Raw genomic sequence first — 95857 nt, 5'->3', positions numbered from 1 at the left:
GATTGCGCTCCACTAAATTATCTGCTTGTGACACTCAAAGGGCGGAATGTGGGCTCAACTAAACCCTCGAAACAAGAGAAAGCAGCCCAAGGGAAATCTGGAGAGAGTTCCAGCTGTAGCTAGGTGGGGGAAGAGAGCGCTCCATCCAAGCATTGGAGCGCTCTCCAGATCCTCGTTAAGAACTTTGAGCGAACCCTAGCCAATGCCACAACCAAAATCAACCTTTGCTTCATTAGGCTAATGATTAAAAGGCTTTCAGCCTCTTCTTAAGATCTCAAATGGGTTCTATAAGCCGTCAGTGCTCGCTCTATGAGAGAAGCCGCGTGTTCTAGTTGTCCCGTTAGGCGATACTTTTCAGCGATATTCAGTAAAGTACTAATTCGGAAACGCTCACCTATGATTTCTGCGACCTCAAGAGCTTGCTCCAGTTGTCCAGATTCCACGTAGGCAGCAGCGATCTCCGACAACACATTATCTTTCACTGAGATAGTATCATCCAATGAATTATCGCTCGTCTGGGGATCTTCGGCGATGCTCTTTGCCACCTCAAGGGCTTGCTCCAGTTGTCCAGTTTCCTGGTAAGCACTGGCTATCCTGCGTAAGGCTTTGTTCTTTTGGGAAACATCCTTGATTGTTTGGGCAACTTGCAGGGCTTCATCCAGCTTTCCCTCTCCTAGCAAGTTACTGATAGTCATACTGAGGTCAGCATCGGAGCCATCACCCGGTTCAAACATAACAAAAGTTGATTCACCGGGTTTGATAATGATTTCTCCAAACATGACGTTGGCGATATCTTTCGACATTGGGATAGAAGGAAATGGACAAGCTGGAGAGATGGGGGGTGGCGTAAGGAAGGATTTATACTCCATTGCTTCTAAGTCAGCATCAGGACGGGGAGTGCTACTAGGCGTAGACGGCTGACTTTGGGCAAGCTTCAACGGGAACGTCAATGAGGAACTTTGATCCGTCGCCCCAGCAAGACGAGAAGTACTCAGCCACATCCCCAACACCACGTAGCCAACGGCGGCAAGAAGACGCGATTTCTTCATAACTACTCCTATCCGAATCGGCTCTTGTCAGATAAGTTTAACGATAATGCAACTGATTCCTTGGGTCGTTTTCTAGCAAAAAAAATTCTTAAAGAAGAGTTCTTCCATTTTTACAAGCTCAAAATCTTTGATAACAAACGGATTTAATATTAGCGATCGCGATGCTGTCCATTATTGGATGTATCACGATTACCCTGATTCTCCTGAGTTGGAGCTGTTGACTGCTTTTCTAACCATTGGATAAGGCTATTGGATAACTGAGCAAGAGATTCTGTCAGTTGGGGCGAGACTTCTATTGGTAAGTTGCCAGAACGAACGTGCAAGTCTCGCTGAGGAAAGGGAATTTCAACACCGCGATGACGTAAAATTGCTTCAATCCGAAAGTAGATGTCGCTCTTAATCCGGAATTGCTTCCGAGGTTCGTCAATCCAAACCAGCAAATTAAAATCTAGGGAACTTTCGCCCATACCCATAAAGAATACTCTAGGGGCTGGTTCTGCAAGAACGTCGGCATGTTCTTTCGCGGCATCAATCAAAGCACCTCGAACAGTAGTGAGGTTTGAGCCATAGGCAACACCGACTGGTATTTTTAAGCGTGAGAAAGGAGAGTTGTGTGTCCAGTTAATAACCTCTGATTCAAGGAAACGAGAATTAGGCACAATAATCGAGATTTCATCCAAGGTACGGATTTCTGTGCTGCGGACGCTGATACGCTCAACGGTTCCCATCTGTTCGCCTAGATCCACAAAGTCACCGACTTTAATGGGACGCTCAAAAATCAGCACCAAACCACTAATAAATTCCTTGGCGATGCCCTGCAATCCTAAGCCAATACCAACACCTAAGACACTAGCAAAGATAGTTAGGGAACTGAGGTCAAGTCCCCATAGTTGCAGCAGAACAATCGTACCGAGGAAAATGATGCCGTAGGTGGCAATCTGAGCAACAGTTTCCTGAGAACCACGATTTAAGCCTGTTAAGCGTAGAACACGCGATCGCAACAGCTTTTTTGCTGTTCTTGCCAGTATCACTAAACCCGTGAATAGCCCTAGGAGAATTAATAAATCTAAAACCGAGTAGGACTTTTCTCCTAAGGGAATCAACTCAGAGACTAAACTGCCAACAAGAGTATCCTGCATCTGACGGCTTAGTTCCCGTGTTTGGGGGAATAAATTTGTGATGTAAAGGGCTATGAATAGCCACAACGCTAATCGAATGCAAGCAAAGAGAATTCTTACGGCGAGTTCAATTGTCAGGTGTTGGCGGCTATCTTCTGAGTCTTTGACTTCTGGGGGAAGCTTTGGCTGTAGCCAACGCCGCCAAATCCAACCCAATCCCCAACTCAATACGATCGCAAATAACACACACCCCACGGAAACAAGCATTGCCTTCTGGATATAGGCAGGACGACGTTGCTCTTGTGCCTGCTGTATCGACTCTGCCAATTGTCCCACCCAAATTTGTGCTTGCTCTTCTGCCGTTCTTCCGGGTGGTGCATCTCCCTGAGTAACGGTAAGTAAGTGAGAGCCATCTACTTGAATAATGGGTAAATCTTGAGTTTCATCAATAGTCACGGATATAGGAGGACTAGGGATTCGGACTTTCTGCTTGAGCAGGCGATTAGCATCCTCCGCTCGTTTTTGGGCACTATATCCTCCAGACGGGCTAACTTCAAACAGGCGGCGTCCATCAAGGACGATGGTAGCAGAGGGAGAGGGGTTGTCCTGACCAAAGACGGGTGTAAATGATAGCAAAACAGCGATCGCCATTGCCACAGACGCAAGCCGGACAAATCGTCTCGCTAAATATGGGAAGCGAATCATAAAAGTTGTTAGTTGTTAGTTGTTGGTTGTTACAGACTTCAACTATGCCTGATTCCTAACAACCAGTCTTTACTTAATTGCGAAGCCAATAAACCAAACTTTCCTTACATAATCTACAGATAAATCCTTGTGCAGGGGGTTTGGGGAAGGCACTCCGTCCCCCAAAAGGGGGGTTTGGGGGGGCTTCCCCCATTTCCGGGTTCTTCAAGAAACAATATTGTATTTTTTAACTTACATCCCACCCCTTTTAAACCCAACAACCAACAACTGCTTATCAAACCCCTTCATCCATTTCAGCGATTCACAGGTAACGGATTTGCAGTTTCGGGAGTTCGTGCTGTAACCAACGCCTCCTGTTGTTCCGCCAACTGTTTAGGTTTCAGGTAAAGATTTTCCAACAGCACAGCCGCACCAGCCACCCAAGGTGGAACAATTAACGCGCCAATAATCCCTAAAACTTGCGTTCCTCCCAGTACTGCTAGTAGCTGATACAACGGATGGACTTTCACCGAATTACCAACTAGTAAAGGGTCAAGCACATAAGTTTCAACATTCTGGATAATCACAAACAACAGTAACACCCAGAAAAACGTTAGCCCACCGTGACCAACCGCGACAATTAAAGCGGGAACTGCTCCTAAAATTGGTCCCAAAAAGGGAATCAAGTTCGTAAAGCCTGCAATTACCCCTAAACCGAGAGCAAATTCTGAAAGCCCCAAAACTCCCAAACCAGCAGTAATTACAATGCCTAGAATTCCCGAAACCAAGACTCGCCCTTGAATGTATCCCCCCATCCGTTGGGTAACTGGCTCGACTTGCGCTTCCAAACGCTCATTCCAAGGATAGGGGAATAAACTTACCAAGCCCTGAATCAATTTCTCAGAACCTGACAACATATAGCCTGAGAGCAACAGGGCAAGAATCAGGGTAAAGAAACCGCCGAGAATCCCTCTAGTGACACTATAAGAACGCACCAACAACTGCTGGCTTGAGCGAATCACCCAACCCGTAAGTGCCTGAGGATTGAGTAGTTGGCTAACCGGACTGACTGTTTCTGGATCAGTCAAACCAAAACGAATTGCCAGGTTCTCAATAAGCGATCGCACAACTTCCAGGTAACCGGGTAGTCTCCGAATCAAGCGCTGAATTTGCTCAGCCACTGTCGGCCCAATCAATACCCCTGCACCTGTCAAAAGTCCTATTAATCCCAAATACACCACGATTACCGCTAACCACCGAGGCAACCGCAGCTTTTCGGCACTATCAATAATTGGAGCAAGCGCTGCTGCTACAACTATCGCAATCATTAGTGCTACCAACAAGCTTCGCAGTTGCCACAGTAGGACCAGTAACAAGCCCGTAGTGACAACTAACACCAGGTTAACCAGGGCAACAGTTATACGCTGCTTTGGTATAGTGTTCACCTCGTACTGCCTCCTAATCACAGAGTTTGCCGTAGACCCAAACATCGTAAACTCAACCTTCGGTCAATTGTGGCAGATTGTAAACTCGTTAGCCTCAGCTATTTGAATGAGCTTTCAGGTCATTGGATGTTGAGATTCAAATTTAGGCAAAACCTGGTCTAGCAGTTGTTTCGCATGGATTGAAGCGATTTTAGAACAAGAGGAAGGCGAATAAATAAATATGCTCAATGCGATTCCCTACGAGATAATCGGGCTTGCAAGCGATATGCCACAATTGCTAGTAAGGATAGCCGGAGATGAGAGTGCGATGCCCCCACTACTGCACAAAACCACCGACCAACGCATTGTTCATCATGGAACCTGGGAACAGTTCAAGTTCATCCAGAAGGGCTTTGAGGGTTCTCCTGGGGTACGGCTGTGGACTCAGTGAACTTGATCTTAATTTGCTCAGACGCTGCATTTTGATGGCAGAAACTGACGCGGGAGAAGCGATTAGATCGTTCCGTCGTGAGATTTAGCGCAATAGTATCTCAGCAAAGGCTGATAAGTATTTCAGCATTTGAGCTGATGAAACAACTGTGCTATCCAACATACTGTGAACTAGTAGAGCTACTAAATTCCAACTCCAGTGGCAATTAATTATAGATTCAGGAGCATCAGTCTCAATGCAAATGCAACCAGAAGCGATTCCTCCAGATGGAAGCCCCACTACCTAAAAACGAAGCGACGAGGCTCAAGGCACTTCGCCAGCTTCAAATTCTCGATACCGCTCCTGAAAAAGGATTTGATGACATCACCCGTTTGGCGGCGTTAATTTCTGGTACCCCTACTACATTGGTTAGCTTGATTGATGCCAACCGCCAGTGGTTCAAGTCAAAGGTAGGTCTGGACGTATCGGAAACACCACGTAGTATTGCCTTCTGCGCTCATGCCATTCTGCAACCGGACATTATGATTATTCCGGACGCACTGGCTGACGAACGGTTTGCTACTAACCCACTGGTCACTAATCCTCCCCATATCCGGTTTTATGCTGGTGTGCCTTTGATTACACCAGATGGTCAGGCATTGGGAACGTTGTGTGTAATTGACTATGTTCCACGGGAACTCGAACCTCAACAGATAGAAGCCTTACAAGCCTTAGGTCGCCAAGCGGTAGTCCAACTGGAGCTACGACGTAGTTTAGCGGCTCTGGCACGCACCATTACTGAGCGGCTACAGGGAAAGAAGACGCGCAAGCGATTTTTCAAAAGAATAGCTGGAGGATTGGGAGCGGCAGCAACAATACTGGTTGTGATTGGTGCTATCTCGTACCGGAACACGAGCCGATTTATTGATACGGTTGCGAGAGTAGAGAACAACCAACAGGTTAGTGGAAATATCCAAGATTTACTTTCCCAGCTTACAGAAGCCGAAACTGAGCAGCAGAGCTACCTAATCGCTGGAGAAAAAGCTTATCTGAAATCTTATCAAGCTGCCGTTGCAGACGTTGAGCAAAGCCTCAAAGACCTCCAGCAATTAAGTGCCAAGAATCCCAAACAACAGCAAAAGCTCGATACGCTTGAACCTTTAATTGCCAGGAAACTGGCTTTGCTAAACAAGGGTACTGACTTACGACTCCGGAACTCTGAGGCAGCATTGCAAGTAGTGCTGTTGGCTGAGGGAAAGCAGCTAAGGGATGAGATCCAAAAAGAACTCACACAAATGAAGAACGAGCAAGAGTCTTTGCTCCAGCAGCAGACTGAAATCAGGAGACAGCAAAGTGAGCTAATTGCCTTATGGCTCGGCATCTTGCTGGTGCTTATCGTCTTAGGTTGGGTCTACTACTTCATTAATCGAGAAATGGCTGAGCGCCAGAGGGTGGAAGAGGTGTTATCAGCAGAGCGCGATTTTGCCTCAGCTGTTTTGGATACAGCGAGCGCTTTGATAGTAGTACTCAATCCAGAGGGGCAAATTATCCGCTTTAACCGAGCTTGCGAAAGGCTTACCCGTTACTCATTCGCTGAGGTGAGAGGTCAGTGTTTCTGGGATTTGTTCATCATTCCAGAAGAAGTGGAGCCAGTAAAAGCAATCTTTGAAGAGTTGCGAAATGGTGAGTTTCCAGACGAGTCAGAAAACTACTGGGTAACAAAGGATGAAGAGCGCCGAGTGATTGTTTGGTCTGGTAACGCCTTGAAAAACGCTAATGGTTCGGTTAGGTACTTCATTGCTGCTGGTATTGATATCACTGAGCGCCAGCAGGCAGAAGTCGCACTCCGCAGAAGCGAAGCCCAAAATCGAGGTTTTCTCGAATCACTACAGGAGAGTAAGACTCGATTGCGAAAGCAGCAGACGGCACTGCTGGAACTAGCAAAATGCCAGCCTCTCTACAGTGGCGACATCAGTGCGGCTTTTTCTGAGATTACTAAGACAGCAGCACATACCCTGGACATTGAGCGGGCGAGTGTATGGCTCTACAATAGCGACCACTCGAAGATTCACTGCATCAAACTGCACGAACTTAGTGCCGAACGGGATTCAGAAGGGATGGAGTTAGCGGCTGTTGACTATCCTGGATATTTCCAAGCCTTACAGTTAGAGCGTGCGATCGCAGCTGATAATGCCTATACTGATTCTCGGACTCAAGAATTTTCGGCATCTTATCTAGCGCCTTTGGGGATTGCCTCTATGTTGGATATGCCGATTCGTCTGGGTGGTAACACCGTAGGAGTCCTTTGTCTGGAACACGTAGGGACACCTCGTCACTGGAAGCTGGAAGAACAAAACTTTGCCAACTACTTAGCATACATGGCGACTTTGGCGATGGAAGCTAGAAATCGCAAGCAGGCGGAGGAAGCCCTGCTTGTTGAGAAGGAAAAGTCTGAGCGACTGCTACGAAATATCTTGCCGTCTGAGATTGCCTTTCGCCTGAAACATGAGACTGACTCGATTGCTGACCACTTCGCCGACGTCACCGTCCTGTTTGCTGACATTGTTGGCTTTACAAAGTTTTCAGCTTGTGTATCGCCCATAGAATTGGTGAAGTTGCTTAACCGAATCTTTTCAACGTTTGACCTACTAGCTGAAAAGCATGGGTTGGAGAAGATTAAGACGATTGGAGATGCCTATATGGTCGTGGGAGGTTTGCCGACTCCTCGTCCCGATCATGTAGAGGCTGTTGCCGAAATGGCGCTGGATATGCAAAGAGAAATTGCCCAATTCAATGCCGAGACGGGTGAGAGGCTCAGCATTCGGATTGGCATCAATACTGGTCCCGTGGTTGCTGGTGTAATTGGCATCAAAAAGTTTATTTACGACTTGTGGGGCGATACCGTGAATACAGCAAGCCGCATGGAATCCCATGGCATTTCCGGCTGCATTCAGGTTACTCAAGCGACTTATGAGCGATTACGAGATAACTATCTGCTTGAAGAGCGAGGGTTGATTCAGGTGAAAGGCAAGGGGAGAATGGAGCTCTACCTCCTTATTGAAAAAAAGTCAAGTACAGGACAAAAGGAACTGTCACAGCGATCGCATTCTGGCTAAGTTGAGATAGCAGTTAGCCATCAGCTTTTCTGTTTCCCTGATAGGGAGAGAGTTGATCGCTAGTTGACAAAAAATCCAGCCTGAAATTATGAATGAGCAAGAAATCATCGAACAATTTCCCGAACTCATGCCTTACTTGCCCCAGATTGTAGACGGTAAGATAGAGGTTTCTGTAACCAGGCGTCAGAGCAAGGAATTCGCACACAATGTTCGCGAACTTTGCAGACGAGCTTTTGATTTGGGGCTACAGGGAATTCGTGTTAAGGCTTTGGGGATAGATACAGGAGCCAGCGTTTATCCTAAGGAGGAGTAGCCGTTTCCGATGTCTTGCCAGCAATCATTAACTGACGCATAAACATATAGTAAGAGCGCACAGCCGTGCGCCCTTACAGATGGTAGTTCAAAAGACTATTTGCGTAGTTCCCTGCTAGTAAATGTAGTCTTGTAATGCCTTCACATCCAACGGCTGTGACTGCAACGAACGAATGGCAGCCGCCGCCGCTTTTGCTCCAGAAAGCGTGGTAATGATGGGAACTTTGTAAGCCAAAGCTGAACGACGAAGCAAACGCCCATCTACTCGTGCTTCTTCCCCGGAAGGTGTGTTGATAATCAACTGAATCTTCTTATTTTTAATTGCGTCCATGACATTGGGACGCCCTTCATGAAGTTTCAAGATCAATTCAACATCTACCCCATGGTCTTTTAGGGCTTTCCTTGTACCTTCTGTTGCGACAATATGGAAGCCTAGCTCCATAAAGTCTCTTACGACTGGGACAACACCGGGCTTATCACGGTCATTCGTTGAGACAAACACGGTACCAGAGAGAGGCAAGTGTTGATTCGCGCCTAATGCTGCCTTGGCAAACGCCTTGCCAAAGTCCGTGTCAATCCCCATCACTTCACCAGTAGAGCGCATTTCAGGCCCTAGAATTGGGTCTGTACCTGCAAACTTCTCAAACGGCAATACAGCTTCCTTGACAGCTATGTGTTGGAGTATTGGTTCCTTAGTGAAACCAAGAGACTCTAGAGTCTGCCCAGACATAATGCGAGAGGCAAGTCCGGCGAGAGGCACACCTGTTGCCTTAGAAACAAAGGGAACAGTCCGAGAGGCACGAGGGTTTGCTTCCAAAATATACACTTGGGGCGAATAGCCTTGGGTACCAACAACGGCAAACTGGATATTCATCAGCCCAACTACCTTGAGGGCTTTTGCCAACTGCACTGTCCAAGTGCGAATCTTGTCCACAACAGCGGGTGGCAAAGAAACGACGGGTAAGGAGCAAGCTGAATCACCAGAGTGAATTCCGGCTTGTTCGATATGCTCCATGATGCCGCCAATGACAACCATGCCTGTGTGATCGGCGATCGCATCGACATCTACCTCGATAGCATTCTCCAAGAATTTATCAATCAAAATTGGATGTTCTGGTTCTATCTGCACCGCAAAGGTCATGTAGCGTTCCAGTTCGGCATCAGAGTAGACAATTTCCATTGCTCGTCCACCTAGCACGTAGGAAGGGCGAACTACGACAGGATAGGTAACGCGCTTGGCGATTTCCAGCGCTTCTCCATAACTGCGGGCAAGACCATTAGGTGGCTGTTTGATATCTAGTTGGCGTAAGATTTTTTCAAACCGTTCGCGGTCTTCTGCCGTGTCAATAGAATCGGGAGAAGTCCCCCAAATTTTGGTCTTGAGTGCGTCCTTATTTTCAGGGCGGCTCAAAAATTCTTGCAGAGGTACTGCCAGCTTGAGTGGTGTCTGTCCTCCAAACTGGATAATCACGCCCTCTGGGTTCTCCGCTTCGATGATATTGAGAACATCTTCTTTGGTAAGGGGTTCAAAGTAAAGGCGATCGCTTGTGTCATAGTCTGTCGAAACCGTCTCCGGATTTGAGTTAACCATTATGGTTTCAAATCCCTCTTTACTCAAGGCATAAGCGGCATGACAGCAACAATAGTCAAACTCAATCCCCTGTCCAATTCGGTTAGGACCACCGCCTAAAATCAACACCTTGCGGTTATCGGACGGTAGCACCTCTGAGTCTTCCTCATAGGTGGAATAGTAGTAAGGCGTTAACGCTTCAAACTCCGCCGCGCAGGTATCAACTGTCTTGTAGACTGGCACAATGCCCAGGCTTTTACGGTAAGCGCGAACTTCGTCTTCTGAAGTTTTGGTTGCAAAGGCAATTTGGCGATCGCTAAATCCTTGCCGTTTAATTCCCCATAACTCCTCTTTGGAGAGCTTTTCTAAGGCAGTACGCTTCAGGAATTTCTCGGTTTCGAGTAACTCCTCCAACTTATCCAAAAACCACGGGTCAATCCCAGTCAGTTCGTAGATTTCCTCCACCGTCATCCCCAGCAAGAAAGCGTGGCGAATCGTGAAAATCCGTTCTGGATTCGGTGTTCTTAAACCTGGGCGGATTTGCTCTAAAGAAGGTAGCTTCTCAGCCTTATCACACCCCCAACCGTAACGCCCCGTTTCAATTGAGCGCAAGGCTTTCTGAAATGACTCGTGAAATGTCCGCCCAATTGCCATTGCTTCCCCAACTGATTTCATCTGCGTTGTCAGCACGGGTTCAGAACCGGGAAACTTTTCAAAGGCAAACCGGGGTATCTTCGTCACCACATAGTCAATCGTCGGTTCAAAAGAAGCTGGTGTCTTTTTGGTGATGTCGTTGGGAATTTCATCCAGCGTGTAGCCCACAGCAAGCTTAGCGGCAAACTTAGCAATGGGGAAACCCGTCGCCTTTGATGCAAGAGCCGAACTCCGGGAAACGCGGGGGTTCATCTCAATGACAATCAGATCACCCGTAACGGGATTCACCGCAAACTGGATATTTGAGCCGCCTGTTTCTACGCCAATCTCGCGGATGATTTTAATCGAGGCATCCCGCAGCCGCTGATACTCTTTATCAGTTAGGGTTTGCGCGGGGGCAACAGTGATCGAGTCCCCTGTATGGATGCCCATTGGGTCGAGGTTTTCAATTGAGCAGATGATGACAACGTTATCTGCTAAGTCGCGCATCACTTCGAGTTCGTACTCTTTCCACCCTAGTAGCGATTGCTCAACGAGGATTTGAGAGACTGGCGAGGCATCCAAGCCTACCTGAGCCATTTCTTCATATTCTTCCTGGTTGTAGGCAATACCACCACCTGTGCCGCCAAGAGTATAGGCAGGGCGAATGATTAAGGGATAGCTGCCAATTTCTTCGGCAATTACCTTTGCCTCATCCATGTTATTAACGATTCCCGAAGGACAGACACCGACTCCAATCCGTGCCATTGCTTCTTTAAACAACTGGCGGTCTTCTGCCATCTCAATTGCTGGAAGCTTCGCCCCAATTAGCTCAACGCCGTACTTCTCTAGTGCCCCATTCTTGGCAAGAGTAACGGCGATGTTCAGCGCTGTCTGACCTCCCATTGTTGGTAGCAGGGCATCCGGTCGCTCTTTTTCAATAACCTTCTCCACAATTTCCGGTGTTAGCGGCTCAATGTAGGTGCGGTCAGCGGTTTCCGGGTCAGTCATGATGCTGGCGGGATTGGAGTTTACCAGCACGACTTCGTAACCTTCTTCCCGGAGTGCTTTACACGCCTGAGTGCCGGAGTAGTCAAACTCACTGGCTTGTCCAATGACAATCGGGCCAGAACCCAAGAGTAAAATTTTGTGGAGGTCGTCGCGGCGAGGCATAGTCGATAGTCCGTCGGTGTGTGACAGTTTTAGACCTGACTATTTTAAATGCTCCCACCATCATTATTTGTTGCTGTTTTATCTAAATTTGATGACTTGAGTGAATTGAGTGGGTGGGATGGCGAGAGAAAAGGCTTCCAGATGAAGGGCGATCAACTTCACGGGTAGCGTTAGCGTTGGGGCAGGCGATCGCTTTTTTCCTCATGTTCCTGAACGTTTAGACGTGGGAACAATAGGTGTATAGCCAGGAGTAGAGGGTTTTTGCAAGTGTTTAAAGCTCAACAAGTGATTGAATCGACTAGTCACTGGGTTGGTATGATTGCGAGTGTTGCGACCATCATCGCTACAATCTTTGGAGTTCTTATCTTTTTCTGTGGCACAGTCGCAGTAACGGATAATCAGGGGACTAGCGGTTGTAGTGGATTTTTAATTTACGATCCATTGTCTAATATGTTGACATACACTCTTCCAAGTGAAGAGGAAAAAGACTACCTAATCGATAAAATTTCAACAAGCGATTAGGCTAGATTCCAAGGCGAAAAAGCTGATTAGTATCTGGAAGTTGTGAGATATTAGTTGAGGCTTGTGATTTAGATAAAGCAATAAGCTGTTCGTCATTTAAACCTTATTGTCAAGAATTACATAATCCTTGTAGTGCGGCTATCTTGGTCGCTACTGATACCCAATTTAAATGCGTGAAAGCTTAATGTTATTTATCCTTATGTGATCGATTCTTCCGTTTTCATCAGCTAAACAAGAAAGCGATCGCATTTTTCACTCCCAATCGACTCTTACTTGCAAAAATTTAGCCAAGCAAGCATCACATCATATTCAGTGGATCTACATCAATAGTAAGACTGACATCTTTGGGACAAATTGCTCGTAGCTCATTTAAATCTGGCAACTCTACAGATACGTCTGGAGAAAACTTGAGCAAAATTTGCCAACGATAACGACGGGCAACTCGCATGATACTGGCTGGTGCTGGGCCTAATATTTCGTAATCTAACCCAGTAGTACCTAACCAATCTGCTAGCTGTTCTGCGGCATTTTCCACTTGTGCTGCATCCAAACCACTCAACCGGAAAAGAATGAGATGTCCATAAGGGGGATAGTTCAGTGCTTCCCGTTGTTCTAGTTCTGCTTGAATGAAGGATTCATAATCGTGACGCTGTACCGCTTGAATAACTGGATGTTGTGGAGAATAGGTTTGAATAATCACTCGTCCAGGGTCATCGCCACGTCCCGCACGACCTGCCACCTGAGTTAGAGTCTGAAAAGCCCGTTCTGCTGCTCTATAATCTGCTAAATTCAATAATCCATCGGCTGAAATAACACCAACCAAAGTTACCTGCGCTAAATCTAGCCCCTTGGTAAGCATTTGAGTTCCAACCAAAAGGTCAGCTTCTCCATTGGCAAAGCGTGTTAACAGTGTCCGGTGCGCTCCCTTGGTTCGGGTAGTATCACTATCAAAGCGGATAAGGCGCAAGTTGGGAAAAGCTTTAGCTAATTCCTGGGCAACACGCTGGGTGCCACTACCGAAAAATTTTAAATAGGGAGAACCGCATTCCGGGCAGTTGCGGGGATGGATACGGGTGTAGTTACAGTAGTGACACCGGAGCAACTCAGCCGCGCCTTCATGAGTGTAGTGATAGGACAATGAGACATCACAATGCGGACATTCGACCACATATCCACAACTGCGGCAAGACACAAATGTGCTATGTCCCCGACGGTGGATAAATAAAATTCCCTGTTGTTTATTAGCTTGCATCTGCTGCAAAGCATTTTGGAGGGAACGGCTAAAAATTGAGCGATTGCCTTGCTGTAACTCCTGCCGCATATCCACTACTTCCACTGGCGGCATCGGTCGCGAGTGAATTCGCTCTGGAAGGGAGAGATAAGAAGTAAGAGTTACGGGGTAAGAGGAAGGTTCTAACTGCTGAGTGCTGAGTGCTGAGTGCTGAGTGCTAACACTCACCCAGGTTTCTAAAGAAGGGGTGGCGGAACCTAAGATTAGGGGGCAGTTTTCTAACTCGGCACGCCACTGTGCGACGGTACGGGCGTGGTAGGTGGGTGTGGGTTGGTCTTGTTTGAAGCTAGAGTCATGCTCTTCATCCAAGATGATTAAACCGAGTTGGGGTAAGGGAGCAAAAATTGCACTGCGGGTGCCAATCACGACTTGTGGCTCACCTGTAAGCATCTGTCGCCAAGTGTCGTAGCGTTCGCCATCGGAGAGGGCACTGTGATAAACGTTAACTTTGTTACCAAAGCGGGCGCGGAAACGGTCTGTGAGTTGGGGCGTTAGACCAATTTCTGGTACTAAGACAAGGGCAGATTTTCCTTGTTCTAGGATAGGTGCGATCGCTTGTAGATATACCTCTGTCTTCCCAGACCCTGTAACCCCATGCAGTAGAACTTGGGCAAAGCCATCAAGACGATTAATCACCTCTAAAGCGTGACATTGGGATAAAGTCAAGGCTTTGGCTCTGTCTCCAGCTAATCTTGGTTCTGTCGCTGTGCGTAAGATTTCCCGTTGTTGAATGACAACATAGCCTTTTTGCTCCAGTGCCTTGATTGTTGAAGAACTAGCGTTGGAAATCTGTAGCAATTCTGTCAGCCACAAATCACCGCCACGACGCCTCAGCACCTCCAAAACTTCTCGTTGCCGTCCCTTCAGCTCCAGAGGTAACATTCCTGTAGCCAGTGTTACAGCTTGTCTTAATTTTGGGCGTGAGGGTTTGGGCTGTTCCAGATAACTTTCAACCCAACCGCGTTTAAGTAATTCCCGTAATCCTCGACTTGCGCCTCTCACCTGACGTTGGAGATATTGCCAACTGTAGTCGCCATCGGGTTGAGCTTGGAGCAGTCCCAATAGTTGACGCGCAGTTGCACCGACAAATGTATCAGCCTGGTTTGGGAGTGCAGAAGCATTCAGACGAACCCGACGCTGCGATCGCCCTAGCAACCCTGGAGGCAGGGCAACCCGTATCACTGACATCAACGGGGTGCAGTAGTACTGGGCAACTCGTTCTAGCAATTGCCAGTAAGAGGTTGGGAAGAACCCAGCACTCACAACATCCTCAACCTCTCGGATTTTGTCGGGTGCCAAGTCAGGAGGGGGTGAGTCTAGAAGACGAATTGCGATCGCACCTAACTGCTGTGCCCCAAACGGAACACTTAGGACATCTCCAGGATGGACTGATAACTCGGACGGTAATCGGTAAGTAAATAGCCCCTGCGTTCCTGGACAATCCACCAATACTTCAATCCATTGTTTCCGAGCCGCACCAGACTGATAAGACGCTCCACGCTCAGCCAGTACCAGACCCCAATGAGGATTAGTCATATCGTGAACTCTACTTACCAAAACTTCTCGCTGCCACTTGTGGAAGGCTTGTATCAGACTTGTCAATTTTAGCTGGCTTCAGCCGAGAAATCTTTGAGAGTAGAGGAAGCTACAACAGTTGCTCTCACTACCACTCATCGTCCCCTCCTACTGGCTCTATGAAAGTACTCGCTTTTCTCACTATTGGTAGAGAGGATAGCCCAAGCGTATGTGAGATCCTGAGTCTAGAAGCAAAGTTAATTGAAAAAACCAATCATTCAAGCTAGTGGGCAAATATTTGCCTACGTTTCAGTCTCAGTGTCCAAATTTTTATAGGTCTATGGCTGTGAAATGTGAAAATTCTTGTCGGTATCAGGAATTATGACCTCGGCTTAATTGACGGTAGTTCTTCTGCCTGAAGCACACTAGTTTTGTCTAAGCCGTAAAAATACTTAATAATTAGCCTTTTGTAATCAGGGGAACAGCTAACTATTTTACTTCTGATAGCCTTAGAATCAGTGTTTTCGGATTTCTAAAGCTGGGGAGTCAACCATTAAAGGGTTTTAGAATCTTCCCTTGGATCTAGTTCCGCTTCACGCCTCTCTAGCTCATCCTCCTGCCATTTAGAGTTTCCTGCACTCTTGAGCCACTTTCGGTGTCGCAAACCACTTGCGTCAAGAATCGTTTAATTCTTGTCACCGTATAGCGTTAGTCACAAGAGAGCCACCTTCTCTCAATCTCTCGTACACTCATAACTCGAAGCTCGCCATGAACATTGCTGAATTGAACCAGATCGATGATCTCAAGTCTACAGAAGATACAGATTTTTCTCCTCCTGATAATTTTGAGGTAGAGGAAGCTGACTTGAGTCTTGTAGAAGTTGAATTCTCGGAAGCAGGGGATCATTTGGCAGCCGGACGTGCATCTGGATATCGCAAAACTAGCTCGGATGACACGGTAGGTGCTTTTTTCAAAGAAATGGCACGTTACCCGCTGCTTAAGCCAGAAGAAGAGATTGAACTCGCCAATCGTGTCCAGTTTTTACTGGAAATGGATGAACTCCAACAACGATTGGAGACAGAATTAGGACATAAGCCTAGTAAAGCGGAAGTTGCAAAAGCACTCAATCTTACAGAACGTCAGCTAGAAAGTCGTCTCTACCGCGCTCGTGTGGCAAAGCGTAAAATGATTCGCTCCAACCTGCGCTTAGTGGTATCAATTGCTAAAAGATATTTAAACCGTGGTGTTCCTTTCCTGGATTTGATTCAAGAAGGAGCCTTGGGTTTGAATCGGGCGACGGAAAAGTTCGATCCAAACAAAGGTTATAAATTCTCTACCTATGCATATTGGTGGATTCGTCAGGCGATTACTCGCACGATCGCTAATGATGCTCGAACGATTCGTTTGCCAATTCATATTGTTGAAAAATTAAATAAACTCAAGAAAGCTCAGCGTGACCTCAAGCAAGAACTGCAACGCAACCCCAATGAAGAGGAGCTAGCCCAAGCTTTAGAAATCACACCTTCCCACTTGCGTCAGCTACTACAGTTGCGTAGGCGATCGCTTTCTCTCAACCACCGGGTTGGTAAGGGAGAAGATACAGAACTCGTGGATTTGCTCGAAGATAATGATCTGCGTTTGCCAGAAGAGCAGATGAGCGAAACCATGATGCGCCAAGAAATTTGGGATGTTTTAAGTGATGTATTGACAGAAAGAGAAAAAGATGTTATATCACTTCGCTATGGTTTAGCCAGCAGTGAACCCTACACCTTAGAAGAAGTAGGTGGCATGTTCAATCTTTCCCGTGAGCGTGTTCGTCAGATTCAAAGCAAAGCCATGCGTAAGTTGCGCCGTCCCCAAGTGGCTCGACGCCTCAAGGGTTGGCTGAATTAAACCCTAATCTCAAGCAGGGGCGCTGCGTCTTGCGCCCCTACAAGTACTGTTGCCTGAAGTCTATTGCTCATTAATTGGTTTAAGCTTGTGGGCTGTTCTCAGGATTTGCCCTGCCAAAATCGCTGCCCCAAATCCATTATCAATATTGACAACTCCGATTCCAGGCGCACACGAGTTGAGCATTGTTAAAAGAGGAGCAATGCCGCCAAAACTTGTGCCATAGCCAATACTCGTAGGCACTGCAATCACTGGGCAATCTGCCAAACCTGCGACAACACTAGGTAACGCCCCTTCCATTCCAGCGACGACAATTAGGACATCTGCCTCGGTAATTACCTGCTGATTACTCAGCAAGCGGTGGATACCAGCCACCCCAACATCCCAAAGGCGCTTGACTTGAAAGCCACACAGTTCAGCGGTTACAGCGGCTTCCTCAGCAACTGGTAAGTCAGATGTACCTGCACATATGACACTGATAATTCCTGAATATTTAGATGGGATTGTTTCTGATACTAATGTGCAAATCCGGGCAGTTGGATAGTATTGCAAGCCTGAGACTTTTTCTTGCAGTTTGGTAAAGACATCTGGCTCAATTCGGGTTGCCATAACTAGAGGATTACCTACCCGCATCACCTCGATAATTTGTGCAATTTGTTCAGGCGTTTTCCCCAAGCCCCAAATTACCTCAGGAAAGCCAGTTCTTAAGGTGCGGTGATGGTCGATTTTGGCAAAATCCCCGACTGACTCAAACGTAAGATTTTTCAGTTTGTCTAGGGCACTAGCTGGTGTCACGTTACCAGCAGCAACAGCTTCTAACAAGGAATGCAAGGCTTCAGGTTGAGTCATTATTACAAAAACTGTCTATTCGGTCACTTTAAATTGATGACTGTTCCCACAATATCTGGTTAAGGAACAGCAGAAAGTCATAATCATCCTGTACTAACTAGCTTACGAAGTTGATTGAGAATTCAGCCAACCCAGGAAACTTTCAGTTGTCCTGAAATACTGTTCTACACCAGCATCCCGCAAAGGCTGCTGAACGTCTAACGCTCCAAATTCTTTGACATTGCCACTTAGGAACACCTTAACTTCAGTAGGATGTACGCTTGCATCCTGAAGGATGCTGCACAGAATCAAATTGTCAGTAGGCTCTTTTTCAAAGAAAGCTGTGTTCAAGCTTGTCTGAAGCATATCGGCAGTTAGAGCAATGATCTCAGCCTTGGCAGCAAGCTGATCGAGAGCTTGAGATAGACGCTCTTTGACATTGTTAAGTAACCCCCGATTTTCAACTACAGACTGCCTCACATGGAAAAGGAGAGATGGAGCATAAGGTGAAGTAACGTCTCGTCGCAATTGGCTGATTTGCAAATTCAACTCGTTCTCAAATCGGTTGCGACGCTTTAGTTCATCCTCTAGCGCCGAGAGGGCTTCCATACAGCGGATGCTGGGGATGGCGATGCGGACTGATGAAGGCGGTGTTGAGAGTAAATTGTAGGGTTGAGAGTGGCGTCCTGTAGCAATGCTCATTAAGAAATTAGTTTCAATATACAGTCTCACCACTTAGTGCTATCCCAGAGTAAGTCGTTCCATCTTCAATCTGCTGTAACAAACCAACTTCCGCTAACTGTTGTGAAGCTGGCGGTGTTTGGGATTTCCAGTGATAGGCTAAGTCACTCAGCCATGCTTCAACTAGCCCCTCTAGGTAATGATGAAATATTCGTATTTCCCCGTATCTGGGTTCATAATGGCTAAGTACAGGGGCAGTCTTAATGTAGCTAACTGATTCAGACAGATTTGTATCGTCACATCGAAAAATCTGAATGTCTTCAAGGTCAACTAGCATGGCAAAAGGAATCTCTGTATTTGCTGCTTGCAGATACGATTTCACTTTCTCAATAAACCAATCCTTATGTTGCTTGCCTTCGAGGTGCCTTGCTTTGACCTCAACTACTAGAATGATTTTCCTACTTTTGTCTTGGGCGATGATATCAAATGGAATATCATTGTTCAGTTTTTGGATTTCCATGACCCTAATTCCTACAGCGAGTTGAGTGTCTCTCCCTCATCAGGCTGCTGTTATACCTTCATCCTATGCTAAGTAGATATCAAGCCTGTTAATCGCTGACTTTCAACTCGTAGATATTCCAGACGACACCACCAAGGGCATTGTATTTCACATTTTGGATGCGATCGCGTACTGCCGACATTGATAATGAATTCACAAGGTAAATCATCGGCAAATACTCTTGCGTAATACGTTGCGTCTCGGCGTAGATGGCTTTGCGTTTTGCTTCGTCTACTGTTTTTGCCCCCTCAACATAGAGACGACCGATTTGGGCCTCCCAATCGTAAACTTCTCTGCCCTCAATCGGTACTTGTCCCTGTTGGGGTTTCTGGTTGAAGGCGTGTAATCCTCCATCTGGTAACCAAACATTAGCCCCATCATGCGGTTCCACACCACCCGTGAAGCCTAAGAGGTAAGAGTCCCAGTCTAGGGTGTTGGAAAGTTTATCAACCAGCGTGTTAAATGCGATCGGATTGAAATCGACTTGAATACCAATTTGGCTTAAGTTTTGCTTAATTTGCGCTCCTAATGCTACACGAGTTTTATTTTCTGCATTGGTAAGTAACGTGAAGCGTACTCGATTGCCGTCAGCGTCAAGTAATTGTCCTCTATCGTTAAATTTAAATCCTGCTTTTGTTAATAATTCCTTTGATTGCTCAAGATTATAGTCGTAGACTTTTAGACCTTCTTGTTGCGAAATGTAGTAAGGGCTTTGTACAGAAATTGGTGAATTTTGTAACTCTCCCAACCCGCGTAGAGTGTTATTAATCATGCTTTGGCGATCGAGGGCATAGGCAATAGCTTGTCGAAATTCCACCGAAGTGAACCAACGAGACTTGATTGGATCAACTAGTGGGCGTCCGTTTCTTCTACCTTTGTTGAGGTTAAAGGAAAGAAAAATCGTACCGGGTCTTGCTTCTGCTGTGTAAAGCTTAAAATTTCCTCGCTTCTCTTCTCGCTTGAGTAGCCCAAAATGCTCAACAGGCATAGACCCCCAACCCTCAGTCAGATCTAAACCCCCAGAACGAAATTGAAGTAAAGCTGTTTCTTGTGATTCAACAATTTGCCAGACAATTCTCTGGATGTAAGGCTGAGGATTGCCTTGAGCATCTTTGCGCCAGTAGTAAGGGTTTCGCTCCAAAACTACACGTTGGCTGGGTACATAGCTAGCGACGCGGTAAGCGCCATTGACGACGATTTCTTGAGGATTTGCATCTGTTCCCCACATTGAGGCAAACTTTGGATTACCGTTGGCATCTTTAGTAATTACAGATTCGCGGAGAATATGCTTCGGTAAGATAACAATGCCATCTTGTGGCCCGGATGTAATGCGTAAGAAGGGAGCGAAAGGCTCTGGTAGAGTGAATTCAACCCGACGAGCATCCAGCGTTCTAATCTTAGGGAAAGTACCAGATGTACCAATTTTGAGAACATCTTTTTGATCGGTAGCAATTTCTGGATTAAAAACGATGTCATTATAGGTAAAGACAACATCATCTGCTGTCAATGGTGCGCCGTCTGACCACTTCAATCCCTCTCGTAAGGTAAAAACATAGCGCTGGTTATTGTCAAAGCTTTCCCAAGATTCAGCCAAAGCTGGCTCAATCTTTCCCGTGAAGTCATTGACATAGGTTAACCCCTCAAAGGTGAAAGGAAAAATATTGGGAAACTCGCTTTTTAGGGCGTAGTTGAAGGTTTTTGGATCGCTAATAGTATGCAGCACCAGTTGCGATACTTGAGCCGCTTCGGTTTTTAACTCGGTTGGGTTACAGCCTCCCAGAGCTAATCCAGGAATCACCCACAACATTAAGGTTAGTAGTATAGATAGCCAACGGTGGAGATGCGGCAAGACGATACTCATATTGCAGTGCTACTCAGCTTTCGACCCATGATAAACTTCTGTCGTTTCTTAGAGAGACAATCTTGATTATTGCTCCCTCACTTTCAATTCATAGACATTCCAGAGAGTTCCTCCAAGAGCAGAATATTTTACATTTTTAATGCGATCGCGTACTGCTGTCAGAGAAAGCGGATTCACCAGATGAATAAACGGTAAGTATTCTTGTGCGAGGCGTTGTGTTTCGGCATAAATTTCCTTACGCTTTGCCTCATCTACCTCCTGTGCGCCTTGGATATAGAGACGACCAATTTCTTCTTCCCAATCTGCTACCTCCCGCCCTTCTATCGGTGGTTGTCCGGGTTGAGGTTTCTGATTGAAGGGGTGGAATTGACCGTCAGGCAACCAGATATTCGCTCCACTATTCGGTTCAATGCCACCAGTAATCAGTCCGAAATAACATTCCCATTCGAGTGTGTTCAGCACCTTGTCGATCATGACGGCAAAATCAATGGGCGTGAAATCGACTTGAATCCCGATTTGACTCAGATCGGACTTAAGCTGCGAACCTATTGAGTCACTGATTCTACTACCTGCTTGGCTCAATAGGGTGAAGCGGACGCGGTTGCCATCTGCATCAAGCAACTGGTTTTTATTGTTGTATTTGAATCCCGCTCCCAGCAGTAATTCTTTTGCCTTTTCTGGATTATAGTCGTAGACTTTTAGACCTTCTTTGGGGGAAAAATAGTAAGGGCTTTGGACAGAGATGGGTGAATCTTGAAATTCACCAAGTCCACGAAAGACATTATTAATCATGGCTTGGCGATCAAGAGCGTAGGCAACGGCTTGTCTAAAGGCAAGGGTGTTAAACCAACGGGACTTAATCGGATCGACTAATGGGCGTCCCTTACGGCGACCTTTATTGAGATTGAAGGTAATAAAATTAGTCCCAAAGTCAGGGCCACCATTTTTAATCGTAAAATTGCCTCGTTTCTCTTCCCGCTTGAGCAACTGAAAACTACTAGGAGCAATTTCAAGCAGATCCAACCCCCCAGAACGAAACTGGATTAAGCCCGTATCGCTCGATTCGACAGTTTGCCAGATTAGGCGTTCAACATAAGGCTGTGGGTTACCCTGAGCATCTTTACGCCAGTAGTAAGGATTACGCCTAAAGATTACCCGTTCATATGGGGTGTAGCTCTCCAATGTATAGGCACCACTGCCAATAATTTTCTTTGGATCTGTATCAGTTCCCCAGGTAGATAGAAACTTCGGCTTTCCGTCTCGGTTGTTGGTAAATACGGCTTCGCGCAGGGCGTGTTCCGGCAAGATTGCAACGCCGCCAACCGTTCGGAGGAAGGGGGCAAACGTCTCTGGCACAGTGAATTCTACACGGCGGTCGTCCAGTTTACGAACTTTTGGTAAAGCACGACTCTCACCAATTCGGAGAACATCTCTAAAATCTGTGGGAATCCGCTCGTTGAAGAAGATGTCATTGTAGGTGAAAACAACATCATCGGTTGTCAGTGGTTCACCATCAGACCACTTCAGTCCTTCGCGCAGGGTAAAGACAATCCGCTTATTGTCTTCAGAAATGTCCCAAGATTCCGCTAGGGCTGGTTCAACGTCCGCAGTCACTCCGTTTTCCGTAATCAAGCCATCGTATATGTAACCAAAAACGGTGGGTGATGCTTGGTTCATCGCATAGTTAAAGCTTTGTGGATCGCCTGGATTGCGAAACACGATCTGGGGAACTTGGGCAGCTTCGGTTTTAAATTGAGAGAGAGTACAGCTTGAAAGTGCGATCGCCAAAATTAAGGCAAGTAAAACTGAAAACCAACGACGCAGAGTAGTAGTCGAGAACACAGCAGAAATCATGTTGCAGTGCCACTAGGCGTTTTTCGGATGATAGACCAGCTTCCTTTGAGGAGAAATAACCGGGTAATCACTTTATATATTCGTCTGTGAGTTTGAGTTCGTAGAGATTCCACAGACTACCCCCAAGGGATGAGTATTTTATACCTTTAACGCGATCGCGTACAGCCACAAAAGTTAGTGGGCTAACTAGATGGATGAAAGGTAAATTCTCTTGGGCGATGCGTTGCCCATCGGCATAAATCGCTTTGCGTTTGGCTTCGTCCAACTCCTGCGCTCCCTCAACATAGAGACGAGCCATTTCCCGCTCCCAGTCTGCAAATTCCTGTCCTCTGATTGGAGGTTGCCCTGGTTGAGGTTGTGAGTTGAATTGATGTAATCCGCCATCTAAAGCCCAAATTGTGGAACCCCCGTGCGGGTCAAGTCCAGCTCCGCCAATAGCGCCAAGGTAAGCGTCCCAATTCATCGTGTTGTTGAGCTTGTCTAAAAGCGCGTTGAAGTCAATGGACTGGAAGTCAACTTGAATGCCGATTTTACTTAAATCTCGCAGGATTTGGGTTCCAATAGAGCTGATGCGCCTACCCCCAGCATTAGTCAAGAGTGTGAAGCGCACGCGATTGCCTTTTTCATCGAGCAGTTCACCTCTATCGTTATATTTGAATCCCGCCTCCAACAGTAATTCCTTGGCTTTTTCCGGATTGTAGTCGTAGACTTTCAGACCCTTTTCCGGAGAGAGATAGTAGGCACTGTTCTCCGGAATCATTGAATGTTGCGGTTCACCCAAACCCAGAAGAATGTTGTTAATCATGGTTCGGCGGTCAATGGCATAGGCAATGGCTTGTCTAAACGCCACTTTATTGAACCAGCGAGATTTCATTGGATCGACTAAAGGCTTTCCGTTACGGCTTCCTTTATTGAGGTTGAAGCACATAAACAGTCTGGTCGTGTCGGGACCACCATTGTGGATCGTAAAATTAGCTCGATTTTCTTCTCGCTTCAGCAGGGCAAACGTTGCAGCGGAAATATCGAGGATATCAGCCTCTTTAGAGCGAAACTGTAATAAAGCTGTATCAGTGTTTTCGATAATTTGCCAGACGAAGCGCTCAATATAAGGCAGGGGATTGCCCTGAGCATCTTTTTTCCAGTAGTAGGGGTTACGACGGAATACTACACGCTGACCGATGCTGTAACTTTCCATCCGATAGGGACCATTGCCGATAATTTTGTCGGGATCGGTATCTGTTCCCCAAGTTGATAGAAACACAGGATTCCCCTGTGAGTCTTTGGTCTTTACCGATTGACGTAGAGCATGGGCTGGCAAGATTGGCGCTCCACCCGCATAGAGAAGGAAGGGTGCAAAAGGTTCTGGTACTGTAAATTCAACCCGGCGCTCGTCTAGTTTTCGCACAGTCGGCAGTGCTTTACTTTCTCCAATTCTGAGAACATCTCTGGTCGGGGCAGGAATTTGTTCATTCAAATAGATGTCATTGAACGTAAAAACTACATCATCTGCTGTCAGGGGTTTACCATCTGACCACTTCAAGTCTTTTCGCAGGGTAAAGACAATTCGCTTTTTGTCCTCTGAAATTTCCCAGGACTCAGCTTGGGCTGGATTAAGTTCCCCAGTAAGCCCATCTGCACTGATTAACCCCTCGTAAATGTAATCGAATACGTTCGGCGATTCTTGACTCAGGGCATAGTTAAATGTTTTAGGGTCAGTGCCAACATTAGCAACAAGTTGGGGGACTTGAGCCGCCTCAGACCTAAATTGAGCGATAAATTCAGCCGGACTACAGGAACCCAGGGCGATCGCTAAAATCGCAAAGAGTATACCTAAAAACCAATGACGGCGAGTACTGGTCGAGAAGGTAGTAGGGTTCATACTGTAACGTTACTCACGCTTTTTCATATAATCTCATCCTAGTGTCTTCAGCCTCGGATGATTGTCTCGGATGAGTGTGAAGAACAGCTTGGGTTAGTTGTCTTCAATCTTGAGTTGGTCAATGTTCCAGAGTGTTCCCCCAAGTGCAGTAAACTCCACACCCTTGACGCGATCGCGTACTGCTGCTAGCGCCAGTGGGTTCACTAGGTAAATAAAGGGCAAATTCTCTTGAGTAATTTGTTGCGTTTTCGCATAAATCGCTTTGCGCTTTGCTTCGTCTAACTCTTGTGCGCCTTGAATATACAGACGACCAATCTCCTGCTCCCAATCCGAAATTTCTCGACCTTCAATCGGAGGTTGTCCAGGTTTGGCGGGTTGATTGAAACGATGGGATGCACCGTTGGGCGACCAAATATTAGAGCCATCATTCGGCTCAATTCCTCCTGTAAAGCCAAGGAGATAACATTCCCAATCAATAGTGTTGTTGAGCTTGTCTAAGAGCGTTGTAAACTCGATCGCATTTATATCCACTTGCATACCGATTAGGCTCAAGTTTTGTTTAATCTGAGAAGCCATTGCTTCAGTGCCCCGACTACCCGCACCTGTTAGTAAGCTAAAGCGCACCCGATTCCCCGCTTCATCCAGCAGTTGACCTTTGGCATTGTATTTAAATCCAGCTTGCAAAAGTAATTCTTTTGACCGTTCAGGATTGTAGTCGTAAACCTTTAAGCCCTCTTTGGGAGAAAGGTAATAGGGACTTTGGACGGAAATTGGGGAATTTTGAGGTTCACCTAACCCTCGAAAAATATTGTTAATGATCGTTCGCCGATCAATCGCATAGGCAACAGCTTGTCGAAAGGCAACGTTGTTGAACCAGCGAGACTTAATCGGGTCTACCAGTGGGCGTCCTTTGCGCCTACCTTTATTGAGATTGAAGGCAATAAACGTTGTGCCATAGTCAGGCCCACCGTTGTAGATTGTAAATTTACCCCGTTCCTCCTCCCGCTTCAGCAAGGAAAAGGTTGCGGGGGAGACACCGACAATATCCAATCCCCCAGAACGAAACTGGATTAAAGAGGTATCGGTGTTTTCAACAAGTTGCCAAGTGAAACGCTGGATATAAGGTAGAGAATTGCCCTGACTATTTTTCTTCCAGTAGTAAGGATTCCGTTCAAAGACAACGCGCTGGCTGGCGGCGTAACCCGTGAGTCGGTAGGGGCCATTGGTAATAATTTTGTTTGGGTCTGTATCTGTTCCCCAGGTTGAGAGGAATTTAGGATTACCTTTAGCATCTTTGGTGTTGATCGCCTCGCGCAGTGCATGGGCAGGTAAAATGGCAAGACTTGCCGAGCGAAGAAAAGGGGCAAAGGGTTCAGGGATAGTAAATTCTATTTCACGCTCATTGAGTTTTCGCACAGTCGGCAGTGCTTGACTTTCCCCAATTTTTAAACTATCTCGGATTGGCGTGGGAATGGCTTCGTTGAAGAAGACATCGTTGTAGGTAAAAATTACATCGTCAGCGGTTAAGGGTGCGCCATCTGACCATTTCAGTCCTTCTCGCAAGGTAAAGACAATTCGTCGCTTGTCCTCAGACATTGTCCACGACTCTGCCAATGCAGGTTCTATTTCTCCCAGACCATTTTCAGTGATTAGCCCTTCATAGGTGTAGCTAAAAATGTTAGGCGATTCACTGCTTAAGGCGTAGTTAAAGGTTTTTGGGTCAGTCGTCTGACTAACGACTAATTGCGGTACCGATGCGGCTTGGGTGATGTATTGGGCTGGGCTACAGGAAGAAAGCGCGATCGCACAAACTACAGCCAGCGTTCCCGCCAACCAACGTCGCCCAGTTGTAGTGAATATAGAGAAAAGCTTCATAAATTAATTGATATCTATAAGCAGCTTAATCAGTCCACAAGGAGAGAGCTTCCAGGTAGCAAATGCTTGGTATTACTAGACGGACTGACGGTGGGATATCTTGTAGCAATCTATCTGCTAGAGGGTCTTGTCCTTTAGCAACAGTCATTAAAAAATTGGTTTCAACGTAAAGTACTACCAAGCGCTACCTCTTGCCGGGTTGTTCCACCTTCTAGCTGCTGTAGTAGACCGATTCCTGCTAGCTGTTCTGATGCTGGCGGATTTTTCGACTTCCAGCAATAAGCTAAGTCTCGCAACCACGCCTCGACTAATGTAGTTAGGTAAAGTTCAAAAATTCGCTTATTGCCAAACTCAGCATCATAATGGCGAAGAACATCCGCCGTTTTGAGAGAAGCAATCGGTTTGGTAGATAAACTAGCATTGTCTCCTTGAAAAATCTCAATGTCTTCGAGATCAACAAGCATTGCGAAAGGAATGTTTGTGTTCGCCGCTTCCAGATACGACTTGAGTTGTGAGATAACTTTTTGTTTCGCTTCCCTACTTTCGAGTTCAGTCGCTTTAACTTCTACTATTAGAACCATCCGCCCATCGCGTCCTTGGGCAAGGATATCAGCAAACCTCAAGTCAGCACGAGTAAGTTCAAATTTTGCTGCTTCCATAATTCTACTTCTCCCTTTCTCTAGAGAGGCTTAACCAGTCTACTTTGTACAATATCCTCATCCTAATGCGATCGCCCTAGCAAGAAGGTATAACTAAAAGCGATCGCTTACTCTATGAGCAGGTAGTCAAGGGACTCGGACACTGAGCATCTGGTGCAATCCAGCCTTTTAGTCCTTTATATTCAACCAAAGCCCAAGTGCGATCGCAACTTAAAAGCTTGACGGCTGTCTGTTCCGGAATACGACCAATTGTTGCGCTTTGAGTATTAGCATTCTTGTAAACAGAGACTCCCCTAGAACCATAGCCACGAGTACTTGTTCCCAACAACTGCGAGTAAATCCATCCAGTTCCCTGAAATTCAACTTCTTGAGGGCTTTCTGCACGAGTTAACTGCACCCAATTGCCTTGGGAAGCTGTAAGATCGACAACCACACCCGCTGTAGTTGTCGGTAAATTCCCGATAATTTTGTAATTGCTACCTGCTCCAGAGCGCACATTCAACCCTTTTGGATCAGTATCAATGACATAGGCAGAAATCTCACAAGTTCGTTCACTGTTTAGACTTTCCGCCAACTGAGTATTAGGTTGAGTTGAAGGTTTAGCCTCAGACGTACTAGATGCTTGAGGTGTTTGCACAGGCGTTGTTGTTGACGGACTCGACGCTTCACTGATTGGAGAGGACTGAGGTAAGTCAGAATCCTGGCAACCAACAGCAAGGCTACCCAAGAATACAGTCAATATTAATAAGCCTCTCATAACAGTCCTCTTATCGCCTTGCTTTAAATACAGAAACTTGATTTGGTTCTATGACTATATTTCGGAGAACGATTGAGCTAACCGGGAGATAACCTTTGCAATTCAACAGATAACCTAGGCTCCGTTCCGATTCAGCAATTTGGTCAAACAATCTTATACCTTAGCGGTTTAATTCAGTTACTGCTATCCTCAAGGCAAGAAGCTGTGATTTTTTCACACATTCTCGCCCTAAACCTAAAAGTCTATGCCATGCTTATCGAATTTAGTGTAGGCAACTACAGATCGTTTAAGGAGCAAGTCACCTTTAGCATGGTGGCAGCTAACCTTGTCGCGAAAGACAAAAAGCTCGATGAAAACAATGTTTTTGAAGTAGATGATGATCTTAAACTACTTAAGAGCGCCGCAATATACGGTGCAAATGCTAGTGGTAAAAGTAACATAGCTAGAGCTTTGAATTTCATGGGATGGTTCATGATTAATTCTTCTAAAGAGACTCAAAGCACGGAAAAAATCGGTGTTGAGCAATTTAAGCTCAACACTGAAACTGAAGATAAGCCATCTTTTTTTGAAATAGTATTTTTAATGAATGGTAAGAGATATAGATATGGATTCGAGGCAACTCGTGACAAAGTTGATTCTGAATGGTTATTTTATGTTCCTAAATCAAGAGAAACTAAACTGTTCGAGCGTAAACTAGATAATATTAGTGTTTCTAAAATTTATAAAGCTGATGGTATTCAACAAAAAACAAGACATAATGCTCTCTTCCTGTCTGTATCTGCTCAATTTAATGTCAAGATTGCAGAAAAAATCTTAGATTGGATAACAAACACAGTTAGAGTTGTTTCTGGCTTAGATGATGAAGGCTATCGAGAATATACAGTTATTTGTTTGACGGATAACGAAAATAAAGATGAAATCATTCAGTTAATCAAAAAATTAGACTTGGGATTCGGCAACCTCAAGGTAAAAAAAAGTGAAGTCACTGTTAATTACTTTCCTAATGAACTACCAGATGAAGTAAAAAACTTTATTATAAAAAATGGGAGAAAAGCAATATCAGTATCAGTTCAGACCATGCACCAAAAAATTGATGAAACAGGAAATCCTGTGTCTACAGAGCTGTTTGATTTAGATGAGCAAGAATCTGAGGGAACTCAAAAAGTGTTTGCTTTAGCAGGACTTCTTGTTGACACACTGAAAAATGGTAAGGTTTTAATTATTGATGAATTTGATGCTAGAGTCCATCCTTTTATCAGTCGTGCAATTGTTGAATTATTTAATTCCAATGAAACAAATCAAAATAATGCTCAGTTAATATTTATGACTCACGATACTAATTTGCTTAGCAATAAACTTTTTCGTAGAGATCAAATTTGGTTTACCGAAAAAAATAGATATGGTGCAACAGATTTGTACTCTTTAGCAGAATATAAAGTACGTAATGATGCATCATTTGAGAGTGATTATATTAAAGGTAGATATGGCGCAATTCCTTATATCGGAAATCTGAATCATCTGCTCGACTCCCATGTCTAGAAGAAAGGTAAACTCTCGTGGATATTCACCTAGAAAAGTGGATACGAGGGAAGTCAGGCAGAGATTCTTGATCGTATGTGAAGGAGAGAAAACAGAACCTAACTATTTTAGGAGTTTCCGTGTTTCCACGAATGTAGCTGCAATAGATGTGCAGGGTTTGGGAGAGAATCCGAGCAAACTAGTTCAAAGCGCCAAGGAACTAAAAAAACAAGAAGATTATGATCACGTTTGGTGTGTGTTTGATCGTGACTCTTGGACTGTAGAAGATTTTAGTAACGCTATCAAAAATGCTAATGATCAAGGATTTAAAGTGGCTTATTCCAATGAAGCCTTTGAACTGTGGTATGTCTTACACTTTGAATTTCTCAATACTGGTATTCCTCGAAAGGATTATCTTCGGAAGTTAACTTCCTTACTTGGTCGGACATATCAAAAAAATAGCGAAACAATCTATGATGAGCTATTTGAGAAGCAGTCTACGGCTGTTAGAAATGCTGAAAATCTTTTTAAACAATACGAGCATCCCCATCCAGTCAGAGACAATCCATCCACAACAGTGCATCTGTTAGTACAGGAACTCAACAGATTCATTCAATGAGTAGACTTTGAACAATCTCCTTTTTTCTCCCCAGATATAGTCTTAGTCTAATTTAACTACGATTGGTTCGCAATTGAGAGTTTCTGATGACTTCTGTTGAGAAGAAGATGCTTCGCAATTAATACTATTAGGCTTAAAAAGAAGCTTCAGTTCTTTCGTTCCTTCTGGCACTTCAAATGCCACCTCACCCTGCTGTTCATCACCTGGGCTGAGTTGACCTGTAGGGCTTTGTACATCATCTAAAGCTCCAGCCAGGAGAGCTACCTCATACTGATTATTTTTACTATCTATCAGCCCAAAAGATACAACAGAAATAGTTTGAGAACTCTGTCCTTTGTTGGTAATTGTGGTAGATACTACTATCCACTTTTGTCCTTGATTCGGTTTGATTACTCCTTTGCCTTGATGTTCACGTATGCCGTTAACTTTAAATTCCAAATCGAGATTTTTATCTTTAATTGAAATGGGGATATCTATGTCATGTATCGTTTTTGGCAAGGATAGCGGTAAAGGCTTCAGCGCTGTTTCTTCAGAAGGCTGACTACTTGAGTTCTCAGCACTTGTCGATTCAGATGTATTGTGAGGGCGTTCTGTGGAAGAACACGCAGCTATCAGGGCAAGTAGAGTAATTGTTGCTATCCAGCCCATGAGGGCTTTTAAGAATTGATTCATACGTTCTGCGATCGCTCAATTGCACTTCTTCATACAGTTGACGTTCACTCGGCTGCCTAAGCTCCAGGGATATAAGACAATTGATGTAGAAACCTACCTCTACATGAATGCAAGCATTTTGAATGGCTCGTAGCAGTTCTCAGTTAAATGACGTACAGCGAAAAGCCGTGAAACCGCGTTGGAGTCAGGAAAACAAAAAAGCTCATAGCTGATAGCTTTCTGCTATGGAACGTCTCCACGGCTCAAGTCCCTAACATCTGCAACTTATACAAACTTGCGTATAGTCCATTCTCTTCCAACAGTTCTTCGTGGCTACCCGATTCGATCAACTCTCCTCGCTTCAGTACGAGAATCCGGTCTACGTTGCGAATCGTTGAGAGTCGATGGGCAATAATAATGGCTGTGCGTTTTTCTAACAATCGGTCTAAGGCTTGTTGAATCAATGCTTCTGTACCGACATCTAAACTTGCTGTTGCCTCATCCAATACCAGGATACTAGGGTCGCGAATTGCTGCACGGGCAAAGGCTAATAGTTGCTTTTGACCACCAGAGAGATTAGTCCCTCGCTCCCGTAGTTGAGTATCGTAGCCTTGGGGCAGTTGTTCAATAAAACTGGCAATGTTAGTAACTTTTGCGGCGGTTTCGATTTCTTCAAATGGGTAGGTTTCTCCCAATGTAATGTTGCCCTTAACATCTCCAGCAAATAGAAACCCCTCCTGAAGGATAACGCCCATATAGCGCCGCAAGTCTGCTTGGCGTAAATCACGAATGTCGATGCCATCGATGAGTATTCGTCCTTTTGTTGGCTCATAGAGGCGGCACAAAAGACGGATAATTGAACTTTTCCCCGCACCTGTGGGGCCGACTAATGCCACTTTTTCACCAGGATGGATAGTAAAGTCTAGGTTTTTTAGAACATATTCATCGGGTTTGTAGCCAAACCAAACCTGTTCAAAACGAATTTCTCCAGTCTGGGAGTTACCGTTTTGAGAGGCAAGAGTTAGATGCTGCTGGACACCATGTTCTGGATCGCGGATTTCAATCGGTTCATCCATAATGTCGCTGATGCGCTCAACTGCGGTGAACCCAGCTTGGATCATGGTGAACTTTTCTGCAAAGCGGCGCAAGGGGTCAAACAGACGCTGTGCATACAGGATAAAGGCTGACAACGCTCCAAAGCTAAGGGTATTTCCCAGGACAAACGAACCACCTAGCCAGAGTACAGCAGCGATCGCAACTAAGCTAATCCATTCTAGTGTCGCAGAAACAGCGGAATCGTGAAAGATGGTTTTGTCTACTTGAGTGACGTAGCGCTGGTTAACCGTGCGAAACATCTCGGCATTGAATTGCTCACGCCTGAACAGTTGCACGACGTTCATGCCAGCGATGTTTTCTTGCAACATTGAGTTAAGCGCTGATAGTTCTTCCCTTGCTTTGTAGTTCGCTTTGCGATACTGCTGCTGGAAGTAAATGATTAAACCCATAACAGGCACTAGCATTAGCACCAGCATCAATGCCAGTTGCCATTGCACAAAAAACATGGTGACTGCAATCACCACCATTGATAGGATGTCACCAATAATTCCAATTGCACCTGTAGAAAAGACATCTCCTAAGGCTTCGACATCGCTGGTGAGTCGAGTAATCAACCGCCCAACGGGGGTTCGGTCAAAAAATCGGGCGGCGAGGGAGGTTACATGATCAAAAAGGTCATCGCGAATCCCTGCCGTCATTTGTTGTCCTACCTTGACTACCAGATATCCCTGAACGGCAACAAAGACTAGCCGAACAATGATAGTTAGTAGCAACAACCCAATAAGTATATTTATCCCCTCAGTTAACGTGCTGTCTTTCAGAAAAAACCAGATTTGCTGTTCATCACGAAGTAAGGAGACAGCTTGTCCAATGATTAAGGGTTGAACGGCACTTGCTATAGACAACGGCAGCAATAAAGTGATGGAAATCAGTAACAAGCGGCTATTGCGACGGGCATAAGGTACTAACCGCAGGAAAAGCCGCCAGTCATTTTCTCGTACTCGTTGGCTTCGATTCGCCGAGCTAGGTGTTAAAAAACTTGACATTTACTATCTGATTTCTAATTTCTGTAAACAAAAACGGCAAAACGAAACACAAGCTTTCATAATGTAACTTAAAAGGTCTTATGTCATCATCATGCGTGAGATAGAAACAGAGAGACTGCTACTCAGGCAGTTCACAATGGATGATTTAGATGATTTATATTTTATTTATAGTCATCCTGATTTAAGTAAGTATCTGTCCAATGAACAACCGCTTCGCTTAGACCAAACTAGGGCAGCGATTAATTCGATAATAGAAAGCTGGCAACAGCATAAGTTTGGTGTCTGGGCAGTCGTTTATAAAAAACATAGAAAGTTAATTGGTCATTGCGGACTTAAGTTTCTCGAAAACACACCAGAAGTCCAAATTGGTTATTTGCTATTAAAAGACTACTGGAGAAGGGGTTTTGGTACAGAAGCCGCCGCTGCTGTGCTGAAGTATGGGTTTGATGTCGTAAAACTTGAAAGAATTGTTGCGATCGCAAAACCAGAAAACATTGCCTCACGCCGTGTAATGGAAAAAATAGGAATGAAATATGAAAAAGATGCCTACTACTATGACAACGATGTTGTGTATTATTCCCTTTCACGGCAAGCTCAGCAATTAGAAGCTCTGCAACTAAAGGACTTAGGAAAGTATGAGGAGCTTACTCTGCCTATTCCCCAACCTCTAGCCCCAGTCCTTGGAGGAATTTAGTTGATCGCTATACTCAATAAACTTGTTGTGGGTAAGGGTATTTTCAAGACAGCTTGAAGTGTTAGTTGATGTAGTAAAACTAAGCAGAGTTTTTGGGGTTTTTAATCTGAAACCTCAAATTCATACTGTCCAAAAAGTAGGAATAAAGAGACTACTTTGAGAACACCGATGTTGTTTATTGTACGCGATCGCGTGCAGCTTTCTAAGCTTTGGACAAGCCAGTTGAATTCATACATAGCAACTTAAATCAGTTGTTGGTTATTTGTTATTTGTATTCTTTAAGAAACAAATAACCAACAACGAAGCGGCAGACGGTTATCCCTCCCCTCACTAGAAGGAAGGGCTTTCCGTCGCTTTCTGTAGCCCTGCAAAAGCGTATTTAGAGACCGAATTTTCGACCCGTAATCAGTTGCCAAGCAAGATTGATTGACCTACTTCCAGCCCGCGCCATCGACGATTTTAATAACTTCTGGATTATTGCGCCCATAGGCAGCGACATTCACGGAATCAGCTTTAAACTTACCCAGTTGAGCAACTATAGGTTCCACTTCTACGCCTTCGACGACAGGGTACTCGTTATTCCCTTCCGCAAAAATCTTCTGGGCTTCTGGGCTAGCCAAATATTCCAGAAAAGCAACAGCGTTTTCTGAGTGCGGTGCCGTGGCGACAACTCCAGCACCACTGATGTTAACGTGGGTACCGCGTCCCTCCTGGTTAGGGAAGAAAACACCCGTCTTAGCAATAGCTGCTTTATCTTGTGCATCGTCTGATTTAGCAATGCGTGCCCAGTAGTAGTGGTTAACGATTGCCACATCACACACTCCCTTAGCTACCCCTGCAATTTGCTCGATATCCCCTCCTTCAGGTTCCCGTGCCAAATTGCTCACCAGACCTTTAGCCCACTCTTCGGTTTTCTCTACTCCCTCCGATTCCACCATTGAACCTAAAAGAGACTGGTTGTAGACGTTATTGGAACTGCGGACACAGACGCGCCCTTTCCACTGGGGTTCTGCTAGAGCTTCATAGGTAGACAACTCTGACGGCTTGACGGCATCCTTGTTATAAACAATCACCCTCGCCCGCTTGGTCAAGCCAAACCACAGTCCGTCTGGATGGCGCAGGTTTTCTGGAACGGCTGCTTTTAATACTGAGGAAGAGACGGGCTGAAATAATCCTTCTTCCTCTGCCCGCCAGAGACGACCTGCATCAACGGTGATAAACACATCCGCTGGACTGTTTTTGCCTTCAGTTTTAATCCGCTCGATTAGTTGATCGGCATCCGCCTCGATCAGCTTAACTTTGATACCAGTTTTTGATGTAAATTTGTTGTACAGTTCCTCATCAGTATTGTAGTGACGAGACGAGTAGACGCTGACAACTTTATCATCGTTAGCCGTTCCGACACCTGCTTGCTTGTTTGATTGAGGAGAACATCCAGCCGCTACTAATACAGCCAGTCCTGTCAGGGTCGCTACTAAACTACGTCGCGTCAGTTTCATGGTTTAATTCACTCTCATCGTGATGCTGTTGATATGAATCCTCAAGTTGGATAATGCTTCAACTTAATGCAAGTCTTTCTTAATTGTTCGCATAGCTTTTTGAAAGTATCTGAACTTTGTCAGCTTTGTCAAGAGTGTCTTTCACTACCCATGTCAAGGTTAAGGTCCGTAGGTGGTAGGTTTTAGGGGAAAATCTAGATCAAGACTTGAACAGATTGGACTTCGGGGAAATTCTAACTCCAAGACTCGCCGCTTACCTTACTACCTCACACGCCATAGCTGCTGCATTGAAAGGGGTAGCGTCTATCACTCGGCCCACTTCCGCAGCAAATTCGCATGGCTTTTCGAGATTAAGTCAAACTCGATTGTTTTGCCCTGTTTGGTAAAAATTGCTCTACGAGTCGTGTCTAAATCAAACAAAATCTCTCGTTCGCTTGGCTCACGTACTAAGCTCTGAACCCAACCTACAGCAACTAACCTAACGCCTTCCGTCACAGGCTCCACCCGATGTAGGGTAGAGGATGGGTAAACAATCACTGAACCAGCTTCGAGCTTGTATGCCTGTTCAGCGTCTGTGCTTTCTATCACTAACTCACCCCCCTCATAGGTAGAGGGCGGACTCAGAAATAGGGTGAGGGAAACATCTGAGCGCAGAAAATCTTGATTGCCCATTAATGCGTTATCAATGTGTCGGCCGTAGGACATACCTGCTTCGTAGCGGCTAAATAGCATTGAGTGAATGACTCGCGGTAGAACTGCCATCTGGAATACAGCATGGCGTTTTAGGGCAGCCTTGACTAAATCCTTTAAATCTTTGGCATAGGTAGCCTCGCTCTTGAGTTGAAAATTGTGTTTAACAACTTTGGCGTGCCAGCCTGCGGTAGTTTTGCCGTCTACAAAGTCAGTCTCATTGAGACTGGACGTAATAACCTGCAATTCCTCTGGGGTAAGGACGTTGGGGATGGAAAGAATCATCGTGGGAACCCCTATTAACAAACAACCTCTGGGTTGAGTTCAGACAGTAAAGCCTATGGATAAGCTTGGCCGAGGCGAGTAGTTTTACCTCTTTCTCTCCTGATGGCTCAACTTGTTACTTTAACTTTATAGTTGATAAAAGCTAGCAACAGTCAATGTAGCTAGTGCTTCTTTAGTGTGTTGACGATATATAGGGATACAAGAATGCGATCGAAATCTATTGCCGTGTTGTTATCACTTGGCTTAGCCGCTGGCATCAGTGCGTGTAATGCTGGTGAAGGTGGCGAACAAACCGAACAAACTCCAACTCCGGGGGCTGGAGAGGTTGAAGGTGGTGAAGGCGGCGAAGCTGGTCAAGAAGGAACTGAACAGACTCCAGGCGGTGAAGCTGGTCAAGAAGAAACTGAACAGACTCCAGGCGGTGAAGCTGGTCAAGAAGGGTCTGGAGTGATTGAAGGCGGAGAAGGTGGTGAAGGTGGCGAAGGCAATTAGACGTAAGACTACGTCCACAGCCTGCTGAAAAACACTAACTCGAAAATAGTTAAAAAACTGACAGCGAGACGCCGAACTGGGGATCAGCTCGTTGTCAGTAAAACGACTGATTGGTTTATTTTTAGGTGACAGTGGTTGTCCAAGTTAAGTTTTGAACTCCGAAAGTCGGCTTAGCGATATGCACAAACAAGTCAAAGTTAAACCTAATTCCAAAAAGCAAACAATAGAAGAATGTGCAGATGGAAGCCTGATAATACATCTAAAGTCACCACCTGTGGATGGTAAGGCAAATAAGGAGTTGATTGAGCTACTAGCAAAGAAGTTTGACGTATCGAAGTCTCAAATCCGAATCAAGTTAGGTTTATCCTCAAGAACGAAGGTAGTTGAAATCGACACTGATTCCTAGCTGAACCTTGAGGAACAATCGCTGGATGTGCGAGTTGTGCATTTACCTGTAGATTGGTTCGGTGCTCAAAACAAGAATCTCACGCGAGAATAAACAGAGCGATCGCATTAAGCGCATAGTCATGTGTGAGCTAATCAGTATTCGTTCTACAACTGTGCAGCTACACCAGAGGAAGAAACTATGCCGTGGATGGAATTGAGCCTTGATACAACCCACGAGGCGGTTGATTGGGTTCGTACATTGCTTGCTGAGACTCACAATCTTGGTGATGTTCATATTACAGAATACACGGAACCGAATTTACCCCACCGACGCGATCGGGATGTAGCACAACCCCAGTGGACGTTCACGATTCGTCTATATCTACACCACGATGCTTATTCAGAAGCACAAGTAGAAAAAATCGTTAATCTCCTCTCACCGTTGCACCGCACAGGACTAGCAACCACACCACAGGTGACTGTGGTTGAGGAGAAACCCATACAGGTAGAGGTACCTGACTCCCTGGTTCATCGGATTGGTCAACGATTTGTTGTACTCACTCCCGATGCACCTTATCAATCTGAGGCAGCAGACGAAGTAACCTTAAGATTGAAAACAAGCCTTTCCTTCGGAAGCGGACTACATCCAGCAACTATTGTCAGTCTCAAACTGCTTGAGCGGTACATCCTCCCCTCTATGAATGTCCTCGACCTTGGGTCGGGTTCGGGTATTCTAAGTGTTGCGATGGCGAAACTTGGGGCAAACGTCTTAGCGCTAGACAACGATAGTATTGCAGTGCAGGCAACCCAGGATGCTGTACGTCGTAATGGAGTAGAACAGCAGGTAACAGTGAGGGAAGGAAGCCTAGGACAGGGAAGCGACTTAGGACATTGGATGGGTGGGGATACCCTCGACAATATACCAACAATTGAGGCTAAAGCAAGCTTTGACCTCATCGTCACAAATATCCTTGCACGGGTGCATATTGCCCTTGCCGCTGACTTTCAACGGGCACTTCGTCGGACTGATGCGAATGGGGGACTACTCATTACATCTGGCTTTACTGCTGATTATGAGGACGAAGTGACTATGGCATTAACTGAGGCAGGACTCGAAGCCATCGATTGTGAGCGATTAAATGAGTGGGTAGCCCTTGCCCATCGCCTTGTATAAGCGATTCCACTTCAATTGCATCCCCTCAGTACAGATGATACTGTTGTCGATTTTCAGGGAGTCAGGCACCTCCGTCTTCTCTTGCTCCTAATGGAGGTAGGGCTTAGGTTTTGGGAAGAAAGCCAACAGCATCAAAGATTTAAAGACACAAAAAACCCATCTTTAAGGCTGCTGTTTTAATTTCATTGATTCCAAACATAAATAAATGGGAAATGGTTGTTATAGATTTTTTTGCGATCTCTCCTAACGTCTCAGATTTCATGAGGAGCGTGTCTCTATCCATTGAAATAAATCAGGCTATTTTATTGGGGATAAATCTAGAGAAGGAATCTAGGTTTTTACAGTTAATAATCAAGCAGATTAGGACTCACCTCTTGATGACTTCAATTCAGCTTTGTTATCATCTCCTTCTACATCAGCCGTAAAAAATGCTTGCACCAGTGACCACAAGAACCAGCAAATTCCAAACCCCAAAACGATAAGCATCAAAGGTGCTAACCCAGCAAAGGGAAAAACTACCGTCAGCAGCAACAGAGCAATCAACACTAATCTTATTAAAGGATTATTCATCTTTACTTTCCTGATCAACTCTCTGTAGTATTTCAGTTTGGCTTGAGGAAAGGCATCTAACGAGAGAAGTAAAGTATGAAAAAGAATGATTTAGAGTTTTATGACATAAGTGCAGAAATTGGTGGAACACCGATGCAAAAATCTATGCACTCTATCATCTCAATCAACCTCGTTTTGTGTTCTTCGGCTTTATACTACAAGAAAACAGGAGGGTTTCAAGTAAGACTTGGTGATAATCCTTCGGTGATGTACATTACGCAAAGCTGAAAAAGGAACTCTTTACTCCTCACAAGGGTAGTTTCTTAGAAGTGGATGTTAAAGAATCCAAATAACAAAGAACCAACAACCAACAACAACTCCTCTATCGCCCTAATTCTTTTCGAGCTTTCTCGCGTAATTTGCGGGCTTTAGGATGGTCAGGCTCGATTTGGAGGGCTTTGTCTAAAGCCGCGATCGCACGATCAAACCGTCCGAGGTTCCAGAGGGCTTCACCCTTAGTACTCCAAGCTTCTGCTGAATTTCGCCTCAGCGCGATCGCTTTATCCAAGGCGCGGATTGCTTCCTCAGAACGACCAAACCCTTGGAGGGCAATCCCAAAATCAACCCATGCTTCGGTAAAGTTTGGCTTGATTTTAGTGGCTCGTTCGTAGAGTTGTAGCGCGTCTAGGGGAAGCTTCTGCTGATCGAGGGCATTCCCTTTGCTCCACAACGCTTCTGCATAGTTGGGTTTGAGGTCGAGGGCATCGTTACAAGCGACAATTGCATCATTAGGTTTTTTGAGATTGTTCAAGCTGTAGCAACGTCCCCAGTAAGCTTCGGCTGTGTTGGGCTTGAGGGCAATTACCTGATCGTAGAGTTCCAGGGATTGTTGGGACTCTCCAGCTTGTCGCAAACGCTCAGCTTCCTTGAGAAGTTCTGCTGCTTGTGGCTTCTGCACAGACGGAGGGGAGGTTGGACTTTGGACAGATGAATTGCCAGGGCTTGAATTAGGGCTTGCGGTCGATATGCCGCGCTCAGCGATTCGATTGGTAGACAGAGAAGATAGCATGGTCTTCCCCATAAAAATGCTTGCACCCATGGCAGCGACAGCCGTAACAATGGCAACAATTGACCAAGGCTGACGCCACCATCTCGGTTTTTCCTCTGGTTCTGGTTTGGCGATCGCAGAGTTTGAGTCTGAAGAGTATATCTGCTGGTCTTCTAAAGGTGCTGTTGTATCTAGATTACCGTTGGTAGTTGAGGACATTTCTGGGGCTTGGGTTGGCAGCCAAATGTTTGTAGGTGTTAGCTCTACTTCAGACTCTGTTGGATATTTGTCTACCTCAGAATCTGTCTGTTTCTTGGTACCGGATGGCGACAGTTCTAGGTAGGTAGGTGCTTCTGTGATGTCAGGTATAGGCTGAGGTGGTGGTATTAAGTCCAAAATAGCTGATGGTAAGCTTCGCAGTGCTTCCAGAGCTTCTACGGCTGTTGGGTAGCGATCGCGAAAGTCATAGCGCACCATGCAGTCAAGAATCTCAGCTAGTTCTGGGCTAATCTGTACTGTGTGATGCTCACCTTCTGAATCACCACTGACCTCTCGCCAATTCAGTTCACCCGTCACAGGGTCTTCACCCAGACGCTTGGGGTGGAGTCCGGTTAACGCTTGGATGCCAAGCCGACCAACAGCGTAGACATCACTACTAAAGCGGGGATTCCCAGCCACCTGTTCGTTGGGCATATAGCCCTTCGTCCCAATGGAAATCGTTAAATTTGTCTGCCCATCGTCAGGTTCAACAATCTGCGTGCTGACTTGCTTCACCGCCCCAAAGTCAATCAGCACAATTCTGCCATCCCGTTTGCGGCGGATTAAGTTGGGTGGCTTGAGGTCACGGTGGATAACCTGCTGCTGATGGACAAATGCCAGCACTTGCAGAATATCTTGCAATAGAGCAACCACTTGTGTCTCTGACCACGGTTGACCTGGTACTAATTCTTCAGTCAGCGGTTCTCCTTCAACAAATTCCTGAGCAAGATAAAACTCTTGATTGTCCTCAAAGTGGGCTAAAAGCCGAGGAATCTGGTCATGGCTACCCAATTTGTAGAGGGCTTGAGCTTCTGTATCGAACAGGCGTCTTGCCATTAGCAGAGCCTTGGGGTCTTTCGTCTGTGGTTTAAGTTGTTTAACCACGCATCGGGGGTGACTCGGTAAGTGTAAGTCCTCGGCTAGAAAGGTTTGACCAAACCCACCCGCTGCCAGTTCGCTGATGATTTTGTAGCGTCCACCTAAGGGAGATGGCTCAGGGTTCGTTGGTTGAAGGTCTTGGCTCATCGTTGAACTGGCCTACTGGAAGTGAGTCAAAATCAAACAAGTATTGCGCTTGGAGATTCTTGCCAGAGGATTTAAGCGGCTCTCACATTTAACCCCTATTTAAGTAAATCGTTCTTTGTTAACCGTAGGCTGTTAACTGATAACGGTCAACACAACGGTAGTAAACAAAAAGCGACTAAATTCAATGTGTAAGTTAAATGCACATCAGCTTCTTCTGAATGGTTTGTCTTCAACCCAGAACGGAAACGATGCTTCACCCCGAATGTGATCGACTCCGTTGAACTCTGGGCTGTTCCTGTGAACAGCACTCACACGCTGTAATGCTCAGGTTAACGCAGTCAAGGAATATTCAGCATGGTTAGTATTGTGGCAGTCAAACACCCTGCTCAAAGTCTTCCCCTAGACCGAGCATTCGATTTTTGTTCTAGTTATGCTCAAATCCCTGCTTTTTGCCTTGGTTATCAGTATACTCACTAGCCTACCTGCCCTCGCTGAAAACTGGGTTTTGGTGACTCGTAGCCGAAGTGATGTTGACTACTACATTGACACAGAATCTATACAAGCTAGCAATAGCACTTACCTATTCTGGCAGATGTCTGTTCGCTCTGAACCCGATGAAACAGGGATAGTCGCAGAAAAGTCTTATATTTCAATGAGCTGTCCTCTACGGGGTTTTCGGGTAAAAGCGATCGCTCGTTTCAATGCCCAAGGAGAATTAGTCAATCGTGAGGAATTTAGTGAAAATGAACCTTTGCAATTTTTTACCTCAGATAGTATTGGAGAGGCATTATGGAAATCAGTGTGTAAGTAGCACCTTTTTTTAAGTAATACCCTTAGAACATTTAAATCTTTAAACTAGAGTTGTTTTGGTACAACGGTCAGTTAAAACAAACAGATTCTCTGGAACTGACGATTGATGAGCCAGGGTTGCTTTATGGTGCAACTGTTTTCACGACCCTGCGGGTTTATCATCAATCCTTAGACAGTCCACTGACGAACTGGAAGAGTCATTGCGATCGCTTAATCTCTAGTTTGCAAACTTTGGGTTGGCAGTTACCTAACTTGCCTCAAATGCGGCAAGGGGCGGATGTATTAAGTGCTTCCTATCCTATTCTCAGAATCACGATTTTTCCCAATGGGCGAGAGTGGATAACAGGGCGTTGTCTCCCCTCTGATTTAGAAAATCGCCAGCAACTGGGCATTACAGCATGGCTAGCGGATGCCCCTGAATATCGTCGTATCCTTCCAATGCATAAGACGGGTAACTATCTCCCTAGTTGGCTTGCTCAACAAGCTTCACAGAAGCAAGGAGCAATGGAGGCGATTTTGCTTGATGCCAAAGGGAATTGGTTAGAAACGAGTACAGGTAACCTTTGGGGTTGGAAAGATAACTGTTGGTGGACACCCCCCCTTGATGCAGGGATTTTACCGGGAGTTGTGCGATCACAACTGATTTCTTGGCTCAAGAAACAGAATCACCCAGTTCGAGAGCTAGTTTGGGACACAAAGTTGGTGCTGAGTTTTGAGGCGATCGCCTACACCAACAGTGTGGTTGAAGTCATTCCCATTCATACTGTCCTCAAAGCACCTGAAAAACTAAAGTATGACCCACTACATCCTAGTCTTAAGCAACTACGCTGTTGGTGGCAGATCTTGAGTTGATGCACAGGGCGCGGAAATCATTCCCCTATCTCCCCATCATCCGGCGAAGTGGTCAGAAACTTTCGCCTTGATGCACTAGTGAGTACAAAACTTCCACACTAGCAGCCCTAGATATTACCATGGATGAGTACAAGTAGTTGATGAAAGGCTTTTCTAGAGCCAATTGCATCAATTTTTCCTGAGAGACGTTAACATTAGTTAATACAAGACAAAGTTATTCGATGTCCCGCTCCTCAGTATTTGGAGGTAATTAAGTAAGTGAATAAGAAGTGGAGAAACGCAGGGCTGTATGCACTACTAGCGATAGTAGTCATCGCTTTGGCAACAGCATTTTTAGACAAACCATCCCAAAGCCGGGATACATGGAAGTACAGCAAGCTAATTAATGAAGTTGAATCTGGCAAGATCGAGACGGTCAAGCTCAGTGCTGACCGCACCCGTGCCCTTGTTACCGCTCAAGACGGTCAACAAGTCTTGGTCAACTTGCCTAATGACCCCCAGTTGATTAGCATCCTCGCTAACAATGGTGTGGATATTTCGGTTCTACCTCAGAGTGATGAAAGCTTCTGGTTTAGAGCATTAAGCAGCCTGTTTTTCCCAGTATTACTGCTAGTCGGATTGTTTTTCTTGCTACGACGTGCCCAAAGTGGGCCTGGCTCTCAGGCAATGAACTTTGGTAAGTCCAAAGCCAGAGTACAAATGGACCCACAGACCAATGTGACGTTTGGCGATGTCGCTGGCATTGAGCAAGCCAAGCTAGAACTCAACGAAGTTGTTGACTTCCTCAAAAATGCTGACCGCTTCACTGCAATTGGAGCAAAGATTCCCAAGGGTGTCCTCCTTGTTGGTCCTCCGGGAACGGGTAAAACCTTACTAGCACGAGCCGTTGCGGGTGAAGCGGGTGTACCCTTCTTCTCCATCTCTGGTTCTGAATTTGTTGAGATGTTCGTGGGTGTCGGTGCTTCCCGTGTCCGCGACTTGTTTGAGCAAGCCAAGACTAATGCTCCCTGTATCGTCTTTATTGATGAAATTGATGCCGTGGGGCGTCAACGGGGTGCAGGTTTAGGTGGCGGTAACGATGAGCGGGAGCAAACCCTCAACCAGTTGCTGACTGAGATGGACGGCTTCGAGGGCAATACTGGCATCATCATTATTGCTGCGACAAACCGCCCAGACGTTCTGGATGCTGCACTACTGCGTCCGGGTCGTTTTGACCGACAAGTGGTTGTGGATCGTCCTGACTACGCTGGACGTTTGGAAATTCTTAACGTTCATGCGCGTGGCAAAACCTTAGCGAAGGATGTGGATCTTGAGAAGATTGCCCGTCGTACCCCTGGTTTCACGGGTGCAGACTTGTCTAACCTCCTCAATGAAGCCGCAATCTTAGCTGCCCGTCGCAACTTCACCGAAATCTCGATGGATGAAGTGAATGATGCGATCGATCGCGTCTTGGCAGGACCTGAGAAGAAAGACCGGGTGATGAGCGAGAAGCGCAAAACCTTGGTTGCCTATCACGAAGCAGGTCACGCTTTAGTTGGTGCTTTGATGCCGGATTATGACCCGGTGCAGAAGATTAGCATTATCCCCCGTGGTCGTGCTGGTGGTTTGACATGGTTCACACCGAGCGAAGACCGGATGGACTCAGGTCTTTACACTCGCTCTTACCTGCAAAACCAGATGGCTGTCGCTTTAGGCGGTCGTATTGCTGAAGAAATCATCTTCGGTGAAGAAGAGGTGACGACTGGAGCATCCAATGACTTGCAACAGGTTGCTCGTGTTGCACGGCAGATGGTGACTCGCTTTGGTATGAGCGATCGCCTTGGCCCGGTCGCCTTAGGTCGCCAGCAAAGCAATATGTTCTTAGGGCGGGATATTGCCTCAGACCGTGATTTCTCTGATACCACGGCAGCAACGATTGACGAAGAAGTTCGGAGTCTCGTTGATCAAGCGTATCAACGCGCTAAAGAAGTGTTGCAGAACAACAAGCATATCCTTGACAAACTAGCGGTGATGCTAATTGAAAAGGAAACCGTAGATGCTGAGGAACTGCAAGAAGTCTTAGCGAATAACGATGTCAAAATGGCTGCGATCGCGTAGTGTTCACCACTTAAAGAGTAAGTCAAGCAACAGTTGAGAAATTACCGTTTTCTTTACCTAACCTGACAACTCAAACAATCACTTAGTTAGTGAAAAATATAAGGGTAGTACATTAATGTACTACCCTTTTTTGTTAAGAGTCATTCTTGAGACGGGTGACTTAAGTCAAAAGTAGAATTATCAATGAAATAGTAGTCATAGGAGTAATCATTAGTCTGATGAGCGTGACACCGGAACTAGGATTAGTGTGTATTACAGCATCCAAAGAGGTGCGTTACCGAACTGTCACGCGCAAGCGTTTGCTTTCGTTTCCGGAATCGGAACAAGAAGAACTGCTCCGGAATTTATACAAGGACAACCTAGAACGCTTAAACTTAGCAATTGATTTTTGTTTAAATAATGAGTTAAAACTCTATCGCATTAGCTCTAATCTTTTTCCCTTTGCCGATACAGATTTAGGTGAAAAAGTACTAGATGAATTGAGTGAAGAACTCTTGAAAACAGGGGGTCGGGCTATCGATGTGGGTATTCGTATAGTTGTACATCCTGACCAATTTGTTGTTTTAAGTTCTGACAATCCGGAAGTCATTGCAAATAGCATCAAAATTCTTCAGATGCACGCGATGATTATGGATAAGTTGGATTTGCCGCGATCGCCTTGGGCGATGATTGAGATTCATGGCGGAAAAAGCGATCGCTCAGAGCGACTAGTTGAGGTTATCCGTAAGTTGCCGGAAGCAATTCGCTCTCGATTGGCGCTGGAAAACGATGAATACGCTTACAGTGCTGAGGAAATTTTAGAAGTTTGCCGTCAAGCGGGTATTCCGATGGTATTTGATGCCCATCACCACGTAATCCACGAAAAGTTAGACAGCTACGAACACCCCAGTGTTGCTCAGATGCAAGCCGCCGCAGGTACTACTTGGCCTAAGCAAGAGTGGCAGTTGGTGCATATCTCCAATGGACGTGAAGCGTTTGGTGATCGAAATCATAGTGACTTAATTACTGTGATGCCAAGTTCTTACAGCAATGCACCTTGGATTGAGATTGAAGCGAAGTTGAAAGAAGAAGCGATCGCAAAATTACGACAAGAGTGGTTACCTACCCTGGAACCTGCACTGATATCTGCCAAGTGAATCAAAATCCAATAAGAGACGTTCCGCCGGAACGTCTCTGCTAAAGCCCTACTCTTTCTCTTCGTCCTGATCATCTGATTGAAATAGGTCAGTTGCCTTGCTGCCTAGTAGTCCAAAAATGGCACCGATGCCCATATTCCAGGTAGTATTGCAATTCTCAAAGACACGAATCTGTTGGGGAGATAAATTGTCTTTAGCAGCAAGCCAGAAGGAGGCTCCACCAGAGAGAAGGGTGAAGCAGACAACGGTGAAGAATACTTGCTGGAAGGCGGGGGTGAAGTTGAAGTTGTTTTTCATGGTTGAAAGTTCTTCGGAAATTTGACACTTTCATCATCGGGCTGAATCTCTGAAAGCATGACTAGGCAATGCTTTTCATTTGATTGTCTTTTGCTTGATGTTTGATTGCACAGACTAGGATGGATAAAACACTCTTAGTACGGGATGGCGAAGAAAAGGCTACTGGTTAGAGCTTCACGTCAAGGAATTGAAAGCGCTGAGAAAGCACTAGTGCGTCTTGGATTTGTTACGAAAACGAATTTTGCAGAGGTCAAGCGGATAGGAAGATCGACTGTCACTAAGTTTTTTAACCATCAGTCTCTACAGCTAGACTCTTTGCAGCGCATCTGTGAAGAACTAACCTTACCTTGGCAGGAAATTGTTGAAGATTCGTCTGAAAAGATAGATGCTCAATCAAAGGCTGAGAAGCAACCAAGCAGTTCAGATTTAGATATTGATGCATTGGTGCCGCAGGTGCGATCGCACTCTTGCGAAGCAATCCTAGACAACTACAGCAAGATTCGATTATTAGACGACACTCGGATTGATGTTGACCTGCTGTATGTGGATGTTTACGTGCTGGAGAAGTTGTCGAGCAAGCGCTATGCTTCAATTTCTGGATTGCTAGAAGGCATTGAGCAACGGGAGGACTATGAACGGTTAACGCTAGGACATCGACAGAAACGACTCCCTGGACAGGAAATCGTCCGACAATTTCCCCGATTGATGGTGCTGGGCAAACCAGGCTCAGGAAAAACCACTTTCTTACGACATCTCGCCGTTGACTGTAGCAAGGGGAAGTTCTTTTGCGATCGCATTCCAGTTTTGCTTGAACTGCGATCTATCAAAGAGGGCAACTCATTCAATCTATTGAACCTGATTCATCGAGAATTTGGATTGGCACAACAGGAGCAAACACAGCAAATTCTAAATCAGGGAAAAGCCTTTATCTTGCTGGATGGATTGGATGAAGTCCCCAGCCAGTTGAGGCAGTCTGTTCGAGACCAAATCTACGAATTTGCCAAAGAGTATCGCAAAAACCGCTTTGTTCTCACCTGTCGCACTCAAACGATTGAATACATTGCCGATAACTTCGAGCCGATTGAAGTTGCAAATTTTGATGCTGAACAAGTTAAAATATTTGCCCTTAACTGGTTTACAGCCACCCCTGAAACATCCGGGGAGGCAGAGAGGTGGACAAGTAGGTTCGTCGGAAAACTGGAGGAAAATCAGCAAATTCGTGAGCTAGCCATAACCCCCATCCTACTGACTCTGACGTGCTTGCTATTCATCGCAGAACAAGACTTACCGAAGAAGCAGTCAGAACTGTATGAAAAAGCGAGTAATCTGCTTTTAAACAAGTGGGATAAATTTCGAGATATTCCCAGAGATTACCAGCAGCTATCAGTCTCAGACAAGCAAAAACTTCTGAGCTATCTTGCATTCCGGAAGTTTGAGCAACCCGATAACTTTATTCTGTTTGAGCAGGACGAAATTCAGGGATATATCGCCGAGCATTTAGGGATTGAGGCTGAGGAGAGTGAAACCGTTCTTAAGGCGATTGAAGCCCATCATGGATTGTTGATTGAACAAGCGCAAGGGATTTGGTCATTCTCCCACCTCACGTTTCAGGAATACTTCGCCGCTAAATATATCGTTGATAGCTCTAATCCTGAAGCCGAATTTCAACGACTGCTCACTCACGTCACTCAACCTCGTTGGCGAGAACTTTTCTTGCTGACAGTGAGTATGGTGGAGAATGCTAATAAATTATTGATGCTAATGAAGCAAAAGCAAGAGGAAATTGGAACCTCATTGATTTCAGATAAGCAATTAAAAAAGTTTCTGGGTTGGGTTAATACAAAGGCTTCTTCGGTTAAGGTACCTTGTAAATTTTCAGACAAATGCAATTTCTATTTTGCCCTTGTGCATGACTTCCCACTGGCACGTTACTTAGCTGGTGAGCTTGGATCTAAGCCAGACATTCAGGGTCATGATGACAATATCTTTAATTACGATCTTGCATATAGACATCTTTATGAACTTTATCTTGATCTGAGTCTTACTTTTACACTCTACAGCGAGAACTTTGAAGAATTCCGTCGTGGAATTGAGGGATGCCACAGCGATTTCAGTCGTACTCCTAAACTACATCAAGCCCTTGAACATATCAAAATACACCTTCCTAGGATAGAAGAAGATTTTGAGAAGTTTTTTGATGAGGATTGGCAGAGAGAGAAGCTGTTAGTCGAAGAAACGTTTTGGCAAGCTAATGGTCAGACCCGCCTCAATGAATTGAGAACTGTAATGATTGAGCATCGCAAGATTGGGCATGACTGGCAGCTCAGTGAGGAGCAGAAGGAACAACTGAAGCGGTACTACGATGCGAATAAGCTGCTGATGGATTGTCTGAATAGTGGCAATGTCACTCCAAAAGTGAGGGAGGAGATTGAGAAGATACTATTTGCCCATTGCTGAGATTGAGCAGCGTAGAGGATTATGATTTACACAGTACCTCCACCGATCGCATAGCTCTGTTATGACGCAAGTGCTGTTAGAGAATCTCAACCCTGTTTTGATTAACCAACTGGAAACCCTTGCACGGCTTCATGGACGTTCCTTGCAAGAAGAAATAAAACACATCTTGCAGCAAGCAGCACAAAGCCAACTCCGCTCCTACCCTACAGGAGGTGATACGGTGAAAGCTAGAGAAGCAGTAGCCCGTTCTCAGGCAAGATATGCCGGACGCACCTTTAGCGATAGTGCTGAACTCATTCGCGAAGATCGAGAACGATGACTCGGTATGTGGTGGATGCCAGCGTCGGTATCAAGTGGTTTGTTCCCGAAGTTCACTCTGAGGCAGCGCAACGTTTACTATCAGAAAGTTACACTCTGTTAGTCCCAGATTTATTCTTTCCAGAAATTGGCAACATCCTCTGGAAGCGAGTACGCCGTGGCGAGGATACGGCAGAAGATGCCAGACAAACATTTGCGGAATTCAGTGCAGTCTCCATGCAGGTTTATGAGTCTCGCTCTCTAATACCGACAGCGTTAGACACTGCTATCCAGAGCGATCGCACCGTTTATGATAGCCTCTATTTAGCTTTGGCAATCTTGAATCAGTGTTCGATGGTTACTGCCGATCTGAGACTATTTAATGCCTTAGCGAATAGTCCTTTTGCCAGCAGTATTGTTTGGGTAGAATCTCTAGGTGCAACTTGAACAGACGAAGAATGAAGGACTATCACATCAATGTTTTCTACAGTGAAGAAGACGAGGGCTACATTGCCGATATTCCCGATTTGAAGTATTGCTCTGCTTTTGGCTCCACAGTTGAAGAAGCAGTTCGCGAAGTGCTGATTGCGAAAGCGGCTTGGCTGGAAGTTGCTAAAGCGGATGGTAAGCCTATTCCCCAACCCAGATATCGCCCTGCCATCTATCAGATTAACTAACTTTACAAAGCTCGACAGCCTTTGCCTGAGAAATCATTTAACTCCTAACTTTTCCTTTAGGAATCACACATCTCATTCCGCTTTTAGTACCAACGGCATCTCCTTGATAGCGAGGAATAACATGAATATTACTATGCATCATACTTTGACCTGCCGCTCTATTGATGTTCATCCCCACATTAAATCCATTAGGCTGAAATTCTTTATTTAAAATTTCTTGTATTTTGTTTACCATAAACCAGCAAGCAGATTGTTCTTTGAATGGCAATTCAAAGTAATTGGCAACATGACGCTTGGGTACGATTAGAACATGACCTTTACTTAAGGGATAACCATCAAAAATAGCATAAGCTGTTGTTGATTCTGTTATAAAGTTTATGTTTTTGTGAGGGTTACAGAATATGCAGTTGTTAGAAGAGTTCCTTTGTTGATTGTAATGAGTATACTCATAGATTTCGCAGCTTTCATCTACGTGTATTGAGTTAAATGGAAGTTTGACGATGCACTGATAGGTAGGTTTCTTGTGGATGTAATGTTCTCGAAAACCTTCCCTTTTTATATCTCTTCTCACTGCATAATACGCCTTACCTCCCGGCTTTAACAAATGAGAGACTTCTATAAGGATATTAGCTTGTTCTTCAGAAGACAAAACGTTTAAAACATAAAAGCAAATTATTGTATCAAATTTTTCATTAGGATATTGCGGGAAATAATAAGGGTCATACCCTGTAATATCAAACCCTTTCCGTTGCAAGAGTTTGACATCATTGCCAAAGCCACAACCAAAGTCTAAGACTTTCCCTTGAATCAGGTTTTGATTCAATAAAAATTGTGCGGGAAATGACAGGTAGATTCTTTCTATTGCCGTAAGGTGGCTGAATAGATTTTTTTGCCCACCCATAGTCAGTAACTATCTGTGAAGTTTACACAGATAGAGTTCCCACAAAATCTCGATTTTGCTCAAAGGTTGGCTGACGGAAAGGCAAACTTGCGATCGCATTCATTTGTCGGAGTTATTCATCATCTTGTCTGAAACACTTCGCACTTAGACTTTTTAAGGAGTGGCTGCCGCAAAGGTATTACATTGTCCCGGATCGCCCGTCTGAATGCCCTGTTTAAACCAGCGAACTCGTTGGGCTGAACTACCGTGTGTAAAAGACTCCGGAGTAACATACCCTCTTGCTTGATGTTGCAAACGATCATCCCCAATGCTGCTAGCCGCATTCAGTGCTTCTTCAACGTCACCAGCTTCAAGAACCTGCCGTGAACGATTAGCATGGTGCGCCCAGATACCAGCAAAACAGTCTGCTTGTAACTCCAGTCGGACTGAAAGTTCATTTGCTTGTGCGCGATCGGTTTGACGCTGCATTGCATGAACCTTGTCGGAAATGCCCATTAAATTTTGGACATGATGCCCAACCTCATGAGCAATCACATACGCCTGAGCAAAGTCTCCCGGTGCCTGATGCCGAGTCTTCAGATCTTCATAAAAGCTTAAGTCGATGTAGAGCTTTTGGTCAGCGGGACAATAAAATGGCCCCATTGCTGCTTTAGCATAGCCACAGGCAGATTCCACCGCACCGGAAAAGAGAACTAATTTAGGCTCCACATAGGTTGTTCCTTCTTGGCGAAACAGGCCATGCCATGTATCTTCCGTATCCGCCAAGACAACTGAAACGAACTCAGCCAGACGATCATCTGCCGCAGAACCTTGTGTTTGAGGAGCTTCTGAGTAAGGACCATCACTCGACGATTGCCCTTGCTCCCAGATTACGCTGGGGTCGCCGCCCAAAAGAGCAACAATCACTGATAGAACAATCGCCCCAATGCCACCGCCTACCACAGGTGCCGACATCCGGCTTCCACGTCTGTCCTCAACATTGGTGCTTCGACGACCGAATTCCCAGCGCATAACCCAGAGCCTCCAAACTACTTAACCTGGCTAGAAGTGAGTCAGGTGCTATGGCACCCAAGCTAGACCTTTCATAGGTCATTCACCACAAATAGTAGTGATCGCCTTCATCTAGATCCTCTGCCAGAGGGACAGCGCTGATTTATACCTAGTCCTACTTTGGGATTAGTGGGGTAAGGAAAACAAAAAAGCTGATAGCTGACCGCTTTGGAGCTATAACGTTACCTCATCGCAACACGGGAAGCGGGGGCGTTGAAGAGAGCTTGAAAATTAGATTGTCGCTCTGTTATAGGTTCTGGTGCCTCGTCCCAAAGGCTCTCATAATAGAAGAACGTTACACCCAAGCCGCGATCGCGTGCTGCTTGCACCTTAGACTGAATCAGTGGCATCGGAACTGGCTTATTTCTCAAGCCTGTCAGGACACCAACTCCGGTTGGAATCTTTTGTTGCGCTTCCTGAATTGCGGGACGGGTGATCTGGTTGAGAAAACTTTGCAGATCGGGACGATACACTTGCACAATTAGCTCGTCCACAATACCCTTTCGCACCCAAGTCAGCCAGTCCTGTAAGTAAGTCTTGTAAGCAACGTCATAAGGATTAGGGGCAACAGAGAAAATCGCATCGGGCTTTCTCTTTTTTACGGCTTGGTTGAGTTGTGTCATGAATGCCGTAATTTTATTCGCCCGCCAGCGCACCCAAACGGGATTCTGGGGATCGCTAGGTGCATTCCTCCCGGTTTCTCGTTTATACAAGGCAAGCGTGTAGCGATCGTAGCCAAACTCATTGGGCAAACTGGTGTGATCGTCAAACTGAATACCATCGACATCATATCGAGTGACGACTTCTAGCACGAGATCGCTAATCAACTGCTGCACGTCTGGATGGAAGGGGTTGAGCCATACTACCTCACCCGCCGCACCGATCCAAGTTTGGCTACCGTTCCGCCGTTTCGTCAGCCACTCCGGATGATTCAACGCCAGTTCCGATGTCGGGGGAGTCATGAACCCGAACTCAAACCAGGGAATTGCGAGTAAGCCTTGCTGATGGGCTTGAGCAACGAGGTCAGAGAGGGTCTCTTGTCCTTGTAAACCTTTGCGGGCAAAGGGTTGGATGCCTGTCCGTTGTGCTACTGGACTCTCGTATAGCACGTAGCCTGAGTTCCACACCACAGGATAGATCGTATTGAAGTTCAGTTGCGCCAGTTTACTCACAGCATCTTGCAGTTTGGGGCGATCACTTAGGATGTCATTGTCATTGGTAGTCATCCAAACCCCGCGAATTTCTGGCAAGGGTTGCTGTGCGATCGCACCAACAGGGCTGTCAGCTAGTAATACGGTGATAAATGACGTTAGAAGAACTAAGGAAAGATACTTGAGCAATTGCCTCTGGCACCGCCCAAGATGCGATCGCCACCAATCTCTAGGAATGAAACACAATTTCATCAGCTTGAATGATAAGTTCGCTATCCAACCACGCAATCGCGTACCTTCGTAACGCAATGAACGATCCATAGTCTACAGGTATTTATATCTATTGAAGAATTGATTAATGCATAGAACTCATTCAATTCACTAGTACTTGTCTCTCAGACGACTACCACTTATGCAGGGTAGATTGGTTGAGGCTGTATGTAGACACAGATGCGATTAAGAGCATGTCAGTGCCAAGAATCTCCTGCCCTCACCCCCCAACCCCCTTTCCCAATACTGGGCGAAGGGGAGCCAAATTCCAGTTCCCCTTTCTCCTTTTCTCTAATTTTGAGCAGAAGTCTGTTCTGTATAGATAAAATTGCAAGTGAAGCACTGGATACATTATCAGCAAGCAGAACTAGATAGCCTTATTGAGACTGAATTGAGAGCTGCACAGCCCGAACAGCAAATTTGAGGCACAACTGTTTTTCTACCTCATGAAGGAGCGCTACTATAACTACGGAGTGACTTTTCCTAGCGTAGAGGCTGTTATTCTAAAAACATTGCGATCGAGTAGGCTTGGCAGATTCTATAAAATTTGCACTCAAAAACTTTTGGAGTTATCCTAATATTCGGCTTTAGCACCTAGTCTCAAGTAACTTTCCTATGTTGTATAAGTGCTTGACTTGCTTTTATTAAAATTTTGAGCTTCGTTACCCCCTAGCGTTGATATACTCTTTATTCTTTAATTACATTTCAGAGGGATTATGCAATTCGAGAACGACATTTATGAAGTAGCTATCATCGGGGGCGGAATCTCTGGAACTGCTTTGTTATATAGCTTGAGCAACTATACCAACATAAACCGGATTGCTTTAATTGAAAAACAACCAGAAGTTGCTTTAGGTAATTCTCATAGAACAAGCAATAGCCAAACCCTGCACTTTGGAGATATAGAAACCAACTATACCTTAGAAAAAGCGCAAAAAGTAAAGGGAGCTGCAAGCTTAGTTAAAAATTATCTTTTGAGAAATGACCCCCAACAGAAAATCTTCAGTAAATATCACAAAATGGTTCTGGGTATAGGAAAAGAACAGACTGAAGAACTGCGAGAGAGATACAAAGACTTTAAATCACTATTTCCTGGACTTAAATTAATTGAAAAAGAGGAAATAGAATTAGTAGAACCTAATGTAGTAAAGAATAGAACGCCTGAAGAAGAAATTATCGCTTTATCTACTGAAGAAGGTTACACAATAGATTTTCAGAAACTAGCTCAATCATTTCTAGGAAAATCAGTTGCCAACACTGAGAAAACGATTGATTTAATGATGGAAACAAAGGTTAAGAGTATCCGGAAAGAAGGAGAATTCTACCAAATTCAGACAGATCGAGACGTAGTAGTAGCTAAGGTCGTTGTTTTTACAGCAGCAGCGTATAGTTTACTGTTTGCCAAATCTCTAGGCTATGGAAAAGATTATGCGCTCCTGAATGTGGCGGGGAATTTTTACCTTGCACCAGGCGTTCTAAATGGTAAAGTTTATACGGTACAGCTCAAAAAAATACCGTTTGCAGCTATTCACGGAGATGCAGAAGTTCACAATCAAAGTAAGACTAGATTTGGTCCTACTGCTAAAGTTACCTTCCTACTAGAATCGCGTAACTATGCTACTTTTGTTGACTATTTCCGAACGGCTGGACTCAGTATCAATGCTTTCTTAAGCTTTTTTAATATCCTTTCAGAGAAAGTGATATTGGAATATATCGTAAGAAATTTTATTTACGATATCCCCTTTTTTGGCAGAAGGCTATTTTTAAGGCAAGTTCAAAAAATTGTTCCTTCAATGCAATTAGGTGACCTACAGCTTGCTAAAGGATATCTAGGGATTAGACCTCAAATAGTTAATCTTAAGACTAAGCGCCTGGAGTTGGGAGAAGCTAAAATTGTCGGGGAGAATATATTGTTTAATATAACGCCTTCTCCTGGTGCTTCAACTTGCTTACAAAATGCCGAATACGATACAGAAAAAATCCTAGAGTTTCTGGGTCAAGACTATACATTCGACAAGAACCGCTTCTTGCAAGATTTAGGGGATGAGCAAGCTTTGGCTCAAATAACCTAACTATTAAATAGTTATGGATGCTCAGCTTGAACGGGTCAACGAGTAACTACTACTTGAAAAAGAGATTTAGCTTGAGTGATGATGCGATCGCAGGTGATTCAACAATCCATCAGTGTCAGCAAATGAATCATAGCAAAGTCAGTGCCTGGTTGTTGTCCCAGTTTCAAGCTTGAGTGCTGCTACCCGACCACAACCTGGAGATGGTGATGGTACCCACTCCCCATCCCCGTGATGGTCTACAGGTAAACTTTCAGCGAATGAGTGTCAATGTGAGTTAGAAGCATGAGCTTTACTAGCATCCAACACAACTGAAATGAGCGAGAGTGTACACAGAGCCGAAATTGTGATTGAGCGCAAAGAGAAACAATTAATCAAATGATGTTGCAGTAACATGGGCTTATCTTGAGACTTCTTGCTGTGTGTTAAGTGTTCTTCTGTAGCAGTACTTATCTCTGAGTGCTGTGTACTTATGCAAGAAATCTCATCTAGGTTCGTTACTCACAAAGGTTATTCAGAGACAATACGTCAGGGTTGACGCTTGTGTCCCAACCAAAGTAGCCTTGTTGCTGAACTTTGAGGAATGTTTGTTACTTTGGTCAACTGGCCCCCTTCCACATCAACAAGGTAAAGAAAATTAGTACACTCTTCATAACCAATGAGCAAAGGCTGATGACATTTACCGTCGTACCCAGCCGCTAAGACCATTTTTTTCCCGTCCGGTGACCAAGCGAAGTCTTGAATCCCACCCGCTTCCCTTGCAGGGGGTGCATCAAACAGTGGCTTCAACTGTTTGGTTGCCAACTCCAGAAGCCAGATGGTTTGACTGTTGTAGCTGCTATTAGTTAAGGCGAGATAGCGTCCATCTGGTGACCACTTAATTTTTTCATCATCAGATGGAACCGACTGAATCTGAAGAGGCAAATTATCTTTTGCCTCAAGCAGTACTCTCAGGTTACTCCCGTCCAAGTTGATTTGGTAAAGCGTTTTTGAGCGCTTCAAAGAGTCCCAATGCCAAAAAGCCAAGGTTTTCCCGTCTGGTGACCAAGTGATTTGGTAAACCCCACCCGCACCGAATTTTGTAATCACTTGTGAACGGCGACTAGCAATATCAAATAGGGAAATATCTTCGACAAGACCAAGTGTTTTGTCTGTACGAGACTCGCCCGTATAAGCGACGGTTTTACCATTGGGAGATAACGTTTGCCAACTACTGGTTAAATCACGCTTGCCTCCGAGTTTTAAGACTTCTACAGAACCGTTGAGACTTACAAGGTTTAGAGCATACAGAAGTCGTTGGCTCTGAGGTGACCAGGAGACAAATGACCTCCTAATCTCTTCATTAATCGGGGTAGGGCTGTTGCTGTTGTTGGGAAACTCCCACTTAGACAGCTTCCAATTTGTTGGATCAACAAAATACCAACCCACACGCTTATTGACCGTGGTAATGTTGATGATGACATCACGCTCTGGGGGCAAACTGGGAACGCTCTTGATCAAAGCGGCGGATAGACTACATCCACCTAAAAATATACTGGTGAGAACGAACAATCCGAGCGATCTTAGATAGGCTTTCATCGTTAAATAGAGGCACAATTGCCTGCCAAGAGACAGAGCCTCAATAAATTTCTACTCCTCAAGCTAAGCTTAGGAATGTAGCGACTAGGCTTGCCTACATTTGGCTTTTCTAAGTGTCACAGAGGCTCTCACAAAAGAATTAGGACGTTCGCCTCACGAAACTCTCTTGGTATTTCTTTCTTATCGTCGCTTTGCACAGTCGCTTCTTAGTCAGTCAATATGAAAGAAAGCTCTTTATTCCTCAGGGATAGTACCACCTCGCTCAGAAATGCTTGAGTTCAACCCAGTTAATAACACCACCCCGATTCCAGAACTCACTGCCCCAGAAATCGAGCAATACCTCGCCAGTGGGCTGTTTCGCGGCATTGGAAAGAAGACAGCGGCTCTACTCGTCTCTCACTTCGGCGCAGACACTCTCAACGTCTTAGAACACGCTCGTGAGCAACTCTCTCAAATCCCAACGCTCACGAGATACCGCATCGGCACGATCACGGGGGCTTGGAGGGACTCTCAAACCAATCCAGTACGAGGAGCGATCGCGTGGCTATTAGGACTCTCGACTCCCTTAGGGCTAACCCTGAAACTCTGTGAACGTTACGGACACCAAACTGAAGCAATACTTAAGAGTAACCCTTATCGCATCATTGATGAAGTCGAGGGGATTGGGTTCAAAACCGCCGATGCCTTAGCGCTAGCGATTGGCATTTCCCCTTCAGGTATTGAGCGCTACTCTCAAGGAATCCTCCAAGCGTTAAAAGATGGGTTGAGCGAAGGACATTGTTTTGTCCCTGAATCCCAATTACTGATCCGAGCTTTGGAACTGCTCACTTGTCCTAAGTCTACTCCTGACTCCTGGGATGTGCAGGCGGCAATTCAATTGGGCATTGCTAACCAAACCCTGGTAGAAGGCAACTCCAATGGCAGTATCTACCTTTATAGAGTCTACCGAGCCGAACTCAATGTCGCTTTACTCGTTAAAGCGTTCCTGGCTGGGCAACAGCAGCCGACTGAACATCTCGAACACTGGTTGCATCAGTGGGAACAAGCGTCTTTCCGAGAATTCAATCGCCTTTCAACAGAACAGCGCTCTGCCCTTTTCATGGCTTGGGCGCACCCCTTGAGTATCCTTACAGGTGGTCCCGGACGCGGTAAGACTCACATCCTCAAATATCTAGTAGAGTGGCTTTGTGCAAAAGGGGTGAAACTCGCGCTTGTCGCGCCAACGGGTAAAGCGGCTAATCGAATGAGAGACGCGACTGGATGCGAGGCACAAACGATTCATCGCCTTCTACAGTGGCAGGGGCATGGTCAATCTTTCCGTTACAACCAGAACAATCCTTTGCCGATTGACTGGTTGATTGTGGATGAATTTAGTATGGTCGATTTGTTCCTATTTAACTCCCTGCTGAAAGCGTTACTACCTACCACAAGAATCTTACTCGTCGGCGATTTCAACCAACTGCCCAGTGTGGGCGCTGGGATGGTGCTGCGGGACTTGATACTGTCGTCCCTTATCCCAACGACGCAATTGCAGACTATCTATCGGCAACGGCACGAAAGCGCGATTGTCTACGCGGCCCAAGAGGTACTCTCTGGGGAGGTGCCAGCACTGCATCAGTTCAACCAGCCTTCTCAATGGATGGATGTCGGGGACTGCGCGATGTTGTGTCGTCCCACTCCTAATTCAGTAGCAGATGCCATTGTTGAATTGGCGCTCCAGATGAAAGCCGACAACATCGATTTGAACCAACAGTTGATGGTGTTAGCACCTCAAAAACAGGGACCTGCCGGGGTCAAAGCCCTAAATGCTCGAATGCATCCCATCTTTAATCCAAAAAAGGATGGGGAGCCAGAAGTAGTTACGGGAGAGGTGGTTTACCGAGTCGGCGATCGCGTCATTCAACTAGTGAATAGATACGATACGACTCCGGCAGTGATGAATGGAGAGAGTGGTTGGGTCATTGCCGTGGAGCCTAAGCAGAAACGGGTGACGGTGGAATTTGAGGGTGGTGCGATCGTTGAGTACTTACCTGGTAATTTTGAGCAGATTATGCACGCCTACTGTCTGACTTGCCATAAGTCCCAAGGCAGTGAATTTCAATACGTGATTATGCCTTTAGTGCTATCCAACCGTCGGATGCTCACCCGTCAGTTACTTTACACCACCATGACCCGTGCAGTTGGGACGTTTATTGCGGTGGGACAACTTGAAGCACTTGCCCATGCGGTGGTGGCAGACAAACCCGCTCGTCGCTACACGCAGTTAACGACGTTCCTGCTTACACCAGAAGCAGATTTGACTCGTACTATTAGGAGCTTGGGTGCTGGAGGTGGATTAAACCAAAAGAAACAAGGATTGTCCGTCACCATTGCTAGCCGCTTGCGCGAGCGGAAGCTTTCTGCGACGAAAGGGCAGATGACTTCTCTAGGCAGTCTCGCTCTACGGCTCTATGAGGATAAGTTTGGACATCGCCCGCCGAAACAACTGGAAGTTGTGGAGGGAATGCGGTTTAAGACGTACCACTACGCTGTTGAGGCGGTGGACTTGATTGATCGAGCGATTGACTTGGTTTTGAACCCATAAACTCACCGTGATTGGCTCTTTTAAAAGTCTTCACTATCGGTTCGCGTTCCTGAGTCGATTAGCAACAATTAGAGTGAGCTTGCGAAAATCAGACAGACGTTAATGGAATCGTCCTTCGTTCCCCCAGTTTTTGAGAAAGCTCTGGACAATCGTTTGAATCGTATCAAAATAACTAGCGATCGCCTTTCCATGAAATGCTGGATACATCAGGCAAAGAATTACCATTTACTTCTTTATGCAGTATGCAGGTTGCTGTGAGTGATGAAGAAATGCGATCGCGTGCAGAGGCACTTGGAAGAAAAATTAGGGAAGAAGATGGCGTTGCCAATGCTGTTGCTGCCTTCCAGCACTACCTCCAAGAGTTGGAGCAAGAAGTCTAATGAACTCGCCGTGATATCAAGAAGACTCGTACAATTAGTTTCAAGCATTTAATTAATTCAGGAGAGCAGCAATGCCAGCGGCGGTTGGAACGATTGAAACAGTAGGTTTTCCTGCTGTACTAGCAGCAGCAGACGCTATGGTCAAAGCTGGCGCAGTCACGCTTGTTTATTATGGTCTTGCAGAACGAGGTAACTTTATCGTTGCTGTCCGGGGGAGAGTCGCTGAGGTAAACGCGGCTGTTGCAGCAGGCATTGAAGCTGCAGAGAAAGTCTACGGGGGTGAAGTCGTTTCGTACTACATCATCCCGAATCCGAGTGGCAATGTTGTAGATGTGATGCCCATCGAATATACAGCAGAAGTCGAACAGTTCAGAATGTTTTGAGTCACTTAACTTTGTTCAACTTCTGTATACCAAAATACGTCAATTAAGATTCCGAAGGCAGGAAACATTAAAGATAATGGACATTGCTCTCAAAAGGTGGGGCAAGCTTCGTACAATTAACTCTTGTCTTTACATATTTCAACAACAAATTCAGGAAGGAAATTAGCCATGGCACTACAGGCGGTAGGATCGATTGAAACCAAGGGCTTTCCTGGCGTGCTAGCAGCAGCAGACGCCATGGTCAAAGCTGGGAGAGTCACCCTCGTCGGCTACCTGAGAGCAGGTAGCGCTCGCTTTACGGTGAATATTCGAGGCGATGTATCTGAGGTGAAAACAGCGATGGAGGCTGGGATTGCGGCAGTAGAAAAGACTTACGGTGCTAGCTTGGAAACATGGGTAATCATTGCTCGTCCTCATGAAAACGTGGAAGCTGTTCTGCCAATCGGCTACACCGATGATGTGCAACAGTACCGAGATGCTGTTGAAAACCCAATCATCGGTGGACCCAGAAATGGTGGTCTCCAGCGGTAATTAGATCACATTAAGGAGAGCCAAGTGTAGCGGGTAGCTCTCTATCTGCTACACAGTGAAACATTAATTTTGGATTAGTAATGTCTCGCATCTCCATCATCATTCCCACTCTGAATGAGGCAGAGTGTCTAGAGCGTACCTTACGACAGCTAAGCATCCTCAATCCTCCTGCTTACGAAGTTCTGGTGGTAGACGGTGGCAGCGATGACGAGACAGTTGCGATCGCACAGCGCTACTGTGAAACACTCGACTGCTGTAGCCAAGCGCGTGTCATTACTGCTGAGGGGCGTGGGCGTTCAGTACAGATGAATCAAGGCGCAGAAGCAGCAACAGGAGAAATCCTTTGTTTCCTACACGCAGATACTTCTGTACCGGATGATTTGGTAGCCGTAATTGAGCGAACTCTGGCAGATAAAACTATTGCTGGTGGTGGGTTTATTTCCCTGATGGCAGGTTCTGGCACAACACGCTGGGGAGTGTCCCTGCACAACTATCTCAAAACCTATTATGCCCCGTTGATTTTTCGCCCTTACTTATTTTTTAAGGGGTTGCGCTTGCTGTTTGGCGACCAAGTAATGTTTTGTCGCCGTGCTGATTTTTGGGCAGTTGGTGGGTTTAACAGTGCTATCCCAATCCTGGAGGAAGCTGATTTGTGCCTCAAGCTAGTGCAGCGAGGACGAATTTACCAAGTCAATCGGATTGTGCAAAGTAGCGATCGCCGTGTGGCACACTGGGGTTCTCTCAAGGCAACCGGGATTTATCTATATATCGGCTTTCTCTGGGGTTTAGGTGTCTCCCCCACCTACCTCAAGCAGTTTTATGAAGATATCCGCTGATATAGCAATCAGCAGTCAGCTTAAGAGCGGTCAGCTTTGGGTCAAATCGGCTCACTTTTAAGTGCCTCGTAAAGTGTTTTCACGATTTATAAACGCGGTTGACATCAGATGTACTTAATTGGTGAGTTGGTACATCTAGCACCAGCTTTCCTGCTTGAATGCCGAGAATGCGATCGCTATATTGCCTTGCCAGTTCAACTTGATGGAGATTGCAGATAACGGTCAACCCTTCTTCAGCGCAAAGCGATCGCAATAAACCTAAAACGGCATGGGCTGTCTTTGGATCGAGACTAGCAATCGGTTCATCAGCGAGAATTAAAGAAGCTCGTTGGGTTAAAGCCCGTGCGATCGCAACCCGCTGTTTCTGTCCGCCCGACAAGTGGTCGGCACGTTGAAAGGCGACATCTAGCAGTTGCACCCGTTCTAAAGCCGCCATCCCTTCCCGTAGCAAGCTGTTCGGAAAAAGCCCAAATAAACAACGCCATAAGGGTAACTCCTGCAAGCGTCCTCCCAAGCAATTCTCCAAAGCACTGCGACGGCGCACCAGATTAAATTGCTGGGCAACGGTGGCAATTCGAGCGCGGCTTTCCCGTAACTCCCTTGCCGAACAAGTCATCAAGTCTCGTCCCTGAAACCACACCTTCCCTCGATCAGGTCGTAATAGTTGGAGGATGCAGCGCAGTAGTGTTGTTTTTCCAGCACCACTCGGTCCCAAGATTGCTGTAAACGTATGGGGTTCGACAACAAAGTTGATATCTTCAATGGCGAGTGCGCCACGATTGTAGGATTTTGTCAGCCTTTCAACTGTAAGCATTAATCGTTTGTTGTTTCTGTTGACCAATCACTATCCCAAACGTTGCCGCAGATAGGCACTAAGGGCATCAATCAAACTGACCATTGTCAAAATCAGGATTAGGATAGTAGCAAGTCGGGGAAAATCGAGCAGTTTCAAACTGACAAGTAATTCGTAGCCAATACCCCCAGCACCAACAATACCCAAAATTACAGACGAGCGAACGTTAAACTCCCATAGATATAAGCTAATCCCAACTAGTCCGGGTAGAGCTTCGGGCAATACCGCAAAGGCAAACGTGCGGAGTCGGTCAGTTCCTGTTGCTTCAATGGCTTCAATCGGTTCAGAAGGAATGGTTTCTAGGACTTCGGCATAAAGTTTTGCCATCGAACCTGTTGTGTGAAAGGCTACTCCCAATACACCTGCAAACGGTCCTAAGCCGACAATTGAAACGAACAATAGTGCAAAAATTGCGGTATCAATTCCTCGTAAAAGATTGGAGAACCCGCGCAGGAGTGTAGCTAGCCAGGGTAAGGGGGTAGTGTTTCGTGCCACTAAGAGGGCAAAAGGAACTGCAAATACAATGGCTGCCCCTGTACCAACAATTGCGATCGCTAAAGTTTCCCAAATCGCCTCCAAAAAAGACGGCAATTCCGTGAAGTCGGGCGGCCAAAGCCTTATGATCCAATCAGCAAGGCGAGGCAGTCCTTGTAAGAATTCCTGCGGTGAGACTTCTGCGGTTTGGAGGCTAGCGACTAGCACTGCTACCGCCAACAATCCCCAAAACCCTTGTTTCAGTAAGCGCCACAGCCCTCCACGCCGTTGCTGCTCTGCTTGCAAAATTGCTTCAAAGTCTGGCTTGTAATTTTTTTCTTGAGCGTTTGAAAATGGCGCTCCTTCGGTCATTTCAACTTGCCTACAGATTTACCTGCTGCTTGGATTGGTGCATAGTTGCTGCCATCAGAGGTGACGAAGCCTGTATAGTTTTCTGGTAAAAACTTCTTCGCTTGTTCAGGTGAAAAATTCACCAATGCCTGCTGTAGCTTCGTTTTGATATCCTCGGGAAAGCCGCCTCGGACAGCAATGGGGTCATTGGGCAAAGGCTCAGATTGCCAGATAATCTTGATTTTCGACTTGTCAATTCGTCCGGTACTAGCCAATACATCCAGGTTCCGGTCGTAGTCCGAAGCAATATCGGTTTGTCCACTCATTACTGCGATCGCTTGTGCAGCATGGCTAGCGCCCTCGTTATAGTCAAAGGCTGTTTTTGGATCGAGGTTGCGACGCTTAAATTCTGCCTGGGGAATCAGCCAGCCAGAGGTTGAACCAACATCAGCGAGACTTAGTTTTAGCTTATTCCCCTCTTTGCTTTGGGCAATTGCCTCATCCAGGGTATTAAATGGGGCATCAGCACGAGCCATCAAAACAGAATTATAAGTCGGTTTGTCTTTGTATTTCACCGTTGCGATCGCTTTAATGGATGGCTCATTGTGATTAGAAAGAACATATCCCCACGGACCTAACCAAGCTGCATCCAAAGTACCAGAACGTAACGCTTCAGAGATACCCACCCAATCCTCTGTTACCGTAACCTTCGCAGGGAGATTCAAGCCCCGTGCTAATTCATTAAACAGCGGCTCAAACTGTTTGCTGTTCTCACCTGGAGTTGGGAAGTAGGGACCAACTCCAAACTTCAACTCAGTCAGTTGAGTAGCAGAATTACTGGCAGCCGTTGGAGACGTTTCAACTTTGGGCTGGCTACTACAGGCAACCACGACTATTAAGGTTAACACGCCAAAGATAAGGCTTTTCAGCCAGCGTTTCCCTGAACTTTTCTGGAAGTCACTCATGAGTTAGTTAATGCAGTTAATGTTGTTTCGGCTCGAATGAGAGTAGGCAACAACCGAAGTCGATTGCCTTATAGATTTGACAAATCCCTCTTGGGAAAGGATACGAGGTACTGAATTTAGCATATTAACCTAAGTCGAATGGCACTGACTTAAGCCACATTGATACCTTTATCGGTTGGGGCAAAAATCGACTGCAAGCAAGAGATACCATGAACTGCCGTACACAACGAAAACCTGAAAGTCTCTTTCTCCCCATTCTCTATTCCCAACTTTCAAGATAGGTCTATTGATAAGGTTGTTCACTATCTCCCAGCGAGGAAGCTCTCTTTGATTCCTCTTAATCCCCAATTCACAGTCAAATCTGTTGATTTAAACCCCAGTCATAGTTCAGGTAGGCAATCGGCGTATTCGCTCCAATCGGGACATCCGTTTTGAGGTATGAGCGAATGTAGTCAGGAATGGAAGCGCAACGTTGAGAAAGTCGTTCTGGTACCACTTGAAGATTTTGCTACAGTACAGCGTTTGGGTTTGGGAGTCGTAGTGAACTTTATCAGGGTTGTTGATGAAGCGGGTTGCATCGTCCTCTAGTTGGGTGTGTACTGATTCTGGGAAGTAAGCACCGTTGCGTAGTAATGGGCAACCAACCGAGGCACAGACAAGAGCAAAGTGGATACGAGGTTCGTTAAACTTGCGCCGGAGGATTTTGTGTTCGATTTGGTTGAGGTTGTAGTAATCATTACCGAGTTTATGGATAGGGCGGTAGAAAAACCAGGCGAAGGCAATCCAGTTTGGGATACCAAAAACTTTCGGTTGAATTGAGGTGATAGGGTAGTCTTTCAGAATTGACGCAATTGTGAAGGCGTTATAGAGGTTAATCCACAGTGCTAACTGCTCATCTGGGTGGGTTTGAGCCTCAATGTCTACTTGCTGAATGTCGCCCAGCCATTGGTTAAGGGTTTGCGCTGACTCTGCTTTCCATGCCTGATAATTCACTCGTCCTTGAGTATCAACGTACTGGCGTAAAAGCTTGTCCCAGGTAGCAAAGTTAATCATGGTTAGCTAAGAACCTTGTCTTGATTCGGCTATTACGGAAGGTGTCGCTTAGTGCAAGAAGGCAGGAGGAATATTGCTACAGTAAGCTTTTAAGCTTTTTCAACTGGAAAGTTATTTCCGCCACCCTGCACTTAGTAGATTTCGCCGTTTATCGAATAATACTCTGGGCTTGAGCAAAATTTTAAATAGCAGGAAAAGCGATCGCAATTCTCCTGGAGTTTCCCGCCGTTGCCATTGCCCAGGACGGCAAAATAGCATTTCTACTAAACGCCGTTGTTGCTTAACGGGAGGAGTGTCGAAGGCTACCTGTAGAGTAGAGAATAATTTCTCTTGGCTGGTTTGGGTTACCACTCCAGATAGCTGCAATTTTTCCTCCATCATTTCCAACTTTACTGACAGAGTTTCTAATTTCTCTAGGGGAAGTGGAATTGATTGGGTCAATTTAATGGACGCGCCAATTTCTGAAATTTCTGTTGTAATACCCCACAAGGTTTGATTAGCGACCTCAACGCGCACGACTCGCTGCAAATCAAACCACTCATAAACATCCTGTTTCGGGACATCCAGCAAAATTAGTAAGGAGATGCCTATTAGTAATAGGTTGTAGGCGCTCCAAATCCATCCTAAACTGATACCTTCAAACAAGTCTTGCTGGTCGGGAGCCATTGTGTGCATTGAGGGCAAATGCAGGAGTGCCATTCCTAAGTTGCGCCATAAGCTGATGGCTGTAGCGATGAATAGGATAATTAGAGGCCAAGCCAAAGCCCAATTAAACACAAAGCGATCGCGTTTTATTCCTTTGGGTGTTACTTTAAATCCTTTAGAAAACGGATTCAGCATTACTTGAATTACTGTTAGCGCTAAGGGAAAACAAAAGGCTAGAGAGTAAATATCTGAGAGTAAAGCTGACCGAGAACGATAGTTCAACCAGGAAAAAAACGACAACTGCACGAGGTAGTAAGGTAGGAAAAAATACAGTAATTCAATTAAAGAGGTTTGCATCGGAATCACACCAAAGAATGAATAAGCCAGTGGCATGATGAGAAACCCCACCCGTGAGAAGCTGGTGAACCAATGCAGTAATCCTTCTAAATGCGCCAACCTTTGAATGGGTCGTAATCCAGGAATGGTTAAAGGATTTGTCTCCAGAAAAAATGCCTGCAAAGTCCCTCTTGCCCACCGTAGGCGTTGAGACGCATGGGCAGCAATATTTTCTGCGGCTAACCCAGCACTTAATTTTTCATCTAAATAAATTAGCTGGTAGCCCAGGGCGCTGATGCGAATGCCAGTAAAGTAATCTTCACTCAAGGAATTGGTCACAAAACCACCAGCCGCTTCAAGCGCACACCGTCTTACGACAAAGGATGTTCCGGCACAAACAACCCCACCAGCACCATCCCGAATGGGCTGAATTTGCCGATAAAAGACTTCTTCTTCAGGGGTTAAGACATCTTCTAACCCTAAATTGTGAGCAATTGGGTCAGCATTGTAGAAACTTTGAGGCGTTTGGATTAAGCCAATTTTCTCATTTTGGAAAAAGCCAACGGTGCGCGTGAGAAAGTTTTTGGTAGGAACAAAATCAGCATCGAATACAACAATTAACTCTCCCTTAGTTTTCGCGATCGCATGGTTTAAGTTTCCGGCTTTTGCATAGCGACTCTCATTGCGAGTTATATAGACACAGCCTAATTCTGAGGCTAATTTTTTAACCTCTGAACGCTTGGTATCATCAAGTAAGTAAACTGTTTTGTTAGCATAATCAATTGCCTGACAGCCAATGATTGTCCGGCGCAGAATAAAAACAGGCTCGTTGTAGGTTGGAACTAAAATATCAACGGAGGGTGTATACCTACCCGACGTTACAGCTAAGGCGACCTGTGATGCTTGTTGGCTGCGGTCTTTGACATTCAGCATTAAAAATAGCTGAATGGTACTGCTAAAGAGTACTAACATTTCTAAGAAAAATAACCACAGGCTAAAGACACCATTGAGGGGATTCGATAAATTCAGGGTAGAAAGCGATCGCCACAAAACATAGCGCCCCATCAAGCCCAGCAAAATTCCCACAACCAGCCAGCCCGACCAAGGACGAGGACGAGGTGAAATCTTCATCACCGCAAAGATTCCGACAAGCAAGCCAAACGTGGGCAACAGTAAATACTTCTGATGAGACGTTGGTGCTTGTAGCCAGATTGGCGGATTTTCTTGCAACACTTTGAGTTGGGCAAATAGCTGCGTTATCGTCCCTTCTCCAGCTAACCAAGCCGCTGCTACGACAATGGCACTAAGCACAATGCCTAGCATCACCAGTGTTGCCACGCGCAGCCGGAGAACTCGCCTAAAGAGACGATGCCTTGAATGAAAGCGCATGAACTGTGAAACTGACATTTCTTCCTTTGTTGCCTTGGCATTCAAGTTCAAGTTACTGAGAGAAAATTGTTTCAAAACTTTACAATTAGCTCTCAATGCAATGATAACGAGTGATGGCAGGTAAACAGAAGAGCATAGTTAGTGGAAAGCTCGCAAAGTCAGCTCAAAGTTAAAGCCGTTGTCGTGACCATGTTTGATGAGGGAGACGATGTAATTGCTGAATCAGGGGAATTTAAGCTATGTGCGATCGCGAAACTTTGAACAAAAGTCGCCCGCAGTCCCCCATCAAGAGCTTTCATCAGGTGGGGGTTAGGGCAAGGCTATACCTCATTGGGAGTATTTGTTAAGGCTCTAGTTAAATTTATTGATTATTCTGTTTCGACCTCTAGGTTGAGGCTAGGTTGAGTGTTCTAGATCACTATTAAATAATGAACCGAGCTTTTGCCTATCCAACTACCTTCACTGTAAGAGGCAAGCAAAAGCCGCGAAACCTTTGGCGACGGTATTATGCAATCTCACGCACTTCAAGAAAACGAACTCGATCCGAAAACTCGCACCTTCTATTGCCAATTAATGGATATTTTGAGTAAATCTCAAATGCCGTTTCTCGTCGGTGGCGGGTATGCTTTCGATCGTTACACGAGAATTGCACGACAGACGAAAGACTTAGACCTTTTTGTTCGCCCTAATGATTGTTCACGCATCCTGGAGTTTCTCGCACAGAAAGGCTATCGGACTGAGATGACTGCGTCTCACTGGTTGGGAAAAGCTTTTTCTAGCGATAGCGAGGACTTTGTGGATCTGATCTTCAAGTCTGCTAACGGTTTGAGTGAGGTTGATGATCTCTGGTTTGAACATGCCGTTGAAGAGGAAGTTCTAGGGATGTCTGTGCTGATCTGCCCGGTGGAGGAAATGCTTTGCTCAAAGGCATTCGTGATGGCTCGCGATCGCTTTGATGGTCCGGATGTCGCACACCTACTGCTTGCCTGTAGCGATCAAATGGATTGGTCGCGCCTACTTTATCGCTTTGGCGATCGCTGGCGAGTACTCTTGAGCCATCTAATTCTCTTTGGCTTCATCTATCCTGGAGAGCGATCGCTAATTCCAGACTGGGTTATGAAAGAGCTGTTCCAACGTCTACAACAGGAGTTAGACAGTGCCCCTCCGACAGAAAAACTCTGTCAAGGTTCGCTTTTATCGCCATTGCAGTATCAAATTGATGTCGAGCAATGGGGATATCAGGATGCACGACTTTCTCCCAAAGGTGGTATGACAACAGCAGAAATCTCCGATTGGATAGCTCATTTGAAGGAAGAAAAAAGCTGATGGCTGATAGCTAGCAGCTTTCTGCTATGAATTATTTTTCTAGAGGTTCCTAGCCTACAAAAATGGTGGCAGAAGAGGCAACAAGAGAGTCACGAAATAATAAACTAAAGGCGCAGTGAAAACATAGCTGTCTGTCCGGTCTAACATTCCTCCATGCCCCGGAATCAACTGTCCTGAATCCTTTACCCCAGCATCTCGTTTCATCATTGACTCGGTTAAGTCTCCAAGCAAGCTAGCAATACCGACGAGGGTGCCTAAAATAATGCCACTGACTTGCCAGCTAGGCCAGTGTAGATACCAAGCCCCAGCTATGGCGACAGCAATACTACCTGCAACACCAAAGATTGCTCCTTCAACTGTCTTTTTGGGACTAATAATCGAAAGGCGAGTACGACCAAAGAATTTGCCAAAAAAGTAAGCCCCAATATCTGCTGCCCAAATGCAGCCAAAGCCTAATAGTGTTGCCGTCAAGGCTTCCGGTAAGGCACTAAAGTCAGTCCATGAGCTAGGCCAGTACCCGCCTAAAGGAAGCTTACTAGCAGAAGCTGTAGCATCAAGAGGAAGGGATGACGCATGTGTCAAGCCCACTCGTAAACGAACCCAATAGCTGGGTAGATAGCCACCATAGAGTAATCCCAAAATTGAAGAGGCAACATCAGCAATCGTCGCCATCTTGGGCTGGAAGAGAAGGTAGAAACAGATAAAGGTGCCTGCTATTGGAAATACGGCATCCGTGAGAGTCGGTGAAAGGGTTGCCGTAACCAACAGCAGCAGACTTACAACAATCGTACTTTTGGCTGCTGGTTCAATTCCCTTTGCCCGAACCAGTTGAAAGTATTCCAATAAACCCAGGTAGACAATAATGGAAAAGCCAAGGGTAAAGTACCATCCCCCAAGAATGATCATCCCCAAGGCTAGGGCGATCGCAATGATTCCACTTAAAATTCGGGGCCAAGACATAGGACGCTTTAGTAGAAGACAGTTGGGTCAAACTGTCCAGATTAAGAGGGGCAGGGTCAAACAAGAGAGATTATTACAATCTCATCAAACGAAAGCATATACTTTTGCTTACTTTAACGAATTCACGGCAAACTGCAATCTAATCTAATCAAGCTTTTCACCGCTCAAGATAAAAATTGGATCAACAGCGGCAAAGGTTTGATGGGTGCCTCGTGTTTCCAAGCGATTAACGGCTGATTGAACGACTTCAATGTTGCGAGCGTGTAACTCAGCAAAGCCTTCAGACAAAGCATAGAGACTTTCTAGATTAGCCGCTGTTGCGACGACTCGACCGGAGGGTCGTAAGTATTGCCAAACTTCCTTAAGAATTTCCTTAATTGCACGTCCTCCCTCAATGCAGATACGGTGAGGCGATTGAGGTAGGTCTTTCAGGCATTCTGGGGCACTCCCTTCAACAACTTCGACATTGTAGACCCCAAAGCGATCGCAGTTGCGCCGAATTAAATTAGCCACGTCCTCATCTCGTTCTATCGCAATAATCTTACCCTTGGGACATAATAATCCTGTTTCTACTGTAATTGTGCCCGTCCCAGCACCAATATCCCATACTAAGGAGCTAGGTTGCAGCCGTAAGGCACAAATCAAGAGCAACCGTACTTCTCTCTTACTAAGAGGAATACCTGGTAACCGCTCAAATAAATCATCAGGGATGCCTGGTGTAACATAAGGCCAGAGTTCAGAAGGCATTTTGGCGCTAAGAAGATAGCGAGAGTTTTCCCTAGATTAACCCAAGCCCTACTGGGAATTGTTCATCACATAGCAAACGGCAGAAGGCAGAAGGCTTTTATGTTTATTACTAATACGTGGTTGTTTGGGTCGTTAAATCTGTCCTAACCTTTATGGTGACAGCTATACCTCGTGCATTTATCTTGTCTAGGGATTTGCGAGGAGGATGTCACTAAGCTTTCGGTAAAATCTGCACCGTTCTATCACTAACAACTAACAACTTTCACCTAACAACTTTCAATGTTTTGAAACTGGGGTCGCTGCAACCCGTGATTTGACCCCCCAAGGTAAGGACTTGTTGCAAGTATTCAATCGCAGCGGGATTGATGACTTCTCCAGGCATTAAAGCAGGAATTCCAGGAGGGTAGGGACAGACTAACTCAGCACTGATGCGGTCTAAGGTTTGCTCAAGGGGTAGTGTTTCGGTTGGGGAAAAGAAAGCGTCACGTGGAGAGATTGCAGGACTAATGGTAAAGGATGAAGGATGAATTAATAGCAATTCTGCTTTCCATTTTTGGAAGACATCTTGCAATGGCGTGATGGACTTTGAACGGTATTTATTTTGAGTAATCGTATTGAAAGCATAGACTAACTGCTGAATATCAGCTTCTGTATTACCTAAACTAATGATAAAGGTGAGATGTTGAAGTGTCGGCAGTTCCGCAATCACACCAAGTTGTTGATGAAAAATTTCATCTGCCTCAAATCCGCTCAACCCTAACTCCAAAACTCTTACGGTGAGACGGGTTCGGTCGAGGGCAAATAAGCCTGGGCTTTTTACAGCGTCTAAAACCGATAGTCCAGGAATCTGGCTAATTTTCGTCCTCGCATCATCAGCTAGCTGCAAGGTTTGGCTCATCAGTTCTTCTCCGTGCAGTGCCATTTGTTGCCGCGCCGCATCTAAAGAAGCGAGGAGTAAGTAGCTAGGACTCGTAGATTGGACTAACTGTAATGCTTTACTCAACCGTTCTCGCTCTACTCGCTTACCTTGGAGGTGCAACATCGAGGCTTGAGTCATTGCACCCAGAATCTTGTGAGTTGATTGCACCGTTAAGTCAGCACCTGTGGATAAGGCGGAAGGCGGCAAGTCGGGATGGAAGGCAAAATGAGGTCCGTGAGCTTCATCAACGAGTAGAGGGATGTTGTATTGATGAACTAGTTCGGCGATCGCATTAAGATTTCCACAAGCACCGTGATAGGTTGGGTAGACCATCATCACGGCTTTGGCATCGGGATGTTGCTTGAGAGCTGCGGCTACAGCAACTGGTGTGATACTGTGGGCGAGGTCAATGGCTGGGTCATATTCCGGGTTAATAAATACAGGCACTGCCCCAGAGAGAATTAAACCTGCGATCGCAGATTGATGAATATTTCGAGGTAAGATAATTTTTTCCCCTGCACCACAGGTTGCCAAAATTGCCGCCATCACCCCAGCCGTTGAACCATTAACGAGAAACCAAGTTTCCTCTGCCCCAAAAGCAGCAGCCGCTAATTCCTGCGCCTCTTGGATAACACCTTCAGGAGCAAACAAGTTATCTAAATTCGGCAACTCTGGTAAATCGGCAAGAAATACCGATGCGCCCAACAAATCTAGCAGCGACTGAGGGGTTCCTTTTCCCCGCTTGTGTCCGGGCGCATAAAAAGGCGCATGACGCTGATGAGCCGCTGTCCGGAGAGCGTCTACCAGGGGTGTTCTAATCTGTGATTGTCGATGAACGTGGCGATTAGTCATAGGCGATATACAAGGGGAAGTCCACCTACAAATCCTATCTAACTGCTCGTGAGATGCTTTTGCTGTGTTGCACGAGCGATAATGCCCCCACACGGATTGATGTTCTCTACAAACCTTGCTCTATGTAGCCGTTAGTTTAGACTACACACGTTTGTTAATTCAGTTTTCGACAAAAAAACGAGGTGACAGGAAGTTGTCTATCTAAGCCTTGGACTTTGCCTTGGCTTGCCCTGAATTGCAATTAATTTAGGTCTACTGTTATAAGATTATCCAAACTCACTGTCTTTTGCTAAGTGCTTTGAAGGTGTAGCCATTTGGGGAGATGTGAGGTTTGAAGATTCCCTCTAAAGTAGTGAAGTCAAATCATGGAATCAAACATTTTATGATTAACCCAAGTCCGCAACCCACTCCGGGTCCACAAATCCCCGGTACAGAGCCAGCACCCTTACCGTCACCAAATCCCCAACCCGTACCCGAACCTGTACCCAGCCCGATTCCTCAACCCGCTGTTCCGGAACCCGTACCCGAACCTGTACCCAGCCCAATTCCTCAACCTGCTGTTCCAGAACCCGTGCCGGAGGTCGTTCCCTCCCCAATTCCTCAGACAATACCCGCACCAATTCCCCAAACGATTCCTGAACCAAAATAAAATTAAGATGATTTAAGTTTCATCTAACTGCTGATACAACTCATCTTCAAACTGCCATGCTAAGAGCCGGAATAGTTGGACTACCCAACGTTGGCAAATCGACCTTATTTAACGCCCTAGTTGCCAATGCCAAGGCTGATGCGGCGAACTTTCCCTTCTGCACGATTGAGCCGAATGTCGGTGTTGTTGCCGTACCGGATGAGCGGTTGCAGGTTCTCGCAAAAATTTCTGACTCTGAGCAAATTGTGCCGACTCGTGTGGAGTTTGTCGATATTGCGGGTTTAGTCAAAGGGGCAAGTAAAGGCGAAGGATTGGGCAATCAATTCCTCGCAAATATCCGAGAAGTCGATGCAATAGTTCATGTTGTGCGCTGCTTTGATGACGATGATATTATCCATGTCTCTGGTTCTGTTGACCCAGTGCGAGATATCGAAGTGATCAATCTGGAATTAGCGCTATCCGACTTATCTCAAGTTGAGCGCCGCATAGAGCGCACCCGTAAGCAAGCGCGTTCTAATAAAGATGCTCAGTTGGAACTCGAAGCCCTAGAAAAGCTAAGTGCTGGTTTGAATGAAGGTAAATCCGTGCGCCACATTCACTTAAGTGAAGAAGAAACGGAAGCGGTGAAAACCTTGGGGTTATTAACGAGTAAGCCTATTATCTACGCCGCGAATGTGTCTGAAGATGATTTAGCAACAGGCAACGAATGGGTAGAGCAAGTGCGGCAGATTGCAGCAACCGAAAATGCCCAAGTTGTTGTTGTTTCTGCTCAAGTCGAGTCAGAACTTGTTGAGTTACCAGAAGAAGAGCGAGCAGATTTCCTCGCATCCCTTGGTGTGGAAGAAGGGGGGCTAAAATCCTTGATTCGGGCTACTTATGAACTTTTAGGCTTGCGTACCTACTTTACGACGGGTCCAAAGGAAACCCGCGCCTGGACAATTAATGCTGGCATGAAAGCACCCCAAGCCGCAGGTACAATTCACTCTGATTTTGAGCGAGGTTTTATTCGGGCAGAAACAGTCGCCTATAAAGACCTTGTGGGATTTGGTTCGATGAATGGCGCCAAGGAGAAAGGTTTAGTGCGCTCCGAAGGTAAAGAATATGTAGTACAGGAAGGGGATGTGATGCTTTTCCGGTTTAATGTCTAGGGTAGCGCTACTGGTGTGACATCCGGAATGCAAAGACAACATAGACAAAGAGCCAGTGCCTAGAAGTAGAAATCTCAGCACTGACTCTAACTAGCCCCAACCTTAATTTTTAGAAGCCCTCACATTTTGTGACTAAGAAAAGATTACAACAGGGTGCCAATTTCTTTTAAATGCACGCGGGTAAATGGTTCAGTAGAACCAAGTGTGTACTGTTCCACCAAGCCCTTACGTCGGATTGAGACATTATCTCCGTCCCTGACAACAACGGTAGAGTCATCAAAGACATCCCGCGTTAGGATCATCTCTGTTTCCGTGGGATTATCTAGAACTACCATGTTGCTTCCGTGGTAAAACATCCCATCCTGTTCCAAAACATCCTCCCCATACTCAGCGATGAGCAAGTCAAGCTTGGGATGACGCATCAAATTTTGGACATTGCTGTTGTAATCCTTGTTCAGAATTTTTTCAGAACGGTTCACAAAGACGGCTTCCCGACAAACCGCACCGATTATCCAATCTGGATGTTGGAGAAGAATATGGTCAATTGTTTCCTGAAGGTCTGGAACTGAAATCCGATTGAAGGTAATAATCGGTATTCTTGCATCTGCCTCAGACTCAAAGAATGTGTCAATGATGTGTGAAGGTACATCAACACTTTCACCACTCGCAGGTCTTAGATGCATGGAAATCCCTGGTGCTGAATTGATTTCCAGAATGCCAAAGTCTCCAGATTTCCAGGATTTTGCCAGACTCTGGGCAATCACATCAATGCCAAGGCAAGTGAGCCGGAAGTGCTGAGCAATGTCTTGTGCCAGGACAATGTTGTCAGGGTGAATTGTTCGGGTTGCATCAATACTTAAGCCACCTGCTGAGAGATTAGCGACTTTGCGAAGGTAGACTGTGCGCTCTTTTTCAATCACGCTATCTAATGACAAGCCTTGTTCCTCTAGAAACCGTTCCATTGACTCATCACTTTGGATCTTTCCAAGGGGTGAGGTTGGTGTATCAATACGTGCAGGTTTGCGGTTCTCCCGCTTAATCAATTCAGCAATTGTTGAGTGTCCATCTCCCACAACCGAAGCAGGACGGCGTTCAGTCGCCGCGACAAACCTACCGTTGACACAAAGCAGACGAAAATCGGCTCCTTTGATACTCTTCTCGACGATGATTTCTTCGGGTTGACCCTCAACAATTGCGTCAACCGCTCTACCAAAGGCAAATCTCAGCTCCTCGGCATTTTGCACATCCGCTGTTACCCCAATCCCTTTGTGACCAACTACTGGCTTAACAGCAACTGGGTAACCAATCCTGTTCGCTACTGCTAAAGCCTCCTCACGAGAGACAACAATGCCACCTTTAGGTACCGGAAAGCCTAATGTCCCTAGGATAGTCTTGCAGTCATCTTTACGAGTGGTAAAGTCCGAATCGAGATGGCTATCACAATCAAAGGTTGTCGCTATGCCACGAACCTGTTTCTTTCCATAGCCATATTGCATCAGCCCTTCTTCCCACAGATAAAAAGCGGGAATGTTTTTGTCGAAGGCGGTTCTATATAAGGCGTAGACTGTAGGACCACCGTAGACTGAACGCCGGAATATCTCTTGAAGAGTTCTAATTTGCTCCTCAAAAACAATGTCTTGGTCTTGAGTAATTGCTTCAAACCAGTCCCAAACCGCATAAACGACAGCTCGTTGAGTACGAGCATGGAGTGCTTGAACGGCAACCTTGACATACTTCTCACCAGGCTTTAGTGCCCAACGATTGAGGTGCAGCCCCATATCAAGTTTGCCGACTTCTGATACTGTCCGAGCGAACAGATGAACATAGGATTCGTATGTCTCTTCCCCTAGGCGTGGATAACGTTCGCTGATACACGAGACATAATCGTCAAGTGGTCGAGGCTCTAAATATCCGGTAAACGCAAAATCAAATACTAGTGATGCCGTATCCAAATAAGGGTTAGGACCGATGTAATACCTTAGATTGAAGATATCGAAAGCGTCACTTTTCCGAGCATTGACGCGGGGCGGTGAATCAGTATTTTTGTCTAAAACCATTAAATGTTCTTGAGCCATTAAATTACTCCGTATAGATCAACCATTAGGCAATCTGTATGCTCAGTCGTGCTTACCTAAACTTATTGCTTGCTGGGTTGAGTTTAAGGTTGGCACTTATGGCATAGATGATTAATTGAGCTTATGTCTTGGGTGTTTTCCACTAGCCTATTGCCTGAGCAACAAGACACAATTTCTGTCCTAGTTGAACCTAACCATATTACCGCTGTGCTTTCCTCTATCGTAGGGAATCTAGAATTTGGTAGAACTACTCCCTAACCTGAGATTTTTTGTTAGGACAATAGAGAAAATCCTGTAGGGCTAGATGATAAAGCTTAGCTGAGTACTATTACTCAGAAGTAGAATAGGCGATCGCAAATTTCCAGCGTTACTATTGCTTGGCATTTGATAATTCTTTTCATAAGTACATTTACTGAAAAAGCGCTAGATAGAAAGATTGTGTATCAAAAGCTACAACCTTTGACCGATGCCAGTAAGCCTCAAATTGTAGAGCATGAAGAAAAAAGTTTTTAGGAAAGAGTAGATATGAACAGCACAAAGGATATGACTAGCACGAAAGCTCAGCTTAGGACAGAAGTCCGCAAACTTGCTGAAGAAGCTTTCCATCTCAAACTTATTTCTGGCTATGGTGATGGTCAATACAGCGATGAATACCAGATTGTTTACAACGGTAAACCCAAGCATTTTCCCCTAGAACGTGCTCGGTTATTTTTACGTAACTTAATGGCAACCCGTCGAGAAAATCACTGGCATTGAAACTAAAGAGTTTGTACAAAATTAAATGTGCATTTTTAGTCTCAAGCCATTGAAGTAAACCCCAATTTATCTTAGGGCTGTCTTCATCTTGCCCTAAGATGATTTTCCTATTGGTAAAGTTGCTTTGCGCTAATTGACTCAAATATTATAGTGACTAGCTAGCTTTTTATCCTCCAATTTGGTAGCTTCTACAAAGTTAATTGCTAAATCAATGAAGTTATTACAACTTATGTAACTCTCATTTCCTCATCAAAGAGGAATAACTCTAATTTCATCAGAAGTGGTAAACTTCTATGTCTACAGTCGCTCGAACAATCGTGTGAATGAGGTCTAGTAAGTAGATACTACTTCCGTAAGTGGGAAAAGGAGCTTCTCCTCGAAAAGCTTCTTCCAGTGAACGGCTGCTTTATCCCTCAAGTACCTGCATTTGACTTTTTGAGAGAGTATGAGATCTAACCCAGAGGTTGGCATAAGCAAGCCATAAGACTCCGCCACTCGGTCAAATCCTAAATAGATCAAAAAATCGATCGGGAAACCGTTGTTTTATGGCAAGATAAAAAATTGTCTGTTTTGAGCAATGATGAGGAAATTTAGCTATGGCTTTACGACTAGGCGATACAGTACCCAACTTTACCCAAGCTTCTACTGAAGGCGAAATCAACTTTTACGAGTGGGCGGGTGACAACTGGGTTATACTTTTTTCCCACCCTGCGGATTTCACGCCCGTTTGCACCACCGAACTAGGCACCGTTGCCAAACTCAAGCCCGAATTTGATAAGCGTGGCGTTAAAGCATTAGCGCTGAGCGTTGACGATGTTGAATCCCACAAAGGTTGGGTAGGAGACATTGAAGAAACTCAGCAGACAACTCTTAACTATCCAATTTTGGCAGACCCGGATAAAAAAGTCTCCGATCTCTACGACATGATTCATCCGAATGCCAATAATACATTAACGGTGCGATCGGTTTTCATCATCGACCCTCAGAAAAAACTACGGTTGAATTTCACCTACCCCGCCAGCACAGGTCGCAACTTCGACGAAATTCTGCGGGTAATTGACTCTCTTCAACTAACGGACAACTACAAAGTTGCAACTCCAGCTAACTGGACTGATGGAGATGATTGCGTGATTGTTCCTTCAATCAAAGACCCGGAAGAATTAAAAGAGAGATTCCCCAAAGGTTACGAAGAAGTCAAGCCCTACCTGCGGATGACACCGCAACCTAACAAGTAACGATTGTGTGAGTTGAGTAGGGTGGGCAATGCTACCCCTTTCAAAGTGAGAGGTTTCAGGTGTTAGGTGGTAGGGTGAGCGGCGAGTTTTGGAGTTAGGATTTCCCGAAGTCCTAATATGACCAAGTCTTGATCTAGATTTTCCCCTAAAACCTACCACCTACGCGCCTTAACCAAGACACAGAGCTAGGTGGGCAACGCCCACCCTATTTCTCATAAGGTAATCATAAATAAAGGTAGTCTAGAAGCTCAATTCTTTCCCTCATCAATAACACTCTCACGAGTGAGAGTGAGCTTCTTGGGCATTTTGTGTAAACAAAGAGGTTAGAACTTATCCTAAAAACTACACCAAATACTAAAAGAAATATGGATATCAAACCAGGCTTTATCGGAACGGTAGGTAACACGCCACTCATCCGACTTAACAGTTTTAGTGAGGAAACTGGCTGCGAAATCCTTGGTAAAGCAGAGTTTCTTAATCCGGGCGGCTCTGTGAAAGACCGAGCGGCACTTTACATTATTCAAGATGCCGAAAAAAAAGGCTTGCTCAAGCCTGGGGGTACCGTTGTTGAGGGAACAGCGGGTAATACTGGCATTGGTCTAGCTCATATCTGTAATGCTAAGGGCTACAAGTGTTTGATTGTTATTCCAGATACTCAATCACAAGAGAAGATGGATGCCTTGAGGACGCTAGGTGCCGAAGTTCGTCCCGTTCCCGCTGTACCTTATAAAGACCCCAACAACTACGTGAAGTTGTCTGGACGCCTTGCCGAAGAGATGGAAAATGCCATCTGGGCTAACCAATTTGATAACCTAGCAAATCGGCAAGCGCACTACGAAACTACTGGTCGAGAGATTTGGGAACAGACTGAGGGCAAAGTTGATGCTTGGGTTACTGCTACTGGTACTGGTGGCACATTGGCAGGTGTCTCATTGTTCTTGAAAGAAAAAAATTCCAACATCAAAACAGTAGTCGCTGACCCAATGGGTAGTGGTCTATACAGTTATGTCAAGACTGGCGAGATTCACACCGAAGGTAGCTCAATTACAGAAGGCATTGGTAATAGCCGCATCACAGCAAATATGGAAGACGTTCCCATTGATGATGCAATTCAAGTAGACGATCGCGAAGCGGTAAGAGTGATTTATCAACTGCTCAGGAAAGATGGGCTATTTCTGGGTGGTTCTTCAGGTATTAATGTGGGAGCGGCAGTTGCTCTTGCTCAAGAAATGGGACCCGGTCACACGATTGTTACTATCCTGTGTGATGGTGGTGCCCGTTACCAGTCACGATTATTTAATCAGGAATGGCTTGCCTCGAAGGGACTTTCACCTGATTAAGAGCCTTGCCAGTCCCAGCAATCCAGATGCCAGTTTTGTCCCTCCACAGCAAGAGTTGCCATGTAGTCAATGGCTGGTGTCAGTGCTTCCAGTCTCCACTGGGTAGGCGGTTGGCAATCTTTATTGATGCTCAGCAGCCGAGGTGGTTCTCCTAGATCTAGGGAAACCTCGACTTGTTCTAACTGAGCTAGTCCCTCACCTGTGGCTTTGAGGTAGGCTTCCTTGCAAGTCCAGGCGTGAAAGAAGGCAATTTGCTTTTGGTCTGGGGGAAGGGAATGAATGATTGCAAATTCACGAGGCGAAAAGAAGCGTTGAGCTAGCTTCTCTACATCGGAAGTTGAGCGGATATATTCGAGGTCAACGCCAATTTTGCGATCGCGTGTGACGGCATACAGCGCTAGTCCGTGAGAGTGCGAGAGATTAAATTGAATCGTGCTGTCTACACCTGTGGCAGCGAGAGACGGTTTGCCACGGGAACCATAACAAAACTGAAGTTGATCTGGCGCAATACCAACATAGCGGCTAAGGAGCGTTCGCAGTAGCCCACGACCGACAATAAAATGCTTCCGGTCACGCTCATAGTAAAATCGCTTAGCTCTAATTTGCTCATCTTCAGATAGCGTTTGCGACAGCTTTTCTACCCATTCTGTTGGTTGTTTTAGTTCAGCACGCCAGACATGGACATCTTGACTCGACAAGACAAGGTTATCTGGCGGATGATTCCACAAAAGGCTTTGACCAGGCACAAGCTAAACCAATCTTTGGATAAACTCATTAAGACTTTTAGATTTTGAACATTTGCCCTTAGCGATCGCAAAATTCAAACATTGCACGCTGCTAAAACCAAAGAGTAATTTAAGGCGATCGCAATTTTCTTACTTAGGGGTAACACACCTGTGCTTTGAGTTGCGCCATCTACTTGGGTTACCCAAACCTTGTAAAATTAAGCCATTAAAACAGCAAACACTTTAGCGCAATCCTTCTAAATTCATACGATACTACAAAATATTTTTTTCTGCCAGAAGGTTCATCAAATCTTAACATGAATTACTATTTAACTATAGTGTCTTGAGCCTATTGATAAATACCACAAGCTCCACCAATAGTAGACTTATCAACAATATTTATTGCTTCTTTATATATAATTTTATCGAAAAAATATGGCACTTTCAGGCTATTGATAGTTATCGTAAGTAAAGTGAAGATGCTTATCTTTAAAAGACAGCTATTGGACAAGTACTTGCAGATTTCATGACTTTGCGATTTGCAGGTTCTGCCAAAGAGGATGGGTGCCTCTGCGTTAGCTAACAGACTTCCTAAAACAGTCGTATAGAAGGATTTCCCGCTAATTGAGTTTCTCAAGCGGCGGCTGTTGCTTTGTCGGAATTCTAGGGAAGATGTTTCGGGCGACCACATTGAAATTTTCAAAGAACCCCATGTCCGGATGCTAGGAGAAAACCTCAGTAAATGCTTGGAACAGGCACATTTAGCCCAACTCCATCAAGCTAGTTCCCGCCTCATAAAGCTAAGCCCACCTGTAATTAGGTGTGGTTTGGGGAAAGAAAACCAGTGAGCAAGTCCAATCATGTTGGTATTTACCATTTACTGTTTCAACCCGATTTAGAGATGCTATCGACAACACTTACAGAACAAAGCTTGGCCTACTGGAAACAACAACTAGCTGGCGCTCTTCCCGTGCTGGAGTTAGCTACCGATCGTCCGCGATCTGCGCTCCGCAATAGTGCAGAGCGATCGCCATTTCAGACCGGACAAGGTGCGAGGCAATCTCTAGAACTCCCCAAACCTTTAACCGAAGCGATCAAGGAGTTCTCGCAACAGGAAGGCAGTCCCTTGTTTGTAACGCTGCTGGCAGCGCTCAACATTTTGCTGTATCGGTACACAGGACAGGAAGACATCCTCGTCGGTTCTCCTGTTGGCGATCGCAACGGTGTAAACAGAGATGGGCTGATTGGCTCGTTTGTCAATGCTTTAGTTTTACGAACTAAGCTTTCAGGCAACCTTAGTTTTCGAGAACTGCAAGCTCAGGTACACGAGGTAACTTTAGAAGCCTCTGCTCACCAAGACTTACCCTTTGAAACGCTTTTAGAAGAACTACAGGCAGAACGTAATTTGAATCATCACCCCTTGTTTCAGGTGATGTTCGTTTTCCAAGAGGCTTCAACACTATCTCTGACGCTGCCCAATCTGACTGTAAATTCTCCCCAAGTTGAGAGTCCGATAGCAGCGTTGGATTTAACCCTTGTTTTAAAAGAAACATCACAAGGCATTAGTGGTTGGTTTGAATACAATGCTGATTTATTTGATGCAGCAACAATTACTAGAATGACGGGTCATTTCCAGACCTTGCTAGAGGGTATTCTTGGGAACCCCGACACTCGCGTTTCGGATTTACCCCTCTTAACAGCCGCAGAACGATATCAATTGCTAGTGGAGTGGAATAACACTCAGGCAGATTACCCTAAACAGACCTGCATTCATCAACTATTTGAAGAATTGGTAGAGCGGACACCAGATGCCGTAGCAGTAGTCTTTGAAGACCAGCAGTTGACCTATCGGGAACTCAACAGTAGGGCGAATCAACTGGCACACTACCTACAAGGATTGGGAGTAAAACCCGACGTGCTGGTAGCAATCTCTGTAGAGCGCTCTATAGAAATGGTTGTAGGCTTTCTGGGCATCCTCAAGGCAGGTGGAGCTTATGTTCCTCTAGACCCGTCCTATCCCCACGAGCGTCGAGCTTATAAGCTCCAAGACTCCCAAACACCAGTGATTTTAACCCAAGAGCGGCTAGTCGCCTCTCTGCCCGATCACAAAGCTTCAGTGATTTGCTTAGATGCGGATTGGGAAGTGATTGCCCAACAAAGTTCAGAAAACCCAATCAGCGAGACAACGGTTCAGAATCTCGCCTATGTCATCTACACCTCCGGTTCTACGGGAAAACCGAAGGGAGTGATGATTACTCATCAAGGAATGGTGAACCATAGTGTAGCGATCGCCAAGCAGTTTGACCTCAAAAACAGCGATCACGTTCTGCAATTTTCGAGCATGAGTTTCGATATTATCATCGAGGAACTCTTTCCAGCTTTGCTCAGCGGCGCTAGAGTTATCTTCCGCACGGAAGAAATGCTTTCTTCTACAGCGAGTTTCTTACAGTTCGTTGAACGAGAGCAAGTCTCCATTTTGAACCTTCCAACTGCCTTCTGGCATGAGCTGGTGAACGGGATGTCTCTACTGAAACAACCTATGCCTACCAGCGTCCGTTTAGTCGTTGTCGGTGGGGAAAAAGCTTCACGTTCTGCCTATTCAACCTGGTTACAACTCGTTGGGGAGTATCCCCGTTGGCTAAATACTTATGGACCCACTGAAACTACAGTAACGGCAACGGTCTATGATCCACTTGCCGCTCCAGAAACCGACCACGCTAGGACAGACATACCAATTGGTCGTCCGATAGCTAACGTTCAAGCCTACATCCTCGATCAACAACTACAGCCTGTCCCAATAGGGATGCCTGGTGAACTCTATATTGGTGGTGCTGGTCTAGGTCGGGGTTATCTCAACCGTCCCGATTTGACGGCTGATAAATTCATCCCCAATCCCTTCAGTAATGAACCCAATGCACGCCTCTACAAGACTGGAGATAAAGTGCGCTATCTACCGGACGGCAATATTGAATTTATCGGTCGCATTGACTTTCAAGTAAAAATCCGTGGCTTTCGCATTGAGCTTGGAGAAATTGAAGCTGTACTCGAACAACACCCAGCCGTGCAGCAAGCCGTTGTGATTGCCCGTGAGGATGTGCCAGGGAATAAGCGCCTAGTGGCTTATTTCGTTGCCCAACCGGAGCAGACGTTTACCAGTAGTGAACTGCGCCAATTTGTCAAACAGAAACTGCCTGACTACATGGTGCCTTCTACCTGTGTACAGATGGACACTTTACCTCTAACTCCCAATGATAAAGTAGACCGTCGCGCTCTTCCTGCTCCCGATCTGACGCGGCAAGAATCCAGTGAAGCCTTTGTCGCTCCTCGCGATGAGTTAGAGCTACAACTGACCAAAATTTGGGAACAAGTTTTGGGTATCCAACCGATTGGCATCCAGGACAACATATTTGAATTGGGAGTACATTCCTTACTGGCGGCACGCTTAGCTAACCAAATCGAGCAAACCTTCAAAAAGAACCTGCCCCTTACCACAATCTTCCAAGCCCCTACCATCAAGCAATTGGCGCATATTCTCCGCCAAGAAGCTTGGTCAGCCCCTTGCTCATCACTGGTCGTTATTCAACCGGGCGCTGCCAAGCCACCCCTATTCTGTATCCATGTACTTGGTGAAGGTCTCAGCTTCTACCGCCCTCTAGCCCGTTATCTAGGTCGAGAACAACCTCTGTATGGACTTTCCGCACAAATCTTAGATGAACACCAAGCTCCCCCCAATCAGATTGAAGAGTTAGCCGCTTACTACATCAAAGAAATGCAAGCTCTCCAGCCGGAAGGGCCATATTATCTAGCTGGTGTCTCATTTGGCGGTCAGGTCGCCTTCGAGATAGCGCGGCAGTTGACGGCGCAAGGGCAAGCAGTAGGACTGGTAGCTTTGTTAGATTCCTACAGCCCAGGAGAACCTGAAGGATTGTCACAGCTTAAGCAGGTTTCTGTCCATATCAGTAACTTTTTCCAATCCGGACCTGCCTACATTGTGAAGAAGGTGAAAACCAAGATTGAGGAACTGACCAACCGTTTCCAGTTGATTTCGTGCAAGTTCTATCAGTGGAGTGGGCGTCCCTTGCCTCAAACCCTCCGACTCTTGATGATTCTTGAGGAGAACAGGCAGGCAGGAGAAAAGTATGTACCGCAAGTTTATTCCGGTCAAGTTACCCTCTTCCGCTCGACTGATGACCAAAAGTACTTTTCTCGCGCTTACCTGGAGTCTGGATATGGCTGGCAAGATTTAGCGGCAGGAGGGGTGGAGATCCATGATATTCCTGGAGACCACCTCGGCATCTTAGCGGAACCCAATGTACAGGTACTGGGTGAAAAACTCAGTAAATGCTTGGAGCAGGAACAGTTAACTACTTGGACAGGAATATTTACACAGATAGATAATTGCTAGCAGAGGATTTTAGTCTGTATTTTGTGTAATTAATTTTGTCTGACTACTTAGCTCAACCTCATCAAGCTAGTGCAGCGCGGCAGAAATAACCCGCCAGATTACGAATGGGTAAACGCCTTACACTCAAAGGTTTTTCATTTTTGATGCGTGGGGTTGGGAGCAACCCTCTCAGCTTCAGTAACGCCTTGACTTCCAAGGGAGCGGCACTAGTTCCAAGTAATATCAAATCTAGTTTGTTACTTTAAAGAGGCCCCTCTAATCGCATCTTTGACTGCGGCTGTGTGACCTCTATTTTCTTAATGGACGATGGACGTTGAAACTCCCAAGTTATGTAAAGAGAGACTAGTGTGTCAGAGCCGTAGTTGCCGCAAGCAGGGGGCAGCAGCCGTTTTAGCAGCTTTTCAAGCCTTGCCAGTGACCCATGTCACAATAGTAGGTAGCAGTTGTCTGGGACAATGCGATTGCGGCCCGATGGTTCTAGTGACGCCTGAAGAAATTTGGTACAGTGGAGTCCACGCCAGTGAAGTCACTGCGGTGGTCGAACGCCACCTAAAAGGTGGGCATCCTGTGGTGTCTATGCTCTATCCTAAATATCATCGGTCAACTCGGCAGTCCTAATCTACTGACCGACCCTAGGTGCGGAAATTATTTCTCGTACAGGAAGTGCGGTCACTTTGTGACTGGGCAAGAATGAGCCTGATACAACTTCAGTGGGTGCATTGTTAAGAAATGTTGAGTAGGGCTTGCGCTAAACTCAGTTAAGCCCATTTGAGTTTAACTGAGTAACAAACCCTAAATATCCTTAGCAAACTGCCAATTGTTGTTACGCTTTATGCAATACCTGGATAAGAGTGACACCCGACTGAAGCTAGCACTACAGGTCACGAATACTGGCATGTGGGAGTGGGATATACGGACGGGTCAAGTTGCCTTGTCTGAAAATATTGACCAACTCTTTGGTATAGCTCCCGAAACACTTAAAGGAACGTACAAAAGCTTACTGAAGCTAATTTATTTCGCCGATCGCCGAGCTGTGACTCAAGCGATCGCACGTTCCATTAAAGAACAAGTTGACTGTGATATAGACTTTCGCATCACTTGCCCTGATGGAAGTATTCATCGGCTAGCAACACAAGCACGAGTGTATTACGACGAACGCTCCCATCCCATCAAGATGACTGGAGTTTGTCGGGACATTACCAGGGAGAGGATTACGGGTGAGAGCTTGCCGGGAACAAGGTTTGAGGGCAAGAGTTCTGACAAAAAGACTTGGAACAACAGCGAGAAGCAGGAAATCCCAGTTTCGTGTGTACTCATCTCCCATCACATAGAAAGCAGTGAGACTGAGCTAATTTCTACGCTTACCCATGACACCACGCCAGCGAAACAAGCAGAGGAAGCGCGGGCGCGGAGTGAAGCCAAATGGCGATCGCTAATTCAAAACTCCTCTGACCTCATTACAATCTTGTCAGCGGACGGGACTATCCTCTACGAAAGCCCTGCGATTGAACGCATCCTCGGTTACTCGCCTGAAGAATTAATTGGGCAACCTGTCTTAAAGTACATTGCCCCACAAGACACAGAAGCAATCACAGAGGCAATCGACAAGTCAGTGGTAGTGGGTCATGGAGTCACCTTAGTCTCAAACATGGTATTCCGTTGTCTGCGAAAAGATGGGTCTTGGTGTTTCTTAGAAGCATCCAGCACCAACCTCCTAGCAGATGAAGCCGTTGGTGGCATTGTGATCAACTTTCGTGATGTTACAGAGCGCCTCAAAGTTCAGGAAGCACTGCGGCAAAGTGAAGTGCGTTTCCGAGCCATCTTTGAAGGGGCAGCGTTAGGGATTGCCTTATGTGACCCCTCAGGAGAGCTATTAACCAGCAATCCCGCTATGCAAAAACTGTTTGGCTATACCGAGATTGAGCTACGCCAGCGAACGATTACCCATCCAGACGATGTTGCGGCTGACTTCAACTTGTACCAAGCTTTACTAGCCGATTCTATTTCCTCTTATCAGTTAGAGAAACGCTACTTCCACAAAAGCGGCAACTTAGTCTGGGGACGGCTGACGGTTTCGCTTGTCCGAGATAAGGCAAGAAAACCACTGTTTGTTGTAACAATGGTTGAAGACATCACAGCAGCTAAGCAAACAGAAGCTGAACTCTTGCGGATTAGCAAAGCGGTTGAGAATGCAAGCGATGCGATTGGCATCACTGACTCGATGGGTTCAAGGCTCATCTACCTCAACGCTGCTTTTTGCCAGATGTTTGGCTATACGCTAGAGCAGTTGAATGCTAGGGGGGGGTCTTTTTGCCTCTTCCCCAACCCCAAAGTCATGCACGAGGTATCTGCCATCACGATTAGTGGTCATTCGTGGCAAGGCGAAGTAGAGATGATCACCAGTAGTGGAATTGTTAAGCAGATTGCTCTACGCACAGATGCCATTAAAGATGTAGCAGGTGAGGTAGTAGGCACCATCGCTATTCATACTGATATTACAGAACGCAAGCAGGCAGAAGCCGCCTTGCGACGTTCCTACTACCGTGCTGAATTAATCAAACAAATCACAACCGAGATTCGTTCCTCACTTGACCTCCAGCAGATTTTCCAAACTACCGTGGCGCGAGTAGGACAAGTCCTACAAACCAACCGCTGCATGATTTACCTCTATCAAGACACACCCCAACCCCAGCTACCACTTGTTGCGGAGTATTTGGAATCTGGGTATTCCTCCCTCCACGGTTTTACCGGGTCAGTGCAGGGAAATCTTTATGCGGAACGAGTGCTGGCAACCGATCAAGCGATCGCTTTTACCAATGTCTACACAGAACCGTCACTAACCACTGCCCTAGATTGGTATCGGGAAAAGAATATCAAATCAATGGTCTGCATTCGTACCTCTTATCAAGGCAAACCCAATGGTGTACTGAGCCTACATCAATGTGATTCCTACCGTAACTGGCTAAGCAGCGAGATTGAGTTAATCGAAGCCGTTGCCGCTCAAGTTGGCATTGCTGTAGCTCAAGCTAGTCTTTTGGACAAAGAAACACAGACAGCTGCACAACTTGCTGAACAAAACACAGCCCTCCAGTTGTCTGAAGCGCGTGCCAATACCAAAGCCACAGAACTAGAGCAAGCCTTAGAGGAATTGCAACGTACTCAAGCTCAATTGGTGCAAACCGAAAAAATGTCCAGCTTAGGTGAGTTAGTTGCTGGTGTGGCGCACGAAATTAATAATCCCGTTAGCTTTATTACTGGCAATATCAACTATGCCTGTGAGTACATCCAGGATTTACTTCAAGTTGTTAACCTTTATCAGCAGCATTATCCCGAACCCGTTGCAGTGATTCAAGACGAGGTTGAGGAGGTCGATCTTGAGTTTGTTATTAAAGACCTCCCGAACCTAATGCGGTCAATGAAAGTTGGCGCTGACCGCCTTCACGAAATTGTACTTTCATTGCGGAACTTCTCAAGGCTAGATGAAGCCGAAATGAAGCCAGTTGATATTCACGAAGGCATTGATAGCACTTTACTTATTTTAAAGAATCGTTTGAAAGCTAAGGGAGAAAGCCCAGAAATTCAGGTTATTAAAGAGTACGGAGTACTGCCTTTAGTGGAGTGTTACGCAGGGCAGCTAAACCAAGTATTTATGAATTTGATTAGTAATGCGATCGATGCCTTGGAAAGTAAGGGAGAAGAAAAAGACAACAGTTTTCAACCGAACTGTAAAAAAAATCAACAAGTCAATCAGTCTCTTCCCACTGCACCCACAATCAAGATTTCTACTGAAGCTAATAGCCATAACTGGGTAGTAATTCGGATTGTTGATAATGGTGTAGGGATGACGGAGGAAGTACAACAAAAGCTGTTTGACCCATTCTTTACGACCAAGCCTTTGGGTAAAGGTACGGGTTTAGGATTATCAATCAGCTATCAAATTATTGTTGAAAAACACGGTGGGAAATTGCAGTGCATTTCTAAACTAGGCCAAGGTACTCAGTTTATTATTAGGATTCCAATGCGACATCCTGACAAAGAAATGGTTTAAGAACACTTAAACCATCATCCAGTTCAAGCCCTCTGCTTACCCAGTACGTTTTTATAAGACTATCGGGACAGGAAGTGCAAAAATCAAACAAATCAGGGAGCAGTTTCGGCTTGCAATCATAAGGGCTTACTGATACTCATGGGTTAAGAACGGGACATCAACAATTTCACCAGCCACCTCTCCGACTTGGACTTGTAAACCTTTGCCACCGACTTTTGATCGAATGTAGGCGAGTCCAAACGTTCCTTTGTCAGTTTGTGTGAGACTGGTTAGCTTACCAACTTTTTCTTCTCCTAGCATGACTACCGTTCCCGGTTCAACGGGTGCTTCTAGGCGAATGCCCCAAAGTTGCTGCTTAACGCCTTTGTAAGTATTTAAACGGGCAATCGTTTCTTGCCCAATGTAGCAACCTTTTTCAAACGAAATAGTCTGCCACAAACCAGCTTCTAGAGGATTGTAATCTTCTGTCAGTTCATAGTCGGGAGTCGGACGTCCTTGTTCAATTCGCAATTGCTGCCAAACGCGATCGCCCATTGGTACTGCGCCTGCTACTGTTAGGGTTTGCCAGAGTTTCGCTGCGTCACTAACAGGGACAATCAGTGTATATCCGGGTAAGGCTAAACCACTTCCTACAGCAATATGCGCTTTAATTTCACCTAACATTACTGACTGGTGACTGCCATACGCTTCACCAATAGATAACTCAACACCCAACGTTTGCAACAAGCGATCGCTTTGGGGTCCAATTAAGCTAAAGGTTGCACTCTCGCTGGACACATCTGCCAATTCCACCCGATCCATTGGGAAAATAAAACGGTCTAGCCACTCCATCAGATATTGACGCCGATTTGGAGAAACTAGCAGCAATACCGAGTCTTCCATCACATAAGCCGTTGCTAAATCAATAGTACGGGCTGTAGGCGTTACAAAAACGGTGTCACAACCCTCCCCTGGCTTCAGGGATTGGAAGTCATTCGTACTTTGGTTGTGTAAGTAGCGCAGTCGGTCATCATCCGAAATTTTCAGTCGTCCCCAGTGAGACAAATCAGCTAAAGCAACTCCCTGACGCGCCGCCTGAATTGCGGCGGCATCATTACCGAAACTTGCTGGAACCATTTCCTCCGCAACTGGTTCAAAAGTTGCCCCAGCCTCACGCTGGATATCATCTAAGTCTTGAATCATTCTCGTGTCCATTCCCTTCAATTTGCGATCGTTCTCTGAAAGCGTCTCTATGTCGCTGTTTCTCATACAGCCGATAAATCTGCAAAAACTTGTGCCACTAACTGCTGTGCCTTGGTATCTAGACACTGCCAATCCACATCACCCGTTTCATCAATCAGTGTTGTATCAATTTCGACTTCCTGGCTTTCTAGTTCAGAGTGTACAGGTTTGTAGTTGCGAAAACAGACTTGAAAACAAAGTTCCCACAAATCGACGCATATTGAAGTATCTTGCTTTTCCAAACACAACTGATAGCCTGGTATCGGAGTTTGAATGTCTTTGTAAGTTGCCTTCCAAGTCGTATCTTCCAGTTGTTTGCGAACTTGATCGACGATACGGATTAAAGCGGGTTGCATTAGCAGTTCTGCCTGTTCCCATGCGACAGTATTTTTAAATTTGGGTTTCATAAATGAACTTAAAAACGTTTTACTAGGGGCAAAATTATTATGATGAACTCTAAAAGTGGAATCTGTTCAACGACTAGGATAGAGGTTTACGAACCTGTATTTGCCTGGTCGATGAAGTGTTGAGAATCATGAAGACTTAGCTTGTGCGATCGCATCATCTAGCACACTCCGTAGGCGCACTGATCAACCGAGGCAAAAGAGTTACAGCGCTTCCAGCCGCGAAATGTAGCATCAAAAAAGAAAATTGGCACAATCCTGGCATACATTCCCGGTCAGCGTATGTAAATATTGTCAAATGAATTCTTGAGCGCATCCTTCCTATGTTAGGCAAGTTACTTGACAGGCGTTACCAAGTGACCCAAGTCTTGGGTGCTGGTGGATTTGGTAGAACCTATCTTGCACAAGACACCAGACGTCCCGGCAACCCAACTTGCGTTGTTAAACAACTGAAGCCCCTTACTAGTGAGCCAAGCTTTCTGGAAACAGCCCGACGCCTGTTTAATAGTGAAGCTGAAACTCTAGAACAGTTGGGAAACCATGACCACATTACCCGACTACTTGCCTACTTTGAAGAAGACCAGGAATTCTACTTAGTACAAGAATATATTGAAGGGCATACCCTCAGCCAAGAACTGCAACCCGGTCAACGGTGGGACGAAAGTCGGGTAATTGACTTACTCAAAGAAGTTTTAGGTGTGTTGGAATTTGTCCACCACCACGGCGTTATCCATCGCGATATCAAGCCTGACAACCTCATCCGGCGCAACTCAGACCAAAAATTAGTGTTGGTGGACTTTGGGGCAGTCAAGCAAATCCGCACCCAGATGGCTAGCGCTTATGGACAGCCAAGCGCGACTGTTGCTGTGGGCACTCCAGGTTATATGCCAAGCGAACAAGCGCTAGGTCAACCACGTCCTAGTAGTGATATTTATGCGTTGGGTGTTATTGCTATCCAGGCACTCACGGGTTTGATGCCTGTCAGTATCCAAGAAGACCTCAACACAGGCGAACTCCTCTGGCAGCACCTAGTCTCAGTAAGTAGAGGATTTGCAAATATCCTTACCAAGATGGTGCGCTATCACTTCAAAGACCGATACCAAACAGCTTCCGAAGTGCTGCAAGCGTTGCAGCAGCTCAATGCCTCCTACCCACCGACAACGCCATACAATAACCTCCCTCGATATCCCTCTGGTAACGAGTTTCCCAATCCCCAACAGACATCACCACAACCCAATTATCCGCCAACCCCACCCAACTATCCCCCAACGCCACCCTCTCAGCACAACACCCTAGCCGCCAGTCCTGCATCTCCTCGGCAACCCGTCGCTGCCTCACCTAGCTATACTTCCTCTTCTAACTCCAGCTCTTTACCTTTCGTGGTTGGTGCAGCGATGGTGATTACTGTGATTGCAGGCTTCGGTTTGGCTTACGCCATTCGTCAAAACTCGTTTCCCGGCGGCGGGACTAATGTATTGGCTGGTTCAGAAGGAAGCTGCACGGTAAAGACAGACTTGTTAAATGTTCGCTCTGGGCCGGGAACTAACCAGAACGTCGTTAACACTGTACAGAAAGGGAGAACGCTTGCCCTCACTGGCTCACAGCAAAATGGCTGGGTAGAGATTAGTTCACCTGTGAGGGGATGGGTTTTCAATGGAAGCAAGTTTGTAGACTGTAACTTAGCCAATCAGAAACCTCCTGAGCCAGTAGCCAGTCAGCCACCCGTCGAGACTCCTCCGCCAAAACCATCGCCAGTCAAGCCGAAACCCGTTGATAACGGTGCAAAGGATTTGGAAAAAGCTGCTGAGGCTTATGAAAAAGGAGATTTGTTAAGTGCGCTTAAGCTAGCTCAAAGCGTTGCTTCAAAGGGTTCTGAATACAGAGACGAGGCTGTAGCGAAAATCGCTCAATGGCAGAAAGAATGGGCAGCCGCTGAGGCACAATTTAAACAGATTCAACAGGCATTCAATGAAGGTGACTGGGATAAGGTTTTGATTCATGAGTCAGACACTGATTTTCCAGAACAACGCTATTGGCGCGAACAGTTGAATAAATTAATTGACGAAGCTAAGCGGCGCAAAGCAGAAGAAAACAGCCAAGGCGAACCTACCCCATCTGAACCAACTCCGGGTGAACAATCGCAACCTGAACCAACGCCATCAGTAGTGCCAACACAACCTTCAACTGGCGAAGCGCCTACAAACCCTTAAACTTTGCAATAGAGCCTTGTTGAACGTTGGAATAATTACACATCTTATAATCACAAGTCGCAGCGATTCTTCCTTCCCATTGCATTGAAGAAAGGAAATCCTAACCTCTTTAGGATTGGGGACTAGAAAGAGTTCAAATTCGCCTAATCCCCAATTCCCAATTCCCAATTCCCAATCCCCAATCCCCAAACCTCTTTGTCAATTTTGATCTTGGTGTGACACTCTAATAGGTAAAGCGCTCCTTGGTCAAAGTCACATGCAGGACTCTCGCGACTACTACAAAATTCTGGAAATATCCAGAGAAGCCACTATTGAAGAAATTAAAGAAGCTTACCGCCGTCTTGCCCGCGAATACCACCCAGATTTACATCCAGACAATCCAACCGCCGCCGAGAGATTTAAGGAAATTTGCCAAGCTTACGAAGTTCTCTCAGACTCTGTGCAGCGAACTCAATACGATCAAGGGTTTGACCCAAGCATAAATCAGCGTAAAAAGCAAGGTAGGAGTTCGCAAGACTTCTATGTTCGAGCAGTTGCCAAAGCCTTGGACAAAGATTATCAAGGGGCAGTTGAGGATTACACGCAGGCAATTGATCTCAATCCTCGCTTTATCGAAGCGTACATCAAGCGAGGGGCGATGCGCTACAAACTCGGAGATGCGCGAGGGGCGCTGAAAGATTGTAATGAGGCACTGAGCATTAATCCCAACTTGGCTCAAGCTTACTACTATCAGGGCAGGTCGCGTTACCGGCTGGGATACACACAGGCAGCGATTGAGGCGTATACACAGGCGATCGCACAAGAAGGAGATTATGCCCAAGCCTACTACCATCGGGGTTTAGCTAACAATGACTTGAACGAACTTCCCCTTGCTGTTGAGGATTTGCAAAAAGCCGCAGAATTATTTAGAGAGCAAGGAGATAGAACTGGTTATCAGCTAGCACAGGAAACCCTCAAATCCCTAAGCAAGACTCAGGGAAAGCTGAGAAGAACCGGAGGAAACGCAACAGCCGTTGTCAGGAATGGGTTTGGTGAGGCGTTGAGGGCTTTCAAGTCTTTAGCGCTTAATCCCGTTGGTGGAATGTTGCCCACCTTTGTCAGTCTCGGCAAACAACAAGCGATCGCAGTCGGTATAGTATTTGCTGGGATTTTCGATCTTTGCTTTGTCTGTGGTGCTTATCTGGGTTGGCGAGATTTCTTTGAGGCTTCGATCCCTAAGCTGATGCTTATCGGAGTTGTACCATTTATCAGCGTTGCTGTGATCAGTGCGATCGCTCGTGGTATATTTCGCCGTAAGGGTAGTTTTGCTGGTGATATTTTCCTTGCAGGTGCTTCCCTTTTGCCCTTAAGCTTTCTGCTTATACTCAGTGGCATCGTTAGCGTCTTGCCAAGTTACACCCTGCCAATTGTTAGTGTATTCGCCACTTGCTACACAATTTTTACTCTCTACAGCGGCTGCACTCAGCTTTCCAACTTGTCAGACAGATCGGCAACGTTCATTGTCCCAGTGATGCTGTTAGTCAGTGGTTGGTTTTCTTATTTTGCGTTTACTTCATTACTGCTGTAAGCAAGTTTTTCTAAGGAAGCATCATATAGTGTAAGGCATCCTTATGTATGCTTATTTCACTGTACTTCTGCTGCTCTTAGTCAACACTAGAGTAGTCAAAAAACTTGTCGCAAGTCTTTTACTGGCTAGATATTTATGTCTAAATATTGTCCTTACACTCTTATTCAAATAGCTGCTGTCAGTCTGAAACAAGTATCACTAAGAAGTTCTTGGTCAAAGTTAATTACAACAAGCCTAACGATATGCTTTCTTAGCACATTTTTGGCTGTATTTGTACTGTGTCAAAGCTCCGAAGCTGCACCTCTAACTAGCTTTACCGCTCCAATGACAACACTAGCTCAAACAACCAGTGATAGTGAAGCCGTACCATCACAGCCTTTTGCTACTCCATCCCAAAGCCTTGCTGCCTCGCCACTGCCCTTTGATGCTCGACTAGTTGATATTCGCTCAATTAATACTAAGATTGCACTGGATATTCGCTACGCAACAACCAATAATTTCTTAAAAGGAAAAGTCTACCCCGTGGCGCGATGTGTACTTAGAGGTGCAGCCGCAAGAAGACTCTCACAAGTTCAAGACGATTTAGCAAAAAGTGGATTGGGGTTAAAAGTTTATGACTGCTATAGACCCCTATCTGTTCAAAAGCAAATGTGGCAAATAAAGCCCGATCCGCGCTATGTAGCAAATCCAGCAAAGGGTTCTCGACATAATCGTGGCGCAGCCGTTGATATTACACTGGTTGACCGCAACGGCAAAGAATTAGAAATGCCAACGGGATTTGATGATTTTACAGAAAAAGCTCATAGAACCTATAAGGGTGCAAGTACTCAAGCAAAGAAAAATAGCAAGCAGCTTGAGGATGCAATGAAGAAATATGGCTTTATACCCTTAGCAACAGAATGGTGGCATTTTGATGCACCAGGTTGGGATAAGTTTTCAATTCTTGATGTAGGTTTTGGGGAAATTCCTTCTTGATGGGTCAATGAGAATAGGGAGAGTGCGATCGCTATTTCTAGATTTGATAGGAACGCGATCGCTTTTTCTATTCAAACTCCACAGGCTTATCGCCAACTACCATAGATTCAACTGCCCTCAATAGCGATAGTTCCATGATTGCCAAACCGCATGAAATTGGAGTTACCCATCTCCCAGACCACACTGAGTTACCAGAGTCAGACGGTACGTTTGTGAAGAACTTTCAAGAACATCCTCAAAGTATCCTATTGACTGACTCGATCAGACCTGTATTGCGACAACTGCATCCTGACGGACAATACTGCATCGGTCAAGATTGTGGCATCTATTGGCGTATGACTGACCCACCGGAAAGAGGTGCGGAAGCACCGGATTGGTTTTACGTTCCCAATGTGCCACCGTTATTGAACACTCAGGTGCGTCGGTCTTATGTATTGTGGCAGGAATATGTTGCACCACTGATAGTACTGGAATTTGTCTCTGGAGATGGCTCAGAAGAACGAGACAAGACTCTGCCTGCTTCCCTTAACCAAGATGAAGAAAAGAAGGCTGGCAAATTCTGGGTGTATGAGCAAGCGATTCGAGTACCTTTCTATGGCATCTACGAAGTGAAAAAAGCCTTAGTGGAAGTTTATCACTTGGTAGATGGTCGCTATGAACTCTTACCCGTAAATGAACGAGGTCACTATGCGATCGCGCAAATGGGTGTTGAGCTAGGCCTTTGGCAGGGGCAATATGAAGAGATGGAACTGCCTTGGCTGCGCTGGTGGGATGCTCAAGGTAATTTGTTGCTGACTGGAGAAGAGCGAGCTGAACGAGAACGACAACGAGCCGAGCGATTGGCAGAACGGTTACGCCAGATGGGTATCAATCCTGATGAAGTTTGATAAGTAGGTTGGTAAGGAGAACGCGATCGCACAATCGGCTGGAGACTTGTAACAGAATCAGTACATAAGCGGAGTGTCAAGCCTATGAATCCCCAACTTTTAGACAAACAAGCCCATCAGCCAACCGAGGAAAAACTGGTAACTTTGTATGGCATTAGTTGGGAGAAGTTCAAAGCTATAGAAGCACAGCTAGAGGACAACCGAGATGTTAGATTGTCCTACTTGTCAGGGGTGTTAGAAATTATGTCACCAATTGGTGACTGGAGTTTAGACTAAAGCGCTCTGACTCAGCGAAGCTGAGTGGAGCGCAATTG

At 45.7% G+C, this 95857-nt stretch carries 78 protein-coding genes; 41 read left to right on the top strand and 37 right to left on the bottom strand.

Going from position 1 to position 95857, the window contains the following annotated elements:
• Positions 1-266 precede the first annotated feature (266 nt).
• The 3 genes from AC5JL3_RS05925 to AC5JL3_RS05915 all read right to left on the bottom strand — a co-directional run bounded on the left by AC5JL3_RS05925 (position 267) and on the right by AC5JL3_RS05915 (position 4287).
• Entirely contained in the window at positions 267-1049 is a 783-nt protein-coding gene (locus tag AC5JL3_RS05925) for a tetratricopeptide repeat protein (RefSeq protein WP_496073591.1), read from the bottom strand.
• Positions 1050-1198: 149 nt separating this feature from the next.
• Positions 1199-2872, bottom strand: coding sequence for a mechanosensitive ion channel family protein (locus AC5JL3_RS05920; protein WP_496073590.1), 1674 nt, complete (start codon positions 2870-2872; stop codon positions 1199-1201).
• 293 nt (positions 2873-3165) lie between these two features.
• Complete coding sequence (locus tag AC5JL3_RS05915) at positions 3166-4287, bottom strand: AI-2E family transporter (RefSeq protein WP_496073593.1); 1122 nt, start codon at positions 4285-4287, stop codon at positions 3166-3168.
• A 229-nt stretch (positions 4288-4516) separates the two neighbouring features.
• On the opposite strand from AC5JL3_RS05915, the gene AC5JL3_RS05910 reads away from it, so the two are divergent.
• From AC5JL3_RS05910 to AC5JL3_RS05900, 3 genes are all read left to right on the top strand, one after another.
• Complete coding sequence (locus AC5JL3_RS05910) at positions 4517-4726, top strand: hypothetical protein (protein WP_496073589.1); 210 nt, start codon at positions 4517-4519, stop codon at positions 4724-4726.
• 266 nt (positions 4727-4992) lie between these two features.
• Positions 4993-7821 carry an adenylate/guanylate cyclase domain-containing protein gene (locus AC5JL3_RS05905; protein WP_496073588.1) on the top strand — a complete coding sequence of 943 codons (2829 nt, stop codon included), beginning with the start codon at positions 4993-4995 and terminating at the stop codon, positions 7819-7821.
• A gap of 88 nt (positions 7822-7909) precedes the next feature.
• Positions 7910-8134 carry a hypothetical protein gene (locus tag AC5JL3_RS05900; protein WP_496073587.1) on the top strand — a complete coding sequence of 75 codons (225 nt, stop codon included), beginning with the start codon at positions 7910-7912 and terminating at the stop codon, positions 8132-8134.
• A 114-nt stretch (positions 8135-8248) separates the two neighbouring features.
• Here AC5JL3_RS05900 and carB read toward each other — a convergent pair whose 3' ends face one another.
• On the bottom strand, positions 8249-11509 hold the full coding sequence (carB, locus tag AC5JL3_RS05895) for a carbamoyl-phosphate synthase large subunit (RefSeq protein ID WP_496073586.1): 3261 nt from the start codon (positions 11507-11509) through the stop codon (positions 8249-8251).
• A 261-nt stretch (positions 11510-11770) separates the two neighbouring features.
• On the opposite strand from carB, the gene AC5JL3_RS05890 reads away from it, so the two are divergent.
• On the top strand, positions 11771-12031 hold the full coding sequence (locus AC5JL3_RS05890) for a hypothetical protein (protein ID WP_496073585.1): 261 nt from the start codon (positions 11771-11773) through the stop codon (positions 12029-12031).
• 298 nt (positions 12032-12329) lie between these two features.
• Here AC5JL3_RS05890 and priA read toward each other — a convergent pair whose 3' ends face one another.
• Complete coding sequence (gene priA / locus AC5JL3_RS05885; RefSeq protein ID WP_496073584.1) at positions 12330-14858, bottom strand: primosomal protein N'; 2529 nt, start codon at positions 14856-14858, stop codon at positions 12330-12332.
• A 747-nt stretch (positions 14859-15605) separates the two neighbouring features.
• Between priA and AC5JL3_RS05880 the strand changes: the two genes are divergently transcribed.
• Entirely contained in the window at positions 15606-16730 is a 1125-nt protein-coding gene (locus tag AC5JL3_RS05880; RefSeq protein WP_496073583.1) for an RpoD/SigA family RNA polymerase sigma factor, read from the top strand.
• Positions 16731-16790: 60 nt separating this feature from the next.
• On the opposite strand, the gene larB is transcribed toward AC5JL3_RS05880, so the two are convergent.
• From larB to AC5JL3_RS05835, 9 genes are all read right to left on the bottom strand, one after another.
• A complete protein-coding gene (gene larB / locus AC5JL3_RS05875; RefSeq protein WP_496073582.1) occupies positions 16791-17576 on the bottom strand; it encodes a nickel pincer cofactor biosynthesis protein LarB in 786 nt (261 codons plus the stop codon).
• Positions 17577-17678: 102 nt separating this feature from the next.
• Entirely contained in the window at positions 17679-18257 is a 579-nt protein-coding gene (locus AC5JL3_RS05870) for a PIN domain-containing protein (RefSeq protein WP_496073581.1), read from the bottom strand.
• 13 nt (positions 18258-18270) lie between these two features.
• Positions 18271-18756 (bottom strand): hypothetical protein, encoded by a 486-nt coding sequence (locus AC5JL3_RS05865; RefSeq protein ID WP_496073580.1) that lies wholly within the window; start codon positions 18754-18756, stop codon positions 18271-18273.
• An 88-nt stretch (positions 18757-18844) separates the two neighbouring features.
• Complete coding sequence (locus AC5JL3_RS05860) at positions 18845-20656, bottom strand: ABC transporter substrate-binding protein (RefSeq protein WP_496073579.1); 1812 nt, start codon at positions 20654-20656, stop codon at positions 18845-18847.
• A 66-nt stretch (positions 20657-20722) separates the two neighbouring features.
• A complete protein-coding gene (locus AC5JL3_RS05855; RefSeq protein ID WP_496073578.1) occupies positions 20723-22510 on the bottom strand; it encodes an ABC transporter substrate-binding protein in 1788 nt (595 codons plus the stop codon).
• Between the two features lie 67 nt (positions 22511-22577).
• On the bottom strand, positions 22578-24389 hold the full coding sequence (locus AC5JL3_RS05850; RefSeq protein WP_496073577.1) for an ABC transporter substrate-binding protein: 1812 nt from the start codon (positions 24387-24389) through the stop codon (positions 22578-22580).
• A gap of 93 nt (positions 24390-24482) precedes the next feature.
• Positions 24483-26264, bottom strand: coding sequence for an ABC transporter substrate-binding protein (locus tag AC5JL3_RS05845; protein ID WP_496073576.1), 1782 nt, complete (start codon positions 26262-26264; stop codon positions 24483-24485).
• Positions 26265-26425: 161 nt separating this feature from the next.
• Entirely contained in the window at positions 26426-26923 is a 498-nt protein-coding gene (locus AC5JL3_RS05840; protein ID WP_496073575.1) for a type I restriction enzyme HsdR N-terminal domain-containing protein, read from the bottom strand.
• Between the two features lie 112 nt (positions 26924-27035).
• Positions 27036-27680 (bottom strand): SH3 domain-containing protein, encoded by a 645-nt coding sequence (locus AC5JL3_RS05835; RefSeq protein WP_496073574.1) that lies wholly within the window; start codon positions 27678-27680, stop codon positions 27036-27038.
• 204 nt (positions 27681-27884) lie between these two features.
• Between AC5JL3_RS05835 and AC5JL3_RS05830 the strand changes: the two genes are divergently transcribed.
• A complete protein-coding gene (locus tag AC5JL3_RS05830; protein ID WP_496073573.1) occupies positions 27885-29219 on the top strand; it encodes an AAA family ATPase in 1335 nt (444 codons plus the stop codon).
• Positions 29212-29817 carry an RloB family protein gene (locus AC5JL3_RS05825; protein ID WP_496073572.1) on the top strand — a complete coding sequence of 202 codons (606 nt, stop codon included), beginning with the start codon at positions 29212-29214 and terminating at the stop codon, positions 29815-29817. The genes AC5JL3_RS05830 and AC5JL3_RS05825 overlap by 8 nt, the downstream gene beginning before the upstream one ends.
• Positions 29818-29859: 42 nt before the next feature.
• Here the strand turns inward: AC5JL3_RS05825 and AC5JL3_RS05820 are convergent, their stop codons facing one another.
• Both AC5JL3_RS05820 and AC5JL3_RS05815 read right to left on the bottom strand, forming a co-directional pair.
• Entirely contained in the window at positions 29860-30489 is a 630-nt protein-coding gene (locus tag AC5JL3_RS05820) for a DUF4352 domain-containing protein (protein WP_496073571.1), read from the bottom strand.
• 242 nt (positions 30490-30731) lie between these two features.
• Complete coding sequence (locus AC5JL3_RS05815; protein ID WP_496073570.1) at positions 30732-32570, bottom strand: ABC transporter ATP-binding protein; 1839 nt, start codon at positions 32568-32570, stop codon at positions 30732-30734.
• 91 nt (positions 32571-32661) lie between these two features.
• Here AC5JL3_RS05815 and AC5JL3_RS05810 point away from each other — a divergent pair, with 91 nt between their 5' ends.
• Positions 32662-33264, top strand: a complete 603-nt coding sequence (locus AC5JL3_RS05810; RefSeq protein WP_496073569.1) for a GNAT family N-acetyltransferase — start codon at positions 32662-32664, stop codon at positions 33262-33264.
• Positions 33265-33695: 431 nt separating this feature from the next.
• On the opposite strand, the gene AC5JL3_RS05805 is transcribed toward AC5JL3_RS05810, so the two are convergent.
• Positions 33696-34763 carry a Fe(3+) ABC transporter substrate-binding protein gene (locus AC5JL3_RS05805; RefSeq protein WP_496073568.1) on the bottom strand — a complete coding sequence of 356 codons (1068 nt, stop codon included), beginning with the start codon at positions 34761-34763 and terminating at the stop codon, positions 33696-33698.
• A 306-nt stretch (positions 34764-35069) separates the two neighbouring features.
• Positions 35070-35738: a Fe2+-dependent dioxygenase gene (locus AC5JL3_RS05800; protein WP_192219998.1), complete on the bottom strand. Its 669-nt coding sequence runs from the start codon at positions 35736-35738 to the stop codon at positions 35070-35072.
• A gap of 204 nt (positions 35739-35942) precedes the next feature.
• Between AC5JL3_RS05800 and AC5JL3_RS05795 the strand changes: the two genes are divergently transcribed.
• The 3 genes from AC5JL3_RS05795 to AC5JL3_RS05785 all read left to right on the top strand — a co-directional run bounded on the left by AC5JL3_RS05795 (position 35943) and on the right by AC5JL3_RS05785 (position 37791).
• Complete coding sequence (locus AC5JL3_RS05795) at positions 35943-36230, top strand: hypothetical protein (RefSeq protein WP_496073567.1); 288 nt, start codon at positions 35943-35945, stop codon at positions 36228-36230.
• 178 nt (positions 36231-36408) lie between these two features.
• A complete protein-coding gene (locus AC5JL3_RS05790) occupies positions 36409-36636 on the top strand; it encodes a DUF167 domain-containing protein (RefSeq protein ID WP_496073566.1) in 228 nt (75 codons plus the stop codon).
• Between the two features lie 180 nt (positions 36637-36816).
• Positions 36817-37791 (top strand): 50S ribosomal protein L11 methyltransferase, encoded by a 975-nt coding sequence (locus tag AC5JL3_RS05785; protein ID WP_496073565.1) that lies wholly within the window; start codon positions 36817-36819, stop codon positions 37789-37791.
• 360 nt (positions 37792-38151) lie between these two features.
• On the opposite strand, the gene AC5JL3_RS05780 is transcribed toward AC5JL3_RS05785, so the two are convergent.
• Positions 38152-38361 carry a hypothetical protein gene (locus AC5JL3_RS05780; RefSeq protein WP_496073564.1) on the bottom strand — a complete coding sequence of 70 codons (210 nt, stop codon included), beginning with the start codon at positions 38359-38361 and terminating at the stop codon, positions 38152-38154.
• Between the two features lie 75 nt (positions 38362-38436).
• Here AC5JL3_RS05780 and AC5JL3_RS05775 point away from each other — a divergent pair, with 75 nt between their 5' ends.
• Entirely contained in the window at positions 38437-38628 is a 192-nt protein-coding gene (locus tag AC5JL3_RS05775) for a hypothetical protein (RefSeq protein ID WP_496073563.1), read from the top strand.
• Positions 38629-38722: 94 nt separating this feature from the next.
• On the opposite strand, the gene AC5JL3_RS05770 is transcribed toward AC5JL3_RS05775, so the two are convergent.
• Positions 38723-40672 carry a protein kinase domain-containing protein gene (locus AC5JL3_RS05770; protein WP_496073562.1) on the bottom strand — a complete coding sequence of 650 codons (1950 nt, stop codon included), beginning with the start codon at positions 40670-40672 and terminating at the stop codon, positions 38723-38725.
• Between the two features lie 430 nt (positions 40673-41102).
• Here AC5JL3_RS05770 and AC5JL3_RS05765 point away from each other — a divergent pair, with 430 nt between their 5' ends.
• From AC5JL3_RS05765 to uvsE, 4 genes are all read left to right on the top strand, one after another.
• Positions 41103-41483, top strand: a complete 381-nt coding sequence (locus tag AC5JL3_RS05765) for a surface-adhesin E family protein (protein ID WP_496073561.1) — start codon at positions 41103-41105, stop codon at positions 41481-41483.
• A 50-nt stretch (positions 41484-41533) separates the two neighbouring features.
• Positions 41534-42334, top strand: coding sequence for an aminotransferase class IV (locus AC5JL3_RS05760; RefSeq protein WP_496073560.1), 801 nt, complete (start codon positions 41534-41536; stop codon positions 42332-42334).
• A 258-nt stretch (positions 42335-42592) separates the two neighbouring features.
• Positions 42593-44431 (top strand): ATP-dependent zinc metalloprotease FtsH3, encoded by a 1839-nt coding sequence (gene ftsH3 / locus AC5JL3_RS05755; RefSeq protein WP_192220008.1) that lies wholly within the window; start codon positions 42593-42595, stop codon positions 44429-44431.
• Positions 44432-44649: 218 nt separating this feature from the next.
• Positions 44650-45567 carry a UV DNA damage repair endonuclease UvsE gene (uvsE, locus tag AC5JL3_RS05750; protein ID WP_496073559.1) on the top strand — a complete coding sequence of 306 codons (918 nt, stop codon included), beginning with the start codon at positions 44650-44652 and terminating at the stop codon, positions 45565-45567.
• 48 nt (positions 45568-45615) lie between these two features.
• Here the strand turns inward: uvsE and AC5JL3_RS05745 are convergent, their stop codons facing one another.
• The gene (locus AC5JL3_RS05745; RefSeq protein ID WP_496073558.1) at positions 45616-45864 is read right to left on the bottom strand and encodes a hypothetical protein; all 249 of its coding nucleotides are present in this window, start codon (positions 45862-45864) and stop codon (positions 45616-45618) included.
• A 144-nt stretch (positions 45865-46008) separates the two neighbouring features.
• Here AC5JL3_RS05745 and AC5JL3_RS05740 point away from each other — a divergent pair, with 144 nt between their 5' ends.
• From AC5JL3_RS05740 to AC5JL3_RS05725, 4 genes are all read left to right on the top strand, one after another.
• Positions 46009-48321, top strand: coding sequence for an NACHT domain-containing protein (locus tag AC5JL3_RS05740; RefSeq protein ID WP_496073557.1), 2313 nt, complete (start codon positions 46009-46011; stop codon positions 48319-48321).
• A 61-nt stretch (positions 48322-48382) separates the two neighbouring features.
• The gene (locus AC5JL3_RS05735) at positions 48383-48640 is read left to right on the top strand and encodes a FitA-like ribbon-helix-helix domain-containing protein (protein ID WP_496073556.1); all 258 of its coding nucleotides are present in this window, start codon (positions 48383-48385) and stop codon (positions 48638-48640) included.
• Positions 48637-49065 (top strand): type II toxin-antitoxin system VapC family toxin, encoded by a 429-nt coding sequence (locus AC5JL3_RS05730; protein ID WP_496073555.1) that lies wholly within the window; start codon positions 48637-48639, stop codon positions 49063-49065. Before AC5JL3_RS05735 ends, AC5JL3_RS05730 begins: the two co-directional genes overlap by 4 nt.
• Positions 49062-49295, top strand: coding sequence for a type II toxin-antitoxin system HicB family antitoxin (locus tag AC5JL3_RS05725; protein ID WP_496073554.1), 234 nt, complete (start codon positions 49062-49064; stop codon positions 49293-49295). Before AC5JL3_RS05730 ends, AC5JL3_RS05725 begins: the two co-directional genes overlap by 4 nt.
• Positions 49296-49332: 37 nt before the next feature.
• Here the strand turns inward: AC5JL3_RS05725 and AC5JL3_RS05720 are convergent, their stop codons facing one another.
• From AC5JL3_RS05720 to AC5JL3_RS05710, 3 genes are all read right to left on the bottom strand, one after another.
• Complete coding sequence (locus tag AC5JL3_RS05720) at positions 49333-50196, bottom strand: HIT family protein (protein ID WP_496073553.1); 864 nt, start codon at positions 50194-50196, stop codon at positions 49333-49335.
• Positions 50197-50349: 153 nt separating this feature from the next.
• Positions 50350-51207: a KPN_02809 family neutral zinc metallopeptidase gene (ypfJ, locus tag AC5JL3_RS05715; protein WP_496073552.1), complete on the bottom strand. Its 858-nt coding sequence runs from the start codon at positions 51205-51207 to the stop codon at positions 50350-50352.
• Positions 51208-51428: 221 nt separating this feature from the next.
• Positions 51429-52718: a glycoside hydrolase family 10-like protein gene (locus AC5JL3_RS05710; protein ID WP_496073551.1), complete on the bottom strand. Its 1290-nt coding sequence runs from the start codon at positions 52716-52718 to the stop codon at positions 51429-51431.
• 665 nt (positions 52719-53383) lie between these two features.
• On the opposite strand from AC5JL3_RS05710, the gene AC5JL3_RS05705 reads away from it, so the two are divergent.
• Both AC5JL3_RS05705 and AC5JL3_RS05700 read left to right on the top strand, forming a co-directional pair.
• Positions 53384-54739 carry an FAD-dependent oxidoreductase gene (locus AC5JL3_RS05705; RefSeq protein WP_496073550.1) on the top strand — a complete coding sequence of 452 codons (1356 nt, stop codon included), beginning with the start codon at positions 53384-53386 and terminating at the stop codon, positions 54737-54739.
• A 17-nt stretch (positions 54740-54756) separates the two neighbouring features.
• The gene (locus tag AC5JL3_RS05700) at positions 54757-54912 is read left to right on the top strand and encodes a hypothetical protein (RefSeq protein ID WP_192220020.1); all 156 of its coding nucleotides are present in this window, start codon (positions 54757-54759) and stop codon (positions 54910-54912) included.
• A 352-nt stretch (positions 54913-55264) separates the two neighbouring features.
• On the opposite strand, the gene AC5JL3_RS05695 is transcribed toward AC5JL3_RS05700, so the two are convergent.
• Positions 55265-56314 (bottom strand): TolB family protein, encoded by a 1050-nt coding sequence (locus AC5JL3_RS05695; RefSeq protein ID WP_496073549.1) that lies wholly within the window; start codon positions 56312-56314, stop codon positions 55265-55267.
• A gap of 268 nt (positions 56315-56582) precedes the next feature.
• On the opposite strand from AC5JL3_RS05695, the gene recD2 reads away from it, so the two are divergent.
• The 5 genes from recD2 (at position 56583) to AC5JL3_RS05670 (ending at position 61028) form a co-directional block, all read left to right on the top strand.
• Entirely contained in the window at positions 56583-58898 is a 2316-nt protein-coding gene (recD2, locus tag AC5JL3_RS05690; RefSeq protein WP_496073548.1) for an SF1B family DNA helicase RecD2, read from the top strand.
• Positions 58899-59092: 194 nt separating this feature from the next.
• A complete protein-coding gene (locus tag AC5JL3_RS05685) occupies positions 59093-59278 on the top strand; it encodes a hypothetical protein (protein ID WP_496073547.1) in 186 nt (61 codons plus the stop codon).
• 71 nt (positions 59279-59349) lie between these two features.
• Positions 59350-59661, top strand: a complete 312-nt coding sequence (locus tag AC5JL3_RS05680; protein ID WP_496073546.1) for a BMC domain-containing protein — start codon at positions 59350-59352, stop codon at positions 59659-59661.
• A 168-nt stretch (positions 59662-59829) separates the two neighbouring features.
• On the top strand, positions 59830-60192 hold the full coding sequence (locus AC5JL3_RS05675; RefSeq protein WP_496073545.1) for a carbon dioxide-concentrating mechanism protein CcmK: 363 nt from the start codon (positions 59830-59832) through the stop codon (positions 60190-60192).
• Positions 60193-60272: 80 nt separating this feature from the next.
• On the top strand, positions 60273-61028 hold the full coding sequence (locus AC5JL3_RS05670) for a TIGR04283 family arsenosugar biosynthesis glycosyltransferase (protein ID WP_496073544.1): 756 nt from the start codon (positions 60273-60275) through the stop codon (positions 61026-61028).
• Positions 61029-61107: 79 nt separating this feature from the next.
• On the opposite strand, the gene phnC is transcribed toward AC5JL3_RS05670, so the two are convergent.
• From phnC to AC5JL3_RS05645, 5 genes are all read right to left on the bottom strand, one after another.
• Positions 61108-61842, bottom strand: a complete 735-nt coding sequence (phnC, locus tag AC5JL3_RS05665; RefSeq protein ID WP_496073543.1) for a phosphonate ABC transporter ATP-binding protein — start codon at positions 61840-61842, stop codon at positions 61108-61110.
• Positions 61843-61872: 30 nt separating this feature from the next.
• Entirely contained in the window at positions 61873-62727 is an 855-nt protein-coding gene (gene phnE / locus AC5JL3_RS05660; protein ID WP_496073542.1) for a phosphonate ABC transporter, permease protein PhnE, read from the bottom strand.
• Entirely contained in the window at positions 62724-63671 is a 948-nt protein-coding gene (locus AC5JL3_RS05655; RefSeq protein ID WP_496073541.1) for a phosphate/phosphite/phosphonate ABC transporter substrate-binding protein, read from the bottom strand. Before AC5JL3_RS05655 ends, phnE begins: the two co-directional genes overlap by 4 nt.
• Positions 63672-64058: 387 nt before the next feature.
• Positions 64059-64724: a DUF547 domain-containing protein gene (locus tag AC5JL3_RS05650; protein WP_496073540.1), complete on the bottom strand. Its 666-nt coding sequence runs from the start codon at positions 64722-64724 to the stop codon at positions 64059-64061.
• A gap of 111 nt (positions 64725-64835) precedes the next feature.
• Positions 64836-67112 (bottom strand): glycosyltransferase, encoded by a 2277-nt coding sequence (locus tag AC5JL3_RS05645; RefSeq protein WP_496073539.1) that lies wholly within the window; start codon positions 67110-67112, stop codon positions 64836-64838.
• A 489-nt stretch (positions 67113-67601) separates the two neighbouring features.
• Between AC5JL3_RS05645 and AC5JL3_RS05640 the strand changes: the two genes are divergently transcribed.
• Positions 67602-68420, top strand: coding sequence for a nucleotidyltransferase family protein (locus tag AC5JL3_RS05640; RefSeq protein WP_496073538.1), 819 nt, complete (start codon positions 67602-67604; stop codon positions 68418-68420).
• Between the two features lie 54 nt (positions 68421-68474).
• Here the strand turns inward: AC5JL3_RS05640 and AC5JL3_RS05635 are convergent, their stop codons facing one another.
• The 3 genes from AC5JL3_RS05635 to AC5JL3_RS05625 form a co-directional block, all read right to left on the bottom strand.
• Positions 68475-69380 (bottom strand): phosphatidate cytidylyltransferase, encoded by a 906-nt coding sequence (locus tag AC5JL3_RS05635; protein ID WP_496073537.1) that lies wholly within the window; start codon positions 69378-69380, stop codon positions 68475-68477.
• Positions 69381-69524: 144 nt separating this feature from the next.
• Positions 69525-70127 (bottom strand): precorrin-6Y C5,15-methyltransferase subunit CbiT, encoded by a 603-nt coding sequence (gene cbiT / locus AC5JL3_RS05630; RefSeq protein ID WP_192220037.1) that lies wholly within the window; start codon positions 70125-70127, stop codon positions 69525-69527.
• A gap of 262 nt (positions 70128-70389) precedes the next feature.
• The gene (locus AC5JL3_RS05625) at positions 70390-71898 is read right to left on the bottom strand and encodes an aminotransferase class I/II-fold pyridoxal phosphate-dependent enzyme (RefSeq protein WP_496073536.1); all 1509 of its coding nucleotides are present in this window, start codon (positions 71896-71898) and stop codon (positions 70390-70392) included.
• 382 nt (positions 71899-72280) lie between these two features.
• On the opposite strand from AC5JL3_RS05625, the gene AC5JL3_RS05620 reads away from it, so the two are divergent.
• Both AC5JL3_RS05620 and ychF read left to right on the top strand, forming a co-directional pair.
• Positions 72281-72547 carry a gamma-aminobutyric acid A receptor, epsilon-like protein gene (locus tag AC5JL3_RS05620; RefSeq protein ID WP_496073535.1) on the top strand — a complete coding sequence of 89 codons (267 nt, stop codon included), beginning with the start codon at positions 72281-72283 and terminating at the stop codon, positions 72545-72547.
• A gap of 56 nt (positions 72548-72603) precedes the next feature.
• A complete protein-coding gene (gene ychF / locus AC5JL3_RS05615; RefSeq protein ID WP_496073534.1) occupies positions 72604-73695 on the top strand; it encodes a redox-regulated ATPase YchF in 1092 nt (363 codons plus the stop codon).
• A 143-nt stretch (positions 73696-73838) separates the two neighbouring features.
• On the opposite strand, the gene AC5JL3_RS05610 is transcribed toward ychF, so the two are convergent.
• Positions 73839-75770: an ATP-binding protein gene (locus AC5JL3_RS05610; RefSeq protein ID WP_496073533.1), complete on the bottom strand. Its 1932-nt coding sequence runs from the start codon at positions 75768-75770 to the stop codon at positions 73839-73841.
• A 525-nt stretch (positions 75771-76295) separates the two neighbouring features.
• On the opposite strand from AC5JL3_RS05610, the gene AC5JL3_RS05605 reads away from it, so the two are divergent.
• The 3 genes from AC5JL3_RS05605 (at position 76296) to AC5JL3_RS05595 (ending at position 79101) form a co-directional block, all read left to right on the top strand.
• Entirely contained in the window at positions 76296-76526 is a 231-nt protein-coding gene (locus AC5JL3_RS05605) for a hypothetical protein (protein WP_242058587.1), read from the top strand.
• Positions 76527-77122: 596 nt separating this feature from the next.
• Complete coding sequence (locus tag AC5JL3_RS05600) at positions 77123-77761, top strand: peroxiredoxin (RefSeq protein ID WP_192220041.1); 639 nt, start codon at positions 77123-77125, stop codon at positions 77759-77761.
• A gap of 365 nt (positions 77762-78126) precedes the next feature.
• Complete coding sequence (locus AC5JL3_RS05595) at positions 78127-79101, top strand: cysteine synthase A (RefSeq protein WP_496073532.1); 975 nt, start codon at positions 78127-78129, stop codon at positions 79099-79101.
• Here the strand turns inward: AC5JL3_RS05595 and AC5JL3_RS05590 are convergent.
• Positions 79098-79847: a 4'-phosphopantetheinyl transferase family protein gene (locus AC5JL3_RS05590; RefSeq protein WP_496073531.1), complete on the bottom strand. Its 750-nt coding sequence runs from the start codon at positions 79845-79847 to the stop codon at positions 79098-79100. The genes AC5JL3_RS05595 and AC5JL3_RS05590 overlap by 4 nt on opposite strands.
• 823 nt (positions 79848-80670) lie before the next feature.
• Here AC5JL3_RS05590 and AC5JL3_RS05585 point away from each other — a divergent pair.
• The 3 genes from AC5JL3_RS05585 (at position 80671) to AC5JL3_RS05575 (ending at position 88279) form a co-directional block, all read left to right on the top strand.
• Complete coding sequence (locus AC5JL3_RS05585; RefSeq protein WP_496073530.1) at positions 80671-84231, top strand: amino acid adenylation domain-containing protein; 3561 nt, start codon at positions 80671-80673, stop codon at positions 84229-84231.
• Between the two features lie 306 nt (positions 84232-84537).
• Complete coding sequence (locus AC5JL3_RS05580; protein WP_496073529.1) at positions 84538-84849, top strand: (2Fe-2S) ferredoxin domain-containing protein; 312 nt, start codon at positions 84538-84540, stop codon at positions 84847-84849.
• A gap of 214 nt (positions 84850-85063) precedes the next feature.
• Positions 85064-88279: a PAS domain S-box protein gene (locus AC5JL3_RS05575; RefSeq protein ID WP_496073528.1), complete on the top strand. Its 3216-nt coding sequence runs from the start codon at positions 85064-85066 to the stop codon at positions 88277-88279.
• A gap of 126 nt (positions 88280-88405) precedes the next feature.
• On the opposite strand, the gene ygfZ is transcribed toward AC5JL3_RS05575, so the two are convergent.
• The gene (ygfZ, locus tag AC5JL3_RS05570; RefSeq protein ID WP_496073592.1) at positions 88406-89461 is read right to left on the bottom strand and encodes a CAF17-like 4Fe-4S cluster assembly/insertion protein YgfZ; all 1056 of its coding nucleotides are present in this window, start codon (positions 89459-89461) and stop codon (positions 88406-88408) included.
• Between the two features lie 62 nt (positions 89462-89523).
• Positions 89524-89907: a hypothetical protein gene (locus AC5JL3_RS05565; protein ID WP_496073527.1), complete on the bottom strand. Its 384-nt coding sequence runs from the start codon at positions 89905-89907 to the stop codon at positions 89524-89526.
• Between the two features lie 353 nt (positions 89908-90260).
• Here AC5JL3_RS05565 and AC5JL3_RS05560 point away from each other — a divergent pair, with 353 nt between their 5' ends.
• The 5 genes from AC5JL3_RS05560 (at position 90261) to AC5JL3_RS05540 (ending at position 95819) form a co-directional block, all read left to right on the top strand.
• Positions 90261-92114: a protein kinase domain-containing protein gene (locus AC5JL3_RS05560; protein ID WP_496073526.1), complete on the top strand. Its 1854-nt coding sequence runs from the start codon at positions 90261-90263 to the stop codon at positions 92112-92114.
• Positions 92115-92370: 256 nt separating this feature from the next.
• Positions 92371-93681 (top strand): DnaJ domain-containing protein, encoded by a 1311-nt coding sequence (locus tag AC5JL3_RS05555; protein ID WP_496073525.1) that lies wholly within the window; start codon positions 92371-92373, stop codon positions 93679-93681.
• A gap of 324 nt (positions 93682-94005) precedes the next feature.
• Positions 94006-94656 (top strand): M15 family metallopeptidase, encoded by a 651-nt coding sequence (locus AC5JL3_RS05550; protein WP_496073524.1) that lies wholly within the window; start codon positions 94006-94008, stop codon positions 94654-94656.
• 134 nt (positions 94657-94790) lie between these two features.
• A complete protein-coding gene (locus tag AC5JL3_RS05545) occupies positions 94791-95543 on the top strand; it encodes a Uma2 family endonuclease (RefSeq protein WP_496073523.1) in 753 nt (250 codons plus the stop codon).
• An 84-nt stretch (positions 95544-95627) separates the two neighbouring features.
• Positions 95628-95819: a hypothetical protein gene (locus tag AC5JL3_RS05540; protein WP_496073522.1), complete on the top strand. Its 192-nt coding sequence runs from the start codon at positions 95628-95630 to the stop codon at positions 95817-95819.
• Positions 95820-95857 lie beyond the last annotated feature (38 nt).

The organism is Symplocastrum torsivum (assembly GCF_059505465.1).
The sequence above is the reverse complement of the archived record's forward strand: the minus strand, read 5'-3'. Positions and strand labels throughout refer to the sequence as shown.

Excerpts from the sequence above, each read along its gene's own strand:
- AC5JL3_RS05835 (WP_496073574.1), bottom strand. The coding sequence starts at position 27,680 with ATGAGAGGCTTATTAATATTGACTGTATTCTTGGGTAGCCTTGCTGTT.
- AC5JL3_RS05740 (WP_496073557.1), top strand. The coding sequence starts at position 46,009 with ATGGCGAAGAAAAGGCTACTGGTTAGAGCTTCACGTCAAGGAATTGAA.
- AC5JL3_RS05555 (WP_496073525.1), top strand. The coding sequence starts at position 92,371 with ATGCAGGACTCTCGCGACTACTACAAAATTCTGGAAATATCCAGAGAA.
- AC5JL3_RS05545 (WP_496073523.1), top strand. The coding sequence starts at position 94,791 with ATGATTGCCAAACCGCATGAAATTGGAGTTACCCATCTCCCAGACCAC.
- AC5JL3_RS05860 (WP_496073579.1), bottom strand. The coding sequence starts at position 20,656 with ATGAGTATCGTCTTGCCGCATCTCCACCGTTGGCTATCTATACTACTA.
- AC5JL3_RS05825 (WP_496073572.1), top strand. The coding sequence starts at position 29,212 with ATGTCTAGAAGAAAGGTAAACTCTCGTGGATATTCACCTAGAAAAGTG.
- AC5JL3_RS05720 (WP_496073553.1), bottom strand. The coding sequence starts at position 50,196 with ATGGGTGGGCAAAAAAATCTATTCAGCCACCTTACGGCAATAGAAAGA.
- AC5JL3_RS05680 (WP_496073546.1), top strand. The coding sequence starts at position 59,350 with ATGCCAGCGGCGGTTGGAACGATTGAAACAGTAGGTTTTCCTGCTGTA.
- AC5JL3_RS05675 (WP_496073545.1), top strand. The coding sequence starts at position 59,830 with ATGGCACTACAGGCGGTAGGATCGATTGAAACCAAGGGCTTTCCTGGC.
- AC5JL3_RS05640 (WP_496073538.1), top strand. The coding sequence starts at position 67,602 with ATGCAATCTCACGCACTTCAAGAAAACGAACTCGATCCGAAAACTCGC.
- AC5JL3_RS05685 (WP_496073547.1), top strand. The coding sequence starts at position 59,093 with ATGCTGGATACATCAGGCAAAGAATTACCATTTACTTCTTTATGCAGT.
- AC5JL3_RS05580 (WP_496073529.1), top strand. The coding sequence starts at position 84,538 with ATGGACGTTGAAACTCCCAAGTTATGTAAAGAGAGACTAGTGTGTCAG.
- AC5JL3_RS05655 (WP_496073541.1), bottom strand. The coding sequence starts at position 63,671 with ATGAGTGACTTCCAGAAAAGTTCAGGGAAACGCTGGCTGAAAAGCCTT.
- AC5JL3_RS05785 (WP_496073565.1), top strand. The coding sequence starts at position 36,817 with ATGCCGTGGATGGAATTGAGCCTTGATACAACCCACGAGGCGGTTGAT.
- AC5JL3_RS05620 (WP_496073535.1), top strand. The coding sequence starts at position 72,281 with ATGATTAACCCAAGTCCGCAACCCACTCCGGGTCCACAAATCCCCGGT.
- AC5JL3_RS05595 (WP_496073532.1), top strand. The coding sequence starts at position 78,127 with ATGGATATCAAACCAGGCTTTATCGGAACGGTAGGTAACACGCCACTC.
- AC5JL3_RS05880 (WP_496073583.1), top strand. The coding sequence starts at position 15,606 with ATGAACATTGCTGAATTGAACCAGATCGATGATCTCAAGTCTACAGAA.
- ychF (WP_496073534.1), top strand. The coding sequence starts at position 72,604 with ATGCTAAGAGCCGGAATAGTTGGACTACCCAACGTTGGCAAATCGACC.
- AC5JL3_RS05855 (WP_496073578.1), bottom strand. The coding sequence starts at position 22,510 with ATGATTTCTGCTGTGTTCTCGACTACTACTCTGCGTCGTTGGTTTTCA.
- larB (WP_496073582.1), bottom strand. The coding sequence starts at position 17,576 with ATGACTCAACCTGAAGCCTTGCATTCCTTGTTAGAAGCTGTTGCTGCT.
- ygfZ (WP_496073592.1), bottom strand. The coding sequence starts at position 89,461 with ATGATTCAAGACTTAGATGATATCCAGCGTGAGGCTGGGGCAACTTTT.
- AC5JL3_RS05845 (WP_496073576.1), bottom strand. The coding sequence starts at position 26,264 with ATGAAGCTTTTCTCTATATTCACTACAACTGGGCGACGTTGGTTGGCG.
- AC5JL3_RS05610 (WP_496073533.1), bottom strand. The coding sequence starts at position 75,770 with ATGGCTCAAGAACATTTAATGGTTTTAGACAAAAATACTGATTCACCG.
- AC5JL3_RS05770 (WP_496073562.1), bottom strand. The coding sequence starts at position 40,672 with ATGAGCCAAGACCTTCAACCAACGAACCCTGAGCCATCTCCCTTAGGT.
- AC5JL3_RS05910 (WP_496073589.1), top strand. The coding sequence starts at position 4,517 with ATGCTCAATGCGATTCCCTACGAGATAATCGGGCTTGCAAGCGATATG.
- phnC (WP_496073543.1), bottom strand. The coding sequence starts at position 61,842 with ATGCTTACAGTTGAAAGGCTGACAAAATCCTACAATCGTGGCGCACTC.
- recD2 (WP_496073548.1), top strand. The coding sequence starts at position 56,583 with ATGCTTGAGTTCAACCCAGTTAATAACACCACCCCGATTCCAGAACTC.
- AC5JL3_RS05745 (WP_496073558.1), bottom strand. The coding sequence starts at position 45,864 with ATGAAAAACAACTTCAACTTCACCCCCGCCTTCCAGCAAGTATTCTTC.
- AC5JL3_RS05775 (WP_496073563.1), top strand. The coding sequence starts at position 38,437 with ATGAAAAAGAATGATTTAGAGTTTTATGACATAAGTGCAGAAATTGGT.
- AC5JL3_RS05840 (WP_496073575.1), bottom strand. The coding sequence starts at position 26,923 with ATGGAAGCAGCAAAATTTGAACTTACTCGTGCTGACTTGAGGTTTGCT.
- AC5JL3_RS05765 (WP_496073561.1), top strand. The coding sequence starts at position 41,103 with ATGCTCAAATCCCTGCTTTTTGCCTTGGTTATCAGTATACTCACTAGC.
- cbiT (WP_192220037.1), bottom strand. The coding sequence starts at position 70,127 with ATGCCTTCTGAACTCTGGCCTTATGTTACACCAGGCATCCCTGATGAT.
- AC5JL3_RS05735 (WP_496073556.1), top strand. The coding sequence starts at position 48,383 with ATGACGCAAGTGCTGTTAGAGAATCTCAACCCTGTTTTGATTAACCAA.
- AC5JL3_RS05600 (WP_192220041.1), top strand. The coding sequence starts at position 77,123 with ATGGCTTTACGACTAGGCGATACAGTACCCAACTTTACCCAAGCTTCT.
- ypfJ (WP_496073552.1), bottom strand. The coding sequence starts at position 51,207 with ATGCGCTGGGAATTCGGTCGTCGAAGCACCAATGTTGAGGACAGACGT.
- carB (WP_496073586.1), bottom strand. The coding sequence starts at position 11,509 with ATGCCTCGCCGCGACGACCTCCACAAAATTTTACTCTTGGGTTCTGGC.
- AC5JL3_RS05670 (WP_496073544.1), top strand. The coding sequence starts at position 60,273 with ATGTCTCGCATCTCCATCATCATTCCCACTCTGAATGAGGCAGAGTGT.
- AC5JL3_RS05710 (WP_496073551.1), bottom strand. The coding sequence starts at position 52,718 with ATGGATCGTTCATTGCGTTACGAAGGTACGCGATTGCGTGGTTGGATA.
- uvsE (WP_496073559.1), top strand. The coding sequence starts at position 44,650 with ATGAGCGTGACACCGGAACTAGGATTAGTGTGTATTACAGCATCCAAA.
- AC5JL3_RS05780 (WP_496073564.1), bottom strand. The coding sequence starts at position 38,361 with ATGAATAATCCTTTAATAAGATTAGTGTTGATTGCTCTGTTGCTGCTG.
- AC5JL3_RS05870 (WP_496073581.1), bottom strand. The coding sequence starts at position 18,257 with ATGAGCATTGCTACAGGACGCCACTCTCAACCCTACAATTTACTCTCA.
- AC5JL3_RS05650 (WP_496073540.1), bottom strand. The coding sequence starts at position 64,724 with ATGATTAACTTTGCTACCTGGGACAAGCTTTTACGCCAGTACGTTGAT.
- AC5JL3_RS05790 (WP_496073566.1), top strand. The coding sequence starts at position 36,409 with ATGCACAAACAAGTCAAAGTTAAACCTAATTCCAAAAAGCAAACAATA.
- AC5JL3_RS05810 (WP_496073569.1), top strand. The coding sequence starts at position 32,662 with ATGCGTGAGATAGAAACAGAGAGACTGCTACTCAGGCAGTTCACAATG.
- AC5JL3_RS05705 (WP_496073550.1), top strand. The coding sequence starts at position 53,384 with ATGCAATTCGAGAACGACATTTATGAAGTAGCTATCATCGGGGGCGGA.
- AC5JL3_RS05575 (WP_496073528.1), top strand. The coding sequence starts at position 85,064 with ATGCAATACCTGGATAAGAGTGACACCCGACTGAAGCTAGCACTACAG.
- AC5JL3_RS05905 (WP_496073588.1), top strand. The coding sequence starts at position 4,993 with ATGGAAGCCCCACTACCTAAAAACGAAGCGACGAGGCTCAAGGCACTT.
- AC5JL3_RS05820 (WP_496073571.1), bottom strand. The coding sequence starts at position 30,489 with ATGAATCAATTCTTAAAAGCCCTCATGGGCTGGATAGCAACAATTACT.
- AC5JL3_RS05900 (WP_496073587.1), top strand. The coding sequence starts at position 7,910 with ATGAATGAGCAAGAAATCATCGAACAATTTCCCGAACTCATGCCTTAC.
- AC5JL3_RS05800 (WP_192219998.1), bottom strand. The coding sequence starts at position 35,738 with ATGATTCTTTCCATCCCCAACGTCCTTACCCCAGAGGAATTGCAGGTT.
- AC5JL3_RS05850 (WP_496073577.1), bottom strand. The coding sequence starts at position 24,389 with ATGAACCCTACTACCTTCTCGACCAGTACTCGCCGTCATTGGTTTTTA.
- AC5JL3_RS05805 (WP_496073568.1), bottom strand. The coding sequence starts at position 34,763 with ATGAAACTGACGCGACGTAGTTTAGTAGCGACCCTGACAGGACTGGCT.
- AC5JL3_RS05645 (WP_496073539.1), bottom strand. The coding sequence starts at position 67,112 with ATGTCAGTTTCACAGTTCATGCGCTTTCATTCAAGGCATCGTCTCTTT.
- AC5JL3_RS05695 (WP_496073549.1), bottom strand. The coding sequence starts at position 56,314 with ATGAAAGCCTATCTAAGATCGCTCGGATTGTTCGTTCTCACCAGTATA.
- AC5JL3_RS05700 (WP_192220020.1), top strand. The coding sequence starts at position 54,757 with ATGCTCAGCTTGAACGGGTCAACGAGTAACTACTACTTGAAAAAGAGA.
- AC5JL3_RS05550 (WP_496073524.1), top strand. The coding sequence starts at position 94,006 with ATGACAACACTAGCTCAAACAACCAGTGATAGTGAAGCCGTACCATCA.
- AC5JL3_RS05730 (WP_496073555.1), top strand. The coding sequence starts at position 48,637 with ATGACTCGGTATGTGGTGGATGCCAGCGTCGGTATCAAGTGGTTTGTT.
- phnE (WP_496073542.1), bottom strand. The coding sequence starts at position 62,727 with ATGACCGAAGGAGCGCCATTTTCAAACGCTCAAGAAAAAAATTACAAG.
- AC5JL3_RS05920 (WP_496073590.1), bottom strand. The coding sequence starts at position 2,872 with ATGATTCGCTTCCCATATTTAGCGAGACGATTTGTCCGGCTTGCGTCT.
- AC5JL3_RS05625 (WP_496073536.1), bottom strand. The coding sequence starts at position 71,898 with ATGACTAATCGCCACGTTCATCGACAATCACAGATTAGAACACCCCTG.
- AC5JL3_RS05925 (WP_496073591.1), bottom strand. The coding sequence starts at position 1,049 with ATGAAGAAATCGCGTCTTCTTGCCGCCGTTGGCTACGTGGTGTTGGGG.
- priA (WP_496073584.1), bottom strand. The coding sequence starts at position 14,858 with ATGACTAATCCTCATTGGGGTCTGGTACTGGCTGAGCGTGGAGCGTCT.
- AC5JL3_RS05540 (WP_496073522.1), top strand. The coding sequence starts at position 95,628 with ATGAATCCCCAACTTTTAGACAAACAAGCCCATCAGCCAACCGAGGAA.
- AC5JL3_RS05815 (WP_496073570.1), bottom strand. The coding sequence starts at position 32,570 with ATGTCAAGTTTTTTAACACCTAGCTCGGCGAATCGAAGCCAACGAGTA.
- AC5JL3_RS05565 (WP_496073527.1), bottom strand. The coding sequence starts at position 89,907 with ATGAAACCCAAATTTAAAAATACTGTCGCATGGGAACAGGCAGAACTG.
- AC5JL3_RS05635 (WP_496073537.1), bottom strand. The coding sequence starts at position 69,380 with ATGTCTTGGCCCCGAATTTTAAGTGGAATCATTGCGATCGCCCTAGCC.
- AC5JL3_RS05605 (WP_242058587.1), top strand. The coding sequence starts at position 76,296 with ATGAACAGCACAAAGGATATGACTAGCACGAAAGCTCAGCTTAGGACA.
- AC5JL3_RS05865 (WP_496073580.1), bottom strand. The coding sequence starts at position 18,756 with ATGGAAATCCAAAAACTGAACAATGATATTCCATTTGATATCATCGCC.
- AC5JL3_RS05795 (WP_496073567.1), top strand. The coding sequence starts at position 35,943 with ATGCGATCGAAATCTATTGCCGTGTTGTTATCACTTGGCTTAGCCGCT.